Annotated in this window: 102 protein-coding genes and 3 other annotated features; of the genes, 98 read left to right on the plus strand and 4 right to left on the minus strand. The window is 37.6% G+C overall.

Annotated features, from left to right (window positions below):
* Positions 1 to 227: helix-turn-helix domain-containing protein (locus T529_RS13325; protein WP_033161655.1), on the minus strand; the 227-nt coding region annotated here is incomplete at its 3' end.
* A 334-nt stretch (positions 228 to 561) separates the two neighbouring features.
* On the opposite strand from T529_RS13325, the gene T529_RS0100515 reads away from it, so the two are divergent.
* From T529_RS0100515 to T529_RS0100575, 13 genes are all read left to right on the plus strand, one after another.
* On the plus strand, positions 562 to 1,374 hold the full coding sequence (locus T529_RS0100515; RefSeq protein WP_033161656.1) for a nitroreductase family protein: 813 nt from the start codon (positions 562 to 564) through the stop codon (positions 1,372 to 1,374).
* A gap of 2 nt (positions 1,375 to 1,376) precedes the next feature.
* Entirely contained in the window at positions 1,377 to 1,823 is a 447-nt protein-coding gene (locus T529_RS0100520; RefSeq protein ID WP_033161657.1) for an Rrf2 family transcriptional regulator, read from the plus strand.
* A complete protein-coding gene (locus T529_RS0100525) occupies positions 1,820 to 2,827 on the plus strand; it encodes an NADP-dependent oxidoreductase (protein ID WP_033161658.1) in 1,008 nt (335 codons plus the stop codon). The genes T529_RS0100520 and T529_RS0100525 overlap by 4 nt, the downstream gene beginning before the upstream one ends.
* Positions 2,828 to 2,831: 4 nt before the next feature.
* Positions 2,832 to 3,665 (plus strand): alpha/beta fold hydrolase, encoded by an 834-nt coding sequence (locus tag T529_RS0100530; protein WP_033161659.1) that lies wholly within the window; start codon positions 2,832 to 2,834, stop codon positions 3,663 to 3,665.
* A gap of 523 nt (positions 3,666 to 4,188) precedes the next feature.
* A complete protein-coding gene (locus T529_RS0100535) occupies positions 4,189 to 4,791 on the plus strand; it encodes a DUF1349 domain-containing protein (protein WP_033161660.1) in 603 nt (200 codons plus the stop codon).
* Positions 4,792 to 4,812: 21 nt separating this feature from the next.
* Positions 4,813 to 5,364 carry a GNAT family N-acetyltransferase gene (locus tag T529_RS0100540; RefSeq protein ID WP_033161661.1) on the plus strand — a complete coding sequence of 184 codons (552 nt, stop codon included), beginning with the start codon at positions 4,813 to 4,815 and terminating at the stop codon, positions 5,362 to 5,364.
* Between the two features lie 220 nt (positions 5,365 to 5,584).
* Positions 5,585 to 5,806 (plus strand): hypothetical protein, encoded by a 222-nt coding sequence (locus T529_RS0100545; protein WP_202962251.1) that lies wholly within the window; start codon positions 5,585 to 5,587, stop codon positions 5,804 to 5,806.
* A 32-nt stretch (positions 5,807 to 5,838) separates the two neighbouring features.
* Entirely contained in the window at positions 5,839 to 6,669 is an 831-nt protein-coding gene (locus T529_RS0100550) for a YhfC family glutamic-type intramembrane protease (protein ID WP_033161662.1), read from the plus strand.
* Between the two features lie 50 nt (positions 6,670 to 6,719).
* Positions 6,720 to 6,956, plus strand: coding sequence for an AAA family ATPase (locus T529_RS13430; protein ID WP_238560760.1), 237 nt, complete (start codon positions 6,720 to 6,722; stop codon positions 6,954 to 6,956).
* 472 nt (positions 6,957 to 7,428) lie between these two features.
* Positions 7,429 to 7,845 (plus strand): hypothetical protein, encoded by a 417-nt coding sequence (locus T529_RS0100560; RefSeq protein ID WP_051646783.1) that lies wholly within the window; start codon positions 7,429 to 7,431, stop codon positions 7,843 to 7,845.
* 58 nt (positions 7,846 to 7,903) lie between these two features.
* Complete coding sequence (locus T529_RS0100565) at positions 7,904 to 8,455, plus strand: GNAT family N-acetyltransferase (RefSeq protein ID WP_033161663.1); 552 nt, start codon at positions 7,904 to 7,906, stop codon at positions 8,453 to 8,455.
* Positions 8,456 to 8,474: 19 nt separating this feature from the next.
* Entirely contained in the window at positions 8,475 to 8,858 is a 384-nt protein-coding gene (locus T529_RS0100570; RefSeq protein ID WP_033161664.1) for a VOC family protein, read from the plus strand.
* 4 nt (positions 8,859 to 8,862) lie between these two features.
* Positions 8,863 to 9,174 carry a hypothetical protein gene (locus tag T529_RS0100575; RefSeq protein ID WP_033161665.1) on the plus strand — a complete coding sequence of 104 codons (312 nt, stop codon included), beginning with the start codon at positions 8,863 to 8,865 and terminating at the stop codon, positions 9,172 to 9,174.
* A gap of 15 nt (positions 9,175 to 9,189) precedes the next feature.
* On the opposite strand, the gene T529_RS12995 is transcribed toward T529_RS0100575, so the two are convergent.
* Positions 9,190 to 9,333, minus strand: a complete 144-nt coding sequence (locus tag T529_RS12995) for a TetR/AcrR family transcriptional regulator C-terminal domain-containing protein (RefSeq protein WP_156032129.1) — start codon at positions 9,331 to 9,333, stop codon at positions 9,190 to 9,192.
* 420 nt (positions 9,334 to 9,753) lie between these two features.
* On the opposite strand from T529_RS12995, the gene T529_RS12435 reads away from it, so the two are divergent.
* From T529_RS12435 to tyrS, 55 genes are all read left to right on the plus strand, one after another.
* Positions 9,754 to 10,179: an alpha/beta hydrolase family protein gene (locus T529_RS12435; protein ID WP_338010834.1), complete on the plus strand. Its 426-nt coding sequence runs from the start codon at positions 9,754 to 9,756 to the stop codon at positions 10,177 to 10,179.
* A gap of 233 nt (positions 10,180 to 10,412) precedes the next feature.
* Positions 10,413 to 11,039, plus strand: coding sequence for a lactate utilization protein (locus T529_RS0100590; RefSeq protein WP_033161667.1), 627 nt, complete (start codon positions 10,413 to 10,415; stop codon positions 11,037 to 11,039).
* An 18-nt stretch (positions 11,040 to 11,057) separates the two neighbouring features.
* Entirely contained in the window at positions 11,058 to 11,447 is a 390-nt protein-coding gene (locus tag T529_RS0100595) for a PH domain-containing protein (protein ID WP_033161668.1), read from the plus strand.
* Positions 11,448 to 11,567: 120 nt separating this feature from the next.
* On the plus strand, positions 11,568 to 12,164 hold the full coding sequence (locus tag T529_RS0100600; protein ID WP_033161669.1) for a pyridoxamine 5'-phosphate oxidase family protein: 597 nt from the start codon (positions 11,568 to 11,570) through the stop codon (positions 12,162 to 12,164).
* Between the two features lie 13 nt (positions 12,165 to 12,177).
* Positions 12,178 to 13,116 (plus strand): SIR2 family NAD-dependent protein deacylase, encoded by a 939-nt coding sequence (locus tag T529_RS0100605; protein WP_156032131.1) that lies wholly within the window; start codon positions 12,178 to 12,180, stop codon positions 13,114 to 13,116.
* Positions 13,117 to 13,208: 92 nt separating this feature from the next.
* A complete protein-coding gene (locus T529_RS0100610; RefSeq protein ID WP_033161670.1) occupies positions 13,209 to 13,634 on the plus strand; it encodes a MarR family winged helix-turn-helix transcriptional regulator in 426 nt (141 codons plus the stop codon).
* Between the two features lie 3 nt (positions 13,635 to 13,637).
* A complete protein-coding gene (locus T529_RS0100615) occupies positions 13,638 to 14,495 on the plus strand; it encodes a pirin family protein (protein WP_033161671.1) in 858 nt (285 codons plus the stop codon).
* 116 nt (positions 14,496 to 14,611) lie between these two features.
* Positions 14,612 to 15,178, plus strand: coding sequence for a DapH/DapD/GlmU-related protein (locus T529_RS13590; RefSeq protein WP_033161672.1), 567 nt, complete (start codon positions 14,612 to 14,614; stop codon positions 15,176 to 15,178).
* Positions 15,179 to 15,221: 43 nt separating this feature from the next.
* Positions 15,222 to 15,740, plus strand: a complete 519-nt coding sequence (locus tag T529_RS0100625; RefSeq protein ID WP_033161673.1) for a nitroreductase — start codon at positions 15,222 to 15,224, stop codon at positions 15,738 to 15,740.
* A gap of 144 nt (positions 15,741 to 15,884) precedes the next feature.
* Positions 15,885 to 17,504, plus strand: coding sequence for a glycoside hydrolase family 13 protein (locus tag T529_RS0100630; RefSeq protein WP_033161674.1), 1,620 nt, complete (start codon positions 15,885 to 15,887; stop codon positions 17,502 to 17,504).
* 398 nt (positions 17,505 to 17,902) lie between these two features.
* On the plus strand, positions 17,903 to 18,640 hold the full coding sequence (locus T529_RS0100635) for a nuclear transport factor 2 family protein (protein ID WP_033161675.1): 738 nt from the start codon (positions 17,903 to 17,905) through the stop codon (positions 18,638 to 18,640).
* A gap of 9 nt (positions 18,641 to 18,649) precedes the next feature.
* Positions 18,650 to 19,264, plus strand: coding sequence for a pyridoxamine 5'-phosphate oxidase family protein (locus T529_RS0100640; protein ID WP_033161676.1), 615 nt, complete (start codon positions 18,650 to 18,652; stop codon positions 19,262 to 19,264).
* Complete coding sequence (locus T529_RS0100645; protein ID WP_033161677.1) at positions 19,261 to 20,796, plus strand: ABC transporter permease/substrate-binding protein; 1,536 nt, start codon at positions 19,261 to 19,263, stop codon at positions 20,794 to 20,796. The genes T529_RS0100640 and T529_RS0100645 overlap by 4 nt, the downstream gene beginning before the upstream one ends.
* Before the next feature lie 8 nt (positions 20,797 to 20,804).
* On the plus strand, positions 20,805 to 21,581 hold the full coding sequence (locus tag T529_RS0100650; protein ID WP_033161678.1) for an ABC transporter ATP-binding protein: 777 nt from the start codon (positions 20,805 to 20,807) through the stop codon (positions 21,579 to 21,581).
* Between the two features lie 14 nt (positions 21,582 to 21,595).
* Positions 21,596 to 22,042: an Rrf2 family transcriptional regulator gene (locus tag T529_RS0100655; protein WP_033161679.1), complete on the plus strand. Its 447-nt coding sequence runs from the start codon at positions 21,596 to 21,598 to the stop codon at positions 22,040 to 22,042.
* A gap of 310 nt (positions 22,043 to 22,352) precedes the next feature.
* Complete coding sequence (gene iscB / locus T529_RS0100660; RefSeq protein WP_202962252.1) at positions 22,353 to 23,501, plus strand: RNA-guided endonuclease IscB; 1,149 nt, start codon at positions 22,353 to 22,355, stop codon at positions 23,499 to 23,501.
* Positions 23,502 to 23,649: 148 nt separating this feature from the next.
* On the plus strand, positions 23,650 to 24,471 hold the full coding sequence (locus T529_RS0100665) for a protein-ADP-ribose hydrolase (RefSeq protein ID WP_033161680.1): 822 nt from the start codon (positions 23,650 to 23,652) through the stop codon (positions 24,469 to 24,471).
* Positions 24,472 to 24,500: 29 nt separating this feature from the next.
* Positions 24,501 to 24,902, plus strand: coding sequence for an arsenate reductase ArsC (locus tag T529_RS0100670; protein ID WP_033161681.1), 402 nt, complete (start codon positions 24,501 to 24,503; stop codon positions 24,900 to 24,902).
* An 80-nt stretch (positions 24,903 to 24,982) separates the two neighbouring features.
* Entirely contained in the window at positions 24,983 to 25,654 is a 672-nt protein-coding gene (locus T529_RS0100675; RefSeq protein ID WP_033161682.1) for a response regulator transcription factor, read from the plus strand.
* Complete coding sequence (locus T529_RS0100680; protein ID WP_033161683.1) at positions 25,647 to 26,558, plus strand: sensor histidine kinase; 912 nt, start codon at positions 25,647 to 25,649, stop codon at positions 26,556 to 26,558. Before T529_RS0100675 ends, T529_RS0100680 begins: the two co-directional genes overlap by 8 nt.
* A gap of 87 nt (positions 26,559 to 26,645) precedes the next feature.
* Positions 26,646 to 27,401 carry an ABC transporter ATP-binding protein gene (locus T529_RS0100685; protein WP_033161684.1) on the plus strand — a complete coding sequence of 252 codons (756 nt, stop codon included), beginning with the start codon at positions 26,646 to 26,648 and terminating at the stop codon, positions 27,399 to 27,401.
* Positions 27,401 to 29,338, plus strand: a complete 1,938-nt coding sequence (locus T529_RS0100690) for an FtsX-like permease family protein (protein ID WP_033161685.1) — start codon at positions 27,401 to 27,403, stop codon at positions 29,336 to 29,338. The genes T529_RS0100685 and T529_RS0100690 overlap by 1 nt, the downstream gene beginning before the upstream one ends.
* A gap of 97 nt (positions 29,339 to 29,435) precedes the next feature.
* On the plus strand, positions 29,436 to 30,872 hold the full coding sequence (locus tag T529_RS0100695; protein ID WP_033161686.1) for an alanine/glycine:cation symporter family protein: 1,437 nt from the start codon (positions 29,436 to 29,438) through the stop codon (positions 30,870 to 30,872).
* A gap of 90 nt (positions 30,873 to 30,962) precedes the next feature.
* Positions 30,963 to 31,325 carry a DUF2200 family protein gene (locus tag T529_RS0100700; protein ID WP_238560761.1) on the plus strand — a complete coding sequence of 121 codons (363 nt, stop codon included), beginning with the start codon at positions 30,963 to 30,965 and terminating at the stop codon, positions 31,323 to 31,325.
* A gap of 110 nt (positions 31,326 to 31,435) precedes the next feature.
* On the plus strand, positions 31,436 to 32,395 hold the full coding sequence (locus tag T529_RS0100705; RefSeq protein WP_033161688.1) for a 3-hydroxyacyl-CoA dehydrogenase: 960 nt from the start codon (positions 31,436 to 31,438) through the stop codon (positions 32,393 to 32,395).
* 147 nt (positions 32,396 to 32,542) lie between these two features.
* Entirely contained in the window at positions 32,543 to 33,550 is a 1,008-nt protein-coding gene (gene bsh, locus T529_RS0100710) for a choloylglycine hydrolase (RefSeq protein WP_033161689.1), read from the plus strand.
* 62 nt (positions 33,551 to 33,612) lie between these two features.
* Entirely contained in the window at positions 33,613 to 35,052 is a 1,440-nt protein-coding gene (locus T529_RS0100715) for a hypothetical protein (protein ID WP_033161690.1), read from the plus strand.
* 73 nt (positions 35,053 to 35,125) lie between these two features.
* Complete coding sequence (locus T529_RS0100720) at positions 35,126 to 35,482, plus strand: DUF1304 domain-containing protein (protein WP_033161691.1); 357 nt, start codon at positions 35,126 to 35,128, stop codon at positions 35,480 to 35,482.
* A gap of 80 nt (positions 35,483 to 35,562) precedes the next feature.
* A complete protein-coding gene (locus T529_RS0100725) occupies positions 35,563 to 35,814 on the plus strand; it encodes an RDAC family protein (RefSeq protein WP_033161692.1) in 252 nt (83 codons plus the stop codon).
* A 78-nt stretch (positions 35,815 to 35,892) separates the two neighbouring features.
* Positions 35,893 to 36,570, plus strand: a complete 678-nt coding sequence (trhA, locus tag T529_RS0100730) for a PAQR family membrane homeostasis protein TrhA (RefSeq protein ID WP_033161693.1) — start codon at positions 35,893 to 35,895, stop codon at positions 36,568 to 36,570.
* Positions 36,571 to 36,635: 65 nt separating this feature from the next.
* A complete protein-coding gene (lspA, locus tag T529_RS0100735; RefSeq protein ID WP_033161694.1) occupies positions 36,636 to 37,139 on the plus strand; it encodes a signal peptidase II in 504 nt (167 codons plus the stop codon).
* On the plus strand, positions 37,109 to 38,032 hold the full coding sequence (locus T529_RS0100740) for an RluA family pseudouridine synthase (RefSeq protein ID WP_033161695.1): 924 nt from the start codon (positions 37,109 to 37,111) through the stop codon (positions 38,030 to 38,032). Before lspA ends, T529_RS0100740 begins: the two co-directional genes overlap by 31 nt.
* Entirely contained in the window at positions 38,025 to 38,498 is a 474-nt protein-coding gene (locus tag T529_RS0100745) for a deoxycytidylate deaminase (protein ID WP_033161696.1), read from the plus strand. The genes T529_RS0100740 and T529_RS0100745 overlap by 8 nt, the downstream gene beginning before the upstream one ends.
* A gap of 1 nt (position 38,499) precedes the next feature.
* Positions 38,500 to 39,342 (plus strand): PHP domain-containing protein, encoded by an 843-nt coding sequence (locus T529_RS0100750; RefSeq protein WP_033161697.1) that lies wholly within the window; start codon positions 38,500 to 38,502, stop codon positions 39,340 to 39,342.
* A 74-nt stretch (positions 39,343 to 39,416) separates the two neighbouring features.
* Positions 39,417 to 39,662, plus strand: a complete 246-nt coding sequence (locus T529_RS0100755; RefSeq protein ID WP_033161698.1) for a hypothetical protein — start codon at positions 39,417 to 39,419, stop codon at positions 39,660 to 39,662.
* Positions 39,663 to 39,679: 17 nt separating this feature from the next.
* A complete protein-coding gene (locus T529_RS0100760) occupies positions 39,680 to 39,934 on the plus strand; it encodes a hypothetical protein (protein WP_033161699.1) in 255 nt (84 codons plus the stop codon).
* A gap of 44 nt (positions 39,935 to 39,978) precedes the next feature.
* Positions 39,979 to 40,181 (plus strand) — a binding site (T-box leader).
* A 54-nt stretch (positions 40,182 to 40,235) separates the two neighbouring features.
* Complete coding sequence (locus T529_RS0100765; protein WP_033161700.1) at positions 40,236 to 41,015, plus strand: substrate-binding periplasmic protein; 780 nt, start codon at positions 40,236 to 40,238, stop codon at positions 41,013 to 41,015.
* 19 nt (positions 41,016 to 41,034) lie between these two features.
* Positions 41,035 to 41,718 (plus strand): amino acid ABC transporter permease, encoded by a 684-nt coding sequence (locus T529_RS0100770; protein ID WP_033161701.1) that lies wholly within the window; start codon positions 41,035 to 41,037, stop codon positions 41,716 to 41,718.
* Between the two features lie 7 nt (positions 41,719 to 41,725).
* Entirely contained in the window at positions 41,726 to 42,457 is a 732-nt protein-coding gene (locus T529_RS0100775; protein ID WP_033161751.1) for an amino acid ABC transporter ATP-binding protein, read from the plus strand.
* Entirely contained in the window at positions 42,457 to 43,569 is a 1,113-nt protein-coding gene (locus T529_RS0100780; protein ID WP_033161702.1) for an aminotransferase class I/II-fold pyridoxal phosphate-dependent enzyme, read from the plus strand. The genes T529_RS0100775 and T529_RS0100780 overlap by 1 nt, the downstream gene beginning before the upstream one ends.
* Before the next feature lie 80 nt (positions 43,570 to 43,649).
* Positions 43,650 to 43,934, plus strand: a complete 285-nt coding sequence (locus tag T529_RS0100785) for a post-transcriptional regulator (RefSeq protein ID WP_033161703.1) — start codon at positions 43,650 to 43,652, stop codon at positions 43,932 to 43,934.
* A gap of 36 nt (positions 43,935 to 43,970) precedes the next feature.
* Entirely contained in the window at positions 43,971 to 45,605 is a 1,635-nt protein-coding gene (recJ, locus tag T529_RS0100790) for a single-stranded-DNA-specific exonuclease RecJ (RefSeq protein ID WP_033161704.1), read from the plus strand.
* An 86-nt stretch (positions 45,606 to 45,691) separates the two neighbouring features.
* Complete coding sequence (locus T529_RS0100795; protein ID WP_033161705.1) at positions 45,692 to 46,210, plus strand: adenine phosphoribosyltransferase; 519 nt, start codon at positions 45,692 to 45,694, stop codon at positions 46,208 to 46,210.
* Positions 46,211 to 46,257: 47 nt separating this feature from the next.
* Complete coding sequence (locus T529_RS0100800) at positions 46,258 to 48,477, plus strand: RelA/SpoT family protein (protein WP_033161706.1); 2,220 nt, start codon at positions 46,258 to 46,260, stop codon at positions 48,475 to 48,477.
* A 41-nt stretch (positions 48,478 to 48,518) separates the two neighbouring features.
* Positions 48,519 to 48,705, plus strand: a binding site (T-box leader).
* Positions 48,706 to 48,744: 39 nt separating this feature from the next.
* On the plus strand, positions 48,745 to 50,010 hold the full coding sequence (hisS, locus tag T529_RS0100805) for a histidine--tRNA ligase (RefSeq protein WP_033161707.1): 1,266 nt from the start codon (positions 48,745 to 48,747) through the stop codon (positions 50,008 to 50,010).
* Between the two features lie 2 nt (positions 50,011 to 50,012).
* A complete protein-coding gene (gene aspS, locus T529_RS0100810) occupies positions 50,013 to 51,782 on the plus strand; it encodes an aspartate--tRNA ligase (protein WP_033161708.1) in 1,770 nt (589 codons plus the stop codon).
* The gene (locus T529_RS0100815; protein ID WP_338010833.1) at positions 51,766 to 52,860 is read left to right on the plus strand and encodes a M24 family metallopeptidase; all 1,095 of its coding nucleotides are present in this window, start codon (positions 51,766 to 51,768) and stop codon (positions 52,858 to 52,860) included. Before aspS ends, T529_RS0100815 begins: the two co-directional genes overlap by 17 nt.
* A gap of 83 nt (positions 52,861 to 52,943) precedes the next feature.
* On the plus strand, positions 52,944 to 54,578 hold the full coding sequence (locus tag T529_RS0100820) for a DUF2207 family protein (protein WP_033161709.1): 1,635 nt from the start codon (positions 52,944 to 52,946) through the stop codon (positions 54,576 to 54,578).
* Between the two features lie 182 nt (positions 54,579 to 54,760).
* Positions 54,761 to 56,083, plus strand: coding sequence for a UDP-N-acetylmuramate--L-alanine ligase (locus T529_RS0100825; RefSeq protein WP_033161710.1), 1,323 nt, complete (start codon positions 54,761 to 54,763; stop codon positions 56,081 to 56,083).
* Positions 56,084 to 56,094: 11 nt separating this feature from the next.
* Positions 56,095 to 56,385: a DUF948 domain-containing protein gene (locus tag T529_RS0100830; protein WP_033161711.1), complete on the plus strand. Its 291-nt coding sequence runs from the start codon at positions 56,095 to 56,097 to the stop codon at positions 56,383 to 56,385.
* Between the two features lie 11 nt (positions 56,386 to 56,396).
* Entirely contained in the window at positions 56,397 to 56,876 is a 480-nt protein-coding gene (locus T529_RS0100835) for a YtxH domain-containing protein (RefSeq protein WP_033161712.1), read from the plus strand.
* 2 nt (positions 56,877 to 56,878) lie between these two features.
* On the plus strand, positions 56,879 to 57,892 hold the full coding sequence (locus T529_RS0100840) for a LacI family DNA-binding transcriptional regulator (protein ID WP_033161713.1): 1,014 nt from the start codon (positions 56,879 to 56,881) through the stop codon (positions 57,890 to 57,892).
* A 77-nt stretch (positions 57,893 to 57,969) separates the two neighbouring features.
* Positions 57,970 to 59,259: a chloride channel protein gene (locus T529_RS0100845; RefSeq protein ID WP_033161714.1), complete on the plus strand. Its 1,290-nt coding sequence runs from the start codon at positions 57,970 to 57,972 to the stop codon at positions 59,257 to 59,259.
* Entirely contained in the window at positions 59,256 to 59,645 is a 390-nt protein-coding gene (locus tag T529_RS0100850) for a hypothetical protein (RefSeq protein WP_033161715.1), read from the plus strand. Before T529_RS0100845 ends, T529_RS0100850 begins: the two co-directional genes overlap by 4 nt.
* Before the next feature lie 54 nt (positions 59,646 to 59,699).
* Positions 59,700 to 59,896, plus strand: a binding site (T-box leader).
* Positions 59,897 to 59,932: 36 nt separating this feature from the next.
* Positions 59,933 to 61,159 (plus strand): tyrosine--tRNA ligase, encoded by a 1,227-nt coding sequence (gene tyrS / locus T529_RS0100855; RefSeq protein ID WP_033161716.1) that lies wholly within the window; start codon positions 59,933 to 59,935, stop codon positions 61,157 to 61,159.
* A 73-nt stretch (positions 61,160 to 61,232) separates the two neighbouring features.
* On the opposite strand, the gene asnB is transcribed toward tyrS, so the two are convergent.
* Positions 61,233 to 62,816: an asparagine synthase B gene (gene asnB / locus T529_RS0100860; RefSeq protein ID WP_033161717.1), complete on the minus strand. Its 1,584-nt coding sequence runs from the start codon at positions 62,814 to 62,816 to the stop codon at positions 61,233 to 61,235.
* A gap of 271 nt (positions 62,817 to 63,087) precedes the next feature.
* Between asnB and T529_RS0100865 the strand changes: the two genes are divergently transcribed.
* The 22 genes from T529_RS0100865 to T529_RS0100970 all read left to right on the plus strand — a co-directional run bounded on the left by T529_RS0100865 (position 63,088) and on the right by T529_RS0100970 (position 87,396).
* The gene (locus T529_RS0100865; RefSeq protein WP_081823026.1) at positions 63,088 to 65,865 is read left to right on the plus strand and encodes an FAD-dependent oxidoreductase; all 2,778 of its coding nucleotides are present in this window, start codon (positions 63,088 to 63,090) and stop codon (positions 65,863 to 65,865) included.
* A gap of 5 nt (positions 65,866 to 65,870) precedes the next feature.
* Positions 65,871 to 66,221 (plus strand): hydrogenase maturation nickel metallochaperone HypA, encoded by a 351-nt coding sequence (locus T529_RS0100870; RefSeq protein ID WP_033161718.1) that lies wholly within the window; start codon positions 65,871 to 65,873, stop codon positions 66,219 to 66,221.
* Between the two features lie 27 nt (positions 66,222 to 66,248).
* The gene (locus T529_RS0100875) at positions 66,249 to 67,328 is read left to right on the plus strand and encodes a DUF5692 family protein (RefSeq protein ID WP_033161719.1); all 1,080 of its coding nucleotides are present in this window, start codon (positions 66,249 to 66,251) and stop codon (positions 67,326 to 67,328) included.
* A gap of 63 nt (positions 67,329 to 67,391) precedes the next feature.
* Positions 67,392 to 68,114, plus strand: a complete 723-nt coding sequence (locus T529_RS0100880) for a FadR/GntR family transcriptional regulator (RefSeq protein ID WP_033161720.1) — start codon at positions 67,392 to 67,394, stop codon at positions 68,112 to 68,114.
* A gap of 3 nt (positions 68,115 to 68,117) precedes the next feature.
* A complete protein-coding gene (gene hypB, locus T529_RS0100885; protein WP_033161721.1) occupies positions 68,118 to 68,795 on the plus strand; it encodes a hydrogenase nickel incorporation protein HypB in 678 nt (225 codons plus the stop codon).
* Between the two features lies 1 nt (position 68,796).
* Positions 68,797 to 69,456, plus strand: a complete 660-nt coding sequence (gene hypB / locus T529_RS0100890; RefSeq protein ID WP_033161722.1) for a hydrogenase nickel incorporation protein HypB — start codon at positions 68,797 to 68,799, stop codon at positions 69,454 to 69,456.
* Between the two features lie 78 nt (positions 69,457 to 69,534).
* On the plus strand, positions 69,535 to 70,374 hold the full coding sequence (gene truB, locus T529_RS0100895; RefSeq protein ID WP_033161723.1) for a tRNA pseudouridine(55) synthase TruB: 840 nt from the start codon (positions 69,535 to 69,537) through the stop codon (positions 70,372 to 70,374).
* The gene (gene ribF / locus T529_RS0100900; protein WP_033161724.1) at positions 70,374 to 71,288 is read left to right on the plus strand and encodes a riboflavin biosynthesis protein RibF; all 915 of its coding nucleotides are present in this window, start codon (positions 70,374 to 70,376) and stop codon (positions 71,286 to 71,288) included. Before truB ends, ribF begins: the two co-directional genes overlap by 1 nt.
* Before the next feature lie 52 nt (positions 71,289 to 71,340).
* On the plus strand, positions 71,341 to 72,129 hold the full coding sequence (locus T529_RS0100905; protein WP_051646786.1) for a putative ABC transporter permease: 789 nt from the start codon (positions 71,341 to 71,343) through the stop codon (positions 72,127 to 72,129).
* Positions 72,116 to 72,568 (plus strand): HD domain-containing protein, encoded by a 453-nt coding sequence (locus T529_RS0100910; RefSeq protein ID WP_033161725.1) that lies wholly within the window; start codon positions 72,116 to 72,118, stop codon positions 72,566 to 72,568. The genes T529_RS0100905 and T529_RS0100910 overlap by 14 nt, the downstream gene beginning before the upstream one ends.
* Positions 72,569 to 72,795: 227 nt before the next feature.
* On the plus strand, positions 72,796 to 73,062 hold the full coding sequence (gene rpsO / locus T529_RS0100915) for a 30S ribosomal protein S15 (RefSeq protein WP_033161726.1): 267 nt from the start codon (positions 72,796 to 72,798) through the stop codon (positions 73,060 to 73,062).
* 103 nt (positions 73,063 to 73,165) lie between these two features.
* Positions 73,166 to 75,310 (plus strand): polyribonucleotide nucleotidyltransferase, encoded by a 2,145-nt coding sequence (gene pnp / locus T529_RS0100920; protein ID WP_033161727.1) that lies wholly within the window; start codon positions 73,166 to 73,168, stop codon positions 75,308 to 75,310.
* Entirely contained in the window at positions 75,291 to 75,869 is a 579-nt protein-coding gene (locus T529_RS0100925) for a Maf family protein (RefSeq protein ID WP_033161728.1), read from the plus strand. Before pnp ends, T529_RS0100925 begins: the two co-directional genes overlap by 20 nt.
* Before the next feature lie 90 nt (positions 75,870 to 75,959).
* Positions 75,960 to 76,898, plus strand: coding sequence for a D-2-hydroxyacid dehydrogenase (locus tag T529_RS0100930; RefSeq protein ID WP_033161729.1), 939 nt, complete (start codon positions 75,960 to 75,962; stop codon positions 76,896 to 76,898).
* Positions 76,899 to 76,967: 69 nt separating this feature from the next.
* The gene (locus tag T529_RS0100935; protein ID WP_033161730.1) at positions 76,968 to 78,011 is read left to right on the plus strand and encodes an LD-carboxypeptidase; all 1,044 of its coding nucleotides are present in this window, start codon (positions 76,968 to 76,970) and stop codon (positions 78,009 to 78,011) included.
* 149 nt (positions 78,012 to 78,160) lie between these two features.
* Entirely contained in the window at positions 78,161 to 79,333 is a 1,173-nt protein-coding gene (locus T529_RS0100940) for an MFS transporter (protein WP_033161731.1), read from the plus strand.
* Between the two features lie 131 nt (positions 79,334 to 79,464).
* Positions 79,465 to 80,025 carry a TetR/AcrR family transcriptional regulator gene (locus T529_RS0100945; protein WP_033161732.1) on the plus strand — a complete coding sequence of 187 codons (561 nt, stop codon included), beginning with the start codon at positions 79,465 to 79,467 and terminating at the stop codon, positions 80,023 to 80,025.
* Complete coding sequence (locus T529_RS0100950) at positions 80,025 to 81,509, plus strand: DUF6937 domain-containing protein (protein ID WP_033161733.1); 1,485 nt, start codon at positions 80,025 to 80,027, stop codon at positions 81,507 to 81,509. Before T529_RS0100945 ends, T529_RS0100950 begins: the two co-directional genes overlap by 1 nt.
* Positions 81,509 to 82,897 carry a glycoside-pentoside-hexuronide (GPH):cation symporter gene (locus tag T529_RS0100955; RefSeq protein ID WP_033161734.1) on the plus strand — a complete coding sequence of 463 codons (1,389 nt, stop codon included), beginning with the start codon at positions 81,509 to 81,511 and terminating at the stop codon, positions 82,895 to 82,897. The genes T529_RS0100950 and T529_RS0100955 overlap by 1 nt, the downstream gene beginning before the upstream one ends.
* 1 nt (position 82,898) lies before the next feature.
* Positions 82,899 to 85,238 (plus strand): alpha-galactosidase, encoded by a 2,340-nt coding sequence (locus T529_RS0100960; protein WP_033161735.1) that lies wholly within the window; start codon positions 82,899 to 82,901, stop codon positions 85,236 to 85,238.
* A gap of 124 nt (positions 85,239 to 85,362) precedes the next feature.
* Positions 85,363 to 86,424, plus strand: coding sequence for a 3-deoxy-7-phosphoheptulonate synthase (locus T529_RS0100965; RefSeq protein ID WP_033161736.1), 1,062 nt, complete (start codon positions 85,363 to 85,365; stop codon positions 86,422 to 86,424).
* Between the two features lie 108 nt (positions 86,425 to 86,532).
* Complete coding sequence (locus T529_RS0100970; protein WP_033161737.1) at positions 86,533 to 87,396, plus strand: HAD-IIB family hydrolase; 864 nt, start codon at positions 86,533 to 86,535, stop codon at positions 87,394 to 87,396.
* Positions 87,397 to 87,448: 52 nt separating this feature from the next.
* On the opposite strand, the gene cls is transcribed toward T529_RS0100970, so the two are convergent.
* On the minus strand, positions 87,449 to 88,987 hold the full coding sequence (cls, locus tag T529_RS0100975) for a cardiolipin synthase (RefSeq protein WP_033161738.1): 1,539 nt from the start codon (positions 88,985 to 88,987) through the stop codon (positions 87,449 to 87,451).
* 151 nt (positions 88,988 to 89,138) lie between these two features.
* Between cls and clpB the strand changes: the two genes are divergently transcribed.
* The 8 genes from clpB to T529_RS0101015 all read left to right on the plus strand — a co-directional run bounded on the left by clpB (position 89,139) and on the right by T529_RS0101015 (position 98,036).
* Positions 89,139 to 91,706 (plus strand): ATP-dependent chaperone ClpB, encoded by a 2,568-nt coding sequence (gene clpB, locus T529_RS0100980; RefSeq protein WP_033161739.1) that lies wholly within the window; start codon positions 89,139 to 89,141, stop codon positions 91,704 to 91,706.
* Positions 91,707 to 91,808: 102 nt separating this feature from the next.
* The gene (locus tag T529_RS0100985) at positions 91,809 to 92,543 is read left to right on the plus strand and encodes an RsmE family RNA methyltransferase (protein ID WP_033161740.1); all 735 of its coding nucleotides are present in this window, start codon (positions 91,809 to 91,811) and stop codon (positions 92,541 to 92,543) included.
* The gene (locus T529_RS0100990; RefSeq protein ID WP_033161741.1) at positions 92,543 to 93,316 is read left to right on the plus strand and encodes a hypothetical protein; all 774 of its coding nucleotides are present in this window, start codon (positions 92,543 to 92,545) and stop codon (positions 93,314 to 93,316) included. Before T529_RS0100985 ends, T529_RS0100990 begins: the two co-directional genes overlap by 1 nt.
* Before the next feature lie 3 nt (positions 93,317 to 93,319).
* Positions 93,320 to 94,612: a tRNA (N(6)-L-threonylcarbamoyladenosine(37)-C(2))-methylthiotransferase MtaB gene (gene mtaB / locus T529_RS0100995; protein ID WP_033161742.1), complete on the plus strand. Its 1,293-nt coding sequence runs from the start codon at positions 93,320 to 93,322 to the stop codon at positions 94,610 to 94,612.
* Positions 94,613 to 94,615: 3 nt separating this feature from the next.
* Positions 94,616 to 96,088, plus strand: coding sequence for a Mur ligase family protein (locus tag T529_RS0101000; protein WP_033161743.1), 1,473 nt, complete (start codon positions 94,616 to 94,618; stop codon positions 96,086 to 96,088).
* Entirely contained in the window at positions 96,078 to 96,719 is a 642-nt protein-coding gene (gene deoC / locus T529_RS0101005) for a deoxyribose-phosphate aldolase (protein ID WP_033161744.1), read from the plus strand. Before T529_RS0101000 ends, deoC begins: the two co-directional genes overlap by 11 nt.
* A 91-nt stretch (positions 96,720 to 96,810) precedes the next feature.
* A complete protein-coding gene (gene rpsU, locus T529_RS0101010) occupies positions 96,811 to 96,996 on the plus strand; it encodes a 30S ribosomal protein S21 (protein ID WP_033161745.1) in 186 nt (61 codons plus the stop codon).
* Between the two features lie 65 nt (positions 96,997 to 97,061).
* Positions 97,062 to 98,036 (plus strand): PhoH family protein, encoded by a 975-nt coding sequence (locus tag T529_RS0101015; RefSeq protein WP_033161746.1) that lies wholly within the window; start codon positions 97,062 to 97,064, stop codon positions 98,034 to 98,036.
* The last annotated feature ends 367 nt before the right edge of the window (positions 98,037 to 98,403 follow it).

Genomic DNA, 98,403 nt, shown 5'->3' on the forward strand with positions numbered 1-98,403 from the left:
TGGCATCTGGTCCTTCTTTCTTCATATTTTTCCTGGGCTTTTACAGGAATATATCTATCATGCTCCTTGAAATTGCTCCAGGTACGGTATGAATTTCTTTTTATCTCTCGGGAAATGGTGGAAGGACTTCTATGAAGTGCCTTTGCAATCCCGCGTATACTCATGCCCAGAGTGAGAAATTGATAGATGCAGGAACGCTCATTTATGTTAATATGGTTATAGTTCATAGGCTTATCTCCATTCTATGTTTTTTTTGGTCACTCACATAGTAGCATAGATAATTCCTATGAACTTTTCATGTGTTGCACTTGTTATGATAATTTATCTATTCAAAAAACAATATGGGGATAAAGAATTTTTAAAAGGTGCAATGTACCATCTAGAGAATCTTAAATCAAATTCAGTTATTAGATGGTAGGCTAGAGTTGAGAAGGTTTTCTATAATTATTGATAAATTGACAAATCGTAGCTTGGTGAATTTAGTGTATGACTTATTGACAAAGATTATTGTTTTTGATAATGTATCAGCATCTGATACAAATACAAATAAGGAGACCAAGTATGAATACAGAGATTATCAAAAAAAGAATAAGCGTCCGAACATATAAAGAACAAGAGATTGCACAAGAGACTTTAGAAAAGGTGAAGTCATTCATTGAGCAAGATAAAGGCCTTTTTAATGTTCCAATTACATTTACAATACTCGATGCAAATAAGACTGGTGTCAGCAGTCCAGTTATTATTGGCGCAAATACCTATATAGCTGCAAAATATAAAAAACAAAAGAATGCGGAAATATCTTTAGGGTATGCTTTTGAAAAGCTCGTGCTATATGCAACATCACTAGGTTTAGGTACAGTATGGTTAGCGGCAATAATTGATCGTAAAGCTTTTGAAAAAGCTATAGACTTAAAAAAAGATGAAGTGATGCCTGTCGTTACACCTATCGGCTATGCAGGGGAAAAACGTTCTCTTCGTGAAAGCATGATGCGTAAAGGCATGAAGTCAGATTCACGTATTCCTTTTGATCAGCTGTTTTTCCAAGATAATTTTGAGAAGCCATTAAATACGGAAAATAGTGATCTATGGGCATTGCCTTTGGAGATGGTGCGATTTGCTCCTTCGGCTACAAATAAGCAGCCGTGGCGAGCTGTAGTGGAAAAGGATAGAGTGCATTTTTACGAAAAGAAGGCAAAGGGTTATGAAAGAGCATCTACTGGTGATATTCAGAAAGTAGATTTAGGTATTGCATTATGCCATTTTGAAATAGCCGCAAAGGAATCTGGATTGCAGGGTACATTTGTACAGAAAGATCCAGGAATTTCAATAGCTGAAGATATGGAATATATTGCTTCATTTGTCTTGGAGGTGTAGTCATGGATACAAAGTTTTCGTCAGCAATTCATACATTGATACTTATTTCAGAATCAGAAATGCCCATGAATTCAGAACAGATTGCAACAAGTGTTGGAACGAATGCGAGCTATATTAGAAAGCTTACAACAAGACTTAGAAAATCAGGAATCATTGAAGGACGACGTGGTATCAGTGGGTTTAAGTTAGTTAAGAAACCTGAGGATATTTCTCTTCTTGATATCTATGATTCAGTTATGGAAACTGAAAACCTCCATATCTTTGATATTCATCAGAATCCCAATGATGAATGCATTGTTGGACATAATATTCGACCTGTACTCAATGGCATGTTCCGCAATATGGAAGAACGTGTAGAAAAAGAACTATCTTCAATTACACTCAAAGATGCAATCAATAACATGCGTCAATATATCAATGAAAATGAAAAGAAGGAGAAAAAACAATGAAAGCAGCAATACTAACACATTATGACAAGAATGGAACAAATCTAGAAATTCGAGATGTACCACTTCCTGTTCTAGAAGAAGACGAGGTTCTTGTAAGAGTCAAAGCAGCAGCTTTTAATCCCTTGGATAATATGATTATTCACGGAGAAGTCAAACTCATTGTACCTTATAAGATGCCTCTTATTATGGGAAATGAATTCTCTGGAATCGTTGAAAAAAACGGCAAGAATACGACACGCTTCAAAGCTGGAGATAAAGTATATGGACGAATGCCATTAAAGAAAATAGGCGCATTTGCACAATATGCAGCAATTGAAGAATCTGCTCTAGCATTAATGCCAGACTACCTATCTTTTGAGGAGGCAGCATCCATTCCGCTTACAGCATTGACCGCAATGCAGGCTTTTGAAATCATGCAGGTTAAATCAGGCGAATCGATATTCATTTCGGGAGGAACAGGAAGTTTAGGCGCAATGGCTATTCCTATTGCTAAAAGCTTAGGACTTCATGTTTATACAAATGGAAGTAAGGAAAATGAAGAACGTGTTAGAAAGCTTGGAGCAGAGAGATTTATTGATTATAAGAAAGAAAACTATGTGGATGTATTAACTAACGTGGATCATGTTCTTGATACGCTTGGAGATAGAGAGCTTCCTAATGAATTCAAAGTACTGAAGAAAGGCGGCAATCTTGTCTCTCTACGTGGTTTGCCCAATGGCAGATTTGCGAAAAGAAATAAGATGTTTTTGTTTAAACAAATACTATTTCAGATAGCAGGAAGAAAATATGATAAGATGGCAGCCAAGAATAAGCAAACCTATGATTTCATAGTTGTCCATGAGGATGGAAAACAATTGGATAGAATTAATCAAATCTTTAACAAGACTTATCCTATAGAAACATCCATTGATACAATATTTTCTTTAGATCAAATCAATGAAGCACTGAGTAAGGTAAGAAATGGTAAATCTAAAGGGAAGACAATTATCAAAATAGGAGAGTAATTACATGTCATATCTTAGGATAAAAAATGAAGTGATTACAGTAAATGGAAAAAAGATTGCCTATCGTGAACTGTCCAAAGGAAAATCCAAGTTTCCCCTTGTCATGCTAGTACATCTTGCAGCTAATATGGATAACTGGGATCCAAAATTGATTGACCTTTTAGCCAAACATCAGCATTTGATTCTTATTGATCTCCCAGGTGTTGGTGCTAGTGAAGGGAGAGTTGAACGCAGTCTAGAAGAAACTGCCATATCTGTAGTTGATATTGTTCATGCGCTTGGATATGTGAAGATCAACCTTCTAGGTCTTTCGATGGGAGGAATGATTGCACAGGAGGTTGTAAGGATAGCGCCTGAGCTAGTAAATAGATTGATTCTAGTTGGAACAGGTCAAAGGGGAGGCAAGGGCATTGATAGTGTCACATCGGTAACATTTGCTCACATGTTCCATTCTTTGATAAAGCATAAAGATATGAAGCGTTATATTTTCTATAGAGATGATGCACAAGGTGAACAGGAAGCTGCTAAAGTACTAAATCGCCTCAATTGCAGGGAGCGTGAGTGGGCAGATCAGCCAATGAAGATATCTTCTTTTTTGAAGCAGCTAAAAGCAATCAAAAAATGGGGTAGTGCCAAAATAGATAACCTCACTTTCATACAACAGCCAACCTTGATTGTCAATGGGGACCAGGATGACATGGTGCCAACAGAGAATTCCTATCAAATGCATGAAAAAATCAAGGGAAGTCAGTTGGTCATCTATCCCCATGCTGGACATGGATCACTTTTTCAATATGCGGATGAATTTGCAAGCGAAGTACAGCTCTTTTTATCATAATCAATAAGTTATCTTTGATAAGGTTATGGTGATTGTTATAAAAAGCACTTTTGTGTAAATGAAGAAATGGTAGAAGTTAAAATGATAATCATTGACGCATTTCTTAATATACGTGCTGCAATTTAGATAGGATGCTATCCTAAAAGCAGTCATATAAGTAAATGAACTAGAACTTTATTTCTAGTCTTATAGCGTCATCTCGCACATACTTGAAAGATTTAGAATATATCTGATATAAAAGAAGACAGTATTTATCCCAAGTCTAACTTTTGCATGTATGATGATCGTTGGACTATATAGAGCTTGGTGATGAATAGGGTGTTGCTTTGATGCTAGAAGATAAAATTTAGCAAATATGAAAAGAGCTATAGCCTATGCAGAAAAGGAGATAGATGAGCAGGAAATTCTTTTCAAGACATTTTTTTGGAATTCTTAAAAAGTGTTCTTTTCCTAAAGGTATTTATTGTTATAATAGGATAAAGATATGTGGAATTAAATGAAATAAATAGAAAAGAGGAAGACAATGAATAAATGGAATTGGACATGGACAAGAGAACCTAAAGCATATTCTATCTCGGATGAGAAAATTGAAATCGTGACAAATCCCCATACTGATTTGTGGCAAAGAACGTATTATCATTTTAGAAATGATAATGCCCCTGTTCTACAAATGACGACATCTAAAAAGTATTTTTCATTTATCGTTAAGACTGAGTTTGAAAGCAAAGTCCGCTTTGATCAGTGTGGGATTATTATGTATTTAGATAGCGAAAACTGGATCAAAGGTTCCATTGAATATGAAAATGAAACATTCCAGCATCTTGGCAGTGTTGTAACACAGAATGGCTATTCGGATTGGGCAACAACAGAAATTGATGCAAAGATCAAATCTATGTGGTATAGATTCAGTCGACGTGATGACGATTTCTGTATAGAGTGTTCTGAAGATGGTGAGAAATTCAAACAAATGCGTATATGTCATATGGCAAAAGCAAATAATGAAATCCAGTTTGGCATCTATGCATGCTCTCCAGAAGAATCATCATTTAAGGCAGTCTTTACAAATATGGAAATCACAGAATGTCAATGGCTAGCACATGATGGACAGGCTCCTGATGAAGAATAAGTAGAAGAACATGAGGTATATATGAATCATATTGGCACAAAAACAATCGAAACAGAACGCTTGATATTAAGACAATTTACAATGGAAGATAGTCAAGCGATGTTTGAAAACTGGGCATCGGATGATGAGGTGACAAAATATCTTACCTGGCCAACACATACAAGTGAAGAAATCTCAAAAAGCATTCTTAGAGACTGGGTTGATTCGTATAAAATGCCAGATACATACAATTGGGCTATTACACTCAAGTCACTCAATAATCAGCCAATAGGTAATATTGCGGTTGTAGAACTGAGAGAAAAGGCGAAAGTAGCACAATTAGGATATTGTATTGGAAGAAAATGGTGGCATCAAGGCATCATGTCAGAAGCTCTTAGTGCCGTCAAAGATTTTCTTTTTGATGAAGTGAAGTTTAATAGGGTTGAAGCTAAGCATGATTGCAATAATCCTCATTCAGGACAAGTCATGATGAAATGTGGTCTGAAATATGAAGGCACATTACATCAGGCAGACTGGAATAATCAGGGAATTTGTGATTGTTGTATTTATGGCTTGATTAAGGCGGATAAATAATGAATAAAGCAGATGTTCGTGCATAGAATATCTGCTTTCTTTATCTTTAAGAAATATGAATGATTCATAGAAAGGATGGATTGGAAATAAGGGAACTTGTTGACAAATATAAAAAAGTGTTGCAAAAGAGAATTATGCTTCAGTGATTAATCTTTGGATGATGTGGTTGTTATATTGATTCATCAATGACTATAATGAATACAAAAAGAACTATGAGAAAATGAAAGGAATAACATTGGATAGATTAGAGGCTTTTGAAAAGATGCTTGCAGATATACAGAAGCAAGCTGAATATGAGAAAAATCAATTAAAAATCATGAAAGCAGAGGGAAAAGAAAAGACAGCAACATATCGACAATATCTAGGTAATCGCATCATGTATCGCTTTTTCTTAGAAAAGTATCAACAATATGGATTAATAGAAGAAAAAGACAACAAGTAGTACAACAAAGCAAAGAAGGAGTATGTTATGATATGGAAGAACTATCACAAATACATTTTACACAAGCAAATATCATTTTCTTAGCACTAAGTGTTATCTTGCTTTTGGCTATTCCAATAGCGTTCTGGGCATTTTGGTATAGAAGATATAAAAAGAAGTTAAAGTGGAAATATCTTATAGGTGGGATGCTTGGCTTTCTATTGAGTGCGCGCGTATTAGAACTTGGTGTGCATTATGTTTGTTTGATCATGGATAATCCTGTATCACGGATGATTAATAGTCATACACTGGTCTATGTCATTTATGGCATCAGCATGGCTGGGCTTTTTGAAGAGGTGGGGCGTTATCTTATTTTAAAATACTTGTTGAAAAAAGATCATTCATATGAAAATGCAGTTTACTATGGTATTGGACATGGAGGCATTGAAGTGTGGGCAGTTATTCTGCCTGCTATTATCCTTGAACTCGTTATTGCAGTAATGTCTTTGACACAGGATACTCAAAGTGTATATAAAGCATTTCATATCACCATACAAACAGCTTCACAAGCTTTGCCCGTTTTCATGGCGGCATCACAGTATCAATTTGTAAGCATGTATGTAAATGTGTTGGAACGTATCATGACGATGTTTGTACATATCAGCCTAACTGTTATTGTTTTTCAAAGCATCATCAAATCTAAGAAACAGTATTTATTATATGGTATTGGATTGCATATGCTTGTAGATCTATTTCCTGCTCTTTATCAAAGAGGAGCTGTATCTTTAGTAGTGTCTGAAATAGGATTGTTTTTTTTAACGATATGTATTATTGTCATTGCATATAGGATTTATCAAATACAAGATATGAATAATATCAATTGATTCTTGAATATCGCTTTTATCTCATTTTACTATTAACAGAAATAAATATTATGAATCAACAAATCATCCAAGGCGTACGTTTTCACCCTGATCAAATGGAAGAGGGGAGCTATTTACGCCATATCAACGCATTCCAACATTTCACACAATTATCATTTTCAAAGCCTATTACCTTCTTTGTGGGTGAAAATGGTTCAGGCAAATCAACATTACTACAAGCCATGGCTATTGCTTCTCATTTTAACCCAGAAGGTGGAACAAGAAACTACCACTTCTCGACATATTAATCCAATACAAATCTCAATCAGGCAATCACATTGATTAAAGGATCACGTAAAGAGAAGTGGGGCTATTATTTCAGGGCTGAAAGCTTCTATAATGTTGCAACAATGGAAGAATAATATGCTTTAGAAAGATCTGAACACTATCATCAGATGTTCCATGGGGAAAGCTTTCTCACTTTAATTCAAAAAGAGTTTTGCGATAACGGACTCTATTTTTTAGATGAAATAGAAGCAGCGTTATCTCCCCAGAGACAACTTACTTTAATGGCTGAAATTTATCGATATACGAAAAGGGGAGTGTTTCTCATTCACCCATTCTTCTTGCCTTGCCTAATGCTGATATCTATCAGTTTGATGATACAGGGATTCGTCCATGTGCATATGAAGAAACGGATAGCTATCAGATTACCAAGATGTTTATGGAGAATCGTTCAAGCATATTGAATTATTTGCTGGAAAAAGAAAGGAAGTAAATATGATGATTGGATATATAAAAAGACATAAAAAATTACTTCAAAAGATTTTAAGCACAAGCCATATTCTATTTGGTCTTCTTATAATCATAATAGCTTTCACATTATTTCCTAATGATAGTTCATGGGGCTCTATTTATGCGATTATTGGTAGTCTTTTTGTGATTTGTGGCACGATATTAAGATTACAGGGATTAAATAGTGTAAGAAATGTGTTGATTGTTGGTATGATTATTCTATGTTTATTTGGCTTTTTCAATACCCTTGATTATATTGATGTTGAAGCTTTTGGGAAGGTTCCGCGTTTTAGCTACATCAAGCGTTATGGTGATCATACTGTTGAATATCAAACCTTATTTTATAAAGCCATTCAAAAATATCCAGGTACAAAGAAGGAATATGTTTATATTGCACATTAGTCAGGACTTTCATTAAGTATATGCAAAGCGTATAATGAGGCAAGAAGGTGGTGATCTGATGCGCTATTATGACAGTGTGATATTAAAAGATGGTAGAACATGCGTTATAAGAAATACAAAAAGTACAGATGCTTATCATGTTTTAACGGCATTTCATACAATGCATGCCCAAACCGATTACCTTCTCACATATCCTGAAGAAAATACAATGAGCGTTAAAGATGAAGTGCTTTACATCAATCAAAAAGAACAAAGCCCGCGAGACTTACAACTATGTGCTTTGATTGATGATAAAATTGTAGGCCTGGCTGGGATAAATGCCCTTGGTGATCGCATAAAAATCAAGCACCGCATTGAACTGGGCATTTGTATTGAAAAAGATTACTGGCATTTAGGCATTGGCACAGCCCTTATGCAAGCCTGTATTAAAGCGGCTAGACTAGCCTCCTTCCAACAAATGGAATTAGAAGTTGTTGCCACGAATAAACAAGCCATTGCTTTATATGAGAAGATGGGTTTTAAGGAATATGGCCGCAATCAAAGAGGCTTTATTACAAAAGATGGAGTAGACCAGGAGCTTATTTTAATGGCTTTAGATCTACGTCTATAAAAGGAAAGAAGAAATTAATATGGAAATTGAAGAATTGGATCATTTTGTGATTGTGACAGAAAACTTGGAGGCATGTCTTCATTTTTATTGCGATATTTTAAAAATGAAGCATGGCATGAATGGACAACAACATTATTTGATTTTTGGTACACATAAAATCAACATACATACATTCCCTGGTGAATTTGAGCCTTCAGCTAAGTATGCTGGCTATGGAACAAATGATTTTTGCCTGATTACAACAGATGATTTAGAAAATGTCAAAAACGCATTACAAGAATCCAAAGTAGCAATCACACAAGATATTTGTGCAAAGGTTGGTGCAAGAGGACCAATGCATAGTCTTTATGTCTATGATCCAGATGGTAATCTTGTAGAAATTGCTCAATATGATGAGGAGTAGAATAATGGAATTAAAAGATTTTAAAGAGAACGAACAAAAACAAATCAAAGAAGGTTTATCAACAGCAGAAATTACTGACAAAGAAGCCGCAAAGAAGTTATTAGATCTTGTCCCACAAGAATGGATCAAAAAGATTCCCTTCTTTGTAAGAGGACATGCAACGACAAAAACAGTAGAAAAAGTCGCAAAAGAACATCCTGAACTCTATGTGATTGCTAAAAAAGAAGGACCACTTCCTGAACAAGAGAAAGCAGCCCTGCAAAAGATTATGATGGATATCTTTGAAGAAAAAATGAATAAACATAGGATCAAGTAAACAAGCTAGACAATTTTAGCTTGTTTTATTTTGCCCTGCTGAAAGAACTTGGGCGATGACTTCAGAATCTTCCTGCATGCCACGATGCAGCCATTCATCAATCCAGCCATAGGTGCCATACATGACAAAGGAAACACCATAAGCAGAAAAATTATCCATGCCTTCTAACCGGTCCGCAAAATGTAAGAAGCGCCTCCTGCAAGAGATAGAGAAGATGTCGTTTTCTAAGAATAAGGAATCTTTGACTGTGCTTTTGAATCAATTCAAAAAGAGTCTTATAAGTTATGACATTATCTGGCTGATCAAAACTGTTGAGCATTTTCTTGTATTCATGCGTAAAGTCATTTAAAAACTGTCTGATAATATCTTCCTTATCAAGATAATTACGATAAAAGGAATTATGGCTTAGTTGTCTATCTTCATGCTGGTGGCTTTACGTCAGGTGATAAGAAAGATGATGAAAAGACGCTTGCCTAGCCAACTTCAAAGGGCTATGTGGCAGCAGGAATTAATTATACATTGGGCACTGAAACAAATGATGCAAGTGTTCTCTCGTAATCATATGAAATCAAGAAAGCTATTCCTGAAGTTGTTGAACAGGCAAAAAAGGCAGGTTACAACATTAATAAAATGGCTGTTGCTGGTGGCTCAGCTGGGCATACTTTAGCGATGATCTATGCTTATCGTGATGGAAAAGATGCAGATGTACCAGTCGTTATGACATATGGCGACGTTGGTCCTTCTTCCTTTCATGTCGAGGACTGGAGCATATTTGGTATAGGTAGGAATACGGATGAATCAAGAAAAGCGGGTGCTGCTTTATTTACTGTCATGAGTGGACAAATGATTACACCAGAAGAAATACAAAATCAGAGTTATCTTCAAAAAGTCAAAGCTATTGCTGCTGAATGGGTCAAAAATAATCCTATTCCAACAGTTGTCGCCTATGGAGCACATGACCGTGTTCAGCCATTTGCGGCCTCAAAGAGACTTGAGAAAGCTTAAAAAAAACATGTTGACTATAAATATTATGTAATTGAACATTCAGGCCATGGCTTACAAAATGATAATGCCATGAGTAAAAATGGATGGTATCCATTGAAGAGTATCTCAACAAATATATGCCTATAGAGAAGTAGAATGCGATATATTGCACAGATTATCTTGTTATATGACTCTAGGGGATAATTCACATGAGATTTCTAGCGTGATATAATGTTCGTAATGGAGGTTTGCTTATGGATTTATTTGAAAAAGAAAGAAATGAAAAGCTTGCCCAAATTGTCATCAAGGGGCTTAAGAGTCGCAACATGACAGGCTATTATGTCAAAGATCGTGATGAAGCTTTAAAGAAGGCTCTTGAACTCATCCCAGAAGGAAGTCGTGTGGCAATGGGAGGTTGTATGAGTGCCCAGGAAATTGGCTTAACAGATGCACTGAATAATGGTCATTATACTTTCTATGATCGTGCATTTATGGCAAAAAGAGAAGGGCTGATTGAAGCCTATGGAGCGGATGTCTTTGTCTCAAGCGTGAATGCTTTGACGGATGATGGCATCTTGGTCAATATTGATGGCAATGCCAACCGTGTTTCTTTTATCGCCCAGGGGCCACAAAAGGTTGTATTTATTGTAGGCATGAATAAGGTGGCAAGTGATCTTGATCATGCCATGAAGAGGGCAAGAAATATCGCTGCACCTATTAATGCAGGACGCTTTGACATTACCACACCATGTACAAAGACGGGTAAATGCATGGATTGTAAATCGATTGATACAGTATGTTGCCAGTTTCTGATTACACGCTTTAGTCGTCATAAAGATCGTATCCATGTCATTCTTGTCAACGAGAACTTAGGCTTTTAGTAAAGGGGAGTATCATATATGGCAAATATTTCAACGGGAATTATTGGCGATGCTAATATCGCCAATCTTAAAGAAATAGAATTGAATGCAGTACGACAAGAAGTACAGATGTTCTTAGTGGAAGGTGAAGATATTATTGCGGCCTTCCAGACTGTCAGAGATCAAGTTGTTTTCACGACAAAGAGAATCATCGTCGTCAATGTCCAAGGCATCACAGGAAAGAAGATTTCCTATATCTCTTATCCTTATGCCAAAGTCCTTTATTTTGGCGTAGAGACAGCAGGAGTAATGGATATTGATAGTGAACCGATCTTAAGTTTTGCGGATGGCACAAAGCTCCAGTTTGATTTTAAGGCGAAGGTGGATATCAAGAAAATCTGTGCAACGATATCACATTATATTCTTTAATGACATACGCATGATAGCGTATGTTTTTAATTGTAAAAATAATGTTGACATTATAGAAGTAATCGTTTATATTACATGATGTAAATGAAATAAAAAATATTACATAAAGGAGTGAATCCAATGCAGTACCTCAAAATATTAGTAGAAGATATCCATTCAGTCATAATTGCGACAAATGATCAAAATGGTCGTCCTGTCACAAGGGTCATTGATATGATGCTTTATGATAATCAAGGTGTTTATTTCCTTACCGCTAAAGGAAAAGAATTCTACAAACAGCTCATAAATCAAAAGTATGTCAGTTTAACAGGTGTGAAGAACAAGAAATCTATTTCATTAGCTGGCAAAGTCAGAAATATTGGTCATGAAAAATTAAATGAAATCTTTGAAAAGAATACTTACATGCAGAAAATCTATCCAGGTGATACACGTAGTGCATTGGATGTCTTTGTGCTTTATGAAGCGAGGGGACAGTACTTTGATATAAGTGATCCTGCACATATTGAAAGAGGAACAATTTCAATTGGAAATGTACAAACAACTATCTCAGGTTATTATGTCGGTAATGGGTGTATTGGCTGTAAGAAATGCTTGGATGTTTGTCCACAAAGCTGTATTACATTCATAGACGGACAGGCCATGATTGATCAACATCACTGCTTACATTGTGGTCGTTGTATGCCAGTATGTCCAAATAACTGTATTGAACATCGATAAAAGGAGTGAGATTATGTTTTTAAATAGATTAAAAAGTCAAAAATATGTCTTTGGTGAAAAATTAAATGATCAACAACTAGAAGTCCTTAAAAATCAAATAGAAACAGCTGATGCGATTGTGATTGGGGCAGGTGCGGGTTTATCAACAGCTGCCGGCTTGACATATTCTGGTGAAAGATTTGAAAAATATTTCTTTGATTTCGCAAATGAATATGGCATTAAGGACATGTATTCTGGTGGCTTCTATCCCTTTGAAGATATGGAAACTTATTGGGCTTGGTGGAGCAGACATATCTATATCAATCGCTATATGGATGCACCAGGTGATGTTTATGCAAACTTGCTTGATCTTGTAGAAAACAAAGATTACTTTGTCATTACGACTAATGTCGATCATCAGTTTCAAAGAGCACACTTTGATAAGAAGAGACTCTTCTATATGCAAGGTGATTATGGTCTTTTTCAAAGTGTTTCACCAACAATACCTAAAACTTATGACAACCAGGATATCATTGAGAAAATGATGGAAGCACAAGGCTTTGTAAGAAATGAAAAAGGCATATTTGATGTCCCAGAAGACAAGAATCTGCTTATGAAAATTCCAACAAATCTGATACCAAAATGTCCAGATGATGGCTTGGAGATGATTCCTAACTTGCGTGTAGATAATAGCTTTGTCCAGGACTTGGGATGGGAAGAAGCTTATGAGCGATATCATGACTTTATGAATCATCACCAAAATAAGCATATTCTCTTCTTAGAACTAGGTGTTGGTCTGAATACTCCAGTGATTATTAAATATCCTTTCTGGAACTATGTTGAAAAAAATCAAAATGCTTATTATGCCTGCATTAACTTTGGTGAAGCAGGATGTCAGGAAAGCATTGCAAAAAGAAGTATTCTCATCAATGATGATATTGCCAAGGTTTTACGTAAACTCAATAATCAATAGCTCTCCTAATAGGAGGGCTTTTTTTCTTCAAAGCATTTCATTTGATTAAAATATCTAATTAGATATATTATGCGTGTAAGGAGTGTGATCGTATGTTACAGGATTCTTATATCCTTATTTCCATTCATCGTATGGTCAAAGAGCTTGATCATGAGACAGGGAAGATTGCTTCAAGTCATGGCTTAACCTTGTCCCAGTTTGGTGTATTAGAGGCGCTTTATCATCAGGATGGTCTGACAGTTGGAGAAATCAAAGACAAAATATTAAGCAGTAATGGTACAGTTCCTGTTATTATCACAAACTTAGAGAAGCAGGGCATGATTGAAAGAGAAAAAGATCCCCAGGATCAAAGACGTACAATAGTTAAGTTAACTGCAAAAGGACGACAGTTAATTGCAGGTGTTGTGCCTGAAAATGAAAAGATGTTTGAAGAGAAGTTTCTAGCCTGGTCGTTAGAAGAAAAACAAACGCTTATTCGCTTATTAAGACAATATCGAGAATATCAAAGAGAGGAATAAAATATGTTAAGAAAAGTAGTGAAACAAGTTCAAGGATATCGTACCCATGATGGAGCTGGTGTTAGCCTAGTCAGAGTATTGGGAAATCAGACCGTTGATTTATATGATCCATTTTTAATGTTGGATGCTTTTGATTCAACAAACCCCAGTGATTATATGGCTGGCTTCCCAATGCATCCCCATCGTGGTATAGAAACATTTACATTCTTATCAAAGGGAACAATGGTTCATGAAGATCATTTAGGAACGAAAGCAGCCATTCATGATGGAGAAGCTCAGTGGCTAACAGCTGGCTCGGGTGCATTCCATTCAGAAATGCCTCAGCCATCAAAGCGCATGCTTGGCTTACAGCTATGGCTCAATATTCCTGCCAAGGATAAAATGAAAGCTGAACCTTTCTATCATGGTGTCGTGAATAGTGAAATTCAGGAATTTGATTTAGGCAATGGGAAATTGCGCTTGTTGGCAGGGGAATATCAAGGTCATAAAGGCATTCAAGGGAAATACCTGCCACTTGATTATTATGATATCCATCTTAATCCCAACAGCAGGATTGAATTCGATAGACCTGGTGAAAATAAGTCCATCATGGTCTTTACTCTTGAAGGTGATGCCATTGTCAGTGGGACACATGTGGATGAAAAGACAGCAGCTAAACTTGGTGATGGTAATCAAGTGACAATAGAATCAGGTGATCAGCCTATTGAAATCATCTATATGGCTTCTGATAAACTTAATGAACCTGTTGCCTGGTATGGTCCCATTGTCATGAATACAAGAGAAGAATTAATTGAAGCTTATACAGAACTAGATAGCGGGGATTTTATTAAACAACAAGCTACATATGAAAATAAAGTATAACAAGAGAGACATGCCTGCATGTCTTTCTATGCTTTTTAAGCATAATATGAATACGCAACAAGTATTAGAATTATGAAGAATGGCATACTATGATGAATGGGAAAGTGAGGTAGGATATGACAACTGAAGCATTTATTGCAATACTCAATACAGGTAAGCCTGTTATTGCTGGTTCAAAAGTCCATCAAAAAATACAGGAACTTTCCCAGGAAGCTCTTAAAATCACAACCCAAATCAATCAAGGATATCATGATGAAGAAGACATCAGAATGTTAATGAGTGAGCTTGTAGGTTATCACGTAGATGAAACATTTACGCTTTTTCCACCGTTCTATACGGATTGTGGGAAAAATATCCATATTGGCAAGCATGTTTTCATTAATTCTGGTTGCTCATTTCAAGATCAAGGCGGTATTTATATAGATGATGGGGCACTGATTGGCCATCAGGTTATTCTTGCCACATTAAATCATAATCTTAACTCTAATCATCGTGGAGATTTGTTGGCAGGTGCTATTCATATTGGGAAGAATGTTTGGATTGGTGCACATGCAACAATCTTACCAGGTGTAGCGATTGGAGAAGGAGCTGTTGTAGCTGCTGGGGCTGTTGTGACAAAGGATGTTCCTGACCACACTGTCGTTGGCGGTGTTCCTGCAAAAGTCATTAAATATTTACAATAGATTATCCTTTTCGTGTAGTATAATGATAGCGAGGTAAGGGAATATGGCAAAAACATTGGATGTGTTAAAACAAAGACGTAGTTGTCGTGCTTTCACAAATCGACCTGTTGAAAAAGAAAAAATGGCAGCCATTCTTGAAGCAGGCACTTATGCCCCTACAGGTATGGGCAAACAATCCCCAATCATCATTGTTATTAAAGATCCAAAAGTGAAAGAAACACTCAGAAGGATGAATGCCGAAATCATGGGGGCAAAGATTGACCCATTCTATGGAGCACCTGAATTGGTTGTAGTGCTCGCAAACAAAGAAAGACCGACTTATATCTATGATGGATCACTTGTCATGGGCAATATGATGAATGCGGCGGCAGATTTAGGCCTTGGCAGTTGTTGGATTCATCGGGCTAAGGAAGAATTCGAGACTGAATATGGCAAATCATTGCTGAAACGTTTAGGTATTGAAGGTGATTATGAAGGTATTGGTCATTTAGTGATTGGTTATCCAGCTAAAGAACCTGCCCAGCCTGTTAAGAGAAAAGAAAACTATATTTATGAATTATAATTACGCTTTGAGCAATCTTGCTTGCTCTTTGATAAAATAAGAAACCTATTGGTATAGAAAAGAGAGTTTCATATATTTCTAAGAATGTCCCTCTATTAAAGAGTGACATTTTTTGTTAGAGTGATAGTGTATGGAGGTTTTATCATGAAAAATGAACAATGGTGGAAAGATGCAGTAATATATCAGATATATCCTAAGAGCTTTAAAGACAGCAATGGTGATGGTATTGGGGATATCAATGGCATTATCTCAAAGCTGGATTATTTAGAGAAACTTGGCATTGATGCGATCTGGCTCTCACCTGTCTATAAGTCACCACAGGATGACAATGGCTATGATATTGCTGATTATCAGGCAATTGATACAATGTTTGGTACGCTTGAAGATATGGACCGATTAATCAGTGAAGCTAAAACGCATCATATTCGTATTATTATGGATTTAGTCCTCAATCATACAAGTGATGAGCATCGCTGGTTTCAAGAAGCTAAGAAAAGTAAGGATAATCCCTATCATGATTACTATGTCTGGAGGGATGCTCAAGATGGCCAGCTTCCCAATGATATGCAATCCGTCTTTGGTGGACCGGCTTGGGAATATGTTGAAGAAGTGGATCAATATTATTTTCATCAGTTTTCTGTCAAACAGCCTGATCTTAACTGGGATAATGAAGCCGTCAAACATGAACTCTATGATATGATTAATTGGTGGATTGATCGCGGCGTAGGAGGCTTTAGACTTGATGTCATCGACCAGATTGCGAAAGTGCCCGACTTAAAAATCACAAATAATGGACCAAAGCTTCATGATTATATTCGTGAACTTAATGAAAATACATTTGGTAAAGGTGAATTCATTACAGTGGGAGAAGCCTGGGGTGCCAATATTGATAATGCGAAACTTTACAGCAATCCTGACGGCAGTGAATTCTCAATGGTTTTTCAGTTTGAACATATTGGCTTAGACCAACAAGAGGGCAAGGAAAAGTGGGATTTAGCACCATTGCCTTTTATCAAACTCAAACAAGTTCTTACAAAATGGCAAGAAGCGTTAGATGGAAGTGGCTGGAATAGTTTATTCTGGGATAATCATGATCTTCCTCGTATCGTCTCACGCTGGGGAAATGATCAGGCTTATCGCAAAGAATCTGCCAAGATGCTTGCCGTTGTCCTTCATGGCATGCAGGGAACACCTTATATCTATCAGGGGGAAGAGCTAGGCATGACAAATGTACAATATCCAATTGAAGATTATGAGGATCTCGAAACCCTCAATATGTACCATGAACGTAAAAAGCAAGGCTATCAAGAAGAAGGTATCATGCGTTCCATCCATGCAAAGAGTAGGGATAATGCAAGAACACCTATGCAATGGGATGCAAGCGATAATGCTGGTTTTACAACGGGCACACCTTGGCTTAAGGTCAATCCAAATTATATCGAGATCAATGCCAAAGACAATCTTGAAGATCCAGACTCAGTATTTGCTTGTTATCAAAAGCTTATTGCCTTAAGAAAGAGCTATCCGATATTTGTTGATGGGCATTTCCACTTGCTTCTTGAAGAGGATGAAAACTTCTTTGCCTACATGAGAGAAGATGAAAACAGCGAGCTGCTTGTCGTTGCCAACTTCTTTGATCAGCAGGTCAACTTACCACTTGAGCTAGACTTACAAGACTACACTATTCTTTATCAAAACTACAAAGATACTTCAGGAAATCTCTATCGACCTTATGAAGCAAGAATATACTATAAACAAAAATGAGAAAGTGATATTGAACTAAGAATTGTGATATAGCTGAATAGATGGGAAAGCGTTATCATAAGTTTGTACATGAGAGAGCCTCATGTGATTGATAGAAGAAAAAGGCATAAGAAACGCTTGTCTACATTTTCTTTGAATAAATCATTTTCTAAACACAAATTCTTTAACAACAACAATAATATCTCTCGATTCATCAAAGCGTTTCTTATTAGACTATTCAAGACTGCTTCCCTTTAAATTCCTGTTACATGTTTGAATAATCTGCCTTTTCTTTTTCTTCGAGTATTTCAAAGGAGCATACATGCGTGTGCTCTCTTTTTTGTATATAAATGTAATGATAAAGTTGACATATAAATTGTAATAATGTATATTACAAGTGTAGAACGGAGGTCAAAGCAATGAGCAAGAAACTACAAAACGCAACAAATCTCTATTTACGTGGCATCAGAGATGGTGCAGTTGATGTAGTGCTGAATAATTATATGGGCAAGACATATCGCCAGCATAGCACAGGTGTATCTGATGGTAAAGAAGGTTTCAAGGCATTCTTTATAGATTTCTTTAAACGCAATCCAAAAAGAGATATCCAGGTTGTACGTGCTTTTGAAGATGGCGAATATGTCTTCATGCATGTTTATCAGAATTTAAATCATGGTGGGGCAAAGTGGATCACTACGGATATATTCCGTGCGGATGAAGAAGGACGCATTATTGAACATTGGGATGTCATTGATGCTTTTTATCAGGATGATGAAATCTTTGGTTCATTTGAAATCAAGGACGAGGAATTAACAGAATCTAATAAAAGCGTTGTAAGAACATATCTCACAGAAGTTATGCAGAACCATAAGCTAGAGACTTTTAACAAATATGTTGCTGATGAAATGAAAGAACATGATCTCTCAATCTCAAACTATGCCATATGGATTCAAGAGCATGATGTGCAATATGACTTTGTCTTTAAAGTGCTGGGTGCTGGAAATTATGTTGTTGCTTATTCAAAAGTTGCTATTGATCATAAAGATTATGCTTTATTTGATATCTTCCGTCTTGATCAAGGTAAAATTGTGGAACATTGGATGAATAAGGAAATCATGCCTGCTTATGCAGAACTGACAAATTCAGGAAAGTTTTAGGAGAAAATTATGGAAACAAATAACTATTTACAAATATTAAGAGATGTTAAAGATGTTGCCTTTGCGACAGTCGATGCAAATGGAATACCACATGTAAGAATTATTGATATTATGATTGTAGAGAATGAGAAAATCTATTTTTGTACAAGTAGAGGTAAAGATTTTCATCAACAGCTTCTACATAATAACCATGTAGCCATTACTGGCATGAATAAGAACTATCAAATGGTCAGAGTAAGTGGTCAGGCACAACGTTTAGAAAATAATGCATACTGGATTGATCGTATTTTTGAAGAGAATCCATCCATGAATGATGTCTATCCAGGCAAGAGCCGTTATATTCTTGATGCTTTTGTCATTGAAGAGGGAGAAGGAGAATTCTTTGATTTATCAGTTTCCCCAATCAATCGTTATAGCTTTTCTTTAAACAAGAAGCCTATTACTCTCAAAGGCTTTGCGATTAGTGATGCTTGTATTGGCTGTGGCAAATGTATGCGTAACTGCCCACAACAATGTATAGTTGAAGGTAAACCTTATGAAATCATCCAGGAACATTGTCTGCATTGTGGCTTATGTTATGAAAACTGCCCAGTTAAAGCTATTCAAAGGAGAAAAACAATATGATAAAAGAAATGCTGAATTTACTGATGACAAAGAAAGCTTTCTTTCTAGGACTCTTATTAGAACATATCCAGATATCATTAATCTCTATTATTATCGCCATTGTTTTAGGAGGCATTACAGGAATTCTTATTAGTGAATATAAGAAAAGTGCTAAGCCAACTCTTGGCATTATCAATTTTCTTTATACAATTCCTTCCATCTCAATGCTTGGCTTCCTGCTTCCTTTTACAGGTATTGGTAATGTAACTGCTATCATTGCTTTGACGATTTATGCCTTGCTTCCAATGGTGCGCAATACATACACTGGCATGATGAATGTCGATGATGCAATCTTAGAAGCTGCCAAAGGTATGGGCGCTACTAAAAGACAACTTCTTGTTGGCGTTCAGATTCCTTTAGCTATGCCTGTTATACTTGCTGGTATTCGTAATATGGCAACCATGACTATTGCCTTAGCTGGTATTGCTTCCTTTATTGGGGCTGGTGGTTTAGGTGTAGCTATCTATCGTGGTATTACGACAAACAATATGGCGATGAGTGTTGATGGCAGTTTATTGATTGCCCTGTTGGCTTTAATTGTTGATTTTATTTTTGGAAGAATTGAAAAGCATATTACGAATAAATCTCACAACAAAAAGATTTCACGAATCACAAAAGGTGTTATTGCCGTGATAGCAGCTGGGCTCATTATTTCCGCCATCATGCCTTCTTCAAAGAAAGGCGTTATTCAGATTGCTACAAAACCTATGACTGAACAATATATTATTGGGGAAATGCTGAAGCAGGCCATTGAAAGTCAAAGTGACCTGAAAGTCAAGCTGACACAAGGTGTTGGTGGTGGTACAAGCAATATTGAACCAGGTATGGAGAGTGGTAAGTTTGATCTCTATCCAGAATATACAGGAACTGGCTGGAATATGGTCTTGAAACGCAAAGATTTCTATCAGGAAGATAAGTTTAATACGCTCCAAAAAGAATATGAAAACAAACTCCATTTAACTTGGCATACAATGCTTGGCTTTAATGACACCTTTGGGATTGCCTTAAGAAAAGATATTGCTGATCAATATCAGATCAAGACCTATTCTGATCTTCAGAAACTGAATGGTCAGTTAGTACTTGGTGCCGAATATGATTTCTTTGAAAGACAGGATGGCTATGATCAGCTTGTAAAGACTTATAATCTTTCTTTCAAATCTACAAGTGATATGGATATGGGACTTAAGTATCAGGCATTAAATAGCGGTAAGATTGATATCATGCCGGTCAATACAACTGATGGACAGCTTGCTTCATCACGGGCTGTCTTGCTGAAAGATGATTTACATATGTATCCATCTTATCAATGCGGTCTGGTTGTTAGAGAAGATACATTAAAGAAATATCCTGAATTGGGTAAGGTTTTGAAGAAGTTTGATCATATTCTTAGTGAAGAAAGCATGCAGCATATGAACTATCAGGTTGAAACTGAAAAGAAAGAAGCGAGTGCTGTCGCAAAAGTATTTTTAAAAGAAAAACAACTCTTGAAGTGAGGACTATTATGGATACAATAATTAAGTATGAACATATCACAAAAAGCTATGGCGACCATGAAATCATTCATGATCTAGAACTCAATATTGAAGCAGGGGATTTTGTGACCATCATTGGTTCTTCGGGCTCAGGAAAGACAACCGTCCTTAAGATGGTCAATGGTCTTATCGAGCCTACTTCAGGTCATCTCTATGTCGAGGGGAAGGATATCAATGATGTTGACTTGATTGACTTAAGACGTCATATCGGCTATGCCATCCAGGGCAGTGTGCTTTTCCCTCATATGACAGTGGAAGACAATATTGCCTATGTACCTCGTCTGATCAATGCGAATGATAAAGAGAAGACGCGTGAAGCTGTTAATCGCTGGATGAATATGATGAATCTAGATGCTTCATTAAAAGAACGCTATCCATCTGAACTTTCAGGCGGCCAGCAACAGCGCGTTGGTATTGCCCGTGCACTTGCCGCATCGCCCAAGATTCTTTTAATGGATGAACCATTTGGAGCTGTTGATGCCATTAACCGCACACAACTACAGGATGAACTTAAAGCCTTGCATAAGAAAACAGGCATTACCATACTTTTTGTCACCCATGACATTGAAGAAGCCATTAAGCTAGGCACAAAGGTTCTTGTGATTGATCAAGGACATATTGAACAATATGATACACCGGACAAAGTACTCTCACAGCCTGCAACACCTTTTGTCGAAAAACTAGTGAAAAGACAGGTGAGATGTACAAATGTTCAGGCATCAAATTGCCCATATAGTACATATTAATAAAGGAGTTACTTATGCAAATTACAAGTCGTTTTACAATTGCCATTCATATCTTAGGTGCGATTGATTATTTTCATGGCAAAGTGCCTGTTAATAGTACGCTTTTAGCACAGAGCATCGGCGCTAATCCGGTTATTGTCAGAGGTGTCATGGCCAAGCTTTCTAAAGCTGGTTATATTCTTGCTAGTAAGGGGAAAAATGATATTACGCTTAAGACTTCACTTAATGATATTACTTTCTATGATATCTACCAGCTCGTTGATGACAGTGCGCAAAAAGGTCTTTTCCATTTCCATGAGAACCCTAGTCCGGACTGTCCTGTTGGGCACAATATTCATCAGGCATTGGATGGTAAGCTTGATCAGGTACAAGAAGCGATGGAAGATGAAATGAAGAAGATTACAGTAGGGGATGTTGTGGATTATCTGATGATAGCAATCAATAAGAATTGTCAGGACTAATTGTTAAGTAGCCAAAAACATAGAAATATGTACGTAAACATAGCCAAGAGTGGACACATTAAGTCTCTTATCTATGGCTTAACAGTAGGTTTCGAGCCTAAGTGACTGCTGCTATCGAAAGATATGCTGCAGATATGAACTACATTAAGCAGTAAGGCAAAGACACACCTTTAGATGTAATCTTCAGTCTGAAGCTCTGTGAGTGCAAACCAAGAAACAATGCTAATGTCCTGCATTGATAACAGGGAAACACATGTCCTCTGCTCGATATTGGCACGAAGAAAAATTCTCCGAAAGGAAGGTGTCAGAAATGACAAATTATGCTTTTGTATTGGATGCTGATAATAAACAGTTAGCACCAACCAAAGAACAGAAGGCCTGGTTTCTTATTCGCAAGAAACGAGCAACACTGGTCAGCAAATATCCAATGGTAATACAGCTTAAAAAGAAAATTCAAGACAAGGAAATCTGCAAAGATGAAATTCGTTGTGGAATAGATGACGGAGGTCTTCATGTTGGTGTCGCATTAGTACAGAAATGTCAGACACGAAACAAAGTAATTTTCAAAGGAACTATTGAACAGCGTAATGATGTAAAACATCTCATGGACGTTAGACGTGGATTTAGACGTTATTACCGTTATCATAAAAGATATAGACCAGCGAGATTTAATAACAGAAAATTCTCAAAACGAAAAGAGAGAGTTGCACCAAGCATTTTACAGAAACGTCAGGCAACAGTAAGGGTTATTAGTCAGCTTAACAAGTGGATAAATATAACAAGTTACTGGCTAGAAGATGTTGCTATTGATATAAGAGCATTGACAGATGGTTATAAGCCATATCAGTGGCAATATCAAAAATCAAATAGACTGGATGAGAATATCCGTAAGGCTGTAATTTTACGAGACGGTTGCAGATGTATGGAATGCGGAAAATCTAATTGCAGATTAGAGGTTCATCACATTAAGCCAAGAAGACTGAAAGGCTCAAATACGCTTGGCAATCTTATTACATTATGTACAGAATGTCACCAGAAAACAGAAGATGCAGAGGAATTATATATGAACAGATACTTTGCTTTGTTGAATTCTTCTGACAATAAGAACTTTGATTATGCACAGCATGTAATGATAGGCAAGAAATGGCTAAGAGAACAGTTATCAAATTTAGGAATGTTACATTTGACCAACGGAGGCGATACTGCCAATAAGCGTATTGACTGGGGCATTGCAAAATCACATTCTAATGATGCCATATGTATCACAGACTTGCAGCCAGACACGTGTGAAATTAAAGAATGGGTAATAAAGCCCATGCGAAGACAAAGCAAGGCTAAGACGGATAATGTTCTAGGAATTAAACATAGGGATTTGGTTGAGTACACTTTCAGAAACGGTGAAACGCATAGAGGGTATGTAACAGCTTTATATCCAGAACAGAACGCTCTTAATTTTTAAAGTCCGACAAAACATTGCAAGAAAGTTAATGCTAGAAAATGCAAACTGCTTTGGAAATATTCTAAGATTTACTGGTTAGATGATGTTGATTAGACACATTTATCCACATTTAAACACAAATAATAATGATTTAATAAGGAGGCTACTTATGGATCATGATACTCAAAGAATAACACTCTTAAAGGCGCTGCTTGATGATAATCCACAATATCGTCATCTTGAAATACCAACGGATAGTACAGAACAAAAACAACTTATCCGTGCATTAATGAATATCAGAATGCCTGAACCTATTAGTCAGGATATTCTTGATATTCAGGATGCCTATTTACAAGAAGAACAAAGAGAGGGCATTAATGCTATTAATACATTCTCACCAACAGATAAAGACAAACGTTTGTATCTTTGGCAAGGGGATATGACAACACTCAAGGTTGATGCCATCGTCAATCCAGCCAATAGTGCAATGCTTGGCTGCTTCCGTCCTTTGCATAATTGTGTTGATAATATCATTCACTCTAAAGCAGGCATCCAGCTTAGACTTGCATGCAATGACTACATGACAGACCAAGAACAAAAGTATGGCGAGAATTACGAAGAACCAACTGGCCAGGCGATGATTACAAAAGGCTATAACTTACCAGCCCATTATGTCATTCATACAGTTGGTCCAATCATCTCAGGTATACTTACGAAAAAGGATGAGGACTTGCTGGCAAGCTGTTATAAAGAATGCCTGACTCTTGCTTCCAATCACTATCTCACATCAATTGCCTTTCCATGTATTTCAACCGGTGTCTTTCGTTTTCCTCAGGACAAAGCTGCCAAAGTTGCAGTTAAGGCTGTACAGGAATGGCTGGATGCATGCAAAGATACATCTCTTCAAAAGATCATTTTCAATGTCTTTAAAGATGAAGATTATCATTATTATGATCAGCTTCTTAACAAACGTATTCCTTATAAAAGCTAATTTGTCTATTACACTCTAGGAGAAGAAAGATGAATAAACCGAAAGTCGCATTTATCTGCGTACATAATTCATGTCGTTCACAGATTGCTGAAGCATTGGGCAAATATTATGCTAGTGATGCCTTTGAAAGCTATTCAGCGGGCAGTGAGACAAAACCACAAATTAATCAGGATGCAGTGCGTCTTGTCAAAGAGCGATATGGTATTGATATGAATAAGACACAATATTCTAAACTGATTCATGATATCCCTGATCCAGATATCGCCATTTCCATGGGCTGTAATGTTGGCTGTCCTTATATAGGAAGAGGCTTTGATGACGACTGGGGACTTGAAGATCCAACAGGCAAGAATGATGAAGTCTTTTTAGAAATCATTGATGAAATTGAAAAGCACATTCTTCAATTAAAAGAACAGCTTAAACAAGACTAACCGGAAAATTTCCGGTTTTCTTTTGCTTTGGGTAGTAATTTTAAGGAAATTCGTATAGTCTTAGTCATAGAGGTGTTATCATGAAAATACTAATTGTTGAAGATGACCAAACATTATTTCAATTACTCGCAAATGAGCTTAACCAATGGGGCTATGAGACAAAGGGCGTAGAAAACTTCAATGAAGTTTATCAGGAAGTGCTGCACTTTCAGCCTGAACTCATTCTGATGGATGTGACATTGCCTTATTATAATGGTTTCTACTGGACGGAGAAGATTAGACAACATTCCAAAGTGCCTATTATCTTTATTTCCTCCCATAATGAATCCATGAATATTGTCCAAGCCATGCAATATGGTGCGGATGATTATATTGTCAAGCCAATCGATATTGCCGTAACGCGGGCAAAGATTCAGGCGGTCTTAAGACGTGCCTATGATTATGTCGTTGAAAGCGACAAATTAGCTTATAAGAATCTTTCTTTGAATTTAGCGGCCTGTAAGCTAGAAGGACAGGATATTAGCATCGATTTGACACGCACAGAGCTTTTGATTCTCGAATGTCTATTTCTTGCCAAGGATGATATTGCCAAAAGAGAAAGTATCATTGAACATTGCTGGCAAAGTGATCAGTTCATTGATGATAATACATTAGCTGTGAATATGACGCGTTTGCGCAAGAAGCTTACGAAAGTAGGTTTGTCTGATTTCATTATGACGAAGAAAGGTGTGGGTTATTATCTTCATGAATAAATTTATAGACTATCTAAAGAGTGAGTATCAGCTCTTTTTAGGCTTTCTCTTTGTCGCAATCACAAACCTCTTAGTTTTTCTCGTAGCCAGTCTTTCCTTAGAATATTACTGGCTTTTTATTGAAATTTTGCTTTTTGGACTTGCTGTCTATCTTGTCGCAAGATTTCCATCTTATCAAAAAGAACGTACTCTAGATGAACAGGTTGAAGAACTCAAAGAAGAAATCAAGAGGAATGAAAATAGCTATATTGATAAAAGAAAAGAGCTTGAAGAATATTTTCTGCTCTGGACCCATCAGATTAAGACACCAATCACCGTCTCTAAGCTGCTTTTTAGAACCTATGAAAATGCCCAAACAAAAGCCTTGGAAGAACAGATGTTTTATATTGAAGAATATACAAATATGGCGATGAACTATATTAAGCTTATTGACCGTAATGCCGATATGGATATTACTTATGTTGATCTTGATGAAATCATAAAAGTGGTCTTGAAAAAATATGCCATGCTTTTTATTGATAAGAAGATTTCGCTAAACTATGAACCAATTCATCAGCTAGTCATTGCTGATAGCAAGTGGCTCTCTATTATGATTGAACAGCTTATAGCCAATGCTGTGAAATATACAAATCAAGGATCAATTACTATTTCCTACAATAATGAAACAAGACAGCTTGCCATTAAAGATACAGGTATTGGCATACGTGAAGAAGATATACCTAAGATCTTTGATCGTGGCTATTCTGGATTTAATGGCCGTCTTAATGAGAAATCAAGTGGCTTGGGGCTCTATCTTGTAAGAAAGATTGCACTCTTGTTGAATATAGAGATTGATGTTGACTCTAAGCTTAATGTGGGTTCAACATTTTCTTTAAAGTTTCCTGCCAATCTTACAAATCTGTAAGATTGGGCATGACATTGTCATTTTAAATAAATGCAGCGCATTTTTAAATCCTATACAATAAGCATGTAAGAAACGGAGGAAGGTCTTATGGCATTATTAGAACTCAAAAATGTAAGACGTATTTATAAGACAAAAAATGTCACAACAACAGCATTAAAAGAAATTAACTTTACGGCAGAAGCTGGTGAATTCATATCCATCATGGGTGAATCAGGAGCTGGCAAGACAACACTCTTGAATATCATTGCCACACTTGATAAGCCAACAGCTGGTTCAGTTATTCTTAATGGCAAAGATATCAGTAATCTCAAAGATAATGAAATCTCTCAGTTTAGAAGAAATGAACTTGGCTTTGTATTTCAGGATTTCAATCTGCTCGATCAGTTCTCTAACCGAGACAATATCTACTTGCCCCTTGTTCTTTCCAACGAAGATGAATCAGTCATGAAGACAAGACTGGATCAATTGAAAGATCGACTCGGTATTGCTGAACTTCTCGATAAGTATCCCTATGAAATTTCAGGTGGCCAGAAGCAGCGTATTGCGATTGCAAGAGCGGTCATTACAAAGCCATCACTGCTATTGGCTGATGAACCAACAGGAGCATTAGATTCCGCTTCATCGGAAATGATTCTGAATCTCTTTACATCCATCAATGAAGCAGGCCAGACAGTCTTGATGGTCACACATTCCTTAAGAGCAGCAAGCTTCGCAAAAAGAGTTCTCTTTATTAAGGATGGTATTGTCTATCATGAAATCTATCGTGGTGATCATGAAAGCCAGCAGGACTTCATGGAACGCATTAATCAGGCTCAGATTGTCTTAAGCAGGGGTAAACATTAATGAACTTTGCGATTGCGAAGAAGTTTGCGAAAAAGAATCTTAAGGCAAACCGTTCATTACTCATTCCTTTTGTGATCTCCAGTGGTATCATGTTGATGCTTTTTAATATCATGGCGAGCCTGCTTGATAATCATTATGTACGCACAAGACATGAAACACTATCAGTATTTATGATGCTAGGATTAATCGTTATTGCGATATTAGCAGTGATCTTTGTCCTCTATTCAACAAATTTCTTGATGAAGAGAAGAAATAAGGAATTTGCCCTCTATGGTATTCTAGGGTTAGAGAAGAAGCATATAAGAAAAATTATCTCTCTTGAATATCTTGTTCTCTTTACACTTATTGGCCTCATGGCTGTTATTGGTGGCTACGTCTTTGGTCAGCTGACATTCTTAGGCGTCAATAAGCTGATGAAGGATGTCACTGGTGGACTTATGGACTTCCCATTTAGTCTGACAGCTCTTCTTATGACAATGGTGGCGCTCGTTGTGCTTTATATCATAACAGTGGCAAGAAGCACGGTAGGCATCTATCTTTCAACTCCAGCAACTCTGCTTCAAAAAGGACATAGTGGTGAAGGTGAACCCAAGTCACGCTATGTGCTCATGATTGTGGGCTTTGCATCACTTGCTGCAGGTTATATTATGGCTTTGACAATCAAGGGTGTTCTTTCAGCCGTATCCTATTTCTTTATTGCTGTAGGCTTTGTCATGCTTGGCACATATCTTCTTTATATCTCATTCTCCATTATTGTCCTCAAGGCACTTAAGAAAAGAAAAAGCTATTATCAGCCTGTTCATTTCCTTAATATTAGCGGCTTACTTTATCGTATGAAGAGTAATGCTGTTGCTTTGGCAAGTATTACGATCTTATCAACAGCAGTAATCGTCACAGTTTCTGCAACAGCTGCCATCTATGGCAATATTCAGACAATGGCCACAAATGCCTATCCACGTACTTATCAGGTAAAGTTTTATGGCAAAGTCAATGCTGAAAACTACAAGATTGCTCAAGAAAAGATGACAAAGTTCGTCTATAATACAGCTAAAGACCCAAAACATATTAAAAATGTATATACTGCCTTTAATATGTCCATCTATTGTCAGGAAAAAGGCAATAAGTTCACTTCATATCAAGAAGGTGCCCGCCCATGTTATCTTGAAGTGACTGAACTCAATGGTTATAATCAGTTCTATCATCAAAATGCAACGCTTAAAGACAATGAAGTCTTAATGAATTCTAATATCAAAAAGAAGTTACCAGATACAATTATCATAAAAGACAAGACATATAAAGTAAAACCTGTCAGTGATAATTTACTTGGTGAATATGGTGTTGATGCATATGGCTTAGTTGTCAAAGATGTTGATACAATGTTCACCATCAGCAATGATGTCAAAATCAGACAGGGTAGTGCAAGAATTGTGCCAGAAATGAACTGGGATCTTGAAGGAGAAAGCAATGAAGCCTTCTATGCAAAGCTGAAGAAGTCTAATCATAACTATTCAGTCTATACACGTCAGGAATATCTCAAGAGTGTTTATGAACTCAATGGTGGTTTCCTCTTCCTTGGTATTATCATTGGCATTGTCTTCTTGACAGGTACAATTCTGATTACATACTATAAACAGATGAGCGAAGGTTATGAAGATCGTGATAAGTATCAGGTGATGAAGAAAGTGGGACTTTCCGACCGCCTCATTAAGAAAACAAGTTCGTCACAGGTTGTCTGGATGTTCTTTACGCCACTTATTGTCGCGAGTATTCATTGTCTTGTTGCTTCAAAGATCATCTTTGAATTATTACATATGTTCGCAATCACAAAATATATGCAGTATGGCATTTATTTCATTGCAGTTACGCTTATATTCGTGATTGTTTACTTTATTATTTTCAAGCTTACATCAAGAGCTTACTATCGTATTGTGCAGTAAGAAGCGTCTATTCAGGCGCTTTTTTTTTTGATTTTTTGTTGATTATTGGCGTATTCTTGCGTAAGATGGACACAGTATGTGAAGGGAAGTAGAATTCATGTTTCAAACAATCGAAAAATTATTGATTCAAATAGATCATTTTGTCTGGGGGATTCCTCTTATTGCCCTGATTCTTTGTGGCGGCATTATGCTGACAATAAGAATGGGCTTCTTGCAGATTCGAAAATTGCCACTCGCACTAAAGTGGATGGTGGCTAGTGAAGAAGATGGCGAAGGGGAAGTCAGCAGCTTTCAAGCTCTATGTACAGCCTTAAGTGCAACAATTGGTACTGGGAATATCGTTGGAGTTGCAACTGCCGTGACAACCGGTGGACCAGGGGCAATCTTCTGGCTGAATATAGCCGCGTTATTTGGCATGGCAACAAAGTATGCTGAAGGTCTTTTAGCTATTAAATATCGTACAGTTGACAAGGACGGACATGCCCTAGGTGGACCTTTCTATTATATTGAAAGAGGGATGGGTGATAAATGGAAGCCTCTCGCTAAGCTCTTTGCCTTCTTTGGTGTTTGTGTTGGGACATTTGGAACAGGGACATTTACTCAGGTCAATGGTATCAGTAGTGCAGTGGCGAATTTCTTTGATCCAAAAAATAGTCATCTTGTATCTATTCCTCATCTTGGTTCATATAATCTTGTTGTCATTATTTCTGCAATACTTCTTACCATCTCCGCTGCGCTTGTGCTTTTGGGTGGGCTTAAACGGATTGCCCAAGTCACAGAAATTATAGTTCCTTTTATGGCAGTTGCCTATATTGCCAGTGTTGTTGTGCTCATGGTGACAAATGTTACAGCTATTCCTTTAGCTATTAAGATCATTATTGAAGGTGCTTTTAATCCACGTGCTGTTACTGGTGGGGCTATTGGTTCAATGATGATCGTGATGCAGACAGGTATTGCAAGAGGCGTATTCTCAAATGAAGCAGGACTTGGTTCAGCACCAATTGCTGCGGCGGCTGCTAAAACCAAAGAACCAGTACGTCAGGGCTTGGTTTCTATGACTGGTACATTTATCGACACTATCCTTATTTGTACAATGACAGGCTTAAGTATTGTCATTACTGAAGCTTGGAAAGTGCCAGGATTAAAGGGCGTTACCGTAACATCCTATGCCTTTAGTCATGGTCTCCCATTCTCAAATACAGTTGCTTCATTTATCTTGATGATGTGTCTTGTTTTCTTTGCCTTTACAACAATTCTCGGCTGGAACTATTATAGTGAAAGATGTCTTGAATACTTGACGCCATCTAAGAAAGCAAACAAGGCCTTTAAATATATCTATATTTTTAATGTCTTTATTGGGTCATTTATTTCACTTAGTACAGTATGGACAATATCCGATATCTTTAATGGACTTATGGCTATACCAAATATGATTGCAATCTTTGCTTTAAGCGGTGTTATTGTCAAGGAAACAAAGGCATTTTTCAAAGAAGACAAACAGGAAATTCTAGATATCAGTACGGAAGTCAATTAAGAGGTTTGATTTGACCTCTTTTTTGTTAAAGGGTTTTTGAAAGCAAAAGAAAACTGTATAATATACTTATAAAAGGGTGGTGTTACATAAGTGAGCGACAAGATATTTACGATGGAATTTAGAAAAATTTATGATTTGCTTGTAAAAAAAGCAGTTCGAAAAATGCATACGCCTGAAGAAGTAAATGAGCTGATCTGCTGGATAACAGGCTATTTGCCAAGTGACCTCAATAAACTGGCAGAAGAGCCCATCACATATGCTGATTTTATCTTAAATGCGCCCCATTGGAATGATGGCAGTAAAAATATTAAAGGAAAGATTTGTGGTGTAAGAATTGAAACGATTGAGGATCCTATAATGTGGAAGATACGTTGTCTTGATAAAATAATTGATGAATTGGCAAAGGGGAAGCGTGTTGATCAGATCATTGGCAAGTATGAGAAAGATGAATAAGCTTTCTCTTTTTTTCTTTTCAAGCAAATCATTAGTAAAGGCTAACATGACGTGCTATGATATTTATAGAAATAAATTTCTTAAAATAAGTAATAAAGGAGATGTAAGAAATGAAAAAAGTAGTTGTAGTCGGTGGTGGCGTTTTAGGCACTCAGATTGGCTTGATTGCTGCATACTGGGGCAATGATGTTACATTCTGGCTAAGATCAGAAGGTTCAATTGGCAGAACTGAACCAAAAATCAAGAGATATTCTGCCCTTATGCTTGAGGACTTAAAAAAGGCAAAAGCATTAATTGGTAATCCAATGGGTGCTTATCTCTATCCTCATGGAATGATCAAGGACTGGGCGAGTGTAACGCCTGAAAAGATTGATGAACTGATTGCTCAGGGTGAAGCCAATCTGACAAATAATGTTCATATTTCATTAGATATGGCAGCTGTTATTCCTGGTGCTGATATTATTGTTGAATCAATGTCAGAAAATGTTGAAGCTAAAAAGGCTGTATATGAAAAGATGCGTGATCTCATAGATGAACATACAATTCTTGTCACAAATTCATCAACATTATTACCAAGTATGTTTGAGAAATATACAGGCTGTCCTGAAAGATATCTAGCAATGCACTTTGCGAATACAATCTGGAAGAATAATACAGCAGAAATCATGGGACATCCAGGTACATCAGAAGATGCCTATAATAAGATTGTGGAATTTGCAGGTGAAATTGGCATGGTACCTCTATGCTTACATAAAGAACAGCCAGGTTATATTCTTAATTCCATGCTTGTGCCATTCTTAAATGCTGCTCAGGCATTATGGGCTAATGAAGTTGCTGATCCACGGACAATTGATAAGACATGGGAAATTGGTACTGGCGCACCTGCTGGTCCATTCAAGATTCTCGATATCGTTGGTCTTGAAACTGCCTATAATATCAATCTTATGAATCCAAAAACAAAAGAAGAAGGTTCAATCAATTATAAGATCGATAAGCTTCTAAAAGAGAAGATTGACAAAGGTGAAACTGGTGTCAATGCTGGTAAAGGCTTCTACGACTATAAGAAATAATACAAAGGGCATGATCATTCATGCCTTTTATTTGTATGCGTGAAAACTCCGTTTATACGCTATATATGTTGTAATATTATCATAGCGTTGTATAATATGAGTAGCGAATCTCTTTTCAAAGAAGAGTGTACATAAGGAGGCTTAAAAATGTGTACAGCAGCAACTTATAAAACAAAAGACTTTTATTTTGGGAGAAATCTAGATTTGGAATTCTCTTATCATGAAACAGTTACGGTAACACCAAGAAATAAGGTTTTCGCATTACGTCATGCTGGTCAGCTCGATCATCATTATGCATTAATAGGCATGGCATTTGTAGTAGGAGATTATCCTCTCTATTATGATGCAACAAATGAAAAAGGATTGAGCATGGCTGGATTGAACTTCCCTGGTAATGCACATTATAATAAGGTTGTTGAAGGAAAGGATAATATCGCTTCGTTTGAACTAGTTCCTTGGCTTCTTGGACAGTGCGCTAATGTGGAAGAAGCTAAGACTTTGCTTGAACGTATTAATATTACTGATGATGCCTTCAGCAAAGAGCTTCAGCCATCACCATTACATTGGATGATTGCTGATAAGAATCAGACAATCGTTTTTGAACAGACTGTCAATGGTGGTAAAATTTATGATAATCCTGTTGGAGTCATGACAAATAATCCAACGTTTGATTACCATCTCTTACATTTAGCTGACTATATGAATGCTTCAGCTGATGTTCCAGAAAACAAGTTAGCTAAGGGTGTTCAGTTTAATGCCTACTCGAGAGGAATGGGTGGATTTGGCATTCCTGGTGACCTGTCATCGGCATCACGTTTTGTCAAGGTAGCTTTCACAAAGATGAATTCCATTTCTGGTGATAGTGAAAGTGCTAGCATTTCGCAGTTCTTCAAGATTCTTGGCTCGGTAGAACAACAAAAAGGATGTTGCCGTTTAAGCTATGAAGATGATGGCACACCTGTTTGTGAATATACAATCTATTCAAGCTGTTGTAATACGGATAAGGGCATTTACTACTATACGACATATGAGAATAGCCAGATCAGTGCTGTCGATATGCATAATGAAGATCTTGATGGCAGTTCGACAGTTTCCTATGAGCTTGTCAAAGATCAACAAATTAATTATCAAAACAAACCAAATGCCGCAGAATAATCATGAAGTGGTCTCATCAGGCCACTTTTTTGTTATAATGGGGGAGGAGGTTTTCTTTAAAGATGAAAGGTAAAACATTATTTATCATATATCAAGCAGGGAGAATTATTACAGCTATCATACTTAGTATCTGTGTTATTTTCTTGTTTCTAAAAACACAAATGCTTCAGGCAATTAATATACTGGGGGTAAGTGTTGTAATCTTTTCATGGCTTGTGCTCGAAGTGTTTTGTATTCTCACCTTAAATGCCTATATTAGAAATAAAAGTATGAAGTTATCTAATGAAGAACATCTTGCCTATGTTACATTATTAACTCAAAAGGTCTATAAGAGAAATAAGAAGCTTAAGGCATATGGATTGCTTTTGATGGCAAGAGATGAACTTCTCTTAGGATATCATGGAAAGGCGCAAGAAACACTTCACTCGATTGTGATTGAAAACTTGAATCCGAACCAACAAAAACTCTATTATTTCCTTCAGGTTGTTTTAAGTGTGCTTTTCAATCAGGACAGCCATGATCCTCTTGTTCGCTATAATGCCATTAAGTCAAAAAGTGAGCAATGTCCTGATGATGAAGAAGTCAAAAAGGCTGTTGAAGAAAAACAAAATGATGAGCTTATCAAGATGATGCAAAGAACAAGGGTAGTGAAGCACATACCGTCCTGTCTTACTTTTATTTTAGGGCTGATGATTTTTCATATCATTTTCTTTCATGGTTTGTCAACGCAATTAAATACAAGATGGATATTAAGACCAAGATATAACTTATTTGCCTCTTTGATTGCTTATTTGTTTTTTGTTTTATTATCAGGATTTGTGCTTTATAAGACCTACCGAGTTCGCAAAATGAATCATGAGCTTTCAACATTGCATAAAGCAATCCATATCATAATAAGCGTTATTTTGATGCTTGTTGTACTGGTGGCATGCACATATTATGGTGTTGCTTCTCTCTTTCTTAATGATGTTAAGGAAAGAAAGATTGCGAATCCTGCACAAAATGCGTATGCCTCATGGAAGTATTATGAAATCACCGATAACAACGGTTATACTACTACAAAGAACTACTATTATAGCCAGGATGGTCTCTTTTTCTTAAAAGCAAACTTGCCAGTTAGAAAATCTACTCAGAATAAACAAATGACGCAAAGTGTACCATCTCAAGAAACACAGACAGAACCTGCACCAACCACACAGAATGACCCTATTGACAACAAGCAAGCTATTCTAGCTGTCTATAATTTCATAAAACAAGAAAGTCCTCTTGATCAGATGCAGTTAGAATATTTATATGATGCAAAGGGCAATCTCTATGCCAGGGTCGGCCAAAAGAAAGACAATGGCAAAACATATTCCTATACACTTAATGACAATGGCATGAAAAGCGGTCAACGAGAGATTGTCCTAGAAAGACAAAGCGGATCGGAAGATGTACAGCTTGTTGATTTCTATTTGTATGATGGCAATAAGGTCGCTGATGAACATAAGACGAGCTGGTAAAATTTTATAAAATTATATTGCTTGCAATATATTAGAATTATGTTATACTGAGGACACGTTAAGGAGATTATTTATGAGTATAATTACAGAAATATTAGCCGTATTCGTTGCTTTAGAATTTTTCTATATTATGTATTTGGAGACTTTCGCAACAACAAGCGATAAGACAAGTCAGGTTTTCCAAATGTCAAAAGAAGAACTATCAAGAGATTCAGTGAAGACACTATTTAAGAACCAGGGCGTTTATAATGGCTTAATCAGTATCTTGATTTTAATAGCATTATTTGTTTTTACTAGTAAGATAGCCATTATGATCTTGATGGGCTATATTATTCTTGTGGCACTGTATGGTGCTATTACAAGCAATCCAAAAATTCTGCTTATGCAAGGTGGTCTAGCCATTCTTACATTGATAAGTGCTTTATTCTAAGATGGGATATAGGATTCCATCTTTTCTTATGGTCATATTCAGGACATATTTCTTCGATAGATTATTTGCGAGGTGAGTGTATGTTTACAAGTCAGGTTGATATGAAAATGGTTCTTGAAATTAATAAGAGTCTAAGAGACCATCAAATGCTAAGTGAAGTTCATACATATTCTGGTTGTGCTACATGTGGCTTGAGGCTGATGAGAAAAAATAATGAAGATATCAATATGATTCTTGATATCATTCAAGATTATCTAGATACAAAATGGATGAAAGTCTCACTTAATACCTACGATGAAGAGATGCTTTATATTAATTCTAAGTTTGAATAATATATCATCTAGTATTGAATACGAGATGTATTGACATTGAATATTAAAAGTGTTATCCTACGTCCAGGAGGCGATAGTATGGAACGAACAAAACTTAAAGATAGAGTCTTGCCAAGCTATACAAAAGGTGAAGAAATCTTCAATATGGTAACCCATATAGTTGGTGGAGCAATGGGCGTTGTTGCCTTAGTGCTCTGTGTTATCTTTTCAGCTATTCACCATGATGGCTATGCATTGGCAGGCAGTATTGTCTATGGCTTAAGCATGATTATTCTTTTTACAATGTCATCAATATATCATGGCATTAGTCCTAAGCATCAAATCGCAAAAAAAGTATTTCAGATTATGGACCATGATACGATTTTTGTCTTGATTGCAGGAACATATACACCTATCCTGCTTGTAACGATTCGAGAAGCTGATCCATTCTGGGCATGGACACTCTTGGCTATTGTCTGGGGTATATCTATTTTAGGTATTGTCCTGAATTCCATCGATATTGAACGCTTTAAAGTATTCTCGATGATTTGCTACTTAGGGTTGGGATGGTGCATCGTATTTAAGTTCAACTTATTATTAAGTCATATGGCACTTAATGGTATTATCTTGCTTGTTGCTGGAGGAGTTGCCTACACGGTTGGATGTATTTTCTATAAGCTAGGGGATACAAAGAAATATATGCATTCTATATGGCATATATGGATTCTTATTGGTGCATTATGTCATTTCCTGACAATTTTGCTTTATGTCATCTAACTCAATTCTATATTGAATTGAGTTTTTTTTATGAACCCTCTATAATAGTCACGAAGGAGATAAATATGAAAATATCTAATCGTAATAAAATACTATATTTATTAACTATTTTAGTTGTTCTTGGGGGTGATCTTCTTACCAAAACAATCGTCAATCATCAAATGAAAGTAGGAGCAAGTTATGAGCTTATTGAGAACTTCTTCTATTTCACAAATATCCATAATACAGGTGCAGCCTGGGGTATATTTGCGGGACATATAGAATTCTTTTATGTCATTACAATTATTGCAGCGATAGCCATTATCTATTATTTTTTACACTCTAATGAAGACCAGGCGATTTTCCGATATGGGCTTGTACTTGTCTTTGCTGGTTTATTAGGTAATCTTTATGATCGTGTTATTTTTAAATATGTGCGCGATTTTATTGATTTTATTATTTTTGGTTATGATTTCCCAATCTTTAATGTAGCGGATATGGGCGTGGTGATTGGGATGTTTTTGATTATTATTGATTTATTAATAGGAGAATATAAACAATGGAAATTCAATCAATCACACCCACAGTAGAAGAAAAGGGTATGCGTATTGACAAGCTTCTACAAAAGCATTTCATAGATGAAAGCAGAACAACTCTTCAGAACTGGATCAAAGAAGGTTGTGTCTGCATCGATGATAAGCCTGTCAAGGCAAGTCGCAAGGTAGAGCCTAATGAAGTGATTAATGTTACAATTCCTGATCCAGTTGATACAACAATTGCACCAGAAAATATTCCTCTTGATGTTGTCTATGAGGATCATGATGTTATTGTTGTTAATAAGCCATCAGGTATGATTGTTCATCCAAGTGCAGGCATCTACTCAGGTACGCTCGTGAATGCGTTGCTTTATCACTGTGATGATTTATCAAGCATTAATGGTGTTAACCGTCCAGGTATTGTCCATCGTATCGATAAGGAAACAAGCGGACTCTTAATGGTTGCGAAGAATGATAAGGCACATCGCTCTTTATCTGCACAGCTTGAAGAACATAGTGTCATTAGACGTTATGTAGCTCTTGTCCATGGTGTCATCCCTCATAATAAGGGACGTATAGTTGCACCAATTGGTCGTGATCCTGATGATCGACAGAAAATGGCAGTTACTGACAAGAATGCTAAAGAAGCAATCACCAACTTTACGGTGCTAGAACGCTTTGATGATATGACCTTAATTGAATGTCGTCTAGAAACAGGAAGAACACATCAGATTCGTGTGCATATGCAATATATCGGCTATCCGGTCTATGGTGATCCAAAATATGGCAGACGTTCGGATGACACAAGTCATGGACAGTATCTTCATGCAAAGATTCTTGGCTTCAAGCATCCAACAACAGGAGAACAAATGCTTTTTGAAGCAAAACTACCAGATTATTTTGAAGAGAAGATTGAAGAATTGAGACAGGTGAAGAATAATGGCTAATACAGTATTATCCTGGGATGAGTACTTTATGGGAGTCGCTAAGCTTTCAGCTTTACGTTCAAAAGATCCTAATACACAAGTAGGATGCTGCATTGTGAATACGAATAACCGTATTGTTGGAGTTGGCTACAATGGCATGCCCTGGGGATCGGAAGATAGTCATATGCCTTGGGATGTTCGAAGTGGATCTTTAGAGGAGACTAAATATGCCTATGTTGTGCATGCAGAATTAAATGCCATTCTTAATTCTACATCTGACCTACATGGCTGTCGCCTCTATGTTTCCTTATTTCCATGCAATGAATGTGCAAAGGCTATTGTTCAGGCAGGAATTAAAGAAATTATCTATGAAGATGAAAAATACAAGAATACTCCTGGTGATATCGCTTCAAAGCGTATCTTAAAGGCCGCAGGTGTAAAATGTCGGAAAGTTCCTCATCTTGAAGTTCAGGTAAAAAGAGGCTAATATGAGCTATTCACATATTGACTTACATATGCATTCAACATGTAGTGATGGCAGTGATGATCCATTAACTTTGCTGGAGCATGTAAGAGAAGCACATATCACTACTTTTAGCTTGACTGATCATGATACGATTAAAGGCAATGCTATAATAAGAGAACATGTACAACAAGATATGACTTTTATCAATGGCATTGAATTTTCAACAATTACACCAATACGACAGGCACATATTCTTGGCTATGGCTTTGATGAAACGAATGAAGTGCTTATTGAAGCCATTCAAAAAGGAGAAGCTTTGCGCAAGCATAAGTTAGAAGTGCGTCTCGGTTATCTGAAGCAACAAGGCGTTATCTTAAAAGAAGAAGATATTGATGATCTAAGAAGCTTGGAGATTGCTGCAAAGCCGCATATCGCCCGTGCTTTAATAAAGAATGGCTATGGCTCAACAATTACGGAAGCCATCAATACCTATTTATCAGGTTGTCCTCAAGAAAATGACCGTCTGGATGCAAGAAGTGCGATTAAAGCAATCAAGGCGGCTATAGGAAGGGTGATCTGGGCACATCCATTGGGCGGTGAAAATGTTAAAAGGATGAGTGAAGAACGATTCTATAAACAACTGCATTTTTTACTTGATGCAGGGATTGAAGGACTTGAAGTCTATTATTCGCGTTATAATCAAGATGAGGTGGCATTTTTAGAAAATGTTGCTAATAAGTATCATTTGCTTATAAGCGGAGGCAGTGATTACCATGGCAAGAATAAGAATATTCATCTCGGAGAATTGAATGCCTTTGGTAAAGAAATTGTCAAGGAAAAGTTAACGATCATAGAAAATATATGATTTTTGAAAAAAACGAGTAATCTGTTTGAACATCTTACACCTTTCGATATACTGAGCTTAAAGAAGGTGAAGATATGAATAACAAGGCTTATGAAAGTGGCTATCTTGAAGGAAAGAGCGAAGGCTTTGAGCAAGGGGTTAGCTATGGGGCAAACCGAATGTTTGAAACAATCTTCACGGCATATCAGGAGAATGGGCTATCGCTAAAGAAACTCAAGAAAATCCAAAAGGAATTCTTTGATTCATTAGAAGCTAGTAATGGAGATGAGAATATTGCTGATTTCACAATGGCTGATGAAGTGGAAGAATTTAATGATTAAAAGCTGGAGGAGAAGATATGCAGGCGTTATTAAGTATTTTAGCCCTGATTGGGGCTGCAATATGCCTTTATATCACTGTCAAATGCTTCATGCTGCATAGTGATATTGAGGAATTTCATGCATCATGTTCAAGATATCTGGATGAGATTCAGGAAGTGAATAAGGAACTTGATGAAGCTGAAATAAATTTACGAGCATTAAATCGCACTATTGAGCTTACAAATAAGATTGCTAGCAAGATTAATGCGTTCTTGGATAAATTTGCGTTTTAATTGTTGACAAATGCAAAATGCATGTTTATTATATTCGTAAATAAACAAACTTAGTGACGAAGAGAGTAGTCCTGCTTGAGGCTTATAGCGACCTAGTGGTGGTGAAAGACTAGGAGGGAGAGCATGATGAACCGCACTTCTGAAAGGTTTGCCTGAATGAGTAGGGCAAAAGGTTTTCCGCCTTAAGGATAGAGAGGATTCTAAGGAATCAAGAAGAGTGGTACCGCGTACTTATTACGTCTCTTGCATATGCAAGAGACGTTTTTCGTTATTGAGTTAAAAGTGTAGGGGGATAAAGATTATGAAAACAAAGAAATTATTAACAATTGCTTTAACTGGTGTTGTTGCTGTTGGTTTAGTTGGCTGTGGTGCTTCAGGCGATAAGACATCAAATGGCAAGAAAGTTGTGACTGTAGAAATTGCTACTTCTCCAGACTATCCACCATATGAATCATTAGACAAGAAAGGTAATATTGTTGGCTTTGATGCTGATATGGTGAAATATCTTGATAAGGCCATGGATACAAAGGATACTGATTATAAGTTCCATTGGAATCAGATGAGCTTTGATAACATCATCAGTCAGATTCAGGCTGATCAGGTTGATTTAGGAGTATCAGGTTTCACTTATGACAAGAAGAGAAAAGTAGAATGGTCTAATCCATATACTGCAACTGCTCAGGTCGCTGTTGTCGCAAAGAATTCAGCTATTAATTCACCTAAAGATCTTGAAGGCAAGAAGCTAGCTGCTCAGGCAGGCGCAACTGGCGAAGAAGCTGCTAAATCAGTCAAAGGTGCTCAGGTTTCAACTGTCAAGAATGCTCAGCAGATCTTCCCTGCTTTAACTGCTGGTCAGTATGATGCAATTATCGTTGACTTAGCGGTTGCTAATGAATATGCAAAAAATGGTGCATACAAAGTGCTTGATCAGTCATTATTAGATGAAAAGAACTACATCATTGCTAAACAGGGTAATAAAGATTTAATCAAAGCTGTTAATGCTGGCTTAAAGAAATTCATGTCTAGTGATGATTATAAGACATTAACTGACAAATATGGCTTAAAAGCTTACAAGGCTTAATCCTTAAAGGAGGAATTCAATGTTTCCAGCGTTCAGTAAAGTTGTAACATTAGAAAATTTATTAATCTTACTTAAAGGGGCTCTGCTGTCATTAGGACTGGCAGCAGGTTCTCTTTTAATCGGTTTGGCAATCGCAATCTTAATTGCTTTACTACGTTTTTCAACAAAGAAGATCTGTCATATTATTGCCAACATCTATGTAGAATTCTTTAGAGGTACACCAATGCTTGTTCAGATTATGTATCTCTTTACGGTTGTTCCTATTGTCATTTCCTTGATTGTAGGACATCGTGTCAGAATCAATCCTGTTATTGTTGGTCTTATAGCCCTGAGCTTAAACTCTGGGGCCTATCAGGCTGAATATATTCGTGGGGGCATTAATGGTGTGGACAAAGGACAGAAAGAAGCTTGCGAAACACTTGGCTTATCGCGTACGGATATGATGCGCTTTGTCATCTTGCCACAGGCTTTCAGACTTGCTATTCCTTCAATGGTTGGGGAATTCGTGACTTTGATTAAGGATTCATCATTGCTTATGACAATTGGTGCTCTTGAACTCTTTGGCCAGGCCAATAAGATTGGTAATATCTACTATGATTATATGACACCAGAAACAATTTCCATTTTCTATTATCTCATTATGACATTAACGATTTCATATTTTGCAAGAAAGCTAGAAAAGAGGTTAGCAAGAAGTGTCTAATACAACAATGATTAAAGTAGAACATATTTCAAAACAATTTGGTTCTCTAAAAGCACTTGATGATGTTTCTTTAGAAGTTTCTAAAGGTGAGATCGTTTGCTTGCTTGGCCCATCAGGCTCTGGTAAGTCAACACTGATTCGTGCCATCAATGGTCTTGAGACACCGGAAAATGGAAAGATTTATTTTGAAGGCGAAGAGTATGATAAGAAGAATGCTGCTAAATATCATCAGCAACGCTTAAAGATGGGCTTTGTTTTCCAGCATTTCAATCTCTTTCCAAATATGACGGTTTTAGAAAACTTGACTTTAGCGCAGATCAGAGTCAAGAAGATTGATGAAAAACAGGCAGAAGAGACAGCCATGCGTTATTTAACACGTGTTGGCTTAGCTGAAAAACGTGATGAATATCCTAATAAATTATCAGGCGGGCAGAAGCAGCGTGTAGCCATTGCTAGAAGTCTTTGCATGAATCCTGATATTATGCTTTTTGATGAACCAACAAGTGCTCTTGATCCTGAAATGGTTGAAGAAGTCCTTGAAGTTATGCAGTCACTAGGCAAGGAGGGCATGACAATGATCATTGTCACACATGAAATGGGCTTCGCACGTACCGTAGCTGATCGTGTTGTTTTCCTTGAAGATGGACACATTGTGGAAGAGAATGAAGCTAAGGCATTCTTCAGCCATCCACAAAGTGAACGTGCCCAGCTATTCTTAAGTAAGGTTATGCATCAATAATGAAATTATCAAAGTTTGATACGGAAATCTGGATGACTGATCATGAAGGTGATTGCCTTTATAATCTTGCTGATACATGTGTTAAGCCAATGACCATCAAAGATCTAGAAGAACTGATTCATAAGGATCTGTCTGAAGATATCAGACAGATTCTCTTTGATTATGGTCCAATTACTGGTAGTGATGCGCTTAAAGATGAAATTCTTAAAATGTATAAGAAGGGCACAAGAGATCATATCACGATCACCAATGGCGCAGTAGCTGCTAATCACCATGTGATGATGACATTGCTTGAACCAGGTGATCATATTGTGGCGCTTACCCCAGGTTATCAGCAATTCTATAGTTATCCAGCATCAATTGGGTGTACGTATGACCTCATTGAGCTTAAAGAAGAAAATAACTGGCAACCTACAATTGAAGATTTTAAGGCGGTTATGAATGAAAAAACCAAAATGCTTTGTCTGAATTCGCCAAATAATCCAACTGGCACAGTACTCAAGAAAGCATTTCTAGAAGAACTTGTGGAGCTGGCAAGACAATATGACTGTTATATCTTAATTGATGAAATCTATCGTGGGTTAAGTCAAAATCCCGAACCAGCTATTTCTGATATTTATGAAAAGGGCATTTCTACAAACTCTCTTGCTAAGCTCTATTCCTTTGCAGGACTCAGACTTGGCTGGATCAAAGGTCCACAAGATGTCATTGAAGCGATTAATTATCGTAGAGATTATACAATGATTTCTACTGGAGCATTTTCTGACTATATGACGAGGGTCGTCTTAGAAAATAAAGAAGCTGTTCTCAATAAGAATAGAAAGATTGTCGAAAAAAATAAAATGATTCTTCAAGAATGGCTAAAGAAAGAAAAGCGTATAACTTGTGTTATTCCTGATGATGGAACGGTATGTTTCTTGCATTATCATCTCGATTATCCTTCAAACAAGCTATGTATTGAACTGCAAGAGAAATATGGTGTTTTCTTTGTGCCGGGATCATGTTTCAACATGGAATACCATTTGCGTTTTGGCTTTACAAGCTTACCAGAAAAAGTAGAAAAGGGACTCACGTTGTTTTCCCAGTATCTTGATCAAATAGCGGCTGAATAATTCAGTCGCTTTTTTAAAATAATGCTTTATTGTCATGGCATTGTTATGTATAATTGAATGTTGTAGAAGGAAGTGTAACTATGGAATTGAATCCCAGACATTTGCCCAATGAGATCAATTTCCTCATTCATTCCAAAGCATATGAATTTGGAAGGGAAGGCATACAAAAAATAGATGCCAACGATATCAAAGATTATTTATATCATGTTTCATGGCGCAATAAAGAAGAAATAGAGTTATGTGATATGGTGGATGACATCATGTCTTTATCATTCTCTACGCTTTTTGATTACATGAAAGCTAAAGTCATTAAGGAAGCTCAGAATAAGGATATTTCTGACTTCAATGACTTAATTTTCAAATAACTGTTTGTACAGTTATTTTTTCTTTTTGGAGGTAAAATGAAGTATATCAAAGATACATTACAACATACCGATCAAGTGATGCAGACTTATCATGTCAATTCATTACTCGCAAAAGTTATCGAAAGCAAGAACATGGGATTAAGAGAATATGAAAAGTTTGTTTCACCTCATCTTATTTATCATGACTTCTCTTTGTTTTCGGAAGCAGATCTTGCCCTAGAGCGTATACATCATGCCATTGAAGAACATGAAAAGATAGCAATTTATGGTGATTATGACTGTGATGGCATCCTTTCTACAGCAATACTTGTTCAAGCCTTTAAGGAATTAGGAGTGGAAGTAGGCTTTCATATTCCCAATCGTTTTACTGATGGTTATGGTTTAAATGTCAAAAGAGTAAAACAGATGGCTGAAAAGGGCTATTCATTGATCATTACGGTTGATAATGGCATAAAGGCAAATGAGGCCGTTGAGGAAGCTAATTGTTTAGGTGTTGATGTCATTATAACCGACCACCATGCCTTTAATGAAAGTGATGAACTGCCCGACAGCCAGGCCATCATTCATACAAAGATGTCTGTTGATTATCCTTTTAAGGAAATATGTGGTGGTTTTATTGCTTATAAGCTTGCAAGTGCTTTATTAAATCATCATGATAAATATCTCTATAGTCTTGCTGCCATCACGACTGTTTCAGACATGATGCCACTAGTTGACGAGAACCGCAGCGTTGTAAGAAGAGGGCTGCAGTTTATGAATGAAGAACATTATGAATCACTTGAACTGCTTAAAGGTAATGGCGATTATACGACAACTACAATTGGCTTTACGATTGCGCCAAAGATTAATAGTTTTGGCAGACTGCCTGAACAGATTCATCCTAATAATCTTGTCAAATACTTCTTAAAAGAAGCAGACCCAAGACTTAGAAAGGCAGTAGGGATGAAGGCTATTGAAATCAATGGCTTGCGTCAGGCCATGACGACTAAAGCCTATAATGAAGCTTTGAAAGAAGCCCATGATAAATGTATGTTCTATGCCTCTAGCGAGATTCATGAAGGCATCGTTGGTCTGGTAGCTGGTAAGTATGCGCGTGAATTTGAACGTCCTGCCTTTGTCATGCATTATGATGCAAAAAAGCATCTTTATAAAGGATCAGCAAGAGGCGTAAATGGTTTTAATCTCTATGATTTCCTAACGCAAAATGCAAGTTTGTTAGAGGGGTTTGGTGGTCATGCTTTAGCAGGAGGATTTAGTGTTTCAGAAGAACATTTTGATGATCTTCGTTTAGCGCTCTTAGAACATATTGGTGACAAGACATTTAGAAATGAAGAACTTGTCATACCGATAGATAAAGAGGAACTTAGTATCCCGGCTGTTGCCTCTTTAGATTTGCTAGAACCTTTTGGCCAATCGAACGAAGCACCTATCTTTCTTCTAGAAGATGTTCATATTGATGAGTACAGACTTCTATCTGAAGGAAAACATTTACGGATGAATATTAATACATCACATGGGGAAGTGGCTGCCTTGTATTTTGGCCAGGGAAAGCAAAGGGATAGCTTAGCTAGTCAGGATAAGCTCAATCTTATTGGGTCATTATCCATTAATGAATTTAGAGGCGATAAAACAGTGAATTTTATTGTCAGAGATGTTGTAACAAACTTATAGGAAATAACGTTGTTCTTATTTATCGTTCTTTCCTTTAAGAATAAAGAATGCTATAATACACTATGTGTATAGGAGGAGAAGTTTTTATGGATTTAGAAAAATATGTTGCCAGCATTCCTGGTTTTCCAAAAGAAGGAATTATCTTTAGGGATGTAACACCAATGTTACAGGATGCTGAAGCATTTAAGGAATCGGTTAATCAGCTAGCTGGTTTTGTAAAGGATGAAGATGTGGATGTGGTTGTTGGTCCAGAATCAAGAGGCTTTATTTTTGGCTGTCCAGTTGCTTTAGAGCTCAATGCTGGGTTTGTGCCAGTAAGAAAGCCAGGTAAACTTCCTAGAGAAGTGGTTAGCTGCAAATATGATCTTGAATATGGATCAAATGAAATTCAGATGCATAAGGATTCTATTAAGAAGGGTCAGAAAGTCTTCATTGTAGATGACTTACTTGCAACTGGAGGAACAGTTGAAGCTGCTATTAAGCTTGTGGAAGAAATGGGCGGCGAGGTTGTCGGCTTGGCGTTCGTTATTGAATTAGTTGACCTAAAGGCAAAAGAAAGATTAGAAGCAAAAGGTTACAAGGTTTATTCAATTCTACAGTATTAATTCAAGAAGAGACGGCATGTCTCTTTTTTGATAAGGAGGTGTGACAGATGGAATATAAGCATGCAGGAGACAATGTAACATATGAAGATGTCTTAGGGTTGGTAAAAACATATATCACTGATCCTGACTCATTAGCGATTATCCAGAAGGCTTATGACTTCATCATGGTGAAACATGCCACACAGAAAAGAAGAAGTGGGGAACCTTATACTGTTCATTTAATATGGGTTGCCTATATTTTAGCAACGCTCCAGACAGGGCCAAAGACGATTGCTGCTGGGCTGCTTCATGATGTCATGGAGGATTGTGATGTGCCTCGTGAGGAAATGGTAGAGCGTTTTGGCGAAGAAATCACAACCCTTGTTGAAGGCGTCACAAAGATTACCAAGATGCCTTATATGGAAGAGAGTGAAGTCTATGCCGAAAACCATCGAAAAATCTATATCGCGATGGCCAAGGATATTCGTGTCATCTTAATCAAGCTTGCTGACCGTCTGCATAACATGCGCACTTTGCAATATATGCCCCCAGCCAAGCAACAAAGAATTTCACGAGAGACATTGGAAGTTTATGCGCCAATTGCTCACCGTTTAGGTATCAATGACATCCGTATTGAGCTTGAAGATCTCTGTCTTTATTATCTTGATCCAAAGGCTTATAAGGAAATTGCGGATCTGCTGGATGAAAAGCGTAGTGAACGTGATGCGGCTATTGAGAAAATGAAGAAATCGGTCGAAGCATTACTTAATGAACACCATATTTCCTACCATATTAAAGGTAGAGCAAAACATATCTATTCCATCTATAAAAAGATGGTCATTAAGCATAAACGATTCAATGAGCTCTATGACCTCAATGCCTTACGTATCATTGTCAAAGAGAAGGTGACCTGTTATGAGGTCTTAGGCCTCATTCATGAGAAATATCGTCCGTTACCAGGTCGTTTCAAGGATTATATTGCCATGCCTAAACCTAATATGTATCAGTCTTTACATACAGCTGTTATTGGTGATAATGGCTTGATCTTTGAAATCCAGATTCGTACAGAAGAAATGGATGAATTAGCTGAACGTGGGGTTGCCTCACACTGGCGTTATAAAGAAGGCGTCAATTACTCAGCGAAGGAAGAACAGAAAGAAATTGGTGAGAAATTACAATGGCTTTCAGACTTTATTACCATCAGTGATGAAGTTAAGGATGAAAAGGCGCAGGAATACTACAATACACTTAAACGAGATATTTTTGAAGCCAATGTCTATGTCTTAACGCCTAATGGCAAAATAGTTGAACTGCCAAATGGGGCTACACCTATCGACTTTGCCTATCGTATTCATACTGAAGTTGGTAATCATACTACTGGTGCCATTGTCAACAATGTCATGGTGCCAATTGATACAACCTTGAAGACAGGCGATGTTGTCAAGATCATGACTAGTAATCAGGCTCATCCAAGTGAAGACTGGTTAAAGATTGTCAGAACGGGCAGTGCAAGAAATAAAATCAAACAATATCTTGTTAAGCAGGAAGCTGAAGATAAAAAAGAAATCATTGATGAAGGACGAAGAATCTTACGAGAAGAAATCCGTAATCGTGAACTTGATGAAAAGACCTATCTTGATCCTGAAACCTATCGTTCGAAATTCAATGAAATTGGCTGCCGTAACTTTGATGAAGTGCTGATTGCCATCGGTAAAAAACAAGCCACCGCAGGCAGTCTGCTGGACCATGTTGTACCGGAAAAGAAAGGCTTTATTGAAAACCTTTCTCAGATTATTCGTAAGAATAATAATCGTGAACAGGCTGAAGCAAAGCGCAAGAAATCTATTGGTGTTGCCGTTGGCAATTTAACAGGTGGGGTTATGATGAGTTTATCTAAGTGTTGTAATCCTATCCCTGGTGATGAGATTGTTGGCTTTGTTTCTAAAGGGCAGGGGATTAAGATTCATCGGGCTGATTGTCCAAATGTGAAAAATGTTGACCCATCACGTCTTGTTGATGTTTATTGGGATTATGCAAGTATTGAATCAAAACGCTATAATGTCGATTTAGAGATTATTGGCTTAGATCGTCCAAACCTTCTTAGCGATATTGTGACGGTACTTGGTACTTGTAATGTCAATATCATGAATATTAATGCCGGTATTGCCGACTTGGATGCCGATATGAATATTACAATATCCGTAGACTCGGCAGAAAAGCTTCAGAATACTATTGATAATTTGAATAAGATTCATGGTGTTGCGGAAGTTAAGCGTGTCATCCATTAAGTGTATTATTGCATTTTGTCCAACTTTATATTATACTGAGTGCATATTCGAGGAAGAAGATTAAATAGTGGATTTTTTCTAGAGACGTTATGGCTGGTGGAAATAACGAAAAAGAAGCTATGGGACACTTTGGAGAATGCTTTAAAAAAGCACGTGGCTCGCGTTAAGAGCTAAAGGGCATACTGAAAGGTATGAACTAAGGTGGTACCGCGTTGAAACGTCCTTAGATAAGGACGTTTTTTATTTTGATGAAAGAGAGGAATGCAAATGAATTATAAGGCACCTAGAGGGACAGTCGATGTTTTACCAACAGAGTCTGGTAAATGGCTGAAGCTCGAAAGAATTCTACGTACAATTGCTGATAACTATAATGTCAAAGAAATGAGAACACCAATCTTTGAACATACAGAATTATTCAATCGTGCAGTTGGTGATACAACCGATGTTGTCACAAAGGAAATGTACAGCTTTAATGACAAGAAGGGACGTTCGATCACATTAAGACCTGAAGGTACAGCAGGTATTGCTCGTGCCTATGTTGAAAATAAGATGTATGCCTGGCCAGAAAAACTGACAAAAGTTTACTATATGGGACCAATGTTCCGTTATGAAAGACCTCAGTCTGGTCGTCAGCGTCAGTTCCATCAGTTTGGGGTGGAAATGCTTGGTGTGGAATCACCTTATGTTGATGTGGAATGCATGTTGATGGCTTTGACTGTTGTTAAGGCTTTGGATATTAAGGATGTCACATTGCATATTAACTCATTAGGTGATGATGCATCACGTGAAGCTTATCGTACAGCATTAAAAGATCATTTTAGACCACATCTTCATGAATTATGTGAAGATTGTAATGATCGTTTTGAAAAGAATCCATTAAGAATTCTCGACTGCAAGGTTGATCATGAACATCCAAGTATGGCAAGTGCACCTAAGACAATTGATTATCTTTCAGAAGGGGCAAAAGCTCATTTTGATAAAGTATGCCAGCTCTTGGATGAATTAGAGGTCGATTATGTCATTGATACAAACTTAGTAAGAGGTCTTGACTACTATTCTCATACTGTCTTTGAATTAATCAGTGATGATCCGAAATTAGGAGCAGGTTCAACAGTCGGTGGTGGTGGACGCTACAATGGTCTTGTAGAAGAAGTTGGCGGTCCAGCAACTCCAGGTGTTGGCTTTGCCTTCGGGATGGAAAGACTGATGCTGGCAATGGATGATGATATGACTGATGATGCAGGCATTGATGCTTATATCATGCCTCTTGGCGATGAAGCGAAGGATTATGCGATGCAGCTTATTACTGTCCTTCGTGCACATGGCTTCTGCTGTGACATGGACTTTGTCGGTAGAGGGCTTAAAGGTCAGTTTAAGTCATCGGACCGTTTCCATGCGCAATATGCCTTGATCATTGGTGAAGATGAAGTCAATAACGAAATTGTCCAGGTGAGAGATAATGAAACTAAAGAGCAGGAAGCTGTCAAAGTTGAAGAACTCATTGCCTACTTAGATCACAAGATGGGAGTATAGTTATGAAAAGAACACATAATAATGGAGAACTGAGAATCAATCATGTGGGTGAGGAAGTCACATTGATTGGCTGGGTTGCGAAAAAGAGAAATATGGGAGCCATTGTCTTTATTGACTTAAGAGATAGATATGGCTTAACACAGATTGTCTTTAATGAAGAATTTGCTTCAAAGACAAAGGATATCAAGAACGAATATATTTTACAGGTTACTGGTACAGTTGTTGAACGTTCAAGCAAGAATCCACATATGCCTACTGGTGATATTGAAGTGGATGTCGAAGATTTTAAAATTATCAATACGGCTAAGCAGCCACCTATCATTGTTGCAGATGAAACAGATGCAAGTGAAGAAACACGTATGAAATATCGGTATCTTGACTTAAGAAGACCAGTTCTTCAAAACAAGATTATGACACGTGCAAAGATTGTAAAATCCATTCATGAATTCTTGGATGGCGAGGACTTTATTGAAATTGAAACACCATACCTTAACCGTTCTACACCAGAAGGCGCAAGAGACTTCCTTGTCCCTTCACGTGTGCATGAAGGTTCATTCTATGCCTTACCACAATCACCACAGCTCTTTAAGCAGTTATTGATGGTCTCAGGATTTGAAAAGTATTATCAGATTGCCAGATGCTTTAGAGATGAAGACTTAAGAGCAGACCGTCAGCCTGAATTCACACAGGTTGATGTGGAAATGAGTTTCATGGATACTGATCAGATTCTTGATTTAGGTGAACGTCTTGTGGCTAAAGTCATGAAGGATGTTAAGGACATTGATATCGAGCTCCCATTACGTCGTATGACTTGGCATGATGCGATGGAGAAGTATGGTATCGATAAACCGGATACACGTTTTGGCCTAGAACTTGTTAACTTAAATGAAACAGTGAAAGATGTTGATTTTGCGGTCTTCAAGAGTGCTTTAGAAGCAAATGGCCATGTCAAAGGTATCAATGTCACGGGCGAAGCAAGTCATTTTAGCCGTAAGAAGATTGATGCCCTAGGTGAAATTGCCAAGAAGTATAAGGCAAAAGGCCTGGCTTGGCTGAAAGTTACTGATGAAGGCGTTAATGGTCCAATTGCGAAATTCTTTAATGAAGAACAATTAGCTCGTCTTTTAAAGGCTATGGATGCAAAGGCTGATGACTTATTGCTATTTGTCGCTGATTCACATTATATGGTTGTCTGTGATGCTTTAGCAGCTATTCGTAACCATTTAGGTAAGGAACTTAAGCTTTATGATCCACATACATTTGATTTCTTATGGATTATTGATTTCCCAATGTTTGAATATTCTGAAGAAGATGGCCGTTATTATGCAATGCACCATCCATTCACACGTCCAAAAGAATCAGATCTCGATAAGATCCTCACAGATCCTGCACACTGCCTTGCTGATGCATATGATATCGTCTTGAATGGCTTTGAACTTGGTGGCGGTTCACAACGTATCTATGATGAAGAATTACAGGATAAGGCTTTTGAGGCTCTAGGATTCACTGAAGAGCGTATCAGAAGTCAGTTTGGCTGGTTTGTCGATGCCTTCCAGTATGGCGCACCACCTCATGGCGGCTTTGCCTTAGGTTTGGATCGTATTGCCATGCTTTTGACTGAGTCTGACTCATTAAGAGATGTTATTGCCTTCCCTAAGAATACAAGTTCAAAAGATCCTGTAACTGATGCACCAGGTACAGTTGACCAGGCACAGCTTGATGAATTAGGCATTGAAGTGAAAGAAGGTGTTCTTGATGGTGAATCAGAATAGATTAGCGCGTGTTATCAAACGTATGGAAACAAAGCATATTGATCATATGCTTGTTACTGATCCAACTTCTATTGACTATTTGTTGGATTATCTTAATTATCCCCATGAAAGAACTTATGTGATGGCCATTAGCACGAATGGTCATCACCAGCTCTTTTTCAATAATCTCTTCTTTGTTGATCATGATTTAGGTATACCTATTACTTGGTTCAGCGATGCACAGGATTCATTAGGCATGATTGCAGAATACTTAAAAAAAGATGGGGCAAAGGCGATTGGTGTTGATAAAAATATGGAAGCAAGATGGCTTTTACCACTCATGGATGCACTCAGTGATGCTTCTTTCACTGTTGCAAGTGAAGTTGTCGACTTAGTGAGAGGCGTCAAGGATGAAGAAGAGATTGCCTTAATGAAAAAAGCTTCTAAAATCAATGATGAAGCAATGGGCTATATGGCTAAGACGTTAGCTAGTGGTCAATATACGGAAGCAGAAATGGATCCGCTTCTCTTGGCTTTCTATAAAAGCAAGGGGGCAAGTGACCATTCCTTTGAACCTATCATTGGTTATGGCGAAAATGGCGCAAACCCACATCATATGAATGATGACAGCAAGCTTAAGCCAGGTGACTCCATCATTGTCGATCAGGGATGCTTATATCAGGGCTATTGCTCAGATATGACCCGTACGTTCTTCTATAAAGAAGTTTCTGACAAACAAGAATATGTTTATAATCTTGTCTTAAAAGCGCAATTAGCTGCTGAAGCAGCCATCAAGCCCGGTGTAGCTCTTGCAGACATTGACAAGATAGCTCGTGATATTATTACACAGGGTGGCTATGGCAAGGAATTCAATCATCGTTTAGGACATTTTATTGGACGTCTTTGTCATGAAGCTGGGGAAGTCAATACAACTTCACCAATCATTGCTGAAGAAGGCATGATATTCTCTATTGAACCAGGTGTTTATATTGAAGGTGAATTCGGTGTGCGTATTGAGGATTTAGTTCTTGTTACGCATGATGGCTGTCAGCCTCTTAATAGCTATCCAAAAGAATTAACTGTCATTGGTAATGAATAAAGGAATTGGGATTGTATTTATGCAATCCTTTTTCTTTTGCTGGACTATAAGCATATGATAGAATGATAACAGGAGGAAAACCTATGAAAAGAATCTTCAGACTCTTTATCTTTATACTTATACTCATCTTCCAATTACAGCCTGCTTATGCAAGTGAAGGGGCAGTCAATAACCTGAATATTGATGTTATCATTGATCAAAGTGGTAATGCGACGGTTACAGAAACAATCGAACTCATGGCAACGCAAGGTTCAGAGTTCTATCAAGTGATGAATCGCATGAACCAGAAGGAACTGACAATGGTTTCAGTTACCCGTGATCAAACAGTCCAATATGCAAAGTTAGATAACTGGGATCCTGATGCACTGTCCCGTGAACAGAAATATAACCATTTTGGCATCAATGATAAAGGTGATTCCAATTATGAGTTATGCTTTGGCATAGAGCATCAAGAACATACTTATACGATGGTTTATCATGTCACAAACTTCGTCAATAAATATCAAGATGCAACAGGCATTAACTATAATTTCTTTGAACTCAATATTCCGCTCAAGAAGGCAAGCATACAAATCAGTGCACCACAGAGCTTTCAAAAGGACAATACAGAAATCTATGCCTTTGGCTACGAAGGAAAAGTAAATTTTGAAGCAGGCAGAATTAAGATGATATCAACTGGTAAGATTAAACGTATGCAGCTATTCTCTAAGACAAGCATTCCTTTTGCACATTATGATACAACTTATGAGAATAAGACTTATAAATCACTTTTAAAGGATGCCAAAAAAGGCAGTGATTATGATGATGATGGCGTAGGTGCTCTTGGTGTCTTTATGGCGCTATTTGTAGGCTTCTTAGTGGTTGCTGGGGTGCTGCTCTTTGCCTTGGCTGATCAAGGTGATTCAAGAATCAAAAGATATATTAAGCTTTCAAAGAAAGACAAAGAGAATATTCCTAACTTTCATGATATTCCAACCCATCATTTACTTTATGCCTCATTTTTAGTCGATCAGACAGGATTAAATAAGAAATATCATAATCCTAAACTCATCGCTGCCTATATGCTGAAAATGATTAGGGATCGTAATGTACATTTTGTGGGGGAGAAGAAAGATTATGTTGTTGAATTTCTTGAGATGCCACAAGATGAGAATGCGAAAGAACTTTATGAAATCATGCAGAAAGCTGCAAATAAAGAGAATAAAGCAACTAGAAAAGCTCTAGAAAGTCAAATGAAGAAACACTATAAGAAACTCTATAACTGGTTTGATGATCTTTATATGAGCCAGAAGAAATATCTTCATGATCAAGGTCATCTTCATAAAAACAAGATTGATGATCAGACTGTTGAAGACATTCATCATACCTATGGCCTTTATAAATTCTTAAAAGATGCGGATAATATGGATGAGAAGAAAGTCCTTGATGTTATGCTTTGGGATGATTATCTTGTTTATGCAACGCTCTTTGATATTGCTGATGAAGTCAAGAAGCAGCTTGGGGAAGTTCATCCTGATTATTATGAACAGAGTGATTATCGACCTGACTATGATACAATCTACTGGTCAATGCTTTGGGCGAATAGTATCATGCGCGCTTCTAATACCGGCTACTCTCTATCTGAACAGCAGGTACGCAGCAGTGGCGGTGGCGGCTGGTCATCGATGTCTGGTGGTGGCGGCTTTTCGTCAGGTGGCGGAGGCGGAGGCATTCGCTGATAACGCAAGAATGATATGTCAAACATGTCATTCTTTTTTCTTTTTGTTTGATTTAAAACACAGTTTAAATCAATAAAAATAGGTCATTCATGATAATGTAAGAAAATGAAAGAAACTTTCATAAAAGAATTTCAATGCGGTTACATTTATGATAAAATTTGATAAGAGGTGAATAGAACATTATGTATTATTTTATTGGAATTAAGGGCTCAGGAATGTCCTCATTAGCACGTATTCTTTACGACTTAGGCTATGAAGTTGCCGGTAGTGATATCAGCAAGTATATCTTTGTTGAAGATGGATTAAGAGAACGTGGTATTCCTATTTATACATTTGATAAGAATAATATTAAGGATGGGATGGATGTTATTATTGGTAATGATTTCCATCGTGAAACGAATGAAGAAGTGGCTGCTGCTTTAGATAATCCAAATGTAAAAACACATACATACTTTGGATTCTTAGGCAAGTTCATGAACCAGTTTATTTCTATCGGTATTGCAGGTACACATGGTAAGACAACAACAACAGGCATGGCTTATCATCTTTTTAAGGATTATGCTCCTACATCTGTATTAATTGGTGATGGTACGGGATATGCTGAGAAGGATGCAAAATATTTTATTTTTGAATCTGATGAATATATGGATCATTTCTTAAGCTACTATCCAGATTATTCCTATATCAACAATATTGAATTGGATCATGTTGATTATTTTAAGGATCAGGATGACTATGATGAATCATTTGAAGAATATGCAAATCATGCGAAGAAAGCATGTGTTGTATGGGGTGATGACCCACATTTACCTAGCTTACATTACACAAAGCCAGTCTATAAGTTTGGCTTAAAGGATGGTAATGACGTTCAGGCAAAGAATGTCATCAATAACGAAAAGGGCTTATCATTTGATGTCTATATTCATGGTGAACTCTTTGGTCATTTTGCCTTACCTTTATATGGCATGCATACACTTTATAACTTATTAGGTGTTATTACACTTGGCTATCTTGAAGGCATGGATGCTTCTTATATCGAAGAAAGAATGTCAACATTCAAAGGCGTTAAGCGTAGATATACTGTTCAGGAAATTGGCAATAATGTCTATGTTGATGACTATGCTCATCATCCAACAGCTATCAAGTATGTCATTGAAGAAACAAGAACACGTTATCCAGGAAAGAAGATTGTTGCTGTCTATCAGCCTGACCGTTTCTCACGTGGTAAGTATTTCGCAAAGGGATTTGCCCAAAGCATGGATTTAGCAGACTATCCTTACTTTGTTGATTTCCCTGCCAATGCGCATAAGGAAGCTGGCATTGATATCGATGTCACATATATTACTCAATATATTCCTCGTGCCAATGTCGTGAAGGAAGATCGTGAAGGAGCAGAGCTGCTTGCTGAATATGATAATGTTGTTTATATCTTTATGTCACCAAAAGACATTTATAAGCTTAAGGACTTGGTTATTGAAGTTAAGGCTGAAAAGGAAAGTAAATAGGAGGAGAATAGATGAGTACATTGGACGTTTGTGTTGCCATTCTTGTTGTTGCTGGTGCCTTTGCCCTTGTCTCACTTGGCATCCTTCTGCTAAAGGCTGCTAAGACATTACAGGATGTTTCTATCATTGCCCATAACTTAGATATCACAGTCACAAAAGTGAACAAGACTGTTGATGATATCAATTACAAATTGGACTTGCTGAACGCCCCGGTTGAGCTTGTCAACAGAACATTTACTAAGAGAAGAAACTTGGGAAGTGGTCTGTTAGGATTTGTGATGAATTTATTTAAAAAGAAATAGGAGGAAATGCGATGAAATTAGGAAAATTCTTATTCGGAGCTGCTGTGGGTGCAATTGCAGGGCTACTTTTAGCACCAAAAAAAGGCAGTGAATTACGTGAAGATCTCGTAGAAAAATCTAAAGAGACTTATGTGAAAGTGAAGAATCTGACACGTGAAGATGTTGAAGCAATCTTAGGCGAAACTATTGAGAATGTAAAAAAGACAGTTGATGAATTTGATTCAGATGCTTTTAAAGATTCGACAAAAGTAAAGCTTAATGATCTTCAGGCAAAACTTGAAACACTTGCTTCCCAGGTTAAAGAAAGCGAACAGTATGCCAAGGTAGCAGAAGGTGTATCCCAGGTTGCTGAACGCTTGAATGCGAAAATTGAAGAAGCAAAGAATCAATTAAATGAAACTGGTATTTTACCAGATAGCGACGCTATTGAAAATGAGATTGATAATGTTGAAAATGAACTTGATGAAATGATTGATGAAATTAAAGATTAACTATGAAGAAGAAAACGACAATTTATGATGTTGCTGAGGAAGCGGATGTTTCCCTTGCAACAGTATCAAGAGTTATTAATGGTTCGAATGTTGTCAAAAAGGCTACAAGGGACCGTGTTCTAGAAGCCATCAAGCGTCTAGATTTTAAACCCAACCAGGTTGCCCGTGGGCTAGCTACAAGTAAATCGACAACCATTGCTGTTGTCTTTCCACAATCCATCTTTGCGCGAGTTAAAGATATGATCGGTGGCATTGGCGATACAGGCAGAACCCTGGATTATTCATTGACGATGTATACAACCGATGAACTTGGTGACAGCAATCCTCTAGAAGATGTCATCGAAAGAGTTGTCAAGTCAAGAGCTGATGGTGTTATTCTTTTCAACAGTCAGGATATCGAAAAAGGTTTGGAGCTTACAAAGCAATATAATTTACCAACAGCAGTCATTGGCCAAAAAACTAGTGATGATAATGTATGTTCTGTCTATGTTGATGCCAAAGCAATTGGTTATGATCTTGCAAAGAATTATCTTGACCAGGGCATTGATGATATTCTCTTTGTTAAGGCACGTCAGAACCTTATTGATTTAAATAGTCTTCATGAAGGCATTAAAGAAGCTTTTGTAGAAGCTGGTAAGACATTTGAAGATGACCGTGTCATTACGACATCCAATGAATTTGAACAGGCTCATAATGATTTCGCAAACTACCTTGATAGCCATCAGACACGACGCGTTGTGATTGCTGGATATGACAAGGAAGCAGTTGCTTTTGTACAGGCTTGTGATGACAAAGGCGTTCATATTCCTGATGATTTAGAAATCATTGGTATGGTTGATTCGACTTATGCGATTATTTCAAGACCTAAATTGACATCTGTTCATTTGCCAATCTATGATATGGGGGCAGTTGCTGTTAGAATGATTACAAAGATGCTCAACGAGGAAGAAATTGATGAGCGTGCTGTTTGCATGAAACATACGGTTGTTAAGCGTGATTCAACAAAATTATTATAAGCGTCAAGACGAGATGACCTCTCGTCTTTTTGTTTGTTGCAACATGTGATACAATGATGCATACGAGGGGGAATTTTATGAATGATTATAAAAAGCTTTTTGACCATGATATAAAAGCAACATGGCTTTATATAAAGGTTGGCGTGAAGTGGCTGGTTATGGCCTTGCTGGTGGCAGCCGTATGTGGACCAATCGGTGCACTTTTTTCTGAAAGCATTGTCTATGTTACAAAACTGAGACATATCCATCCCTGGCTGCTCTATTTTCTGCCGCTAGCTGGTCTTGTGATTGTCTTTATGTATGAACGTTTTCATGTTGCAGGAATGGGGACGAATAATATTATTAAGGCGGCTAGACATGGGACAGTGCTGAATGCTTTGCTTATACCAGCTATCTTTGTTAGTACTGTGATCACGCATTTATTTGGTGGTTCAGCAGGCAGGGAAGGTGCTGCCTTACAGATTGGCGGGGGCATTGCCAATTATATCGGACGAATCCTGCATATGAAAAAAGAAGATTTTAAAATTATGACCCGTGTTGGCATGGCAAGCTTCTTCTCCGCTCTTTTTGGAACACCGCTTGCAGCCGCAGCATTTGGGACAATGGTCGTCAATGTCGGTGACGTTCCTTACTCAGCTATATTACCAGGACTGATTTCTTCTATTACATCAGCCTATATTGCGCGGATTCTTGGTGGGGAAGTTGTGCAGTTTAAAGTTATGGCACCTGCATATCATCCTTTCATGTATATCAAGATTATTATTCTCGCTATTCTATGTGCGATTGTTTCTATAATCTTTGTTAAGACATTGATTTATGTCCACAAGTTTATGACAACATATATTAAAAATAGTTATATAAGAATTCTTGTTGGTGGATGCTTGGTTGTTGTATTGACATTACTTATTGGCAATACGGATTATAATGGAGCAGGCATGGATATTATTGAAAAGGCGATTGTCCATGGTGAAGTGAAGCCAACGGCCTTCTTAATGAAAATCATCTTTACAGCTATTACACTGGAATCTGGCTATAAGGGTGGGGAGGTTGTGCCATCATTCTTCATTGGTGCGACCTTTGGCTGTTTTGCAGCTAAGCTTCTTGGCATCCCAGCTGGCTTTGGGGCAGCAATTGGCATGATTGGCATTTTTGGGGCAGCGACAAATAGCTTCCTATCGCCACTTTTCTTAGCGATGGAAGTCTTCCAAGGTGTCGGTTTGCTTTATTTTGCCTTGGCAGCGATTATTTGTTTCATCTTCTCAGGCTATTCAGGTCTCTATACATCCCAGCGTATTATCTTCTCAAAGGTTGGAACAATGCGTGTTGATGCCAATCCTAACCTCTATCATACTGGGGACAAGAAATGATCTATCTTGGTATTGCATGGATCATTATTATCATTGTATTTATCTTGAGTTATCGCCGGCTTTTTTTAAGAATTTGGGGAATACGTGTACCAGCAAGTATCGTTGGATATCAGCTTTTAGAGGAAAATAAGCATGGGGATGTCTATTGTTTCAAAGTGCTTTATCGTCATCAAGGTATGATTTATAAGGCTAATAGTCTTGAAACATTTACACTGCCTCATGGCCACTATCCCTTTGGCCATCGTAATGAATATGTTGAGGCTTATTTTTATCGAAGAAATCCTGATCAGGTTATGATTGCTTCAATAACCTATCCGCAAACATATTCGCTTCTTCTGCTTTTAATGGCAGGTGTCCTTGCAATCATCGGATTGTATCATTTGTAGTAGGTTAATTCTATGTTGGTTGTTGACAAGAGGCTTTAACTTTACTAAACTATTGTTATCGCTATGAAGAAGACAAGTAGTTATAGAGTTTGTTGTAGAGAACTTATGGGTGGTGTAAATAAGTACAAATACTATAATGAATACACTTTGGAGCTTCTAAGTGCAAAGCTTAGACGGTGTGTGCATCGTTAACAAAGATAAGTGCCTGCTTAGCAGGAATAAAGGTGGTAACGCGAGAATTCGTCCTTTGTAAGGAGGAATTCTCTTTTTTATTTAAGGAGGATAAGATGGGTATTTATGAAGAATTAGAATGGCGTGGGCTGATCAAGGATGTCTCTTCGCCAGAGTTAAGAGAAAAGCTTAATAAGGGTGGTATGACTTTCTATATCGGTACAGATCCTACTGGTGATTCATTGCATATTGGACACTTTTCAAGCTTTCTTATTTCTAAAAGATTAAAAGAGGCTGGACATAATCCTATTCTTTTAGTTGGTGGAGGTACTGGCCTAATTGGTGATCCGAAGCCAACAGCAGAAAGACCAATGATTACATATGAACAGGTCCAGCATAACTTTGAATGCTTAAAGAAGCAGGCCAGTGATATCTTTGGTTTTGAAGTTGTCAATAACTACGACTGGTATAAAGACATGAACTTCATTGACTTCTTACGTGATTATGGCAAGTATTTCAATGTCAATTACATGCTCAACAAAGAAATCATCAAGAGCAGACTTGATGAAGGTATCACATTTGCTGAATTCTCTTATATGATTATGCAGGCAATGGATTTCTTTGTCCTACATCAAACAAGAGGCGTTGATATGCAGGTTGCTGGTCAGGACCAGTGGGGCAATATTACAGCCGGTATTGAACTAACACGTAAGAAGACAGGAGAAGAGCTCTATGGTATGACAATGCCATTATTGACAAAGAGCGATGGTACAAAGTTTGGTAAGTCTGAAGGCAAGGCTATCTGGCTTGATCGTGAAAAGACTTCACCATATGAAATGTATCAGTTCTTCTTGAATTCGGAAGATGAAAAGGTTATTGATTACCTGAAGTTCTTAACATTCTTGGATAAGGATGAAATCATGCGCTTAGAGCAGTCAAATAAAGAAGAACCACATAAAAGAGAAGCACATAAGGCTTTGGCAAGAGAAGTCATTACCTTCCTTCATGGAGCTGATGCCTATGATGAAGCAGTAAATATTTCTAAAATGCTATTCTCTGGTGAGATTGCCAATTTGACTTATGAACAGGTTAAGTCATGCTTTGCCTCTGTGCCATCTGTTGAAGTAGATGAAGACATGCAGATTCTTAATGCTTTAGTCAAATGTGGTGCAGCTTCTTCAAATCGTGAAGCGCGTCAGTTTGTCAAGGGCGGATCTGTTCTTGTCAATGGACAGAAAGTGACTGACGAAAAGTTTGTTGTCAGCAAGGCCAATGCCTATGGCAATAAAGCGACAGTCATTCGTCGTGGCAAGAAGAAATATTTCGTTATTAATCATAAATAATCAAAAAGCTCTCAAGTTAAATCTTGGGAGCTTTTATGATAAAGAAAAGAAGCACAAAGGCTTCTTTTAAAAGTTATTTTCCAGAATCACCATAGTTGGCAAGAACTCTTGCACTTGGATCATCGACATTGCAGTTTTCCCAAGTCTTGTTAGGCATCCAGAAGTCTTTGACCCATTTTGCCTGACCGGGATAGAATTCTTCAAAGATATCACGGTAAAGAAGGGATTCTTTGGTAAATGGTGTACAGTATGGATATTTCTCTTTAGCTTTCACGAGATCTTCATCGCTATAGAGGCTATTGGCATATTCCTTGAGGTCATCAACCATGCTATGACCAACAGCATCGGAGAAGGCTGCTTTTTCACGCATTAGGATATCATCTGGTAATAATCCTGTTCCTTCAAAGGCATGACGCAAAAGATATTTTCCTTTGTTGTAGGTATTCATCTTTTTCGCTGGATCAATGCTCATCGCATATTCGACAAAGGCTGTATCGGCAAAAGGTACACGTCCTTCAAGCGAGTTAGCAGAAATGCAACGATCAGCTCTTAAGACATCATACATATAAAGTTCACGAATACGCTTTGCAGATTCTTCTTGGAATTCCTCAGGAGATGGGGCAAAGTCTGTATACTTGTAGCCAAAGATTTCATCGCTGACTTCACCAGTCAGGATAACTTTGATGTCAGTATTCTTATGAATATACTCACATAAAATAAACATACCAAGTGATGCCCTGATAGTCGTAATGTCAAAAGTCTCTAACTGACGAATGACTTCTTTCAGGTGGCCAAGAACATCTTCTCTCGTCATGATGACTTCAGTATGATCTGAGCCAATATATTCAGCAACTTCTTTCGCATATTTTAAGTCAATTGGATTACGGTCCATTCCGATTGCAAAAGTCTTGATGGGCTTATCGTTGTTTTCTGCAGCAATCGCACAAACTAATGATGAATCAAGTCCGCCTGAAAGCAGGTAGCCAATTGGTGCATCGGATTGCAGACGCTTGATAACTGAAGCTGTCAGCAGACTATTAAGCTTTGTTGCAATCTGTTCAATGTCATCTTCAACATACATCTTGACATCACCAAGATCGTTATATTTTACAAACTTTTCACCATCATAATAAGAACCAGGTTCAAAAGGCATAATATCATGACAAAGAGGGAAGAGCGCTTTTGCTGTTGAGGCAAAGGCAATTTTACCTTCTTTTGTATAGCCATAAAACATTGGACGAATGCCCATCGGATCTCTTGCTGCCATCATTTTTCCACTTTGTGCATCCTTGATGACAAAGGCAAACTCTCCATCAAGCATACGGCAAAGAATATCTAATCCATATTTTCTATATAAAGGCAAGAGTACTTCGCAATCACTATCACTCTTGCAAGTGTAACTTTCTTCTAAATTTTTCTTTAAAGCAGGGTAATTATAGATTTCACCATTACACACAAGTTCGCAGTCATTATAATTGAAGGGCTGCATTCCTTTTTCTGATAAATCCATGATGGATAAACGCGCAAAGCCGAATGTAGACTCGTCAAAGAGTTCAACACGACTCATATCAGGACCGCGATCATCAACCATGTGTAATGCTTGCTTGAATTGTTCAAGAGGGTATTCTCTTGAATCCATCGTTAAAAAAACACACATATCTATGTCCTCCACTTTTAAATTTTTCTCATCATACAATTTTCTTATCCATTAGTCAATAAATTATTTTTGCATTAATAATTAAATATTAGAGAAAAGAGAAATCTAAGGGCTTACAATTCGCTTTAAAAGGTAGTTGAGCTATAGAAAGGGCGAAAACTAAAAGGCTTACAATTCGGCTATGGACAAATATAGGATAGAATGTTAAAATATTAACAACGTGGACATACCACGATAAAGAATGAGAAATATTTTAAAGGAGAATTGTAAAATGGGGGCTAAAGGAGATCCAAATTATCCACTTCGTCCGGAAATTGCGAATGTGGATGGTCCAATGCGTGAACCTGTTGCGAAATTGGGAAAGCTCGTCACGGATAGAATACCTATCAAGCTTGGTTTACAAAAAATCACAAAGGATGATCCAGAATATTGGGCAGTAGCACGCTTATGTACTGATGAAGAAGCTGAACTCGCTTTAAAATTTGGCGGTATTCGTAAACCAAAGACATTTGCTCAGCTAAAAAAGATATCCGGTATTGAGGACACAAAGCTGCAGGAAATGCTGGATCATATGTCTTATACTGGTCTAATTGAATGGAATTATGAGAATCCACAACATGAAAAACAATATGTCTTACCAATGTTTGTACCTGGTTCAGGGGAATTCTCAAACATGAATAAGGACTTGATTGAGGAACATCCAGAACTTGGTATGTTCTTTGAACATATGACACGTTTACCACTTGAAAAGGTGACGAAGATTGTTCCTCCAGGAGGAGCGGGCATTGGCATGCATGTTATTCCTGTTGAGAAGGCCATTGCTATGAATAATGAAGCCATTGGTGTCGAAAAGATTTCTCACTGGCTTGATAAATATGAAGGCAAGTACGCTAAATCACCATGTTCCTGTCGTCGTAGTAGAAAAACCTATGATGAAGGATGCGGTGATGATGAAGAAGGTTGGTGTATTGCTGTTGGGGATATGGCTGATTATGTTGTTGAAACAAATAAAGGCGGTGTCTATATTACCCGTGAGGAAGCCATGGATATTTTCAAACGTGCTGAAGATAATGGCTTTGTCCATCAGATTACAAACATTGATGGTGAAAACAAGATCTTTGCGATTTGTAACTGCAACGTCAATGTATGTTATGCCTTAAGAACTTCATTATTGTTTAATACACCAAACTTATCACGTTCGGCTTATGTCGCTCATGTTGATAGTGCAAAGTGTGTCGCTTGCGGACGTTGCGTAGAGTTCTGTCCAGCCGGTGCCTTGAAGCTTGGTCAGAAACTTTGTAAGAAAGATGGCAGCGCTGTAAACTATCCAAAACATGACCTGCCTTGGGATAGAAAGTGGAGCGAAAATGATTGGGATTGGGATTATCGTGATCATAACCGTATCGAAGCTCACCGCAGTGGTACAGCACCATGTAAGACAGCCTGTCCTGCTCATATTGCCGTTCAGGGATATCTTAAAATGGCTGCTGAAGGCAGATATACTGATGCCCTAGCGCTTATTAAGAAAAACAATCCACTTCCTGCTATCTGTGGTCATATCTGTAATCGACGCTGTGAAGATGCATGTACAAGAGGCACTATTGATGAGGCAGTGGCAATTGATGAAGTCAAGAAATTCATTGCCATGCATGACCTCAATAGTGAAACAAGATATATCCCTAAGAAAGTCATTCCTCGTGTTGATGGCGATTTCTCTCAAGATAAGGTTGCTATTATCGGGGCAGGGCCTGCCGGTCTTTCATGCGCTTATTATCTAGCTGAGAAAGGCTATCAGCCTACAATCTTTGAAAAGAATGAAAAACCTGGTGGTATGCTTGTCTATGGTATTCCATCCTATAAGCTTGAAAAAGATATTATTCAGGCGGAAATTGATATTATCAAAGAAATGGGTGTTGAAATCAAGACAGGTATTGAAGTGGGTAAAGATATTACTATTGATGCTTTACGAAAGCAAGGCTATAAGGCATTCTATCTTGCGATTGGAGCTCAGGGAGGCAGAAGCATCCAGGTGTCTGGTGAAGACGGTCAGGGCGTTGTCAGTGCAGTTGATTTCCTTAAAGAAATCAATGCTACTGAAAGCTATGTCTTGAAGGGTGATGTTGTCGTTGTTGGTGGTGGCAATGTTGCCATTGACTGTTCACGCGATGGACGTCGTGTTGGTGCCCATGTCACGCAGGTTTCCCTAGAAACAAGAGACATCATGCCAGCAAGCGAAGAAGAAGTTGAAGAAGCCTTGGAAGATGGTGTCAAGATGTGCTTTGGCTGGGGTCCAAAGGAGATTCTCAAAAACGAGAACAACGAAGTAACAGGTATCGTCTTTAAGAAATGTCTGTCGGTAAAGGATGAGAGCGGCCGCTTCAATCCACAATATGATGAAGATGATACGATGACAATTTCATGCGGACATGTTGTTTTAGCAGTTGGTCAGAGCATTGTCTGGGGTGACTTGCTGAAAGGTGAAAATGTTGAACTTGATCGTCGTGGATGTGTCGTTGCGAACAAGGAAACATATCAGACAAGCCAGCCTGATATCTTTGCTGGTGGGGATGTTTATACAGGACCTAAGTTTGCGATTGATGCTATTGCAGCTGGTAAGGAAGGAGCCATTTCTATTCACCGCTTTGTTCAGCCACATACATCACTTACAATTGGACGTAACAAGAATGATTATGTTGAACTGGATAAAGAGAATATTCTAGTTGAATCATATGATAATGGGAAACGTCAGGTTCCTGCTAAGAAAGCCAATACTAAGCCATTAAGCTTTAGAGACTATCAAGAAGTCTTTACTGAAGAGCAGGTGAAGAAAGAAGCTGCGCGCTGCTTAAGTTGTGGCAAGACTGTTGTGGATGAAAATCACTGCGTTGGATGTGGTATCTGTACGACAAAATGTGAATTTGATGCCATTCATTTAGAAAGAGATCATCCTGAATGTTCAACAATGCGTAAGAGTGAAGATAAGATGCGTTATATTCTCCCTTATGCAGCTAAGCAAGCCATTCATATTAAATTTGGGAAGAAGAAGTGATCTAAATGCATGAATTAGGTGTTGTATTTAAGATTATTGATGATTTAGAAGAGGTTGCACAAGAGAACGATCTGAAAAAGATCAGCACTGTAACCCTCTCACTTGGGGAAGTATCAACGGTCATACCGGAATACTTAGAAGATTGCTGGAAATGGGCAAGACAAAGAACGGATCTTTTAAAAGATGCGGAACTGAAAATTGAGACCATTCCAGCCATCACTTACTGCAGCAATTGCAAGCAGACATATGAGACAGTAAAATATGCCAAAATATGCCCACATTGCGGCAGTGATCAGACTTGGCTTATACAGGGAAATGAATTTCTGATCAAAGAAATTGAAGTACCTGATGAGTAGATTGAAATAAGACTTGGGAGGTTATTTATGTTATTTCAATTATATGGTGACACAGCCCTCTGGCAGATTCTTGGCTGGATTCTTGTATTTGTGGGCTTGATTGTCATGAATGAAATCGGAAGACGTACAGTCAAAGGTGGTATTGCTGTATTTGTTGTTCTTCCACTTGCTTTAACAGCTTATTTTATTGCCATCAAGATTGGGGCAATGGCCCATGCAAGCTGGGCGCTAAATAATCCAACACATGTTTATATGAATGGCTGGTTCCATTATGCTAAGCTTTATGCTGCTGATATTGGATGCGTTGGTTTCTTGATGCTCAAATACCAATGGGGACTTGGTAAAAAGGAATGGTTTAAGCCATGGCCATTTATTATTGTTGCAATTAATATCTTGATTGCTGTCGCATCTGACTTCGAATCAGCTTATAATGGATTTGTAGCAGGTGGCATGGCTGGTGGATGGTGGAAGTCCACTGAGGATGTCTGGCTTTATGGCGGCTGGTGGAATGTTGTCAACGGCATTGCCGGTCTCTTGAATATTCTCTGCATGACAGGCTGGTGGGGTATCTATACTTCGAAGAAGAAGGATGATATGCTTTGGCCTGATATGACAATCTGGTTTATTTTAGCCTATGATATCTGGAATTTCACTTATACTTATTGTAATTTACCAACTCACACATGGTATTGCGGGGTTGCTCTCTTATTGGCCCCAACATTTGCGAATGCCTTCTGGAATAAAGGTGGATGGATTCAAAATAGAGCTAATACCTTAGCTGTCTGGTGCATGTTTGCTCAGGTTTTCCCACTCTTCCAGATTACAAAGCCTTTCTCAGTGTTACCTTCTCTTTACAAAGGAGCAGTAGCTCACGGTGTAACAGCTTTTGATATGACAAAAATCAATTCCATCAAAGCTTTAACCGAAGCTGGCATTACAGCTAATCCAACAGCACAGGGTGTTGTTGCCTTGCTTGCACTTGCGATGAACGTGATTACTTTAGCTGTTATTTTCAAAAGAGCGAAACAACAGCATAAGAATCCATACACACATGAAATCTTTACTGGTACACGTGATTTTGAAGAAGCTATCGCTAGAAAAGCCTAAAATACTGAACACAATCAACACCTGCCAGTAGTTCTGACAGGTGTTTTCTATAAGGAGGATATCATGAAATTTGAAAAGCTTACAGTCCCAACACAGCGCGAACTCTTTATTAAGAAAATGCAGGAAATGATTCTTTCTGGCGAATTACCAGCGCATAGCCGGATTCCTCCAGAACGCGATCTTGCCAAGCAAATGGGCATTAGCCGCAGCGTTGTCAATACAGGGATTGCTATACTTGAATATCAGGGATTTTTACAAGTGATCAATCGTCAAGGTACTTTTGTTGCGGACTATAAGAAGACGGCAAGTATCGAGACACTTAATGCTATTATGCGTCTTAAGGGAGATGTCCTAACTGATCATGATATACGTTCCATTTTAGAAATTAGATGGGCATTAGAAAAGCTGACCATGCGTAATGCTCTAGAGCTAAGCGAAAATGATCTTGAGAAGCTTAGAGTCATTGTCGAAAATATCAAGACTTCTACATCCTACTATGAGGCTTCATGCCATGCTCTTGATTTCCAGATCACGATGGCAGATATGGGAGAAAATGATATGCTCGGCTTGATTATTACTACATTCCGTAATCCATGTATTGCCATGTGGATGCGATTTTGCAAGATCTATGGCATTGAGAAACTCTATATGCACACAAGAACATCGTGGGAGCTTTTAAAAAAGCGTGATTATAACGGAGCTCTGGAATGGATTGAAACCTTCACAAAAGAGGCTATTGATGGTAAATATACGCTCTATGAAAAAGATATGAGAAAGCAGGGATAAGAGATGAATAAAAGAGAATATGAAATCCTCGAGACAAAAGAGAATATACTAGCGGATAATAATTTAAGTGCTAATTGTGTACGTGAAGAACTGAAGAAGCATAAAGTCTTTATGGTGAATCTGATGGCTTCCCCAGGTGCTGGAAAAACAACACTTCTTGTACGGACAATTAACGAACTAAAAGATCAATATCGCATTGGTGTCATGGAAGCGGATGTCGATAGCGATGTCGATACAGCTGCCGTTGTCAAAGCGGGAGCAAAGGCATTACAGCTTCATACAGGCGGTAGCTGCCATATGGATGCAGACATGACCATGCGTGGCATAACTGCATTAGGACTTGATGATCTTGATGTGCTTTTCTTGGAAAATGTTGGTAATTTAGTCTGTCCGGCTGAATTTGATGTCGGTGCAACAAAGAAAGTTACAATCCTTTCCGTGCCTGAGGGAGATGATAAGCCTTTAAAGTATCCGTTGATGTTTGAAGTGACAGATTTACTTCTGGTAGGAAAAATGGATGTATTGCCTGTCTTTGATTTCGATATTGAAAGATGCAAGAGCTATGTTGCCAAGCTCAATGATCATATTGATGTTATTCCGCTTTCACAAAAGACAGGAGAAGGCTTTGAAGCATGGATCGAATGGCTAAAAGAACAGATAGAAATGGTAAAAGGTGAGTAGAATGAGAGTTATTGAATTAAATCAATCCGTTACAGCATCAAATGACAAAGATGCTGACAACTTGAGAAAAGAAATGCATGAAGCACATATTTTACTTTTAAACCTTATGTCATCACCCGGTTCAGGCAAGACAACGTTGCTTTCACGTATCATTACGGATATGAAGAATGATTTACGTATTGGTGTCATGGAGGCTGATATCGCAAGTGATGTCGATGCCTTAAAAATTGAGGCATTGGGGGCAAAGGCATTGCAGGCACACACCGATGGTATGTGTCATATGGATGCGGGGATGACAAGAAGGGCTTATGAAGCCCTTGAAGGAAAAGATCTTGATATCATCTTTTTAGAAAATGTTGGTAATTTAATATGTCCAGCAGAATTTGATACGGGTGCTTCTCTTAATATGATGATTTTAAGTGTACCTGAAGGGGATGATAAGCCGCTTAAGTATCCATTGATGTTTGAAAAGAGCGATGTTCTTGTCGTTACGAAGATGGATACATTGGACTATTTTGACTTTGATCTTGAAAAGGTCATTGCCCGAGTTAAGAAACTTAACCCATCAATAAAGATTTTCCCCATCTCCGCAAAAACTGGTCAAGGCATGCAAGCCTTGGAAGATTATCTTCAAGAATCATTCAAGCAATGGACATTATAAAGGCACAATGTGCCTTTTTGTTTTCTCCATTGTTTCATTTTGTTTGGAATTTTGGTATGATGAGAAACGGTGAAGAAAATGAATGATGGATTAATAATTATTAATAAACCAGCTGGTTATACAAGCCACGATATTGTTAATATCGTCAGAAAGACATTGCATACAAAGAAAGTCGGACATGCTGGGACACTGGATCCTGATGCCATGGGTGTCTTAGTTGTTGCAGTCAATAAGGCCACAAAAGCCCTGCAGTTTCTAACAGCTGAAAATAAAGAATATATCGCAACATTGAAACTAGGAGCATCAACTGACACAATGGATGCATCAGGCACTGTGCTAGATGAAAAGATATTTCATGGCTATGATAATCTCATAGAGGTACTCGATAGTTTTCTTGGTGACAGCATGCAAGTCCCACCAATGTATTCCGCAATCAAGATCAATGGCAAGAAGCTTTATGAATATGCCAGAGAAGGCAAAGAAGTCAAGGTTGACCCTCGACCTATTCATATTGATGAGATCAAGCTTCTTAAGGAAGAAGATGATGAAATCACTTTTCGCGTAAACTGTTCAAAGGGGACATATATCAGAAGTTTATGTTTTGATATTGCTAAAAAGCTAGGTTATCCAGGATATATGAAAACACTGATTAGAAGTCGTAGCGGGGATTTTGATTTAAGTCAGGGCTGTACGCTTGATGAACTTAAAGAAGGTCATTATAAAATGATAGCTTTAAAAGATGCTTTTGCATCAATGGACCACTATATCCTAGAAGATGAAAGTATTGCCTTAAATGGCAAACGGATTAACGAAAGCTATGATCATAATATTGCCGTTTTCAATAAAAAGGGTGATATTCTTGCTATATACGGACCGGATGGTGCAGGCAGGATGAAAAGCCTGAGGGGGTTGTTTTAATGGAAGTCATTGATTTAAAACTCCACGATCTTCCTCATCTCACTGACAATTATGTCGTTGCGATAGGTTTTTTTGATGGACTGCATCTTGGTCATCAGAAGCTTATTGAAGAAGTCAAGCGTGTAAGCGTCAAAAAGAACTATAAGTCAGCTGTCATGACTTTTGATCAGCATCCGCTTGTTGTTTTAAAAGGGGAAGAAAGACGTTATCTGACAAGTAGCTTGGATCGTGATAGAATTCTTGAAAAACTCGGGATAGAAACATTATTTGTCATTCACTTTTCAAGTGAAGTTGCCTCATTGTCCCCAGAAGATTTTATTGCTCAATATATTATTGGCTTGCATATTAAACATGTTGTTGTGGGCTTTGATTTCCATTTTGGCAATAAGAATAGTGGTGATGTACATAGTTTAGAAGGTCATGGCTTTGAACTCTCTGTAGTTCCACCGGTTATGTATGATGAAAAAGTTAAAGTTTCATCAACACTTATCAAAAGCTTATTACATTCCGGTCATATTCGCGATGCCAACAAATTGCTGACAAGAGATTATACGATTACTGGCGAAGTTATTCACGGCAAGGCAAGAGGAAGACTTATTGGTTTTCCGACAGCTAATGTTGCAATTGGCAAATATTGCTATCTTGCCAAAGGTGTTTATGGCGTTGAAGTAGAAGTAAAAGGCAAACGTTATAAGGGCATGGCCAATATCGGTATGAATCCAACTTTCAATGATATCTTTGAAATGTCATTAGAGATCTATATATTTGATTTCCATGAAGATATTTATGGAGAAATAATGCGTGTCTTTTTCAAATTTTTTGAACGACCAGAAGAGCGCTTTAATGATGTTGATGATTTAATCAAAGAAATGCAGCATGATGAAGCCTATATTCGTAAAGCTTTAGACATTTAGTCTATTGCTTTTTTCTTAAAAGAGGATAAACTAGTGAATTGGAGAGGATAATATGATTATTAGTCAGTATATCGTAGGTTTTGTCATATTTAGCTTTTTTGGCTGGGTATGGGAATCATTCTATTGCATGATGAATACCGGAAAGTGGGAGAATCGCGGGTTTCTTTTTGGGCCCTATTGTCCAATCTATGGTCTTGCCGTCATGATTGCTTATTTTATTTTCACTGCTGGTTTATTTCCTGTAACAACAAGCAGTAGTCCCTTAACAGTCTTCCTGATTTGTATGTTTGGTTCAGCCATTATTGAATATATTACTAGCTATATCCTTGAGAAAAAATATCATGCCAGATGGTGGGATTATTCCAAGTTGCCTTTTAATATTAAAGGACGTATTGCTTTGCCAATATCGATTGCCTTTGGTTTAGCAGGCATTGTTGTTGTCAGATATCTTTTGCCTCTATTGCAATCCTACAAGCCGCATGGACCGTCACTAGTCATTGAAGGCTTATCACTGTTTTTCGTTTTTATCATGAGTACTGATTTTGGCATTACGCTTGCATCTCTTTCAGAAATCACAAATCGACTTAATGAAGTTGAAAATGAATTTGGCGATCGTGTCCAGTGGGCATATGATCGTATTGGTGAAAGCAAGATGGAATTACAGGATCAGGTTGAGAGCTATTCAGAATATATTAAAATGCGTGTTAATGAAGCAGCCAGTCACATGTCGTTTAGAGAAGCGAGATTGATGCATAAAGTAAAATTCACTGCACCTAATAAAGGCTTCATTGCGAAAAAACTAGAAGGACTTGTAAAAGGAAGAAAGAATGACAGAAAATAACACTTTTCATCAAACAATCAAAGAAATAGAAACAAATTCACGTGTCTATCTTATGCATAATTATATCCAGCATGGATCAATTACGACCTATGATCATTGCTTATCAGTAGCCTCTATGAGCTACTGGCTAAATCGCAAATTTCATCTGCATAGTGATGAAAAACAGCTTATTCGTGGAGCATTTCTACATGATTATTTCCTTTATGACTGGCATCATTATGAAGGCAATCTTCATGGCTTCAGTCATCCACATACTGCACTCATTAATGCAAGAGAGGATTTCATGCTGACAAGAAAAGAAGAAAATATCATAAGAAGTCATATGTGGCCATTGACATTCTGGCATTATCCACAATCACGAGAAGCAGTGATTGTTTGTCTGGCAGATAAGATTGTTTCTACAAAGGAAACATTATTTAAACGTAAAAAGATTGCTTAAAGTATTTATTTATGAATTTAATTAATGAATAATTGGATAATTAGAAACAGGAGACAATACATTATACTTATCTATGAATTTTCACTATTTAAGGATGTTCAATGCGAAAACCTTTGACTTTATCAAGTAAATCTATATAATAGTCATTGCGGCAAGTACTCAGAGGCGCGTACCTCTTACGACCTACTTGGTTCTTGCTATGTTTATATTATAGGAGGAAATGATAAATGTTAACTAAAGAAGAAAAAGCTGCAATTGTTGAAAAGTATGCACGTGGTGCTAATGACACTGGTTCTCCAGAAGTTCAGATTGCATTATTAACTGCCGACATCAACAAATTAAATGATCACTTTAAGGCTCATCCAAAGGATCATCATTCTAACCGTGGTCTTTTAAAGAAGATCGGTAAGAGAAGAGACTTAATGAAATACTTAAAGAGAGAAGATCTTGAAAGATATTCAGCATTAGTTGCTTCATTAGGATTAAGAAGATAATTTATCAAGGAGGAACAATGAAACCATTGTTCCTTTGTTTGTATTTGATAAATATATATTATGTGGAAATCATTACCATGGGGTAATGATAGAGGAGAGAAAAATGGCAAAACAAGTATTTGAAATGGATTTTTATGGCCGACATATTACGGTCGAAACTGGCGAGCTCGCAAAACAAGCAAATGGATCTGTATTAGTGCGTTATAATGATACAACAGTATTATCAACAGCTTGTGCAGGCAAGGAACCTAAGGATGTGGATTTCTTTCCATTAACTGTCACATATGAAGAAAAGATGTATGCAGTTGGTAAGATCCCTGGTTCATTCTTGAAAAGAGAAGGTCGACCTTCAACACATGGTACATTAACAGCACGTATGATTGACCGCCCAATTAGACCTTTATTTGCGGATGGCTTTAGAAACGAAGTACAGGTTGTTAATACCGTTATGTCTGTTGACCCTGAAGCAACACCTGAAATGACAGCTATGCTTGGTGCATCACTTGCATTAAGTATTTCTGATATTCCTTTCAATGGTCCTATTGCTGGTGTTAACGTTGGTTTGATTGATGGTGAATTTACTGTCAATGCTTCACCTGAGGACATGAAAAGAAGTGAAATCAACCTTGAAGTTGCGGGTACAAAGTATGCCATCAACATGGTTGAAGCGGATGCCAAAGAAGTTGATGAAGAAACAATGTTAAAGGCATTGATGTTTGGTCATGAAAGAATCAAGGAATTAATTGCTTTTGAAGAAAAGATTGTTGAAGCTGTTGGTAAGGAAAAGATGGAAATCCCACTCTTTGAATTAGACCAGAATATTGTTGATGAAGTAACAGCAATCGCCGATGAAAGAATGAAGGCGGCTATTTCCATTCCAGGTAAGCTTGAACGTTATGATGCCATTGATGCTTTAAAGGCTGAAGTTGTTGCTTCTTATGAAGAAAAAGATTTTGGCGAAGATGTTGACAAAGATGATTATATCAACCAGGTCAAGATGGTTCTTGACGACTTAGAAAGAAATGAAGTACGTCGTCTTATTACTGATGAAAAGATCAGACCTGATGGACGTCAGGTTGATGAAATCAGACCATTGAATGCCCAGGTTGACTTACTTCCAAGAGTGCATGGCTCAGCGCTGTTTACACGTGGTGAAACACAGGTTATGTCCATTGTTACTTTAGGCGCGCTAGGTGATGCCCAGAAGATCGATGGCTTAGGGGATGATGCTGATGTAACTTGGATGCATCATTATAACTTCCCACCATATTGTGTTGGAGAAGTAGGCCGTATGGGTGCTCCTGGTCGTAGAGAAATTGGCCATGGTGCATTAGGTGAACGTGCAATCAGACAGGTTATGCCTTCAACTGCAGACTTCCCATATACAGTCAGAGCAGTTGCTGAAGTATTAGAATCAAATGGTTCTTCATCACAGGCTTCTATCTGTGCTTCAACAATGGCATTGATGGCAGCTGGTGTTCCTATTAAAGCACCCGTTGCTGGGGTTGCCATGGGCTTAGTTAAGAAAGGTGATAACTATACAATCTTAACTGATATTCAAGGCATGGAAGACCATTTAGGTGATATGGACTTCAAGGTTGCAGGTACAGAGAAGGGTATCTGTGCTTTGCAGATGGATATTAAGATTGATGGTATTACTGAAGATATCTTAAGAGAAGCTTTAGCTCAGGCAAAAGGCGCAAGAAAACAAATCATGGATGTTATGTTAGCAGCTATTCCTACTCCAAGAGATCACTTATCTGAATATGCTCCTAAATATGCAACTATGCATATCGATGTTGAACAGATTAAGGATGTCATTGGTAAGGGTGGCGAAATGATCAATAAGATCATTGAAGAATGCGATAATGTCAAGATTGATATTGATGAAGAAGGTAATGTCGCAATCTATCATCATAACCAGGAAGCTATCGATAAAGCTATTCAATATATCGAAAAGATTACCAAGAAAGCTAAAGTTGGTGAAATCTATGATGGTAAGGCTGTGCGTGTTGAAGACAAATATGCCTTTATCGAACTCTTTGAAGGTACAAATGGCTTCCTTCATGTCAAGGATGTAGCCTGGGATCGTACGGATAAGGTTTCTGATGTTATTAAGCTTGGAGATATTGTCAAGGTTAAAGTAACTCAGATTACTGACAAAGGTGTAAATGTATCACGTAAAGTGCTTCTTCCTCGTCCAGTCGCAAAGAAGGAAGATAAGAAAGATGAAAACAAAGAAGCTTAAGATCATTCTTGCGAGTGCTTCACCAAGACGTAAAGAATTATTGGAAAGAGAAAGCATCAATTTTACCATTGATGCTTCTTCTATTGATGAAGTGCTTAATCCTCATTTACCAATCAAGGCAAGACTTGAAGCCTTAGCAATAGAAAAAGGTGCACCCATTCATGATCGACATCCTGATGATGTTGTTATCTCTGCTGATACAACTGTCTATCATAATGGAGAAATTATTGGCAAGCCAAAAGATGAGGAAGATGCTAAGAATATACTTCTGTCGCTTTCAAATGATACGCATATTGTTTATACTGCTGTTTCTATTTGGATAGCGAATCAAAAACACTTTTCCTGGGTTGAAGAAACTTTCGTGACATTTAAGGATATCACAAAGATGATTCCTGAATATCTAGAAAGCGGTGAATGGCAAGGTAAAGCTGGTGCTTATGGCATCCAGGGTAAAGCGGATATGTTTGTGGAAAAGGTTGAAGGTGATATCGATTCTGTCATCGGTTTACCTGTTACTAAAATTGTATCATTCTTAAAAGAAGAGGACGTTATTGACTAACGTTCTCTTTTTCTCAAACATGCTACTTTTTAATTGCTCTTGAGAGTCTGAAAACCTATAGTATAATGAAACCTGAAAGTAGGTGTGTTTATGAAAAAAGTATTAATGACAATAACGGATTTTACTCAGGAAGAAAATAATCAATTACATGACATTGCAGGATTAGATGTCATATTTAAAGATAAGGCTGATATTACTAAAGAAGATATCAAGAATGCTGATGCAGTTGTTGGTAATATTGAGCCATCACTGCTTAAAGATGAAAATCTGGAATGGTTTCAAAGTGAGAGTGCAGGGGTCAACCAATATTTGAATGTTCTTGATAGAAAGTGCTTGCTGACTTGTGCAACGGGTTCATATGGCATTGCCATTAGTGAATACATGATTGCCATGATGCTTAATATCATGAAGCGCATCCCAGCTTATTATAAAGATCAAGAAAATCAGCGCTGGATTAACGAAGGTCGTGTAATCTCACCAATAGGCAAGCGTATTCTCGTGGTTGGTACGGGTGATATCGGCAAGCAATTTGCGAAACGTGCGAAAGACTTGGGCGGTCATATTGTTGGCATGCGAAGAAGAGAAGGGGATATTGAAGGCTTTGATGAGATGTATACGATCGATGCCTTAAAAAGAGAAGTCGCTTTGGCTGATGTTATTGCCATTAGTCTGCCTGCCTCTAAACATACTTACCATCTTTTTAATAAGGAGATTCTGAGTTCTTGTAAAAAAGATGCCATATTGATGAATGTAGGAAGAGGTAATGTTCTTGATACAAGTATCTTGAAAGATGTTGCCAACCAATTTTTAGGCATTTGGCTAGATGTTCTAGAAGAAGAGCCATTACCTGCAAATAGTCCTTTATGGCATATAGACAACTTATATATTACACCACATATTACTGGTGGCTATCAGCTTGATATCACCCTTAAGAATCTCTATAAGATTGTAAGACATAATATGATTGCCTATGCAGCAAATACAGAAATGGTGAGTAGAGTTGATAGAAAATGGGGCTATGCTCAATAAAGTCATGACCTTTATGAAATCAATACAAGAGGGCTGAAAGCGTTCAGTCGAAATGAGGAGAATGAAGAAATGCGAATACCTGAATATATTAAACCGGGGGATACGATAGCTTTTAGTGCACCATCATGTTCCTGCGCAAGCGAACCGGCAAGAAGCATGATGCATGATGCAAGGGATGTTTTGATTAAGCGTGGCTATAAAGTCATTATTGGCAAGACTTGTTATTTAGAGGACGGTAAAGGGATTGCAACAAATCCATATGATGCGGCAAAAGAACTCATGGACTTCTATCTAGATGACAATATTAAAGCCATCATTGCGGCTGGTGGGGGAGAACTCATGTGTGAAACAATCTCCCATGTTGATTTTAGAAAGCTGAAAAGGGCAAAGCCCAAATGGTTTGTCGGGATATCGGATAATACCAATATGGTCTTCACTCTCGCAACGCTTTGCAATACTGCTGCTATTTATGGACCGGTTGTACCTGACTTTCGTATACCGCTTACACGTCGAGAAGAAGATACATTAGGAATAATGGAAGGTAAAATCAAGAAGGTTTATGGCTATGAGAAGTTTGCTTCGCCTGAAAAAGGCTATTTGCATTTAGCTGATCATGAAAAATATCATCTTGATACACCTAAGATTCTTCATAATTATTTACCAGTAAAAGGATCAATGCAAGAAGTCCATAATATGCCTATTAATATGAAAGGGATGCTATTAGGGGGATGTCTTGATGTTCTTGCAAACCTATGTGGGACAAGATTTGACGAAGTAAAGAAGTTTGTTCGTTATAAGAAAATCATCTGGGTTCTTGAAGCATGTGACCTTAATCCAATGGGGATTAGAAGAGCTATATGGGAACTTGATGAAGCAGGATGGTTTAAAAATACAGCTGGCTTTGTGATTGGAAGACCGTTGACAGCTCGTCAGATGGAAATTATGGGTGTTAATCAATATAATGCTGTCTATGAACCGTTAGAAAAGTATGGAGTACCAATTATTATGGATGCTGATATCGGTCATATCAATCCTAATATGCCTTTAGTCATTGGTGCTTATGCTAGTGTGTCAGCCTATAATAATACTATTGAAGTTAATATGGAATGTTGAATTGATGATTGAAATAAGGCAGTGAAAAACTGTCTTTTTTGTCTTTAATGAGATGAAAAGTATGCGGAAAGAAAATTTCTATTTTAGAAAATAGCACATTTACTGAACATTTTTAATTATAGTTATTGTTGTTGAAGAGGTGCTTGGTTATGAAACGTTTACAAATGAAATATAATTTAGTACAGATGCTCTATTGGGTTGCCACATGTTCATTAACAGGTTATATTGCTGTCTTTTTGCAATGGAAAGGACTCAGCAATACAGAAATAGGCATTGTTACAGGTATGGGCTGTATTTTATCTGTTGTTGTAGGACCATTTGTCAGTGGTCTGATTGGGCAAATAGAACATCTTACCATCAATAAGCTCTTGACAATCATTATTATCTATCAGATGTTGATATTCTTATTGATTACTTTCCTAAAACTACCTGCTGTTATCATCATGATACTCGATATCTCCATTATTACATTGAGCTATGCTTGTGTCCCTTTGCTTTCAATGATTTGTATGAATCATTTAAAAGTAGGGCATTATATTAATTTTGGCTTAGCTCGTGGCTTAGGCTCAATTGCTTATGCGACAACAGCATTCTCGCTTGGTCTTCTTGTAGATAAGATCAATCCATCATTGCTTGTCTTGTTCTTTGTTGTTGGTATGGTGTTGCTGTTGGTTGACTTGTATACGATTGAAGAAATAGCAATCAATAGTGATGCAAAGACTGATACTCATATCTCTGTATTCAAGTTCATAAAAACATATCGTTTCTATTTTGTCATTCTTCTAGGCTTTGGTATCACCTTTGGTGCTTCTGCCATGCTTTCTACATACCTCATTAACATCGTCAAGAGTCTAGGAGGCACAACATCATTCTATGGCATTGCGGTCTTTGCCATGGCTGCAAGTGAACTGCCTTTTATGGCAATAACTCATACACTGCTCAAACATTTTAAGAGTGAACAGCTATTTGTTGTAGCAGGAATAATGTATCTTGTACGTAATCTCTTGATATGCCTTGCACCTAATTTACCTATTTTAATATTGGGCATGCTTTCGCAAGGAGCTAGCTATGGCCTGTTTACTGCAACAATAACTTACTATGTTTCCGACCATATTGATATAAAACATGAAATGATGGGACAAACAATGATTTCTATGATGTCAACCGGATTAGGTTCTTTTATGGGTAATGTCATGGGTGGACTATTACAGGACTGTTTTGGCTTGTCTATTATGCTTATAGCTGGACTTATCATGACACTTATTGGTTCATTGATTCTTGTTGTTTTCTCATTGAAACAACTTAAGACACATGCTTCTTAAGACCATCCAAGGATGGTCTTTTTTGTTATGCAAAGGAAACTAAGAAGAAATATTTAGTTTCTTGCAATCGCTTACATAAAATGCTAGAATGGAAACTGTAAAGATTGTAATAGTTTCCAAAGGAGTAGCACATGGAAGATCTAAAAGAAAACGTGTTACAAGCAACCATAGATGTATTCAAAGAAAAGGGCATAAAGTTTACGATGGATGATATTGCTAAAAAGCTCTCTATTTCTAAAAAAACAATCTATACAGTAACACAGAACAAGAATTCATTAATCAAGGAAATGGTCAAATACTCATTTGAACGCATTAAGGCGAGTGAAGAGGCGGTTATTCAAGATAATAGCTTATCGACGACAGATAAGCTTGAAAAGCTCTTGTCTGTTTTGCCAGAGGGGTATAAGGACCTAGATCTCGCAAGTCTTTATGATCTGAAAGCAAAATATCCCCAAGCCTACAAAGAAGTAGAGAAGGGCTTAGAAACAGGATGGGAAAGCACGATTACCCTGCTTGAAAAAGGCAAGGAAGAAGGTGTCATCAAAGACATCAATATTCCCATCTTCAAGGCAATGTTTGAAGCGAGTCTTGAACGCTTCTTTAAACGTGATGTACTAAAGGCTAATCACTTATCTTATAGCGAAGGACTAGAGATGGTAGTTCATATTTTAATGGAGGGAATTAAGAAATAATGGAAGATAAAAGTAAGGTTATTTTTGGAAATACAATTAGTGACAAAGATTACAAGAAAGCTCTTAAATCAAAGCGTAAGTTTATTAAGAAATTTGGTGATGATAGTCAGGTTAATTACCCCATTCGTATAAAGAAGAATGAAGTATTAGGGAATGTTATTAATCTTTATGATGTGCTCCTACCAGAAGAACTATCTGGTAAGGATGTAGAAAGTGATACGTTTGATGAAAAACAAGGAGTTATTGTCGGAAATATCAGAATGGGATTTGGTCATTACCGTATTTCTATGGCGATGGCAAGCTGTGCCAAGGCTTTGGGCTATAAGCCATACTGGATGGATCTCAACAGCTACCCACAGACAACATGTACGAAAGTGATTTCTGCTCAGAATGACCTCTATTCATTAGGTTCACGTCTTTCCCGCTTTAAGCTTTTCAACAAGTTTGTTTGGGAACCAATGAACTATGAAGGCTTTAGAAAGCTTAGCTATAATGCCAGTGATCAGAAGAATGCTGAACTCATGGCTCCTGTATTTAGGAATGTACCTAAAGATATTCCTGTTGTTGGGACACATTGCTGGCCTGCACAGGCTGCTATTCATGCAGGAATGAAATATGTCGTGGAAGCAATTCCAGATAACTGGCCAATGGCTTTGCATTTGTCTGAAGGCGCAGTTCATACAATTCAATGTCATAATGCCTATTTAGGATACCGTGTCTTAAATGGCATGAATAAAGATAAGGTCCTGCGCCCGATGAATAGTCAGGATATTGTTTATACTGGACACTACATTGATCACGAGCTTGTGGTTAATATTGAGGATGACTGTCAAAGACGAATAGATCGAAAGGAAAATCATGAAGCCATGCGTTTCTTGCTGACGATTGGTGGAGCTGGCGCCCAGAAGGAAATCTTTGCGGCTATCATAAAATATCTCTTACCTTATATCAATAAAGATGAAGCTGTGCTCTATGTCAATGTTGGTGATTATCGCAATGTATGGGATGAGTTGTGTGATGAAATACCAGAAATGAAGGCACATGTTCATGAACATATGGATGACTGGGAAGAAGCAACAGCCTTTGCGAAAGAAGCGATTGATGGCAAGGTTGAAGGTATTCATGCCTTCTATCATCATAATATCTTCCAAGCAGTTTATATCACCAATCTGCTTATGAGAAGCTGCGATGTCCTTGTCACTAAGCCAAGTGAACTCGCTTTCTATCCTGTACCAAAGCTCTTTATTAAACGTGTTGGAAAGCATGAAATGTGGGGTGCAATTCATTCTGCAGAGATTGGTGATGGTACGCTAGAGACAAGAGATATTCCTCATACTTTACAGATGCTTGAGCTTTTCATGAAGGATGATCATTTCCTAATTGATATGTGCAACAATATTATTACAAATAAATCAATTGGCATCTATGATGGAGCCTACAAAGTCATTGAACTAGCTATGAAACAAAAGAGAGGAGAACAATAATGGAGACAAATGAAAAGAAACTGAGCATGAAAGGGAAGCTGAGCTATGGATTAGGTGCTGTTGGAAAAGATATGGTCTATATGCTTTCAGCTAGCTACGTGCTTTATTATTATCAGGACTTACTGCATATCGATGCAGTAGCTATGGGGATCATCCTTCTTATCGCAAGAGTCTTTGATGCTTTTAATGACCCCATTATGGGCGTAATTGTCGCTAAGACAAAGACAAGATGGGGTAAGTTTAGACCTTGGCTATTCTCCGGTACACTTCTTAATGCGATCGTTCTTTATGCATTGTTTGCCACACCTACTTCCTTGAAGGGTGGGGCACTGATTGCCTATGCTGCAATCATCTATATCTTGTGGGGTGTCACTTATACCATGATGGATATTCCATTCTGGAGTATGGTTCCTGCTTTTACTGAACCCGGTGCGGATCGTGAGAATACTTCTGCTTTTGCCCGTAGCTGTTCTGGAGTTGGTTCTGCACTGATTTCTATTTTTACAATGATGTGTGTCTATTCTTTAGGTTCTGGTAATGAGATTGTAGGTTTTAAATGGTTCGGTCTTATTATTGCTTTGTTCTTTGTTGTATTTGAAACAATTGCTTGTATCAATATTAAAGAGACATCAACAGTTGATATGGAAACAGCCAGCGTAAAAGATATGTTTAAGAGTCTTTTCGCAAACGATCAAGCCTTAGCAATTGTTATGACAATTGTTATTGTTAACTTATCAATTTATATTACTTCCAACTTACTTATTTATTTCTTCAAATATGACTTTGGTGGTGCCAACTGGTATAAAAGCTATACTGTCTTTAATACTTTTGGTGGAGCTATGCAGATCTTAGCCATGATGCTGCTTTTCCCACTTTTAAGAAAGTTCATGAGTACGATGAAGATTTTCATGTTATCTTTGATGATGGCGATTGTTGGCTATATTGTTTTATTAGCACTTACCTTTACTTCGATGAATAATGTTGCTTTATTATTCATTCCTGGCTTTTTGATTTTTGCGGCTAATGGCATGCTGATGGTTCTTACAACAATCTTTTTAGCCAATACTGTTGATTATGGAGAATATAAGAATGGACGTAGAGATGAATCAGTCATCTTCTCTATGCAGACATTTGTTGTTAAGCTTGCAAGTGGCGTAGCGGCACTTGTTGCTGCTCTTGCTCTTGCCATCTTCCATTTTGGCAATTCTAGCCAGTCGGCGCATGTCGTCAAGATGGCCACAAGTTCTATTGTTGGCTTACGTATGACAATGACAATCATTCCTATTATCGGACTTGTATTCGGTATACTTTTCTTCAAGAAAAAATATATCCTGACAGCAGAAAAGATGGATGAAATCACTAAGAAAATCAAAAATAAAGAGGCTTAGTATGATAAAACAATACGATCAAAGCTTTGTTCTTGAAACAGCACATACATCCTATATCTTTCGCCTTTTACCAACAAAGCAGCTTGAACATCTCTATTATGGCAAGAAGCTTGCAGTCTCATCTTCAAAGGATATTGAACCATTAATCGAACAACATGCCTTCGCACCAGGAAATACCAATATCTATGATGAAGAGCATCCTGAATATTCTCTTGAAGATATGCGTCTTGAAGCAGGAATGATAGGCAAGGGGGACATCCGTATTCCCTTTGTGGAGATTATTCATGCTGATGGCTCAAGTACAAATGACTTCCTTTTTCAAGAAGCAAAGATTAATACATCCCATACACCTATCCGGACTTTACCTTATGCCCTCAATAATAAAGAAGAACTTGAGGTCACATTAGTTGATGAAGCTTATGCAGTCATCCTAAAGCTCTATTACAACGTCTATCCAGAATATGATATTATTACAAGACGCGCTGTTGTCATCAACAATAGTGATGAAGAAATCAAGGTCAATCGCCTGATGAGTACACAGCTGGACTTTTCTAATCACAACTATGTCTTGACAACATTTAATGGCAACTGGACCAATGAAATGAACAGACATGATCATATTATAGAGAGTGGGATCCATATTAATGCTTCTCTTACAGGATGCTCTTCCTCAAGAGCTAATCCCTTTGTCATGCTTTCAGGCAAACATACAACCGAAGATGATGGTGATGTTTATGGCCTGAATCTTATCTACAGTGGGAACCATTATGAAGCAGTTGAAGTAACAAGCTATGGTAAGATGAGATTTATTGCAGGAATTAATCCTCAGAATTTCTCATTCCTTCTTAAGCAAAGCGATAGCTTCGAATCATGTGAAGCCATCATGTGCTATAGCTCTCATGGCTTTAATGACATGAGCAAACACATGCATGCCTTTATCAATGACTGTATTGTCAGGGGAACATGGCAACATAAAGAGCGTCCCATATTATTGAATTCATGGGAAGCCAATTATTTTAAGATTAATGAACAAAAGCTATTGAGACAAGCTAAAGCAGCCAAAAAGGCAGGCATTGAACTCTTTGTCATGGATGATGGCTGGTTTGGCAAGCGTGACAACGACCAGTCTTCTTTAGGTGACTGGCAATATGATCCTAAGAAACTGCCCCATGGCTTAAAGCATCTTGTCGATAAAATCAATGAGATAGGGCTTGATTTTGGTATCTGGGTTGAACCGGAAATGGTGAATGTTGATTCTTCGTTGTATCGTTCACATAAAGAATGGACGATTGAAATACCTGGTCATAATCAGTCTGAGGGTCGACATCAGCGCATTCTTGATTTATGCAATCCTGAAGTTGTGGGTTATCTTACGGATGTGATGAGTGAGCTCTTTTCCAGTGCCAACATCAAGTATGTTAAATGGGATATGAATCGTACTTTCAGCGATATTTATTCGCAATATCTTCCTTCAAGCCAGCAGCAGGAAGTGTTCCATCGCTATATTATTGGCCTCTATAAGCTTTTAGACAACCTGACAAAAGCCTTTCCTGATATTCTTTTTGAAGGCTGTGCTTCGGGAGGGAATCGATTTGATTTGGGAATGCTTTGTTATATGCCACAGATCTGGGCAAGTGATAATACGGATGCATTATGCCGCTATCATATACAAAACAGTTATACATATGGCTATCCGCTATCAGTCATTTCAAATCATGTCTCTTCTACGCCTAATCACCAGACGTTGCGGACAGCCCCTCTTGATACAAGATATAATATTGCATGCTTTGGTATTTTAGGCTATGAAACAAATCTTGCTGATCTATCAAATGAGGCATTTGAGGAAATCAAAAATCAAATTGCCCAATATAAAGCATATCGTCATACATTCCAGTTTGGAACATTCTATCGTATCAAACAAGATCTTCATAACTGGTGTGTCGTCAGCAGTGATCAAAAGGAAGCAATGGGAATGATCATGCAGGAACTTGTTTCACCTAACCGTCAGTACCATCAGTTTATTGCTAGAGGATTAAAGGAAGAAAGCCATTATCATTTCTTTAATCAAGAGAAGCAATATAATGTAAAGCTTTTTGGTGATCTTATTAATACAGCTTCACCAATTCATATTAAACAAGACTCTTTGGCTCATTATGTCGTTGCAAAGTTTGTGAAAATGCCAGGTGAAGTGGAAGATGTTCATACATCAGGAAGTGTCCTGATGTATGGTGTTAACTTAAAGCAGGCATTTAGTGCGAATGGCTATAGTGAGCAGGTTCGTTATTTCCAGGACTTTGCTTCGCGTCTGTATTTTATTCAAGAAGAATCCAAAATAAAGTAGGATTCTTTTGCTTTATCGAAATATATTTATTGGATTTTATGAAATTAATGAAAATGTGAAATAAATTCTTTTCTTATTCTTAAATTCGTGTATGATAGGTAGTAATTATAAGGAGGAACGTATAATGGAATCAATGACTATGGAATTCGTGAGAAAACTACCTATACCACAGGAAGTCAAAGCACAATATCCTCTCACTGAAGACCTAGAAGCAATCAAAAAGGCAAATGACCAGGAGATTGCCGATATATTTACAGGTAAATCAGACAAATTCTTACTTATTATTGGCCCATGTTCAGCAGATAATGAAGAAGCTGTTCTCGATTATATGCATCGCTTAAGAGGTGTCTATGAAAAAGTCAAAGATAAAATCTTTATCATCCCTAGAGTTTATACAAATAAACCTAGAACTGTTGGTAAGGGATATAAAGGCATGCTTCATCAGCCAGATCCTGAAAAGCCAGAAGATATGCTTGAAGGGCTGCTAGCTATTAGACATATGCATATTCGTGTTATTAAAGAAACAGGCTTCACTTGTGCTGAAGAGATGCTTTATCCTCAGAACCATCGTTACTTATCCGATGTATTAAGCTATGTTGCCTTAGGTGCACGTTCAGTTGAAGACCAGGAACATCGTCTTGTTGCAAGTGGTGTTGGTATTCCAGCTGGCATGAAGAATCCTACTGGTGGTGATCTGAATGTCATGATGAACTCAATCACAGCTGCTCAGGCGCCACAGCGTTTTATATATCGTGGCTGGGAAGTTCAGACACCTGGTAATCCATATGCTCATGCGATTTTAAGAGGATATGTTGATAAATTTGGTAACTCTATGCCTAATTATCATTATGAGACATTGAAAGAAGTCTATAATCTCTATAAGAAGGAAGGCTTAGAGAATCCTGCTGTTATTGTTGACTGCAATCATGCCAATAGCGGAAAAAAATATCAAGAACAGATTCGTATTGCGAAAGATGTTATGCATTCTAGACATGTCTCACGCCGTATCCATAAGCTTGTTAAAGGCTTGATGATTGAATCTTATATTGAAGATGGAAATCAGAAAGTTGAAGAAGGTAAATATGGCTGCTCAATCACTGACCCATGTCTTGGCTGGGAGAAGACTGAAAAATTCATCTATGAACTTTATGATATCATTAAAGAAGATGAAGCTAAGAAAAAATAAATAAGGCTTAAAGGAGTTCAGGAAAACTGAACTTCTTTTTTCTGAATCTGTAAATAGTTTGTAATAGTAAATAAATGGAATAGAATAATAAGACGAAGGTGAAATGAAATGAAAGTATTATTTTATGATGCCGATGGTACGGTCATGACAAAGAATAAAATACCTGATCGTACATATGAAGCATTCAGATTGCTTAAAGCCAATGGTATATTAACAGTCCTTTCGACGGGACGTTCTCTTCCAAGCATTCGCTCAACACCACTTGAAGATCTAGGACTGACAAATTGCATTACTGCTGCGGGAGGATGTGTCATCATCAACAACCAAATCGTTTCCCATGATTATCTTACTGAAGAGCAGCGTGATGAGATTACGGATTATTTTGATCAATACCATGTTCCCTACAACATTGAATGCAATGATGGGCTTTATACAAGAATAGGGGAAAAAGAAAGACAGCTTAAAAGAATGCCAATTACATTGAAAGAGGCAGGCAGTCTATCGGAAGTAGAACGCAATAAAAATAGACGCAGCCGTTTCTTCAAGCAACTTAAGGAAGTTGAAAGCTTCAAGGGCATGCATGCCAATAAGATACACTGGTACGAAGATAAACGTATGTATGATGATGGGATGATCACAAAAAGCATAGAAGATATCCAAAAGCATTTTTCTTCTCGTTATAATGTTAATCCACTTAGCTTTAATGGCAATAAGGGTGGGGGAGAAATTAATGACAAAGCAATCACGAAAAAGAAAGGCGTTGAGATGATTATGAAACATTTTCATATTGATCCAAATGATGCTTATGCCATAGGGGATGGCTATAATGACTTACAGATGCTTGAGAATGTCAATCATGCAATTGCCATGGGCAATGCTCCAAAAGAAGTTAAGCGTGTCTGTGGCTATGTCACAGATTCGATTGATGAAGATGGTTTCTATAATGCTATGAAGCATTTTCATCTCATTTAGGATATCATTGATATCCTTTTTTTCATCTAATAAAAAAGCCAGATTTCTCTGGCTAAAGTAGTGGGGCGAATAATCGTAATACAATATCAATTATTGAACGCCCGCGGCGATGTAAATACTTTTCAGTGACATTTTTACATTCAGTAAGTGTGTTATTGAAGTCAATGATCATATCTTTGATACATGAACACTTGTAAAGAACAGCACCATTTTCAAAATGGTGATAAAGCGAGCGGTAATCAAAGTTGATTGTGCCACATGTCGCAATCTCGTCATCAGAGATAATTTCCTTAGCATGCATAAATCCCGGTGTATATTCATAGATTTCTACGCCGGCTCTGACTAAATTTTGATAATAGCTGCGGGTAACGCGATAAATCGTTTTCTTGTCAGGAATGCCAGGGGTGATGATTTTAACATCAACCCCTCTTTTTGCAGCAAGGGAAAGTTCTCTTGTCATATCGCTTGTAGTAATTAAATAAGGTGTGGTGATATAAATATAATGTTTTGCCCGCTTGATGATATTCAGATAAACATCTTCGCCCGTTGTTTCCTGGTCGAGAGGTGTATCACCATAGGGCTGAATGAAACCATCTGATTTATAGTGTGGTGTCATATAGAGAAAGTTTGTGATATTATCATGGTCATCTTTAATCGCATTCCACATTTCAAGAAAGAGAGCTGTTAATGACTGGACTGCGCTGCCTTCAATACGTATACCAGTATCTTTCCAATGACCATATGGGTGCGTGAGATTGAAATATTCATTTGCGAGATTATAACCCCCCGTAAAGCCAATCTGTCCATCAACAACTGTTATTTTACGATGATCACGGTTATTCATAAAGAAGGAGAGGAAGGGAACAACTTTGTTGAAGACACGGGTGCGAATGCCTAGCTCTTCCATGCGTTCAATAAAGTCCGTATTAATAAAACCAATTGAACCAACATCATCATAGAAGATACGAACATCAACGCCTTCTTTTGCCTTAGCAGCCAAGATTTCCTTAATGGGAGCAAAGCTCTGTGCATCCTCAATGGCATGATATTCCATAAAGATGAAGCGCTTCGCCTGCTTTAAAGCCTCTTTTTGTGCTTCGATGGCATCAGAAGCATTGTTGTAGAAAGTGACATCATTATAACGATAAACAGGAGCATTGGCATATTTATAAAGATATGATGCAATATTGCTCATATAAGGATCTTCTTTCTTTAATGCACTGAGTGTCTCTTCGTTCTGTTTAAGATGAGGATCAATCTGTTGATCGATTGCCTCGATATGCTTACGTACGGCATGGGTTGTAAGACTTGCATCAAAGAGCAAGAACATCAATACCCCTAATACTGGAAAGACTAAGATCAACATAATCCATGGCAGCTTGATATCAGGATTGCGTCTTCCAGCATAAATCAGCAAGGCAATGACAACAGCAATCACCTGTAGGCTTCCAGAAATATAAGGTGATATATCAACAACCTCAGTCATCAGATAAGCAAGCCAGATGACCTGCAGAATAACGGAAACAACGACAAAGAATAATCTCTTCACACTATTCTTGACGTCACCTATCTCTTCATTTGTCATATTCATTTTTATCACATCCTTGATATCATTATAAAGGAAATGAGGAAAAAAAGATAAACTATTTTCATTATTTAGCAATCACCTATTGACAGTGCTAAATATCGCTGTATAATACAGTTAGCACAAAGAAGAATAGAGTGCTAAAGGGAGTGATATTATGAATGAAAAATTCACACAGACAATGCAGGAAGCTTTCGGTAGAGCGGCAAGTTCCGCAATGGCTCTAGGACAGCAGGTCATTGATGTTGAACATCTACTTTATGCGTTATTGGAAGATTCCAGTGGTATTTTTTATCGCGTGCTCTCTAAGTTAGGAATTAGAGTTAATGATGTAAGAGATTATCTTAATGCATCCATAAATAAAAAACCTAATGTAGGTCAGGTAAATGAAAATGATCTACGCATGAGCTATGACTTGAATCAATTAATTGGCAATGCCAATACAATCATGACACAATATAAAGATAGTTATATGTCAGTCGAACACTTGATTCTTGCCTTATTTAAAACCAATACAACATTTATCAATGATTTCATTAGAAGATTCAATCTCAATGAAAAACAAGTAAAGAAGATCATTGATGAAATGCGTGGTGGACATAATGTCGATAATCCAAATCCAGAAAACAACTATGAAGTCTTAGAGAAGTATGGTCGTAATCTTATTCAGGATGTTAGAGATGGCAAGCTTGATCCAGTCATCGGTCGTGATGAAGAAATCAGACGTGTTATCCAGATTCTTAGCCGTAAGACAAAGAATAACCCAATTCTTATTGGTGAGCCAGGTGTTGGTAAGACGGCCATTGTTGAAGGATTAGCTTGGCGTATCTTTAAGAACGATGTTCCTGAGACATTGAAAGGTAAGACTTTGTTTGAACTTGATTTAGGTTCCCTTGTTGCCGGGGCAAAATATCGTGGTGAATTCGAGGAAAGATTAAAAGCTGTCTTAGCTGAAATCAAGAAATCTGAAGGTAATATCATCATGTTTATCGATGAAATTCACCAGCTTGTTGGTGCTGGTAAGACCGATGGTGCCATGGATGCTGCCAACCTCTTAAAACCAATGCTTGCTCGTGGTGAGTTACATTGTATTGGGGCCACAACACTTGATGAATATCGTGAATATATTGAAAAGGATCCAGCACTTGAAAGACGTTTCCAGAAGATTCTTGTTGGTGAGCCTGATATCGATGATACGATTGCGATTCTTCGTGGCTTAAAGGAATCTTTTGAAAGCCATCATGGTGTTCAGATTACCGATAATGCGATTATTGCGGCAGCGCATATGAGTGATCGTTATATTACTGATCGTTTCTTGCCAGATAAAGCCATCGACTTAATTGATGAAGCCTGTGCAAGCGTGCGTATGGAAATTGACTCCATGCCTGAAGAACTTGATAGCTTGACACGTGATAAGAACAGACTGGAAATGGAACGTATTTCTATCGAAAAGGAAGATCAGAGCGAAGATACGAAAGAACGTTTAGCATCCATCCAGGAAAAGATTGCTTCATTGAATGAAAAAATTGCTGGCTTAACAGATAAATGGAAAGAAGAAAAATCCAGCCTTGATCATGTCAAGGAATTGAAGAATGAAAAGCAGCGTCTAGAAACGGCCATGTCACAATATGAAACAGAAGGCAATCTAGAAGAAGCCTCACGTATCAAATATCAGACATTGCCAGTTATTGAAAAAGAAATCGCTGCCCATCAGGAAGCTGAGAAAGAAGATGCCTTATTACAGGAGAAAGTGACTGTGGATACAATTTCTGAAGTCATTTCCCGTTGGACTCATATTCCAGTAAGTAAACTGATGGAAAGTGAAAAGGAGAAATTGTTGCATCTTGAAGACATTCTTAAGAAACGTGTTATGGGACAGGATGAAGCAATCAAGACTGTTACGGATGCCATCTTAAGAAGTCGTGCAGGCATTAATGATGAAAACAGACCAATCGGCTCATTCCTCTTCCTTGGTCCTACTGGCGTTGGTAAGACGGAAGTTGCCAAGGCTTTAGCTGAACAGCTCTTTGATAGTGAACGTAATATTGTCCGTATTGATATGAGTGAATACATGGAGAAATTCAGTGTGTCACGTCTTGTTGGTGCACCACCAGGATATGTCGGCTATGAAGAGGGTGGTCAGTTGACAGAGGCTGTTCGTCGAGCACCTTACAGCATTGTATTGCTTGATGAAATCGAGAAAGCCCATCCTGATGTCTTCAACATTCTCTTACAGTTGTTGGATGATGGCCGTTTGACAGATTCTAAAGGTAATGTTGTTTCCTTTAAGAATACAATTATCATCATGACAAGTAATATTGGTTCACAATACTTATTGAATGGTAATACACCAGAAAACAGAAAACTTGTTGAAGAAGAGTTAAAAGCGCACTTCAAACCTGAATTCTTAAACCGTATAGATGAAATCATCATGTTCAACAGTCTTAATGAATCTGTTGTATATGATATCATTGATAAGTTTATTGGTGAACTTGAAGAACGTTTAAGTGAAAAGAAGATTACCTTAAGTGTGACTGATCGTGCTAAAGCTAAGATTGAAGCTGATGCATATGATGTGACATTTGGTGCCCGTCCAATTAAGCGTTATATCCAGAGTAATATCGAAACGATTCTTGCAAGAGAAATGATTGCTGGTAATGTCAAAGAAGGCGACCATGTCGTTATTGACTATGATCAGAAATTCGTTGTAAGACCGGCAAATTAAGCGAAGAGAAATCTTCGCTTTTTTGCTTTTAGGTGAACACTGTGGTAGAATAGCTTTTCTTCAAGAAAGAGAAATGTTAGAATACATAAGCGGAGGACATTTATGCAAAGATATTTTATCAAGAATACACAAATGCATGATGGCATCATTGAAGCTGATGAAGTCATGTATAAGCATATAGGTAAAGTTATGCGCTATACGAACGGAACACATGTTGTATGCATAGATGAGAATCATAATGTCTATGACTGTACAATTGCGGATGTCGCAAAGGGCATACTTATTAAAGAAAAACGTATCGATGAAGATCATGAACTTGATATCGATGTGACCTTGGTTTATGGTTTGCCAAAAGGGGATAAGTTTGAATTTGTGCTAAAGAAAGCAACCGAACTTGGTGTAAATCGGATTGTCCCATTTATGTGCAAACGTTCAATTATTAGAACTGATGCAAAGAGTCTTAAAAAGAAATATGACCGCTATAATCGCATCATTCAGGAAGCTGCTGAACAAAGCGAACGAGAAATACTGCCTGAAATCACTGAGCTTGCCAATATCAAGACATTGGATCAGTACTTAAGCGAAGTTAATCTTGTCGCCTATGAGGAGGCAAGCAGAAGTCATGAAGAAAGCACATTTCATCAGGCGCTTTCTAAAGTGACTAAGTCCATGACCATCATCGTTGGACCAGAGGGCGGCTTTGATGAAAGTGAAATTGAAGCAATGGAAGCACTAGGCATTAAACGCTGTGGCTTAGGAAAGCGAATATTACGCAGTGAGACAGCACCACTCTATATGTTAAGTGTCATTGGATATGAAAGAGAGCTGAACAAATAATGGGATTCATTGAAAAATTCAACAAGCAAGCAACAATTACTAAACTCAATAAAACACCGCTTTATAAAGAAATAGAAGAACATAAGAATTTATTAAGTGATCACAAGATTGATTTTAAAATTAAACAGGAGATGGATCTCTTTCTTTATGAAGTGATTTATCGTAGCTTCTACAATGAATGGCGAATTAATCGTGCCTGGGATGAATTTAGAGGCGAGTATTACGATACATTCAACTATATTAACTATGAAGAAAAACAGAAGATGTTTAATAATGATCTTGCGCCAGTACTAGAAGAACTTCCACACTTCTATGAGAAAACAAGTGATTTAGATATCTATCTTCCGCAATATGAACCAGAAATCAATCGCTGGTTCATCAAAGACTATAGTCTTACAACACTCAAGCAACACGCGGAAAAGATCAGAAATATGGAAATCAATCCCCATACGCCTCTTGATCTCTATGGCATCAACATGTTTAATACTGCTTTTTCATCATTAGAGAAAGTCTATGACGAAGATGGTTTTATTGCTTATTTCTTCAAAGACCAGGATATGATCTTTATTCTTGAAAAAGAATCATTGGATCTTGTTAATCGTATTTATCTTTCAATGCCAAAAATTGAAAAAGAGATTGAGATTGAAGATGTCAAGAAGATTGCTGCGTTATTTATGGAAGAAAAGAATAAAGATGTACTTGATTATATGTTAGAAAAAGGATTGATGAGTGAGAAAGTCTATAAGAAATTACATAAATTGATTAAGGAGTAAATAATGGCAACAGTAGCATTTCATACATTAGGATGTAAGGTAAATAGTTATGAATCAGAAGGGATGCTTGAACTCTTTAAGAAAAGAGGCTATCAAAGCGTTGACTGGAAAGAAAAGGCTGATGTCTATGTCATTAATACATGTACGGTCACAAATACCGGCGATGCCAAAAGCCGCCAGATGATCAGACGTGCAAAAAAAGAAAACCCTGATGCGATTATTGCGGTTGTGGGCTGCTATGCCCAGGTAGCTAGCGGTGAAGTTGCAGGGATTGAAGGTGTTGATATTGTCATCGGGACAAAGCATCGTGAGAAGATTGTTGATTATATTGAAGATTATAAGGTGAATCATAAACAGATTGTCGATGTTTCCGATGTCATGAAGCTAAAGCAATTTGAAAAGCTTAATATCACATCGTTTGAAAACCGTACTAGAGCTTTTATGAAAATCCAGGACGGCTGCAATAATTTCTGTACATACTGTATCATTCCTTATGCTCGCGGTGGCGTACGGTCAAGAGCTCCGGAAGATGTCTTAAGACAGGCGCAGGAACTTGTGAATCAGGGCTTTGTCGAGATTGTCTTAACAGGCATTCATACAGCTGGCTATGGCATGGATTTAGAAAATTATAGCTTTAGTGATTTACTAAGAGACCTTTCGACAAAAGTAGAAGGATTAAAGAGAATACGTATCTCTTCTATCGAAATGAGTCAGGTGACACCAGAAATCATTAACTTAATAGCCACTTCACCAGTTATTGTTGATCATCTTCATATTCCTATTCAGTCAGGTACAGATGAGACATTAAGACGTATGGCTCGTCATTATACAATAGCTGAATTTGAAGAAAACCTCAACAAACTGAAGACAGCCTTGCCAACGCTTTCTGTCACAACGGATGTTATTGTTGGCTTCCCAGGAGAAACTGAAGAAGACTTCGAACATACCTATAACTGGATTAAGAAATGCCATTTCAATCAGCTGCATGTCTTCCCATATTCAATGCGTAGTGGGACACCTGCTGCAAAGATGGCCGATCAGGTGCCAGGGGACGTAAAGAAAGATCGTGTCAAGCGTTTAATGGCTTTAAGTGATGAATTGAAACATGACTTTGCCTTAAGTCAGGTTGGTAGAACTCTTGAAGTTTTATTTGAAGAGGAAAAAGATGGCTATAAAATCGGTCATGCTTCTAATTATTTACGTGTAAAGGTAAAGGATGATGCAATTAAGCTCAATCATCTTTATGATATCAAGATTACTGCCTGTGATGGGGTGGATCTTTTAGGAGAAAAATAAATCATGAAACGAATCAATGAATTATTTGATGTTGAGGAAGATTTTAAAATTCTATCTTTACATAGTGATTCAAGATATGTTGGTAAAGATTCGATATTCTTCTGTGTTGAAGGCTTAAGTACGGATGGACATAAGTATGCCGACGATGCTGTCTTTCAGGGGGCAAAATGCATTGTGCATTCCAAGCCGCTAAAACGTGAATATCCTGGTGTGCTTTATATCCAGGTTAATGATGTTTTGGCGGAACTGAATCGTGTCGCAAATATCTTTTATGACTATCCTTCATACAAAATGACTGTTTTTGGTGTTACAGGGACAAGTGGTAAGACAATTGTTTCTTTGATGATTAGGGATGTACTTGGTCACTATATTCGTATGGGCTATATGGGAACTAACGATTCTCAGTTTGATAATCGCATTGTGCATTCGCCTTATACAACGCCAGAACCTATCTATCTTCACCGTACCCTTAATGAAATGGTGAAAGCCAATGTCAAAGGGGTATCCTTAGAAGTCTCTAGTTATGGTCTTACTCTCCATAGAGTTGATTCTATTGATTTTGATGTTGCTATATTTACAAATCTCTATCCGGAAAATCTAGATTTTCATGGCACATTAGAGAATTTAATGCGAGCTTATGCGAAATTGTTTATTCGTCTTGACGAAAAGAATACGGTCATTCTTAATGCTGATTCGGTTGTCTTTAATCACTATTTGCAGACAAATGAAGTCATTAAGGCCAAGATTATTACATATGGCATTGAACATCATGCTGATATTATGGCTCATGATATTCGTGAGTTCATCGACCATACTGAATTCATTCTTTTGCTTGATGGTCATATGTTTGATGTTTCTGTACCAATCTTGGGTGGTTTCAATGTACCAATGGTTTTAGCACTTATTGCTGCCTTGAAATCAATGGAAATGCCATTGGAACAGATTATTGAGGCTTTGCAGTATATCAAGCCTATTGATGGAAGAATGGAGCTTTTAGAAACAAATCAGCCATTTGATGTGCTTATCGATTATTGTGCCTATATTCATTCCTATAAGAATATCTTTAAGTTTGCTAGAAAAGTAAAAAGAGGAAAGGGCCGTATTATTGCCGTATTTGGTCCTAGTGGCAGCAGGAACGATGAAAGAGAAGCCGAAATTGCCAGACTTGCGAATGCATACTGTGATCAGGTCATTTTAACTGAACAGGATGGACGAATAGATAATATCCAAGAAGCATGTGAAAAGATGCAAAAATATATCACAAGACCAGTATCAGTCATTATTACGAACCGCCGTATTGCGATTTCGCAAGCTATTGAACTTGCATGTAAAGATGATATAATTCTAATATTGGGAAAAGGTCACGAGCAATTCATGGCATCAAGCTTATCCAACATACCTTATCCAGGTGATAAGTATGTTGCCAAGAGTGCTATCGATATGATCTTTAGAGGAGGAAATGAAGATGAAATATAATAAGTATATTGACCACACAAATTTGGCCCAGGACGCAACTAAAGCAGATATCAAGAAGCTCTGTGATGAAGCTAAGCAATATGATTTTGCGAGTGTCATGGTTAATGCCTGCTGGGTAAAATTCTGTGCTGAAGAATTAAAGGGAACTGATGTTAAGCCTTGTACTGTAATTGGTTTCCCATTAGGCGCAACAACAACTGCTACAAAAGTATTTGAAGCTAAGGAAGCTGTTGAAAATGGTGCTCAGGAAGTGGATATGGTCATTAATGTTGGAGCTTTAAAGGATCATGATGATCAGTATGTTCTTGATGATATCAAGGCTGTTGTTGATGCAACACCAGGAAAAGTGACTAAAGTCATTCTTGAAACATGCTTATTAAGTGATGAAGAAATTATTCGTGCATGTGAACTTTCTGTAGAAGCTGGAGCTGACTTTGTGAAAACATCAACCGGCTTCTCTAAAGGCGGAGCAACTGTGCATGCAGTTGAACTGATGAAGAAGACTGTTGGCGATCGTTGCCAAGTAAAAGCATCAGGTGGCATTCATACACATGAAGAAATGATGGCAATGATTGAAGCAGGTGCAACACGTATTGGTGCTTCTGCTGGTGTAAAGCTAATGGCTGAATAAATATCTCATAATTCGTAAAAAAGTATTGCATTAATGTAATGAGATGTTATAATGACTAACGTAATCTTAGAAGTAAAGGGGGGAATGTCCAATGGCTAAAACTGTAGTAAGAGAAAACGAATCTTTAGATGACGCTTTACGTCGTTTCAAAAGACAGGTATCTAGAACAGGAACCCTTGCTGAAGCTCGTAAGAGAGAATTCTACGTTAAACCTGGTTTAAAGAGAAAAATGAAATCAGAAGCAGCTAGAAAGAATCAGCGCAAAAGAAGAAGATAAAAGTAAGAAAGAAGGTGTAAAGCCTTCTTTTTTTCATGTATAATGATACTAGGAAGTGAACATTTATGGAAAAAAGACTTGAATTAGCGAATTATACAATTGAAGAAATCCAAGCCCTTTGTGGAGCAAATGAAGAAAACATTGCCATTCTTGAAGAAGAATTCAAGACGGATATTATTGTAAGAGGCAACGAGATCATCATTCAGGAAGAAAATGAACAACTAGAAGATGTTATTATGCATTTATTGAAGCTTATTCGTAAGCATATTCGTGTCTCTAAAAAAGAAATTATGAGTGCCATTGCGCTTAGTAAATCCAATCAGCTTAAGGATTTAGAATCTCTTTATTCCATCCAGATTGCAAGAACCCATTCCGGTAAGCTGATTACACCAAAGACAATCGGACAAAGAGATTACTATCTTTCTTTGAAAAATAATGATGTTGTCTTCGCAATAGGACCAGCTGGTACAGGTAAAACCTATCTTGCAGTTATCTTCGCCGTGCAGGCCTTAAAGAATAATGAAGTTAAACGTATCATCCTCACGCGTCCAGCTGTTGAAGCAGGGGAATCACTCGGTTTCTTGCCTGGTGATCTTAAAGAAAAAATTGATCCTTACCTCCGTCCACTCTATGATGCTTTATATGATATGCTTGGCGTTGAGAAGACAGATAGACTGATTGAAAAAGGCATTATTGAAATTGCACCATTAGCCTACATGCGTGGACGTACGCTTGATGATGCTTATGTCATTTTAGATGAAGCACAGAATACAACTAATAATCAGATGAAGATGTTCCTGACCCGTCTTGGCTTTAATTCTAAAATGATCATTACGGGTGATATTACTCAGATCGACTTAGCACATGGTGTTGAAAGTGGTCTGAAGGTTGCTGCAAAGCTTCTTAAAGGCGTCAAAGGCATCAAATTCATCTATTTAAGCGCTCTTGATGTCGTCAGACATCCAGTTGTGGCAAGAATTATCGAACGCTATGATGAAGAAGCAAAAAGAAGAGAAGAGCTCAGAAAGAACCGCATTTAATGCAGTTCTTTTTTGGTGCTGTCAGCACACCAAACATATGTCTCTTCGTATTATAGAACTAGAAGTTATTCAAGTAATAATTCTAGTTTTTTATTTTATCTAGATGTGATATCATTTCACTGAAGAGAAGTTAGTCATTATAACTTGAGACATCCATAAGGTAAGCTCGTAAACAACGATTGATAGCTATGACTATTAATGTATCGTTCTTCTCTTCACTAAATAAACGTACTGACTAGAGGTTGCTTAAATTTAACTTCTAGTCTTTTATTTTGTAGGCATACATTATAATAGACTTAAGAAAGCAGAGAGATCATGTCTTGGAAACACAGCTGTGATTTCGTTAAAAAAAGTTCTCTGCTTCCTT

It is taken from the genome of Sharpea azabuensis DSM 18934, from assembly GCF_000702165.1.
Taxonomy (GTDB): Bacteria; Bacillota_I; Bacilli_A; order Erysipelotrichales; family Coprobacillaceae; genus Sharpea; species Sharpea azabuensis.

Excerpts from the sequence above, each read along its gene's own strand:
- T529_RS0100590 (WP_033161667.1), top strand. The coding sequence starts at position 10,413 with ATGGATTTATTTGAAAAAGAAAGAAATGAAAAGCTTGCCCAAATTGTC.
- T529_RS13590 (WP_033161672.1), top strand. The coding sequence starts at position 14,612 with ATGACAACTGAAGCATTTATTGCAATACTCAATACAGGTAAGCCTGTT.
- T529_RS0100550 (WP_033161662.1), top strand. The coding sequence starts at position 5,839 with ATGGAAGAACTATCACAAATACATTTTACACAAGCAAATATCATTTTC.
- trhA (WP_033161693.1), top strand. The coding sequence starts at position 35,893 with ATGGAACGAACAAAACTTAAAGATAGAGTCTTGCCAAGCTATACAAAA.
- T529_RS0101000 (WP_033161743.1), top strand. The coding sequence starts at position 94,616 with ATGAAACGAATCAATGAATTATTTGATGTTGAGGAAGATTTTAAAATT.
- T529_RS0100815 (WP_338010833.1), top strand. The coding sequence starts at position 51,766 with ATGGTGAATCAGAATAGATTAGCGCGTGTTATCAAACGTATGGAAACA.
- T529_RS0100800 (WP_033161706.1), top strand. The coding sequence starts at position 46,258 with ATGGAATATAAGCATGCAGGAGACAATGTAACATATGAAGATGTCTTA.
- T529_RS0100820 (WP_033161709.1), top strand. The coding sequence starts at position 52,944 with ATGAAAAGAATCTTCAGACTCTTTATCTTTATACTTATACTCATCTTC.
- clpB (WP_033161739.1), top strand. The coding sequence starts at position 89,139 with ATGAATGAAAAATTCACACAGACAATGCAGGAAGCTTTCGGTAGAGCG.
- iscB (WP_202962252.1), top strand. The coding sequence starts at position 22,353 with ATGACAAATTATGCTTTTGTATTGGATGCTGATAATAAACAGTTAGCA.
- T529_RS0100870 (WP_033161718.1), top strand. The coding sequence starts at position 65,871 with ATGCATGAATTAGGTGTTGTATTTAAGATTATTGATGATTTAGAAGAG.
- T529_RS0100650 (WP_033161678.1), top strand. The coding sequence starts at position 20,805 with ATGGATACAATAATTAAGTATGAACATATCACAAAAAGCTATGGCGAC.
- T529_RS0100865 (WP_081823026.1), top strand. The coding sequence starts at position 63,088 with ATGGGGGCTAAAGGAGATCCAAATTATCCACTTCGTCCGGAAATTGCG.
- T529_RS0100965 (WP_033161736.1), top strand. The coding sequence starts at position 85,363 with ATGGAATCAATGACTATGGAATTCGTGAGAAAACTACCTATACCACAG.
- T529_RS0100765 (WP_033161700.1), top strand. The coding sequence starts at position 40,236 with ATGAAAACAAAGAAATTATTAACAATTGCTTTAACTGGTGTTGTTGCT.
- T529_RS0100840 (WP_033161713.1), top strand. The coding sequence starts at position 56,879 with ATGAAGAAGAAAACGACAATTTATGATGTTGCTGAGGAAGCGGATGTT.
- T529_RS0100680 (WP_033161683.1), top strand. The coding sequence starts at position 25,647 with ATGAATAAATTTATAGACTATCTAAAGAGTGAGTATCAGCTCTTTTTA.
- T529_RS0100835 (WP_033161712.1), top strand. The coding sequence starts at position 56,397 with ATGAAATTAGGAAAATTCTTATTCGGAGCTGCTGTGGGTGCAATTGCA.
- T529_RS0100675 (WP_033161682.1), top strand. The coding sequence starts at position 24,983 with ATGAAAATACTAATTGTTGAAGATGACCAAACATTATTTCAATTACTC.
- deoC (WP_033161744.1), top strand. The coding sequence starts at position 96,078 with ATGAAATATAATAAGTATATTGACCACACAAATTTGGCCCAGGACGCA.
- T529_RS0100795 (WP_033161705.1), top strand. The coding sequence starts at position 45,692 with ATGGATTTAGAAAAATATGTTGCCAGCATTCCTGGTTTTCCAAAAGAA.
- T529_RS0100930 (WP_033161729.1), top strand. The coding sequence starts at position 75,960 with ATGAAAAAAGTATTAATGACAATAACGGATTTTACTCAGGAAGAAAAT.
- T529_RS0100785 (WP_033161703.1), top strand. The coding sequence starts at position 43,650 with ATGGAATTGAATCCCAGACATTTGCCCAATGAGATCAATTTCCTCATT.
- tyrS (WP_033161716.1), top strand. The coding sequence starts at position 59,933 with ATGGGTATTTATGAAGAATTAGAATGGCGTGGGCTGATCAAGGATGTC.
- T529_RS0100875 (WP_033161719.1), top strand. The coding sequence starts at position 66,249 with ATGTTATTTCAATTATATGGTGACACAGCCCTCTGGCAGATTCTTGGC.
- hisS (WP_033161707.1), top strand. The coding sequence starts at position 48,745 with ATGAATTATAAGGCACCTAGAGGGACAGTCGATGTTTTACCAACAGAG.
- T529_RS0100610 (WP_033161670.1), top strand. The coding sequence starts at position 13,209 with ATGTTACAGGATTCTTATATCCTTATTTCCATTCATCGTATGGTCAAA.
- T529_RS0100570 (WP_033161664.1), top strand. The coding sequence starts at position 8,475 with ATGGAAATTGAAGAATTGGATCATTTTGTGATTGTGACAGAAAACTTG.
- T529_RS0100530 (WP_033161659.1), top strand. The coding sequence starts at position 2,832 with ATGTCATATCTTAGGATAAAAAATGAAGTGATTACAGTAAATGGAAAA.
- T529_RS0100775 (WP_033161751.1), top strand. The coding sequence starts at position 41,726 with ATGATTAAAGTAGAACATATTTCAAAACAATTTGGTTCTCTAAAAGCA.
- T529_RS0100635 (WP_033161675.1), top strand. The coding sequence starts at position 17,903 with ATGAGCAAGAAACTACAAAACGCAACAAATCTCTATTTACGTGGCATC.
- T529_RS0100745 (WP_033161696.1), top strand. The coding sequence starts at position 38,025 with ATGGCTAATACAGTATTATCCTGGGATGAGTACTTTATGGGAGTCGCT.
- T529_RS0100605 (WP_156032131.1), top strand. The coding sequence starts at position 12,178 with ATGTTTTTAAATAGATTAAAAAGTCAAAAATATGTCTTTGGTGAAAAA.
- T529_RS0100645 (WP_033161677.1), top strand. The coding sequence starts at position 19,261 with ATGATAAAAGAAATGCTGAATTTACTGATGACAAAGAAAGCTTTCTTT.
- T529_RS0100655 (WP_033161679.1), top strand. The coding sequence starts at position 21,596 with ATGCAAATTACAAGTCGTTTTACAATTGCCATTCATATCTTAGGTGCG.
- T529_RS0100825 (WP_033161710.1), top strand. The coding sequence starts at position 54,761 with ATGTATTATTTTATTGGAATTAAGGGCTCAGGAATGTCCTCATTAGCA.
- T529_RS0100545 (WP_202962251.1), top strand. The coding sequence starts at position 5,585 with ATGAAAGGAATAACATTGGATAGATTAGAGGCTTTTGAAAAGATGCTT.
- T529_RS0100670 (WP_033161681.1), top strand. The coding sequence starts at position 24,501 with ATGAATAAACCGAAAGTCGCATTTATCTGCGTACATAATTCATGTCGT.
- T529_RS0100960 (WP_033161735.1), top strand. The coding sequence starts at position 82,899 with ATGATAAAACAATACGATCAAAGCTTTGTTCTTGAAACAGCACATACA.
- mtaB (WP_033161742.1), top strand. The coding sequence starts at position 93,320 with ATGGCAACAGTAGCATTTCATACATTAGGATGTAAGGTAAATAGTTAT.
- T529_RS0100760 (WP_033161699.1), top strand. The coding sequence starts at position 39,680 with ATGCAGGCGTTATTAAGTATTTTAGCCCTGATTGGGGCTGCAATATGC.
- T529_RS0100705 (WP_033161688.1), top strand. The coding sequence starts at position 31,436 with ATGAAAAAAGTAGTTGTAGTCGGTGGTGGCGTTTTAGGCACTCAGATT.
- T529_RS0100595 (WP_033161668.1), top strand. The coding sequence starts at position 11,058 with ATGGCAAATATTTCAACGGGAATTATTGGCGATGCTAATATCGCCAAT.
- T529_RS0100685 (WP_033161684.1), top strand. The coding sequence starts at position 26,646 with ATGGCATTATTAGAACTCAAAAATGTAAGACGTATTTATAAGACAAAA.
- T529_RS0100665 (WP_033161680.1), top strand. The coding sequence starts at position 23,650 with ATGGATCATGATACTCAAAGAATAACACTCTTAAAGGCGCTGCTTGAT.
- pnp (WP_033161727.1), top strand. The coding sequence starts at position 73,166 with ATGGCAAAACAAGTATTTGAAATGGATTTTTATGGCCGACATATTACG.
- T529_RS0100690 (WP_033161685.1), top strand. The coding sequence starts at position 27,401 with ATGAACTTTGCGATTGCGAAGAAGTTTGCGAAAAAGAATCTTAAGGCA.
- rpsO (WP_033161726.1), top strand. The coding sequence starts at position 72,796 with ATGTTAACTAAAGAAGAAAAAGCTGCAATTGTTGAAAAGTATGCACGT.
- T529_RS0100535 (WP_033161660.1), top strand. The coding sequence starts at position 4,189 with ATGAATAAATGGAATTGGACATGGACAAGAGAACCTAAAGCATATTCT.
- T529_RS0100905 (WP_051646786.1), top strand. The coding sequence starts at position 71,341 with ATGATTATTAGTCAGTATATCGTAGGTTTTGTCATATTTAGCTTTTTT.
- T529_RS0100950 (WP_033161733.1), top strand. The coding sequence starts at position 80,025 with ATGGAAGATAAAAGTAAGGTTATTTTTGGAAATACAATTAGTGACAAA.
- T529_RS0100850 (WP_033161715.1), top strand. The coding sequence starts at position 59,256 with ATGATCTATCTTGGTATTGCATGGATCATTATTATCATTGTATTTATC.
- recJ (WP_033161704.1), top strand. The coding sequence starts at position 43,971 with ATGAAGTATATCAAAGATACATTACAACATACCGATCAAGTGATGCAG.
- truB (WP_033161723.1), top strand. The coding sequence starts at position 69,535 with ATGAATGATGGATTAATAATTATTAATAAACCAGCTGGTTATACAAGC.
- T529_RS13430 (WP_238560760.1), top strand. The coding sequence starts at position 6,720 with ATGAATCAACAAATCATCCAAGGCGTACGTTTTCACCCTGATCAAATG.
- T529_RS0100640 (WP_033161676.1), top strand. The coding sequence starts at position 18,650 with ATGGAAACAAATAACTATTTACAAATATTAAGAGATGTTAAAGATGTT.
- T529_RS0100780 (WP_033161702.1), top strand. The coding sequence starts at position 42,457 with ATGAAATTATCAAAGTTTGATACGGAAATCTGGATGACTGATCATGAA.
- T529_RS0101015 (WP_033161746.1), top strand. The coding sequence starts at position 97,062 with ATGGAAAAAAGACTTGAATTAGCGAATTATACAATTGAAGAAATCCAA.
- T529_RS0100525 (WP_033161658.1), top strand. The coding sequence starts at position 1,820 with ATGAAAGCAGCAATACTAACACATTATGACAAGAATGGAACAAATCTA.
- T529_RS0100970 (WP_033161737.1), top strand. The coding sequence starts at position 86,533 with ATGAAAGTATTATTTTATGATGCCGATGGTACGGTCATGACAAAGAAT.
- rpsU (WP_033161745.1), top strand. The coding sequence starts at position 96,811 with ATGGCTAAAACTGTAGTAAGAGAAAACGAATCTTTAGATGACGCTTTA.
- hypB (WP_033161721.1), top strand. The coding sequence starts at position 68,118 with ATGAATAAAAGAGAATATGAAATCCTCGAGACAAAAGAGAATATACTA.
- T529_RS0100515 (WP_033161656.1), top strand. The coding sequence starts at position 562 with ATGAATACAGAGATTATCAAAAAAAGAATAAGCGTCCGAACATATAAA.
- T529_RS0100600 (WP_033161669.1), top strand. The coding sequence starts at position 11,568 with ATGCAGTACCTCAAAATATTAGTAGAAGATATCCATTCAGTCATAATT.
- T529_RS0100830 (WP_033161711.1), top strand. The coding sequence starts at position 56,095 with ATGAGTACATTGGACGTTTGTGTTGCCATTCTTGTTGTTGCTGGTGCC.
- hypB (WP_033161722.1), top strand. The coding sequence starts at position 68,797 with ATGAGAGTTATTGAATTAAATCAATCCGTTACAGCATCAAATGACAAA.
- bsh (WP_033161689.1), top strand. The coding sequence starts at position 32,543 with ATGTGTACAGCAGCAACTTATAAAACAAAAGACTTTTATTTTGGGAGA.
- T529_RS0100985 (WP_033161740.1), top strand. The coding sequence starts at position 91,809 with ATGCAAAGATATTTTATCAAGAATACACAAATGCATGATGGCATCATT.
- T529_RS0100565 (WP_033161663.1), top strand. The coding sequence starts at position 7,904 with ATGCGCTATTATGACAGTGTGATATTAAAAGATGGTAGAACATGCGTT.
- T529_RS0100625 (WP_033161673.1), top strand. The coding sequence starts at position 15,222 with ATGGCAAAAACATTGGATGTGTTAAAACAAAGACGTAGTTGTCGTGCT.
- T529_RS0100880 (WP_033161720.1), top strand. The coding sequence starts at position 67,392 with ATGAAATTTGAAAAGCTTACAGTCCCAACACAGCGCGAACTCTTTATT.
- T529_RS0100520 (WP_033161657.1), top strand. The coding sequence starts at position 1,377 with ATGGATACAAAGTTTTCGTCAGCAATTCATACATTGATACTTATTTCA.
- asnB (WP_033161717.1), bottom strand. The coding sequence starts at position 62,816 with ATGTGTGTTTTTTTAACGATGGATTCAAGAGAATACCCTCTTGAACAA.
- T529_RS0100770 (WP_033161701.1), top strand. The coding sequence starts at position 41,035 with ATGTTTCCAGCGTTCAGTAAAGTTGTAACATTAGAAAATTTATTAATC.
- T529_RS0100560 (WP_051646783.1), top strand. The coding sequence starts at position 7,429 with ATGATGATTGGATATATAAAAAGACATAAAAAATTACTTCAAAAGATT.
- T529_RS0100945 (WP_033161732.1), top strand. The coding sequence starts at position 79,465 with ATGGAAGATCTAAAAGAAAACGTGTTACAAGCAACCATAGATGTATTC.
- T529_RS0100740 (WP_033161695.1), top strand. The coding sequence starts at position 37,109 with ATGGAAATTCAATCAATCACACCCACAGTAGAAGAAAAGGGTATGCGT.
- T529_RS0100935 (WP_033161730.1), top strand. The coding sequence starts at position 76,968 with ATGCGAATACCTGAATATATTAAACCGGGGGATACGATAGCTTTTAGT.
- T529_RS12995 (WP_156032129.1), bottom strand. The coding sequence starts at position 9,333 with ATGGATAATTTTTCTGCTTATGGTGTTTCCTTTGTCATGTATGGCACC.
- T529_RS0100540 (WP_033161661.1), top strand. The coding sequence starts at position 4,813 with ATGAATCATATTGGCACAAAAACAATCGAAACAGAACGCTTGATATTA.
- T529_RS0100615 (WP_033161671.1), top strand. The coding sequence starts at position 13,638 with ATGTTAAGAAAAGTAGTGAAACAAGTTCAAGGATATCGTACCCATGAT.
- T529_RS0100925 (WP_033161728.1), top strand. The coding sequence starts at position 75,291 with ATGAAAACAAAGAAGCTTAAGATCATTCTTGCGAGTGCTTCACCAAGA.
- T529_RS0100575 (WP_033161665.1), top strand. The coding sequence starts at position 8,863 with ATGGAATTAAAAGATTTTAAAGAGAACGAACAAAAACAAATCAAAGAA.
- T529_RS0100940 (WP_033161731.1), top strand. The coding sequence starts at position 78,161 with ATGAAACGTTTACAAATGAAATATAATTTAGTACAGATGCTCTATTGG.
- T529_RS0100695 (WP_033161686.1), top strand. The coding sequence starts at position 29,436 with ATGTTTCAAACAATCGAAAAATTATTGATTCAAATAGATCATTTTGTC.
- cls (WP_033161738.1), bottom strand. The coding sequence starts at position 88,987 with ATGAATATGACAAATGAAGAGATAGGTGACGTCAAGAATAGTGTGAAG.
- T529_RS0100750 (WP_033161697.1), top strand. The coding sequence starts at position 38,500 with ATGAGCTATTCACATATTGACTTACATATGCATTCAACATGTAGTGAT.
- T529_RS0100990 (WP_033161741.1), top strand. The coding sequence starts at position 92,543 with ATGGGATTCATTGAAAAATTCAACAAGCAAGCAACAATTACTAAACTC.
- ribF (WP_033161724.1), top strand. The coding sequence starts at position 70,374 with ATGGAAGTCATTGATTTAAAACTCCACGATCTTCCTCATCTCACTGAC.
- T529_RS0100755 (WP_033161698.1), top strand. The coding sequence starts at position 39,417 with ATGAATAACAAGGCTTATGAAAGTGGCTATCTTGAAGGAAAGAGCGAA.
- T529_RS0100910 (WP_033161725.1), top strand. The coding sequence starts at position 72,116 with ATGACAGAAAATAACACTTTTCATCAAACAATCAAAGAAATAGAAACA.
- aspS (WP_033161708.1), top strand. The coding sequence starts at position 50,013 with ATGAAAAGAACACATAATAATGGAGAACTGAGAATCAATCATGTGGGT.
- T529_RS0100725 (WP_033161692.1), top strand. The coding sequence starts at position 35,563 with ATGTTTACAAGTCAGGTTGATATGAAAATGGTTCTTGAAATTAATAAG.
- T529_RS0100630 (WP_033161674.1), top strand. The coding sequence starts at position 15,885 with ATGAAAAATGAACAATGGTGGAAAGATGCAGTAATATATCAGATATAT.
- T529_RS0100715 (WP_033161690.1), top strand. The coding sequence starts at position 33,613 with ATGAAAGGTAAAACATTATTTATCATATATCAAGCAGGGAGAATTATT.
- T529_RS0100720 (WP_033161691.1), top strand. The coding sequence starts at position 35,126 with ATGAGTATAATTACAGAAATATTAGCCGTATTCGTTGCTTTAGAATTT.
- T529_RS0100955 (WP_033161734.1), top strand. The coding sequence starts at position 81,509 with ATGGAGACAAATGAAAAGAAACTGAGCATGAAAGGGAAGCTGAGCTAT.
- lspA (WP_033161694.1), top strand. The coding sequence starts at position 36,636 with ATGAAAATATCTAATCGTAATAAAATACTATATTTATTAACTATTTTA.
- T529_RS0100845 (WP_033161714.1), top strand. The coding sequence starts at position 57,970 with ATGAATGATTATAAAAAGCTTTTTGACCATGATATAAAAGCAACATGG.